110 protein-coding genes (1 of these 110 cut by a window edge) are annotated in these 112030 nt (G+C 60.1%); 63 read left to right on the forward strand and 47 right to left on the reverse strand.

Annotated elements, in window-relative coordinates; translation table 11 throughout:
* The first annotated feature begins 436 nt into the window (after nucleotides 1–436).
* Together tmaR and G5195_RS06955 are read left to right on the forward strand one after the other, a co-directional pair.
* Nucleotides 437–754 carry a PTS system regulator TmaR gene (tmaR, locus tag G5195_RS06950; RefSeq protein WP_005336024.1) on the forward strand — a complete coding sequence of 106 codons (318 nt, stop codon included), beginning with the start codon at nucleotides 437–439 and terminating at the stop codon, nucleotides 752–754.
* Nucleotides 755–962: 208 nt separating this feature from the next.
* Nucleotides 963–4046 carry a transglycosylase domain-containing protein gene (locus tag G5195_RS06955; RefSeq protein WP_421235977.1) on the forward strand — a complete coding sequence of 1028 codons (3084 nt, stop codon included), beginning with the start codon at nucleotides 963–965 and terminating at the stop codon, nucleotides 4044–4046.
* Between the two features lie 111 nt (nucleotides 4047–4157).
* Here the strand turns inward: G5195_RS06955 and yidA are convergent, their stop codons facing one another.
* The 4 genes from yidA to G5195_RS06975 form a co-directional block, all read right to left on the reverse strand.
* Nucleotides 4158–4967 (reverse strand): sugar-phosphatase, encoded by an 810-nt coding sequence (gene yidA / locus G5195_RS06960; protein WP_421235978.1) that lies wholly within the window; start codon nucleotides 4965–4967, stop codon nucleotides 4158–4160.
* Nucleotides 4968–5081: 114 nt separating this feature from the next.
* Complete coding sequence (locus tag G5195_RS06965) at nucleotides 5082–6749, reverse strand: FapA family protein (protein WP_421235979.1); 1668 nt, start codon at nucleotides 6747–6749, stop codon at nucleotides 5082–5084.
* A gap of 250 nt (nucleotides 6750–6999) precedes the next feature.
* Nucleotides 7000–8148, reverse strand: a complete 1149-nt coding sequence (locus G5195_RS06970; RefSeq protein WP_421235980.1) for a competence/damage-inducible protein A — start codon at nucleotides 8146–8148, stop codon at nucleotides 7000–7002.
* Nucleotides 8149–8201: 53 nt separating this feature from the next.
* Complete coding sequence (locus tag G5195_RS06975; RefSeq protein ID WP_421206055.1) at nucleotides 8202–9440, reverse strand: HD-GYP domain-containing protein; 1239 nt, start codon at nucleotides 9438–9440, stop codon at nucleotides 8202–8204.
* 144 nt (nucleotides 9441–9584) lie between these two features.
* Here G5195_RS06975 and metA point away from each other — a divergent pair, with 144 nt between their 5' ends.
* Nucleotides 9585–10532: a homoserine O-succinyltransferase MetA gene (metA, locus tag G5195_RS06980; RefSeq protein WP_421235981.1), complete on the forward strand. Its 948-nt coding sequence runs from the start codon at nucleotides 9585–9587 to the stop codon at nucleotides 10530–10532.
* Here the strand turns inward: metA and G5195_RS06985 are convergent, their stop codons facing one another.
* Nucleotides 10533–11051, reverse strand: a complete 519-nt coding sequence (locus G5195_RS06985; protein ID WP_005354972.1) for a cyclin-dependent kinase inhibitor 3 family protein — start codon at nucleotides 11049–11051, stop codon at nucleotides 10533–10535.
* Nucleotides 11052–11194: 143 nt separating this feature from the next.
* On the opposite strand from G5195_RS06985, the gene G5195_RS06990 reads away from it, so the two are divergent.
* Nucleotides 11195–11665, forward strand: a complete 471-nt coding sequence (locus G5195_RS06990) for an Lrp/AsnC family transcriptional regulator (protein WP_005336001.1) — start codon at nucleotides 11195–11197, stop codon at nucleotides 11663–11665.
* Nucleotides 11666–11755: 90 nt separating this feature from the next.
* On the opposite strand, the gene G5195_RS06995 is transcribed toward G5195_RS06990, so the two are convergent.
* A complete protein-coding gene (locus G5195_RS06995) occupies nucleotides 11756–13720 on the reverse strand; it encodes an LTA synthase family protein (RefSeq protein ID WP_421235982.1) in 1965 nt (654 codons plus the stop codon).
* A gap of 258 nt (nucleotides 13721–13978) precedes the next feature.
* Between G5195_RS06995 and G5195_RS07000 the strand changes: the two genes are divergently transcribed.
* Entirely contained in the window at nucleotides 13979–14236 is a 258-nt protein-coding gene (locus G5195_RS07000) for a DUF2442 domain-containing protein (RefSeq protein ID WP_005335997.1), read from the forward strand.
* Here the strand turns inward: G5195_RS07000 and G5195_RS07005 are convergent.
* The gene (locus tag G5195_RS07005) at nucleotides 14233–14493 is read right to left on the reverse strand and encodes a hypothetical protein (RefSeq protein WP_152564719.1); all 261 of its coding nucleotides are present in this window, start codon (nucleotides 14491–14493) and stop codon (nucleotides 14233–14235) included. The two genes, G5195_RS07000 and G5195_RS07005, sit on opposite strands and share 4 nt — an antisense overlap.
* Here G5195_RS07005 and G5195_RS07010 point away from each other — a divergent pair.
* The gene (locus G5195_RS07010; RefSeq protein ID WP_421235983.1) at nucleotides 14482–16449 is read left to right on the forward strand and encodes a TonB-dependent copper receptor; all 1968 of its coding nucleotides are present in this window, start codon (nucleotides 14482–14484) and stop codon (nucleotides 16447–16449) included. The two genes, G5195_RS07005 and G5195_RS07010, sit on opposite strands and share 12 nt — an antisense overlap.
* A gap of 109 nt (nucleotides 16450–16558) precedes the next feature.
* Complete coding sequence (locus G5195_RS07015) at nucleotides 16559–18187, forward strand: alpha-amylase family glycosyl hydrolase (protein ID WP_421235984.1); 1629 nt, start codon at nucleotides 16559–16561, stop codon at nucleotides 18185–18187.
* 83 nt (nucleotides 18188–18270) lie between these two features.
* Here the strand turns inward: G5195_RS07015 and G5195_RS07020 are convergent, their stop codons facing one another.
* Nucleotides 18271–19710: a RimK family protein gene (locus G5195_RS07020; RefSeq protein WP_421235985.1), complete on the reverse strand. Its 1440-nt coding sequence runs from the start codon at nucleotides 19708–19710 to the stop codon at nucleotides 18271–18273.
* A 186-nt stretch (nucleotides 19711–19896) separates the two neighbouring features.
* Between G5195_RS07020 and G5195_RS07025 the strand changes: the two genes are divergently transcribed.
* Genes G5195_RS07025 through G5195_RS07035 form a run of 3 tightly spaced genes read left to right on the forward strand, consistent with a single transcriptional unit; the run spans nucleotide 19897 to nucleotide 21498 of the window.
* Complete coding sequence (locus tag G5195_RS07025; RefSeq protein ID WP_421235986.1) at nucleotides 19897–20427, forward strand: GNAT family N-acetyltransferase; 531 nt, start codon at nucleotides 19897–19899, stop codon at nucleotides 20425–20427.
* A 22-nt stretch (nucleotides 20428–20449) separates the two neighbouring features.
* On the forward strand, nucleotides 20450–20695 hold the full coding sequence (locus G5195_RS07030) for a DUF3624 domain-containing protein (protein ID WP_005363187.1): 246 nt from the start codon (nucleotides 20450–20452) through the stop codon (nucleotides 20693–20695).
* Between the two features lie 56 nt (nucleotides 20696–20751).
* Nucleotides 20752–21498 (forward strand): SDR family oxidoreductase, encoded by a 747-nt coding sequence (locus G5195_RS07035; protein ID WP_421223755.1) that lies wholly within the window; start codon nucleotides 20752–20754, stop codon nucleotides 21496–21498.
* A 60-nt stretch (nucleotides 21499–21558) separates the two neighbouring features.
* Here the strand turns inward: G5195_RS07035 and G5195_RS07040 are convergent, their stop codons facing one another.
* Nucleotides 21559–23031: a C69 family dipeptidase gene (locus tag G5195_RS07040; RefSeq protein ID WP_421223757.1), complete on the reverse strand. Its 1473-nt coding sequence runs from the start codon at nucleotides 23029–23031 to the stop codon at nucleotides 21559–21561.
* A 473-nt stretch (nucleotides 23032–23504) separates the two neighbouring features.
* Here G5195_RS07040 and G5195_RS07045 point away from each other — a divergent pair, with 473 nt between their 5' ends.
* Together G5195_RS07045 and G5195_RS07050 are read left to right on the forward strand one after the other, a co-directional pair.
* Nucleotides 23505–23960, forward strand: a complete 456-nt coding sequence (locus G5195_RS07045; RefSeq protein ID WP_421223759.1) for a hypothetical protein — start codon at nucleotides 23505–23507, stop codon at nucleotides 23958–23960.
* 143 nt (nucleotides 23961–24103) lie between these two features.
* Entirely contained in the window at nucleotides 24104–25255 is a 1152-nt protein-coding gene (locus G5195_RS07050) for an iron-containing alcohol dehydrogenase (protein ID WP_164537784.1), read from the forward strand.
* Nucleotides 25256–25344: 89 nt separating this feature from the next.
* Here G5195_RS07050 and G5195_RS07055 read toward each other — a convergent pair whose 3' ends face one another.
* The 3 genes from G5195_RS07055 to G5195_RS07065 all read right to left on the reverse strand — a co-directional run bounded on the left by G5195_RS07055 (nucleotide 25345) and on the right by G5195_RS07065 (nucleotide 26803).
* On the reverse strand, nucleotides 25345–25803 hold the full coding sequence (locus G5195_RS07055; RefSeq protein WP_005354960.1) for a methylglyoxal synthase: 459 nt from the start codon (nucleotides 25801–25803) through the stop codon (nucleotides 25345–25347).
* Between the two features lie 171 nt (nucleotides 25804–25974).
* Nucleotides 25975–26451 carry a bacterioferritin gene (gene bfr / locus G5195_RS07060; RefSeq protein ID WP_005354959.1) on the reverse strand — a complete coding sequence of 159 codons (477 nt, stop codon included), beginning with the start codon at nucleotides 26449–26451 and terminating at the stop codon, nucleotides 25975–25977.
* Nucleotides 26452–26596: 145 nt separating this feature from the next.
* The gene (locus G5195_RS07065) at nucleotides 26597–26803 is read right to left on the reverse strand and encodes a bacterioferritin-associated ferredoxin (protein WP_005335965.1); all 207 of its coding nucleotides are present in this window, start codon (nucleotides 26801–26803) and stop codon (nucleotides 26597–26599) included.
* Between the two features lie 136 nt (nucleotides 26804–26939).
* Between G5195_RS07065 and G5195_RS07070 the strand changes: the two genes are divergently transcribed.
* Together G5195_RS07070 and G5195_RS07075 are read left to right on the forward strand one after the other, a co-directional pair.
* Entirely contained in the window at nucleotides 26940–27251 is a 312-nt protein-coding gene (locus G5195_RS07070; RefSeq protein ID WP_421223761.1) for an HlyU family transcriptional regulator, read from the forward strand.
* Entirely contained in the window at nucleotides 27248–29314 is a 2067-nt protein-coding gene (locus G5195_RS07075; protein ID WP_421223763.1) for a tRNA(Met) cytidine acetyltransferase TmcA, read from the forward strand. The genes G5195_RS07070 and G5195_RS07075 overlap by 4 nt, the downstream gene beginning before the upstream one ends.
* Here the strand turns inward: G5195_RS07075 and G5195_RS07080 are convergent.
* Nucleotides 29301–30020 carry an SDR family NAD(P)-dependent oxidoreductase gene (locus G5195_RS07080; protein ID WP_421223765.1) on the reverse strand — a complete coding sequence of 240 codons (720 nt, stop codon included), beginning with the start codon at nucleotides 30018–30020 and terminating at the stop codon, nucleotides 29301–29303. The two genes, G5195_RS07075 and G5195_RS07080, sit on opposite strands and share 14 nt — an antisense overlap.
* A 201-nt stretch (nucleotides 30021–30221) precedes the next feature.
* Here G5195_RS07080 and G5195_RS07085 point away from each other — a divergent pair, with 201 nt between their 5' ends.
* The 3 genes from G5195_RS07085 (at nucleotide 30222) to G5195_RS07095 (ending at nucleotide 32525) form a co-directional block, all read left to right on the forward strand.
* Nucleotides 30222–31238, forward strand: a complete 1017-nt coding sequence (locus G5195_RS07085) for a chemotaxis protein (RefSeq protein WP_005335957.1) — start codon at nucleotides 30222–30224, stop codon at nucleotides 31236–31238.
* A gap of 175 nt (nucleotides 31239–31413) precedes the next feature.
* A complete protein-coding gene (locus G5195_RS07090) occupies nucleotides 31414–31893 on the forward strand; it encodes a hypothetical protein (RefSeq protein WP_421202985.1) in 480 nt (159 codons plus the stop codon).
* A 17-nt stretch (nucleotides 31894–31910) separates the two neighbouring features.
* Nucleotides 31911–32525, forward strand: coding sequence for a superoxide dismutase (locus G5195_RS07095; RefSeq protein WP_421235987.1), 615 nt, complete (start codon nucleotides 31911–31913; stop codon nucleotides 32523–32525).
* Nucleotides 32526–32609: 84 nt separating this feature from the next.
* Here G5195_RS07095 and G5195_RS07100 read toward each other — a convergent pair whose 3' ends face one another.
* The 9 genes from G5195_RS07100 to G5195_RS07140 form a co-directional block, all read right to left on the reverse strand.
* Nucleotides 32610–33557 (reverse strand): ElyC/SanA/YdcF family protein, encoded by a 948-nt coding sequence (locus G5195_RS07100; RefSeq protein ID WP_421235988.1) that lies wholly within the window; start codon nucleotides 33555–33557, stop codon nucleotides 32610–32612.
* Between the two features lie 186 nt (nucleotides 33558–33743).
* Nucleotides 33744–36503 (reverse strand): collagenase, encoded by a 2760-nt coding sequence (locus tag G5195_RS07105; protein ID WP_421235989.1) that lies wholly within the window; start codon nucleotides 36501–36503, stop codon nucleotides 33744–33746.
* A 220-nt stretch (nucleotides 36504–36723) separates the two neighbouring features.
* Entirely contained in the window at nucleotides 36724–38151 is a 1428-nt protein-coding gene (menE, locus tag G5195_RS07110; protein ID WP_421235990.1) for an o-succinylbenzoate--CoA ligase, read from the reverse strand.
* Entirely contained in the window at nucleotides 38144–39073 is a 930-nt protein-coding gene (gene menC, locus G5195_RS07115) for an o-succinylbenzoate synthase (protein WP_421235991.1), read from the reverse strand. Before menC ends, menE begins: the two co-directional genes overlap by 8 nt.
* Nucleotides 39073–39933 (reverse strand): 1,4-dihydroxy-2-naphthoyl-CoA synthase, encoded by an 861-nt coding sequence (gene menB, locus G5195_RS07120; protein ID WP_042081860.1) that lies wholly within the window; start codon nucleotides 39931–39933, stop codon nucleotides 39073–39075. Before menB ends, menC begins: the two co-directional genes overlap by 1 nt.
* A complete protein-coding gene (locus tag G5195_RS07125; RefSeq protein WP_421235992.1) occupies nucleotides 39926–40051 on the reverse strand; it encodes a hypothetical protein in 126 nt (41 codons plus the stop codon). The genes menB and G5195_RS07125 overlap by 8 nt, the downstream gene beginning before the upstream one ends.
* Nucleotides 40044–40841, reverse strand: coding sequence for a 2-succinyl-6-hydroxy-2,4-cyclohexadiene-1-carboxylate synthase (menH, locus tag G5195_RS07130; RefSeq protein ID WP_421235993.1), 798 nt, complete (start codon nucleotides 40839–40841; stop codon nucleotides 40044–40046). Before menH ends, G5195_RS07125 begins: the two co-directional genes overlap by 8 nt.
* Nucleotides 40801–42558 (reverse strand): 2-succinyl-5-enolpyruvyl-6-hydroxy-3-cyclohexene-1-carboxylic-acid synthase, encoded by a 1758-nt coding sequence (gene menD / locus G5195_RS07135; RefSeq protein WP_421235994.1) that lies wholly within the window; start codon nucleotides 42556–42558, stop codon nucleotides 40801–40803. The genes menH and menD overlap by 41 nt, the downstream gene beginning before the upstream one ends.
* A 32-nt stretch (nucleotides 42559–42590) precedes the next feature.
* A complete protein-coding gene (locus G5195_RS07140) occupies nucleotides 42591–43913 on the reverse strand; it encodes an isochorismate synthase (protein WP_106844046.1) in 1323 nt (440 codons plus the stop codon).
* A 208-nt stretch (nucleotides 43914–44121) separates the two neighbouring features.
* Here G5195_RS07140 and G5195_RS07145 point away from each other — a divergent pair, with 208 nt between their 5' ends.
* Nucleotides 44122–45027 (forward strand): 1,4-dihydroxy-2-naphthoate polyprenyltransferase, encoded by a 906-nt coding sequence (locus G5195_RS07145; RefSeq protein WP_005363134.1) that lies wholly within the window; start codon nucleotides 44122–44124, stop codon nucleotides 45025–45027.
* A 75-nt stretch (nucleotides 45028–45102) separates the two neighbouring features.
* On the opposite strand, the gene G5195_RS07150 is transcribed toward G5195_RS07145, so the two are convergent.
* Nucleotides 45103–46497, reverse strand: coding sequence for a PepSY-associated TM helix domain-containing protein (locus G5195_RS07150; RefSeq protein WP_227341886.1), 1395 nt, complete (start codon nucleotides 46495–46497; stop codon nucleotides 45103–45105).
* 268 nt (nucleotides 46498–46765) lie between these two features.
* Here G5195_RS07150 and G5195_RS07155 point away from each other — a divergent pair, with 268 nt between their 5' ends.
* Complete coding sequence (locus G5195_RS07155; protein ID WP_100645004.1) at nucleotides 46766–47173, forward strand: hypothetical protein; 408 nt, start codon at nucleotides 46766–46768, stop codon at nucleotides 47171–47173.
* Nucleotides 47174–47199: 26 nt separating this feature from the next.
* Here the strand turns inward: G5195_RS07155 and G5195_RS07160 are convergent, their stop codons facing one another.
* Together G5195_RS07160 and dbpA are read right to left on the reverse strand one after the other, a co-directional pair.
* Nucleotides 47200–47490 (reverse strand): YkgJ family cysteine cluster protein, encoded by a 291-nt coding sequence (locus G5195_RS07160; RefSeq protein ID WP_005341481.1) that lies wholly within the window; start codon nucleotides 47488–47490, stop codon nucleotides 47200–47202.
* A gap of 89 nt (nucleotides 47491–47579) precedes the next feature.
* Nucleotides 47580–48959 carry an ATP-dependent RNA helicase DbpA gene (gene dbpA, locus G5195_RS07165; RefSeq protein ID WP_042053613.1) on the reverse strand — a complete coding sequence of 460 codons (1380 nt, stop codon included), beginning with the start codon at nucleotides 48957–48959 and terminating at the stop codon, nucleotides 47580–47582.
* 544 nt (nucleotides 48960–49503) lie between these two features.
* Here dbpA and G5195_RS07170 point away from each other — a divergent pair.
* Nucleotides 49504–50709 (forward strand): NupC/NupG family nucleoside CNT transporter, encoded by a 1206-nt coding sequence (locus G5195_RS07170; RefSeq protein ID WP_216952829.1) that lies wholly within the window; start codon nucleotides 49504–49506, stop codon nucleotides 50707–50709.
* Between the two features lie 64 nt (nucleotides 50710–50773).
* On the opposite strand, the gene G5195_RS07175 is transcribed toward G5195_RS07170, so the two are convergent.
* Nucleotides 50774–51274: a metal-dependent hydrolase gene (locus G5195_RS07175; protein WP_041234360.1), complete on the reverse strand. Its 501-nt coding sequence runs from the start codon at nucleotides 51272–51274 to the stop codon at nucleotides 50774–50776.
* Between the two features lie 125 nt (nucleotides 51275–51399).
* Nucleotides 51400–51849, reverse strand: a complete 450-nt coding sequence (locus tag G5195_RS07180) for a YaiI/YqxD family protein (protein ID WP_064339342.1) — start codon at nucleotides 51847–51849, stop codon at nucleotides 51400–51402.
* 140 nt (nucleotides 51850–51989) lie between these two features.
* Here G5195_RS07180 and zntB point away from each other — a divergent pair, with 140 nt between their 5' ends.
* Entirely contained in the window at nucleotides 51990–52955 is a 966-nt protein-coding gene (gene zntB, locus G5195_RS07185; RefSeq protein ID WP_005341467.1) for a zinc transporter ZntB, read from the forward strand.
* 13 nt (nucleotides 52956–52968) lie between these two features.
* Entirely contained in the window at nucleotides 52969–53481 is a 513-nt protein-coding gene (locus tag G5195_RS07190) for a mechanosensitive ion channel domain-containing protein (RefSeq protein WP_005354921.1), read from the forward strand.
* A gap of 142 nt (nucleotides 53482–53623) precedes the next feature.
* Here the strand turns inward: G5195_RS07190 and G5195_RS07195 are convergent, their stop codons facing one another.
* A complete protein-coding gene (locus G5195_RS07195; RefSeq protein ID WP_216952830.1) occupies nucleotides 53624–54037 on the reverse strand; it encodes a hypothetical protein in 414 nt (137 codons plus the stop codon).
* Between the two features lie 262 nt (nucleotides 54038–54299).
* On the opposite strand from G5195_RS07195, the gene pulA reads away from it, so the two are divergent.
* Entirely contained in the window at nucleotides 54300–58364 is a 4065-nt protein-coding gene (gene pulA, locus G5195_RS07200) for a pullulanase-type alpha-1,6-glucosidase (protein ID WP_421235995.1), read from the forward strand.
* A 210-nt stretch (nucleotides 58365–58574) separates the two neighbouring features.
* Here pulA and G5195_RS07205 read toward each other — a convergent pair whose 3' ends face one another.
* Nucleotides 58575–61040 (reverse strand): zinc/cadmium/mercury/lead-transporting ATPase, encoded by a 2466-nt coding sequence (locus tag G5195_RS07205; RefSeq protein WP_421235996.1) that lies wholly within the window; start codon nucleotides 61038–61040, stop codon nucleotides 58575–58577.
* Between the two features lie 184 nt (nucleotides 61041–61224).
* On the opposite strand from G5195_RS07205, the gene tpx reads away from it, so the two are divergent.
* Nucleotides 61225–61725 carry a thiol peroxidase gene (gene tpx / locus G5195_RS07210; RefSeq protein WP_005341463.1) on the forward strand — a complete coding sequence of 167 codons (501 nt, stop codon included), beginning with the start codon at nucleotides 61225–61227 and terminating at the stop codon, nucleotides 61723–61725.
* A 58-nt stretch (nucleotides 61726–61783) separates the two neighbouring features.
* Here tpx and G5195_RS07215 read toward each other — a convergent pair whose 3' ends face one another.
* The gene (locus tag G5195_RS07215; RefSeq protein WP_421222256.1) at nucleotides 61784–62611 is read right to left on the reverse strand and encodes an ABC transporter substrate-binding protein; all 828 of its coding nucleotides are present in this window, start codon (nucleotides 62609–62611) and stop codon (nucleotides 61784–61786) included.
* 144 nt (nucleotides 62612–62755) lie between these two features.
* On the opposite strand from G5195_RS07215, the gene G5195_RS07220 reads away from it, so the two are divergent.
* Entirely contained in the window at nucleotides 62756–63985 is a 1230-nt protein-coding gene (locus G5195_RS07220) for a DEAD/DEAH box helicase (RefSeq protein ID WP_421222254.1), read from the forward strand.
* A 3-nt stretch (nucleotides 63986–63988) separates the two neighbouring features.
* On the opposite strand, the gene G5195_RS07225 is transcribed toward G5195_RS07220, so the two are convergent.
* Complete coding sequence (locus G5195_RS07225) at nucleotides 63989–64819, reverse strand: CPBP family intramembrane glutamic endopeptidase (protein WP_421222252.1); 831 nt, start codon at nucleotides 64817–64819, stop codon at nucleotides 63989–63991.
* Between the two features lie 162 nt (nucleotides 64820–64981).
* Here G5195_RS07225 and G5195_RS07230 point away from each other — a divergent pair, with 162 nt between their 5' ends.
* Nucleotides 64982–65686 (forward strand): substrate-binding periplasmic protein, encoded by a 705-nt coding sequence (locus G5195_RS07230; RefSeq protein WP_254204244.1) that lies wholly within the window; start codon nucleotides 64982–64984, stop codon nucleotides 65684–65686.
* A 71-nt stretch (nucleotides 65687–65757) separates the two neighbouring features.
* Here G5195_RS07230 and G5195_RS07235 read toward each other — a convergent pair whose 3' ends face one another.
* The gene (locus tag G5195_RS07235) at nucleotides 65758–66054 is read right to left on the reverse strand and encodes a hypothetical protein (protein ID WP_005348860.1); all 297 of its coding nucleotides are present in this window, start codon (nucleotides 66052–66054) and stop codon (nucleotides 65758–65760) included.
* 66 nt (nucleotides 66055–66120) lie between these two features.
* Entirely contained in the window at nucleotides 66121–66495 is a 375-nt protein-coding gene (locus G5195_RS07240) for a YacL family protein (RefSeq protein ID WP_031227767.1), read from the reverse strand.
* Between the two features lie 209 nt (nucleotides 66496–66704).
* Between G5195_RS07240 and G5195_RS07245 the strand changes: the two genes are divergently transcribed.
* From G5195_RS07245 to G5195_RS07275, 7 genes are all read left to right on the forward strand, one after another.
* Nucleotides 66705–67820, forward strand: coding sequence for a sugar diacid recognition domain-containing protein (locus G5195_RS07245; protein ID WP_421222251.1), 1116 nt, complete (start codon nucleotides 66705–66707; stop codon nucleotides 67818–67820).
* 118 nt (nucleotides 67821–67938) lie between these two features.
* Nucleotides 67939–69201: a GntP family permease gene (locus tag G5195_RS07250; RefSeq protein ID WP_139707427.1), complete on the forward strand. Its 1263-nt coding sequence runs from the start codon at nucleotides 67939–67941 to the stop codon at nucleotides 69199–69201.
* 9 nt (nucleotides 69202–69210) lie between these two features.
* The gene (locus tag G5195_RS07255) at nucleotides 69211–70344 is read left to right on the forward strand and encodes a glycerate kinase (protein ID WP_421222249.1); all 1134 of its coding nucleotides are present in this window, start codon (nucleotides 69211–69213) and stop codon (nucleotides 70342–70344) included.
* A gap of 232 nt (nucleotides 70345–70576) precedes the next feature.
* Complete coding sequence (locus tag G5195_RS07260) at nucleotides 70577–71140, forward strand: NnrU family protein (protein WP_042053314.1); 564 nt, start codon at nucleotides 70577–70579, stop codon at nucleotides 71138–71140.
* A 58-nt stretch (nucleotides 71141–71198) separates the two neighbouring features.
* Nucleotides 71199–71735, forward strand: coding sequence for a glutathione peroxidase (locus G5195_RS07265; RefSeq protein WP_076495785.1), 537 nt, complete (start codon nucleotides 71199–71201; stop codon nucleotides 71733–71735).
* A gap of 82 nt (nucleotides 71736–71817) precedes the next feature.
* Nucleotides 71818–72753, forward strand: coding sequence for a LysR family transcriptional regulator (locus G5195_RS07270; RefSeq protein ID WP_042053315.1), 936 nt, complete (start codon nucleotides 71818–71820; stop codon nucleotides 72751–72753).
* A gap of 182 nt (nucleotides 72754–72935) precedes the next feature.
* The gene (locus G5195_RS07275; RefSeq protein WP_227341896.1) at nucleotides 72936–74132 is read left to right on the forward strand and encodes a NupC/NupG family nucleoside CNT transporter; all 1197 of its coding nucleotides are present in this window, start codon (nucleotides 72936–72938) and stop codon (nucleotides 74130–74132) included.
* A 101-nt stretch (nucleotides 74133–74233) separates the two neighbouring features.
* Here G5195_RS07275 and G5195_RS07280 read toward each other — a convergent pair whose 3' ends face one another.
* From G5195_RS07280 to G5195_RS07300, 5 genes are all read right to left on the reverse strand, one after another.
* Complete coding sequence (locus G5195_RS07280) at nucleotides 74234–74653, reverse strand: DUF4426 domain-containing protein (RefSeq protein WP_005340339.1); 420 nt, start codon at nucleotides 74651–74653, stop codon at nucleotides 74234–74236.
* A gap of 43 nt (nucleotides 74654–74696) precedes the next feature.
* Nucleotides 74697–74999, reverse strand: coding sequence for a DUF167 family protein YggU (gene yggU, locus G5195_RS07285; RefSeq protein ID WP_005340341.1), 303 nt, complete (start codon nucleotides 74997–74999; stop codon nucleotides 74697–74699).
* On the reverse strand, nucleotides 74999–75550 hold the full coding sequence (locus G5195_RS07290; RefSeq protein ID WP_047436998.1) for a YggT family protein: 552 nt from the start codon (nucleotides 75548–75550) through the stop codon (nucleotides 74999–75001). The genes yggU and G5195_RS07290 overlap by 1 nt, the downstream gene beginning before the upstream one ends.
* A gap of 11 nt (nucleotides 75551–75561) precedes the next feature.
* On the reverse strand, nucleotides 75562–76386 hold the full coding sequence (proC, locus tag G5195_RS07295) for a pyrroline-5-carboxylate reductase (protein WP_201990756.1): 825 nt from the start codon (nucleotides 76384–76386) through the stop codon (nucleotides 75562–75564).
* A 141-nt stretch (nucleotides 76387–76527) separates the two neighbouring features.
* Entirely contained in the window at nucleotides 76528–77229 is a 702-nt protein-coding gene (locus tag G5195_RS07300; protein WP_100654584.1) for a YggS family pyridoxal phosphate-dependent enzyme, read from the reverse strand.
* Between the two features lie 39 nt (nucleotides 77230–77268).
* On the opposite strand from G5195_RS07300, the gene tapT reads away from it, so the two are divergent.
* The 4 genes from tapT (at nucleotide 77269) to G5195_RS07320 (ending at nucleotide 80882) form a co-directional block, all read left to right on the forward strand.
* Nucleotides 77269–78303 carry a type IVa pilus ATPase TapT gene (tapT, locus tag G5195_RS07305; RefSeq protein WP_005340354.1) on the forward strand — a complete coding sequence of 345 codons (1035 nt, stop codon included), beginning with the start codon at nucleotides 77269–77271 and terminating at the stop codon, nucleotides 78301–78303.
* 28 nt (nucleotides 78304–78331) lie between these two features.
* Entirely contained in the window at nucleotides 78332–79441 is a 1110-nt protein-coding gene (gene tapU / locus G5195_RS07310) for a type IVa pilus ATPase TapU (RefSeq protein WP_227342977.1), read from the forward strand.
* Nucleotides 79442–79488: 47 nt separating this feature from the next.
* The gene (gene yaaA, locus G5195_RS07315) at nucleotides 79489–80262 is read left to right on the forward strand and encodes a peroxide stress protein YaaA (protein WP_421222247.1); all 774 of its coding nucleotides are present in this window, start codon (nucleotides 79489–79491) and stop codon (nucleotides 80260–80262) included.
* Between the two features lie 194 nt (nucleotides 80263–80456).
* Nucleotides 80457–80882, forward strand: a complete 426-nt coding sequence (locus G5195_RS07320) for a hypothetical protein (RefSeq protein WP_108613288.1) — start codon at nucleotides 80457–80459, stop codon at nucleotides 80880–80882.
* A 360-nt stretch (nucleotides 80883–81242) separates the two neighbouring features.
* Here G5195_RS07320 and G5195_RS07325 read toward each other — a convergent pair whose 3' ends face one another.
* Together G5195_RS07325 and arfB are read right to left on the reverse strand one after the other, a co-directional pair.
* The gene (locus tag G5195_RS07325) at nucleotides 81243–81734 is read right to left on the reverse strand and encodes a methylated-DNA--[protein]-cysteine S-methyltransferase (protein WP_421222245.1); all 492 of its coding nucleotides are present in this window, start codon (nucleotides 81732–81734) and stop codon (nucleotides 81243–81245) included.
* A gap of 32 nt (nucleotides 81735–81766) precedes the next feature.
* Complete coding sequence (arfB, locus tag G5195_RS07330; RefSeq protein WP_019445599.1) at nucleotides 81767–82183, reverse strand: alternative ribosome rescue aminoacyl-tRNA hydrolase ArfB; 417 nt, start codon at nucleotides 82181–82183, stop codon at nucleotides 81767–81769.
* Between the two features lie 201 nt (nucleotides 82184–82384).
* Here arfB and glnK point away from each other — a divergent pair, with 201 nt between their 5' ends.
* The 5 genes from glnK (at nucleotide 82385) to G5195_RS07355 (ending at nucleotide 87777) form a co-directional block, all read left to right on the forward strand.
* Nucleotides 82385–82723, forward strand: coding sequence for a P-II family nitrogen regulator (glnK, locus tag G5195_RS07335; RefSeq protein WP_005341406.1), 339 nt, complete (start codon nucleotides 82385–82387; stop codon nucleotides 82721–82723).
* A gap of 258 nt (nucleotides 82724–82981) precedes the next feature.
* Nucleotides 82982–83989 (forward strand): Fe(3+) ABC transporter substrate-binding protein, encoded by a 1008-nt coding sequence (locus tag G5195_RS07340; protein ID WP_005340374.1) that lies wholly within the window; start codon nucleotides 82982–82984, stop codon nucleotides 83987–83989.
* A gap of 39 nt (nucleotides 83990–84028) precedes the next feature.
* Complete coding sequence (locus G5195_RS07345; protein ID WP_421235997.1) at nucleotides 84029–85654, forward strand: ABC transporter permease; 1626 nt, start codon at nucleotides 84029–84031, stop codon at nucleotides 85652–85654.
* A gap of 79 nt (nucleotides 85655–85733) precedes the next feature.
* The gene (locus tag G5195_RS07350; protein ID WP_421222242.1) at nucleotides 85734–86768 is read left to right on the forward strand and encodes an ABC transporter ATP-binding protein; all 1035 of its coding nucleotides are present in this window, start codon (nucleotides 85734–85736) and stop codon (nucleotides 86766–86768) included.
* Between the two features lie 103 nt (nucleotides 86769–86871).
* Nucleotides 86872–87777 (forward strand): Dyp-type peroxidase, encoded by a 906-nt coding sequence (locus G5195_RS07355; RefSeq protein WP_421222240.1) that lies wholly within the window; start codon nucleotides 86872–86874, stop codon nucleotides 87775–87777.
* A 90-nt stretch (nucleotides 87778–87867) separates the two neighbouring features.
* Here G5195_RS07355 and argR read toward each other — a convergent pair whose 3' ends face one another.
* Nucleotides 87868–88338 (reverse strand): transcriptional regulator ArgR, encoded by a 471-nt coding sequence (gene argR / locus G5195_RS07360; protein ID WP_005340378.1) that lies wholly within the window; start codon nucleotides 88336–88338, stop codon nucleotides 87868–87870.
* A gap of 201 nt (nucleotides 88339–88539) precedes the next feature.
* Here argR and G5195_RS07365 point away from each other — a divergent pair, with 201 nt between their 5' ends.
* The 6 genes from G5195_RS07365 (at nucleotide 88540) to G5195_RS07390 (ending at nucleotide 93499) form a co-directional block, all read left to right on the forward strand.
* Nucleotides 88540–89280, forward strand: coding sequence for an ATP-binding cassette domain-containing protein (locus tag G5195_RS07365; RefSeq protein ID WP_005357971.1), 741 nt, complete (start codon nucleotides 88540–88542; stop codon nucleotides 89278–89280).
* 24 nt (nucleotides 89281–89304) lie between these two features.
* Nucleotides 89305–90042 (forward strand): transporter substrate-binding domain-containing protein, encoded by a 738-nt coding sequence (locus tag G5195_RS07370; protein ID WP_421212783.1) that lies wholly within the window; start codon nucleotides 89305–89307, stop codon nucleotides 90040–90042.
* Nucleotides 90043–90045: 3 nt separating this feature from the next.
* Nucleotides 90046–90696, forward strand: a complete 651-nt coding sequence (gene artQ / locus G5195_RS07375) for an arginine ABC transporter permease ArtQ (RefSeq protein ID WP_043826111.1) — start codon at nucleotides 90046–90048, stop codon at nucleotides 90694–90696.
* A 3-nt stretch (nucleotides 90697–90699) separates the two neighbouring features.
* Entirely contained in the window at nucleotides 90700–91362 is a 663-nt protein-coding gene (gene artM / locus G5195_RS07380) for an arginine ABC transporter permease ArtM (RefSeq protein ID WP_123173799.1), read from the forward strand.
* 221 nt (nucleotides 91363–91583) lie between these two features.
* Nucleotides 91584–92519: a malate dehydrogenase gene (mdh, locus tag G5195_RS07385; protein WP_005340384.1), complete on the forward strand. Its 936-nt coding sequence runs from the start codon at nucleotides 91584–91586 to the stop codon at nucleotides 92517–92519.
* Between the two features lie 395 nt (nucleotides 92520–92914).
* On the forward strand, nucleotides 92915–93499 hold the full coding sequence (locus tag G5195_RS07390; RefSeq protein ID WP_103251390.1) for a tetratricopeptide repeat protein: 585 nt from the start codon (nucleotides 92915–92917) through the stop codon (nucleotides 93497–93499).
* 99 nt (nucleotides 93500–93598) lie between these two features.
* Here the strand turns inward: G5195_RS07390 and hmpA are convergent, their stop codons facing one another.
* Nucleotides 93599–94792 (reverse strand): NO-inducible flavohemoprotein, encoded by a 1194-nt coding sequence (gene hmpA / locus G5195_RS07395; RefSeq protein ID WP_421222238.1) that lies wholly within the window; start codon nucleotides 94790–94792, stop codon nucleotides 93599–93601.
* A gap of 111 nt (nucleotides 94793–94903) precedes the next feature.
* On the opposite strand from hmpA, the gene G5195_RS07400 reads away from it, so the two are divergent.
* On the forward strand, nucleotides 94904–95374 hold the full coding sequence (locus G5195_RS07400; RefSeq protein WP_005340388.1) for an Rrf2 family transcriptional regulator: 471 nt from the start codon (nucleotides 94904–94906) through the stop codon (nucleotides 95372–95374).
* Nucleotides 95375–95414: 40 nt separating this feature from the next.
* Here the strand turns inward: G5195_RS07400 and G5195_RS07405 are convergent, their stop codons facing one another.
* Nucleotides 95415–96695 (reverse strand): HlyC/CorC family transporter, encoded by a 1281-nt coding sequence (locus G5195_RS07405; protein ID WP_005348906.1) that lies wholly within the window; start codon nucleotides 96693–96695, stop codon nucleotides 95415–95417.
* 42 nt (nucleotides 96696–96737) lie between these two features.
* On the reverse strand, nucleotides 96738–97529 hold the full coding sequence (locus tag G5195_RS07410) for a cytochrome C assembly family protein (RefSeq protein WP_216952848.1): 792 nt from the start codon (nucleotides 97527–97529) through the stop codon (nucleotides 96738–96740).
* A 205-nt stretch (nucleotides 97530–97734) separates the two neighbouring features.
* On the opposite strand from G5195_RS07410, the gene ffh reads away from it, so the two are divergent.
* From ffh to rplS, 5 genes are all read left to right on the forward strand, one after another.
* Nucleotides 97735–99111, forward strand: coding sequence for a signal recognition particle protein (ffh, locus tag G5195_RS07415; protein WP_005341384.1), 1377 nt, complete (start codon nucleotides 97735–97737; stop codon nucleotides 99109–99111).
* 182 nt (nucleotides 99112–99293) lie between these two features.
* Nucleotides 99294–99542, forward strand: coding sequence for a 30S ribosomal protein S16 (rpsP, locus tag G5195_RS07420; protein WP_216952849.1), 249 nt, complete (start codon nucleotides 99294–99296; stop codon nucleotides 99540–99542).
* Between the two features lie 24 nt (nucleotides 99543–99566).
* Nucleotides 99567–100088 carry a ribosome maturation factor RimM gene (gene rimM / locus G5195_RS07425; RefSeq protein WP_005340394.1) on the forward strand — a complete coding sequence of 174 codons (522 nt, stop codon included), beginning with the start codon at nucleotides 99567–99569 and terminating at the stop codon, nucleotides 100086–100088.
* A 34-nt stretch (nucleotides 100089–100122) separates the two neighbouring features.
* Entirely contained in the window at nucleotides 100123–100872 is a 750-nt protein-coding gene (trmD, locus tag G5195_RS07430) for a tRNA (guanosine(37)-N1)-methyltransferase TrmD (protein WP_005340400.1), read from the forward strand.
* 32 nt (nucleotides 100873–100904) lie between these two features.
* The gene (gene rplS / locus G5195_RS07435; RefSeq protein WP_005313505.1) at nucleotides 100905–101252 is read left to right on the forward strand and encodes a 50S ribosomal protein L19; all 348 of its coding nucleotides are present in this window, start codon (nucleotides 100905–100907) and stop codon (nucleotides 101250–101252) included.
* 107 nt (nucleotides 101253–101359) lie between these two features.
* On the opposite strand, the gene G5195_RS07440 is transcribed toward rplS, so the two are convergent.
* Both G5195_RS07440 and mutH read right to left on the reverse strand, forming a co-directional pair.
* A complete protein-coding gene (locus G5195_RS07440; protein ID WP_042053334.1) occupies nucleotides 101360–101683 on the reverse strand; it encodes an isoamylase early set domain-containing protein in 324 nt (107 codons plus the stop codon).
* An 80-nt stretch (nucleotides 101684–101763) separates the two neighbouring features.
* Nucleotides 101764–102438, reverse strand: a complete 675-nt coding sequence (mutH, locus tag G5195_RS07445) for a DNA mismatch repair endonuclease MutH (RefSeq protein WP_042053335.1) — start codon at nucleotides 102436–102438, stop codon at nucleotides 101764–101766.
* 733 nt (nucleotides 102439–103171) lie between these two features.
* On the opposite strand from mutH, the gene rppH reads away from it, so the two are divergent.
* The 8 genes from rppH to G5195_RS07485 all read left to right on the forward strand — a co-directional run bounded on the left by rppH (nucleotide 103172) and on the right by G5195_RS07485 (nucleotide 110770).
* Nucleotides 103172–103699, forward strand: coding sequence for an RNA pyrophosphohydrolase (gene rppH, locus G5195_RS07450; RefSeq protein WP_005340421.1), 528 nt, complete (start codon nucleotides 103172–103174; stop codon nucleotides 103697–103699).
* Between the two features lie 14 nt (nucleotides 103700–103713).
* The gene (gene ptsP, locus G5195_RS07455; protein WP_005340422.1) at nucleotides 103714–105993 is read left to right on the forward strand and encodes a phosphoenolpyruvate--protein phosphotransferase; all 2280 of its coding nucleotides are present in this window, start codon (nucleotides 103714–103716) and stop codon (nucleotides 105991–105993) included.
* 67 nt (nucleotides 105994–106060) lie between these two features.
* Nucleotides 106061–106885, forward strand: coding sequence for a prolipoprotein diacylglyceryl transferase (gene lgt / locus G5195_RS07460; protein WP_031227775.1), 825 nt, complete (start codon nucleotides 106061–106063; stop codon nucleotides 106883–106885).
* Nucleotides 106885–107679, forward strand: coding sequence for a thymidylate synthase (gene thyA / locus G5195_RS07465; RefSeq protein ID WP_139472994.1), 795 nt, complete (start codon nucleotides 106885–106887; stop codon nucleotides 107677–107679). The genes lgt and thyA overlap by 1 nt, the downstream gene beginning before the upstream one ends.
* A 223-nt stretch (nucleotides 107680–107902) precedes the next feature.
* On the forward strand, nucleotides 107903–109093 hold the full coding sequence (gene nhaA, locus G5195_RS07470; protein WP_005341370.1) for a Na+/H+ antiporter NhaA: 1191 nt from the start codon (nucleotides 107903–107905) through the stop codon (nucleotides 109091–109093).
* 38 nt (nucleotides 109094–109131) lie between these two features.
* Nucleotides 109132–109497 (forward strand): hypothetical protein, encoded by a 366-nt coding sequence (locus tag G5195_RS07475; protein ID WP_216954529.1) that lies wholly within the window; start codon nucleotides 109132–109134, stop codon nucleotides 109495–109497.
* Nucleotides 109484–110416, forward strand: a complete 933-nt coding sequence (nhaR, locus tag G5195_RS07480) for a transcriptional activator NhaR (protein WP_005340434.1) — start codon at nucleotides 109484–109486, stop codon at nucleotides 110414–110416. The genes G5195_RS07475 and nhaR overlap by 14 nt, the downstream gene beginning before the upstream one ends.
* 51 nt (nucleotides 110417–110467) lie before the next feature.
* Nucleotides 110468–110770 (forward strand): ArsR/SmtB family transcription factor, encoded by a 303-nt coding sequence (locus G5195_RS07485; RefSeq protein ID WP_013724128.1) that lies wholly within the window; start codon nucleotides 110468–110470, stop codon nucleotides 110768–110770.
* A gap of 49 nt (nucleotides 110771–110819) precedes the next feature.
* On the opposite strand, the gene rpsT is transcribed toward G5195_RS07485, so the two are convergent.
* The gene (gene rpsT / locus G5195_RS07490) at nucleotides 110820–111083 is read right to left on the reverse strand and encodes a 30S ribosomal protein S20 (protein ID WP_005308808.1); all 264 of its coding nucleotides are present in this window, start codon (nucleotides 111081–111083) and stop codon (nucleotides 110820–110822) included.
* Between the two features lie 191 nt (nucleotides 111084–111274).
* Here rpsT and murJ point away from each other — a divergent pair, with 191 nt between their 5' ends.
* Nucleotides 111275–112030, forward strand: partial view of a murein biosynthesis integral membrane protein MurJ gene (gene murJ, locus G5195_RS07495; protein WP_005348927.1) — the start only. The gene runs 807 nt beyond the window's last position; only the first 756 of its 1563 coding nucleotides appear in the window; its start codon is at nucleotides 111275–111277; its stop codon lies beyond the right edge, outside the window.

Genomic DNA, 112030 nt, shown 5'->3' on the forward strand with positions numbered 1-112030 from the left:
GTTCGAGTCCCGTCCGCTCCGCCACTAATTTGAAGGCCTTCCCTGATGGGAAGGCCTTTTTGCTATGGGCGGTTTTTACCCACTAACCCCGATGGTTGCACACCAGAACCAACACAAAGCCCAGTCTCACGACCGCGCGTTGGTGTTTTTAGCGTGTTAAACAGCCAGTATTAGCATTTATCTGCAGGAAGAGAACTAAAAATCCTGTCATTTCCTCCATTTTCTATCTATATCAAGCCCTTATCTGATGGATTACTGGCTATTTTAACTGGTTTACTTTTGGCCAAACTCTGTTCATGGCGAGCGATTAGGGTTGTATCTCGCTTATAACTCGGTAGAGTAAGGGCATCTTGAGTTTGCCTGTCCCGCGCCGAGTTTGCCGGGTTCCAGGTGTAACTTGGCCAGTTTTTATCAACCTTAAGTCAGTGGTATCGATATGGAACAAGTAAACAAGTCCACCTTCAGCGATGTACTGGAATATGTGCGTATGTCCCGTCGCCAGAACAAACTCAAGCGTGAAATTGCGGATAACGAGAAAAAGATCCGTGACAACCAGAAGCGCGTGCTGCTGCTCGACAACCTGAGCGACTACATCAAGCCGGGCATGAGTATTGATGATGTGCAGGCGATCATCGCCAACATGCGTGCCGACTATGAAGAGCGCGTGGATGACCACATCATCAAGAACGCCGAGCTTTCCAAAGAGCGTAAAGAGCTGAGCACCAAACTGAAGGGCATGAGCTCTCACAAGTAAGCGTTCAGCTTTTGCTTAAAAGACACCGGCCACTGGCCGGTGTTTTGTTATCAGCTCTGATCTCTGCCACTCCTGCAACAATCGGCTCCCCTTTTTAGAATTGCCCTGTTACCATCACTACAAAGCGGTCAATAGTTTCAAGCCATTGACTTGAAAAGACTAAGCTTGAGTGAAACACAATAAATTGCGCAACCATGGTGGGGCTGATATGGGCGCATCAGAACAGACGGATTTGACACAAGTGGCATCTCAAGATTCATCTGTCCAGACCTCGGACGGGAACCCAAAGCGCAAGCGTCGTCCCTGGTGGCGTTGGCTGTTCTGTTTTCTCTTTTTATTGTGCCTGGGGGCGGTGATCGCTCTGGTTGGCTATGAGATGAAAACCTCGAAGCTGCAATCTCAGGAGATCTCCCGCTATGCCGCCAAGCTCACCTATCAGGTCGAGCCAGGCCAGAGCAAGCAGATCGCTTTCCCTGAGGATGGCCCGTTCGACAAGCGGCTCGGCTATGTGCAACTGCCGATGATGCAGGAGCGTTTGCTTCAGCGGGGCTATGAAGTCAGCAAGCAGGTGCATTTCTCCGACGCGCTCTATGACTACGCCAGTCGTGGCTTCTTCGTGCCCTATACCGAGAAGGTGCAGGCTGGCCTGACGTTGCACGATTGCCGCGCAGAACCTTTCTATCAATTCAAGTATCCGACCCATCACTATCCGGATTTTGACTCCATTCCGCCTCTTGTCATCCAGTCGCTGCTCTTTATCGAGAACCGCGACTTGCTGAGCAATGAAGAGCCGTTGGCCAATCCGGCAGTCGACTGGCCCCGTTTTGCCAAGGCGGCACTATCTCAGGTGGGCAAGGCGCTCGATATGCAGGATCAATCTGCCGGTGGCAGTACCCTGGCGACCCAGGTGGAGAAGTATCGCCACTCGCCGGATGGCCTGACCCTGTCGCCGACCGAGAAGATCCGTCAGATGGCCTCTGCCAGCGTGCGGGCCTATCGTCTCGGGCCGGAAACCCTCGAAGCGCGCAAACTGGTCGCCTGGGCCTACCTCAACTCGGTACCGCTCTCGGCTGCGCCGGGATATGGTGAGGTGCATGGTTTGGGGGATGGTCTCTGGGTCTGGTTTGGTGCCAATGTCGATGACGTGAACCGTCTGCTGGACCCCGCCCGCAACCAGAACGCACCGCTGGCCGAGCAGGGGCTTGCCCTGCGTCAGGTTGTCTCTTTGATGATTGCGCACCGCCGTCCCTCTTACTATCTGGCTCAGGGGCGAGAGGCATTAGCTACCCTGACCGACAGCTATCTGCGCCTGTTTGTGCAGGAGGGGATGATCACGCCACCTCTGATGGAGGCGGCGCTCAAGGCCAAGATTACGTTCCGGGACTTCCTGCAGTCCCCGGCGATCACCCGGGTGAACAATAACAAGGGGTTGCAGGTTGCCCGTACTCGCCTTAGCCGTCAGCTCGGGGTGCAGCTCTATGACCTCGACCGGATGGATCTGACCGCCGATACCAGCCTCAACATGCCGCTGCAGAACGAAATCTCCCGTTATCTGCAACAGCTGGCCGATCCGACGTTTGCCGCCCAGGTAGGGCTGTTTGGTGAGCGCCTCCTCTCGCCGGAGAAGACCGGCGATGTGCGCTACAGCTTCACCCTGTTCGAGAAATCGCCGGAAGGGTTCAAGGTGCGGGTACAGACCGACAACACCGATCAGCCGTTCGATATCAACGAAGGCTCCAAGCTGGAGTTGGGCTCAACCGCCAAGTTGCGGGTGCTGACTACCTATCTGGAGATCGTGGCCGAGCTGCACGACAACTATGCCGGGATGCCGGTCGAGAATCTGCGTAAATTGGCGGCAGTTTCTCAGGACAACCTCAGCCGCTGGGCCATCACCTATCTGATGACGGCTCAGGACAAGAGCCTGCCTGTAATGCTGGAAGCGGCGCTGGATCGCAAATACTCCGCCAGCCCCAACGAAGGGTTCTTTACCGGTGGTGGCATGCACACCTTCAACAACTTCCGCCGCGAGGATAACAATCGTATTCCGACGTTGCGTGACTCTCTGCGTGAGTCGATTAACTTGCCCTTTGTGCGGCTGATGCGCGATATCGTGCGCTACAGCCTCTACAAGGAGGGCAACCGTGCCCAGTTGCTGAAGGATGACAAGGATCCCCGTCGTCAGGAGTATCTGGCCAAATTTGCCGACAAAGAGGGCCAGACCTATCTGCTGCGCTTCTGGCGCAAATATCGCGGCAAGACCCCCGAGGAGCAGCTCGATACCTTCCTCGACGGTCTCAAGCCGAGTGCGGTACGTCTGGCGGCGGTTCACCGCTACCTGATGCCGGAAGCCAGCGAAGCGGCTTTTGCTGCCTTCCTGGCGGAGCGGCTGCCGCGGGAGAAGCTGAGTGCGAAACGTGTCAATCAGCTCTATGTGAGCTATGGACCGGGCAAGTATTCACTGCCGGATCAGGGCTACATCGCCCGGGTTCACCCGCTGGAGCTGTGGTTGCTGGCCTATCTCAAGGAGTTCGACAAGGCGACCTTTGCCGACGCGGTGGCGGCCAGTCGTGACGAGCGACAAGAGGTTTACAGCTGGCTGTTCAAGACCCGTCATCGCAGTGCCCGTGACAGCCGGATCCGCACCATGCTGGAGGTTGAAGCCTTCCTCGATATCCATCAGCGCTGGGCCAAGCTCGGTTACCCGTTCGACCATCTGGTGCCTTCGCTGGCGACCGCGTTGGGTAGCTCCGGCGACCGTCCGGCTGCACTGGCCGAGCTGATGGGGATTATCCAGAATGGCGGTATCCGCTCGCCAACCTTGCGTATCGAGCATCTCTCGTTCGCCAAGGGGACTCCCTTCGAGACTGAGTTTGAGCCGCAGCACACCGAGGGAACCCGGGTGATGCCGGCAGAGGTGGCGGCAGCCCTGCGGAGTGCGCTCTCCAAGGTCGTTGAAGGGGGCACGGCAAGACGTATCGCCGGTGCCTTTACCCTGCCGGATGGCACTGTGCTGCAGATGGGGGGCAAGACCGGGACCGGGGATAACCGGATTGAAACAGTGGGCCGTTATGGCAACGTGACCAGCTCGCTGGCGCGCAACCGCACCGCAACCTTCGTCTTCTATCTGGGTGAGGATCACTTCGGTACCCTGACCGCCTATGTACCGGGTAGCCAGTCTGACAAGTTCCGTTTCACCTCGGCGCTGCCGGTACAGGTGCTCAAGGGGATGGCTCCTCTGCTGACGCCTTACCTGCAACCGGGCTCCCATACCCAGTGTCTGGCGAACCAGTGATACGCACGAATTACCGCTCATCACGCAGATCACTAACCAGAGAAAAAACGGGGAGGCTGACAGCCTCCCCGTTTTTATTTCCTTATCGGACGCAGCGGTGCTCGATTGCGATCAGGCGTTCAGTACGAACTGCTCGATCACCTGAGCTACACCATCTTCATCGTTGCGGGCGGTGGTGTGCTGGGCGAGACCCTTGATCTCGTCGGTAGCATTGCCCATCGCCACACCTAGGCCAGCGTACTCGATCATGTGGCGATCGTTGCCCGCATCCCCGACGCAGATCACCTGATCGGCGGTCAGGCCAAGATGCTCGGCCAGTGCGGCGACGCCGGTTCCCTTGTTGCTCTGCTTGTTCATGAATTCAAGGAAGAAGGGGGCGCTCTGTACCACGGTATAGTGCTCATAGAGCTCTGCAGGCAATCGCTCGATGGCGCGGGAGAGCTGGGGCGGCTCGTCGATCATCATCACCTTCATGATCTGCTCGTCGGCAGGCAGGGTAGCGAAGTCGATCAGATTGATCGGCATGCCGATCAGGCGAGATTCGTGCTCGGTGTAGGTACTGACACGGGGGCTGATCAGGCCACGGGTGACCGAGAAACCGTGGACGTTCACTTCCAGCTCATCAGCCAGTTTGGCGACGGCGCTGGCGTCACTGCCGGTCAGCAGCTGGCTGCGGATGATGCGCTGATCGGCCACCTGCTGCACCAGGGCGCCGTTGTAGCAGATGACGTAGTCATGTTCTGTGGTGAGGCCGAGCTCTTCCAGATAGCGGCTCATCCCTTCCAGCGGGCGGCCGGAGGCCAGCACAACGGTTACCCCTTTGGCGCGCGCGGCGCTGATGGCGGCGTGGGTGCGGGGAGTAATCTGGCCCTGCGGGTTGAGCAGGGTGCCATCCATATCCAATGCGATCAGCTTGTACATCTCTCACTACCTGAGTCTGGGTGGCCCGCCCGGTGGGGCCAAGGAAGTGGCGAGTGTAGCGAAAATCGGCGGCGGGATCACGGCCGGTTCAGCGATGGGGCCGTGCCGGTTTAGCTATTTGTGTCCCTCGTAAGGGGTCATCTCCAGGGTTTCATCATGGATGGTCAGGCGGGTAGGGCCTCGGGTGATGGTAACCTTGCGTTTGAAGCTGGCCATCTCGACCTCGATGCCGGAGTAGAGGTGTTGGGTGGCAATGACCTCCATCTGAGCCATCAAGTTTCGCAGCTCCTCCTGGTTGGCGGTGAGCTGCTCATCGAGCTGGGCCAGTTCGGCCAGCTGATGGTCCCGGATCGTTTTGAGCTTGCGCAGGGTATCCGGATTGCGCTTGTCGCCGGGTAGTTGCAGCAACTTCATGACCAGCTCCTTGATTTTCTCCAGCTGGGCCTGACACGTCTGCTGGCGCAGCTTGAGCTGGTGTTCCTGCTCCTTGTGGGTGAAGTAGCCACCGAGGATCTGCAGTCGGGTATGGTTGGCGGCCTCGGCCCCCAGGCTGGGGGCCATGATCAGGCGATTGGCAATGCTGGTGCCCCCCAGCAGTGTGCCTTTGCGCATGTTGCTATCGCCCACCTTGATATCTTGTCCGCTGCGGGAGTAGCAGTGGCTGAGCTGGCTCTGGATCTGGATATCCCCCCCCGCTTCCAGCTGGGCATACTGGGCGTAGCTGGCGTGGATCTCCCCCTGCGCATTGAGCTGGCAAAGGTACTCTCCCTGCTCGTTGCGGCGGCCAATGATGCCGTGGCGTACCGTGATGCTGCCCCCAGCCTCGATCCAGCCCCCTTCGATAAAGCCGCCAATCACGATGTCACCGCTGACCCGGATCTTCATACCGGGGTTGACGTCGCCGCTGACGATTAAGCCCCCTTCAAAATCAATGTGGCCGTGGCGGGCATCCACCTGTTTGACGCTGAGCACCTCGTCCACCTTCATGCCTGCTTTCTCCTGACAGGGCAGGCCAGCCCGACCGGCAATCAGCAGGTCGGGATCGTCGGGGGAGATGAAGGTGCCTTCGCCAGCGCTCATCGGACTGTCTTTGCCATCTTTGGCGGGCAGGTCCTGACCGGTCACGGTAAAACCGGGCACCCCGACGGTGGCCGGATGACGGCGCATCAGCGGAGCGCCGGCCTTGACGGTGACGATGGAGCCGAGATCCCGCAGGTCGACCTTGCCATGACCCAGCTCCTGTGGTTTGAGGATCCGTTCGGCCGGGGTCTCCACCAGCCGCTCATAGCGAGTGTCCTGACCATTGACGGCTGGCTGGCCGTTGGCAATCACCAGCTTGAGCTGACTGCCGGGGGCGGCTTCCTTGGCTGACTGGATGGCAGCGGTGAGCAGTTGCTCACTCACCCCCTGTTTGATTTCGCTGATGGCGATCGCCTCTTTCAGCTGTTCCAGCGTCACATACTTGCCACCCCAGTCGGCAGTGATCTGGGCGATGGCGCTCATGCGATCCTTCTCCACGATTACGGCGAGTCGGGCATCCTGACGCTTGCCGATGGGGATGGGGTTGGCAGGGACGGGGGCGGCAGGGTTGGTGAGCAGGGTATTGAGCAGGCTGATGGCCTGTTTGATCCCCTCGGGCAGCGGCTGATAGCGGCGACAGTTGGAAGCGAGCAGCAGAGCCTGCACATCCTGTTCCGTGACAGGTTTGGTGAGACCGGCGGCAATCCGCAGGCAGACCAGTTCCATATCGCTTGATAGCAGCAACCACTCTTTGCTTAACACCGCATCTCCTTGCTGGATGAGAACGGAACGATCGGCTCGCTCCTCTACTGTCATTTAATCTCTCAATGATTAATAAAGCGAGTCGCCAACCCTGAGAGTGGGCAGTATTCAGATATTTCCTCTGAATGGTCAATGAATTGAAGTCAAATCGGTGATGGCGGCCAGATAAATATGGGCGCTGTTTGGAAACGGAGTGAAAAGGCGGATCGCAGCGCCAGCGACATAAGGTCGCTGGCAGGGGGGGGGGTTATCAGCTGCGCTGGGCTGTTCTGGCCAGGGTGAGGTAATCGCCGAGCACCGGCTCACCCAGCATATGGCGGCGCAGCATGTCGAGGGCGGCAAAGGCGAGGATCTTGCGGCGGCTCTCCGGGCCGGGGTGGCGGACCTTGACCGTCTGACCGATGTGCATGCCATCGGCACAGAGCAGCAGTGGTACACCCTCAGTGCCCTCGCGCCCTATGGTCAGTTGCAGGCCCGCATCGGCGGTCGGCAGTTGCGCCAGCTCATCGGCCAGTTGCGTGCTGAAGCGTGCTTCCAGCTGGGGATGGCCGTGACAAAGCGCCAGCAGCGCACCTCCACTCTCCCCCTCCAGCAGAGTCAGCGGTTTGTCTTGCAGCAGCGCAAGGATCTGCTGCGCCGGTTCCGTATCTCCGCTGCCAACCAGCCAGGGGCGGATCGTATCCAGCAGTCGGCGCTCGGCACTCTCCATATCAGCGGCACTGGCGCCGTGGCCGATCAGTTTCAGCTCGATAAGGGGCATGGAGGAGCGGTAACCCAGCTCGATGCCGGCTGGCCAGGGTTCGGCATCCAGCATATCGCTGAGCGCCGACTCCGAGATGCCGAAGGTGTAAAAGCGACGCAGCTCGGTATCGATCTGCGCCCCGGCCAGCTGTTTGAGGCGCGGCAGAATTTGCTCGCGCACCATCTGTTTGAATTCGAACGGCACGCCCGGGGTGAAGAAGAGCTGGCTCTGGCCACTTCGCACCACAAAGCCGCAGGCGGTGCCAACCGGGTTGTCGAGGATTTCGCATCCCTGTGGCAGCCATGCCTGTTTGGCATTGCTTTGTGCCATGGGGCGGCCACGGCTGGCGTAGCGCGCTTCGATGGTAGCGAGCCAGTCGGGGAAGAGGGTGAGCGGTTGGTCAAAGGCCTCGGCTGCCGCCTGAGCGGTGAGGTCGTCGGCAGTGGGCCCGAGCCCGCCACACACCAGCACCACCTCAGCGCGGCTGGCACTCTCTTGCAGCACCGTTTTCAGGTCGGCGAGGTTGTCACCCACCGTCAGGCGACGGTGCACCTGCCAGCCCTGCTCCAGCAGCAGAGCGCTGAGCCAGGCCGCGTTGGTATCCACCACCAGACCCGTCACAATTTCGTCTCCGGTACTGATGATCTCGATACGCATGGCAGGCTCCTTGGATTAAACGGGTGGCAGCGGTTGGCCTCGGGCCAACACAATCAGGCTTTGTTGTGCTCGAAGTAGTAGCTGATCCGGGTACGCGGATTGAGGTACTCGAACACGGCGGGCGGCAGCCGTTTGGGGTGGATCACCTTGGCGATCGACAGTTCGGCTTGCTGCAGGTCGATGATGGCGGCTTCCTGACGGGGAATGCGCGGATCGTACACCAGCACCGAGGGGTAGAGCAGGCGGGAAGCGTTGACCGACATTACCAGCCCCACCTGACCATTGGAGAGTTGCACCACGCTGCCGGGGGGATAGATCCCCATCAACCGGATCAGCATGCTGAGGTACTCCGGATTGAACTGGGCCTTGCGCTGCTTGTAGAGGCCGCTCAGGGCCGAGTAGGGCACCTTGGCCTGCATATGGCAGAGGTTATCGTACTCGTTGATCAGAGACACCATCTGGGTGAGCTGATCGAGCTGGCCACCCTTGAGCCCTTCCGGCCCGCTGCCATCGAGATATTCGTGGTGGTGCAGCACTATCCCCTTCGCTTCCGACGGGAAATCCTTGGCCAGATTGAGCAGATCCAGCCCGTAGCGCGGGTGCTGGGCCATCAGGTTCTGCTCCGGCCTAGTGAGCGGCTCGGTCTTGCGCAGGATCTGGCTCGGGATCTTCAGTTTGCCGATGTCGTGGAACAGCGCCCCCATACCGATATGGCGGATCTGGTCGGCCGACATGTTGCACTCCTTGGCCAGCAGCATGCTGAGTACGCTGACGTTGAGGGAGTGGAAGTAGAGGTTGTTGCCATCCTCGCTGTCGGAGACCAGATGGAGCACCATCTCGTCCACCGAGAGCAGTTGCTCGGTCATGGCGTTGACCAGCTCCTGCGCCTCGCCGATGGCATTGAGGGGGCGGGACTGGAGCTTGCTCATCACGCTGCGCACCTGGGCCAGCGACTGCTGAAACTGTTTCTCGCACTGCTGCAGGTTGCGACGATACTGCTGCAACTGCTCGATGCGGCGGTCCTTCTCCTGCTGCATCCGGGCCTGCCGCTGGGCGGCGTCTGCGCTCTCTTGTGGTTGAGGCTGTACCTGATTGAGGGGCTTGGGCGGAACGTCGCTCTTGTCGGGAATGATGGTGACCAGTTTCAGACCGAGTCGGCGGATCAGCTCGATCTCCTCTTCATTCTTGATCTTGAAGCTGGAAAACAGGAACGGGTGTTCGCGCCACCCCAGTGGCAGGGAGACATAGTTGCCGACTTGCAGTCGATCTACGGAAATCTTGATACCGGTCATTATCTTGGATGCAGGGGAGATACTGAGCCGTATGCTAGTCAAAGGCGAGAGTGAATACAAAAGGTATCTGATGACAGGGTGGGAGCTTTATTATAGGCTTCTGGATGTCCAGACATATTTACCGATGCAGTACAGGGAGTAAGCATGCCGATCAAGATCCCGGATCAGTTGCCCGCAGCCGAAGTGTTGGGGCAGGAGAACATCTTCGTGATGACGGAATCCCGGGCCGTCACCCAGAACATCCGCCCGCTGCGGGTACTGATCCTCAATTTGATGCCCAAGAAGATTGAGACCGAGATCCAGCTGATGCGGATGCTCTCCAACTCGCCGCTGCAGGTGGATGTGGATCTGCTGCGCATTGATGACAGGGAGTCAAAGAACACGCCGCAGGCGCATCTGGAGAACTTCTATCACGACTTCGAGCAGGTGCGTGGCAACAACTACGACGGCATGATCATTACCGGCGCGCCGCTCGGGCTGGTGGAGTTCGAGGAGGTGGTCTATTGGCCGCGTATCGTCGAGATCATCGAGTGGTCCCATCAGCATGTTACCTCCACCCTGTTCCTCTGCTGGGCGGTGCAGGCGGCGCTCAAGGCACTCTACGGCATGGAGAAGCAGACCCGTGGCGAGAAGCTCTCCGGTGTGTATCATCATCATCGCCTCGATGAGCACGAGCCGCTGCTGCGCGGTTTCGATGACGAGTTTGTCGCTCCCCACTCCCGTTACGCGGCGTTTGATGGCGATCTGATCCGTGCCCACACCGATCTGCAGATTTTTGCCGAGTCAGAAGAGGCGGGAGTCTATCTGGCGGCCACCAAGGATTGTCGTCAGGTGTTTGTCACCGGCCACCCGGAGTACGATGCCCTGACGCTGGACGGGGAATATCAGCGGGATCTGGCGGCAGGGCTCGACCCGACCATTCCGGTCAACTACTACCCGAATAACGATCCGGGCAAGACCCCGCGCGCCAGCTGGCGCAGCCATGGTCATCTGCTGTTTGCCAACTGGCTCAACTACTACGTCTATCAGCTCACCAGCTATCGGGTGGAAGATATCGGCAAGGTCTTTACCTACGACCAGGGAGGCAAATAGTCAGTCGCCCTGCGCCAGCCGCTTGGCCAGCTGGTCGAGCCATTGGCGGTGGCAGGCCAGGGTAAACGCCTTGGGTCTGTGGGCCTTGATGGCGGCCATCGCCTCTTGCTGTGGCTGGCCAAGGGTCATCAGCAGCGCGGCAGCGACCAGACCGGTACGACCGCTGCCCCCTTTGCAGTGGATGACCAGATGTTTGCCATCCCCCAGCAGCTCGCGCAGCTGCGGCAGCGCCTGTTGCCAGGCAGCCTCGAAGTCGGTGTCGGGGGCCAGATCATCCTCGATGGGCAGATGGAACCAGCGCATCCCTTCGTGCTCGACCTGTTGGCCGAGCTGCGCCAGTTCGAGTCGGATCAACTCGGCGCTTGTCATCAGGGTCACCACCCCGTGGGCACCGGCCAACCGTAGTTGATCGAGCGCCAGGGTCAGCGGCACCTGCTGGGTGCCGGGGCAGGGGGTCAGCAGCAGCTGACCGTCGACACGGGGAACCTCAAGGCTCCAGAAGGGGTGATACGGGTGCATGGCGGATCCTCGCGTGGTGGCCGCAGGGCTGTGACCGGTGAATGGCGCCAAGGATAGGCGGGGCAGGGGGGATGTCAATGGCCGTTGTGTTTGCCCCGGTTTACGGGCAGAGTCTAAAAAATTGAGCGGTTCAAGGAGTTAAGATGAGAAACCTGGATCAACTGGATTTGGATATCCTGGCCCATCTGTTTCGGGATGCGGGCATGACCAACAAGGATCTGGCCGCGCTGGTGGGCGTTGCCCCCTCCACCTGTCTGGAGCGGGTGCGCAAGCTGCAGCAGGATGGCGTGCTCAAGGGGGCACACTGCGAAGTGGATTATCAGGCTCTCGGTGGCCACATTCAGGCCATGGTCTCCCTGCAGTTGGCCCGCCACAGCCGCCAGATCATCGATGCTTTCCGCGATGCCATTCTGGCGCTGCCCGAAGTGATCAGTCTGTTCCACATGGGCGGCAAGGATGATTTTCTGGTGCACCTCTGTGTCTCCGACACCGAGCACCTGCGCAACTTCGTGTTCGATCACTTCACCTCCCGCGAGGAGGTGGTGCACCTCGAAACTTCGCTGGTGTTCGAGCACAAGTTCAGCCGCTCCCTGCCCTGCTTTCCCCAGCCATAGCGGCCAGTGGGCCGACAATATGGGGAGATGAAAAAACCGCCAGCTGGCGGTTTTTTCCATTCTGCTATCGGCTGAATCAGCACGGTTGGCTCAATTGGCGGCGGTGCGTTCATCCTTGGCCGTCTGATAGAGACTCTTCTGATAGGCCATGCTGCCCCACAGGGCCAGACCAAGCGCATCCTCCTTCAAGGCGTCCGGCTGCGCCGCCAGGGTCAGCTTCTCGCTGGCATTGTCGTAGACATAACCCTCTGCCGCCCGCTCCGGTTGCAGGATCACCACATCCTTGCCGCGCATCAGGGCGAAGTTCTTGTCGTACTGCATGATGGCACGCCCCGGCCAGTCGGCAGGCATGCGGGTCAGATCCTTGCCGAGCATGGGGTAGTCGGCACTGATCCCCATCAGGGAGAGCAGAGTCGGCGCCATGTCGATCTGGCTGACGATGCGCGGATCCTTTCTCGGCGCAATGCCGTCGCCCACGATAACCCCCGGAATATGGAAGCGGGGGATGGGCACCAGACTGGCGCCACCGACCCGGCTGTCGTGGTCGGCGATGACCAGGAACAGGGTGTCCTGCCAGTATTCGGACTGTTTCGCCCTCTTGAAGAATTCGCCGATGGCGTAATCCGCATACTTGGCCGCGTTGTTGCGGGTCTGTTTGGGTTGCTCGAAGAGTTCGATGCGGTTGTCCGGGAATTCGAACGGATCGTGGTTGCTGGAGCTGAACACCAGACTGAAGAAGGGTTTACCCTCCTTGTGCAGCGCTTTGAAGGTCTCGTCGGCCTTGGCCATCAGATCCTCGTCGGAGGCGCCCCAGGAGCCCTTGAACACCGGATTGTCGAAATCCTTCTGTTCGACGATCGTGGTGAAGCCGTTGCCGAGGAAGAAGCTGCGCATGTTGTCGAAGTGGCTTTCGCCGCCATAAATAAAGCTGGTGTCGTAACCCCGCTGCTTAAGCAGATCCGCGATGGTGAAGAAGTTGGTCTGGCTCTTGCCGAGTTTGACCACCGCCTGTGCCGGGGTCGGCGTGAAGCCAGTCAGTACCGCCTCGATACCGCGCACCGAGCGGGTGCCGGTGGCGTAGAGCTGCTCGAAGGCCCAACCCTGCTGCGACAGGGCATCGATGTTGGGGGTGAGCGGCAGGCCGCCGAGGGAGCCGACAAACTGGGCGCCCAGGCTCTCCTGCAGCAGGATCACCAGATTCTTCGGTTTACCCTGGAAGCTCGCCTCGTTGAAGGTCTGGCTGGGCAGCAGATCGGAGTTGAAATCACTGGCCGGACGGCCACTCTCCTTGCGCATGACCTCGAGCACCTTCTGAGGGGTCATCTCGCCGTAAAACTGGCCGGCATCCTCCTCGGCGCCCATCTGCTTCATGGCAAAGAAGAGGGAGTAGGCGGAGTTGACGGTGAGCGAGTTGACCAGCGGATCCTCGGCAAAGGCGACCATGGCCGGGTTCAGGGCGCGGTGGCCGAGACTGGAGCGGGCACCGAGAAAACCTATGGCCAGAATGAGCAGGGCGAAGGCCGGACGCAGATACCAGCGGGGGAAGCTGAGGCCACGTACCAGACTGCCGCTCAGCCACCAACCGCCGGTCAGCATGGCGCCACTGAAGAGTAACGCCAGCAGCAGCTCGGCTTTGCGGCCTGCCCACAGCATGGCGAACACCTCTTTCGGATAGATGAGGTACTCCACATAGAGGCGGTTGGGGCGCACGCCATACTCGGTGACAAACGAAGGGGTGGAGATCTCGAGGAACAGCATCAGCCAGAGTCCGACGGTCAGCCACACTCGCATCAGTTGCAGCCAGCCCCGGCCGATGGCATGGGGGCCTGCCAGCAGCAGAGTGAGCATGGCGGGGACACCCCAGACCCAGCAGAGGGTCGCAAAGTCGACCCGGATCCCTTGCAGCAGCATCTCCTGCCAACCGGCCACGGCATCCACCCGTTCCAGTTGCCAGAGGCCGAGGGCGATTCGGCTGAAAGAGAGAGAGAAAAGCGCGAGCGCGCAGAAGATGGCGAAGGGCCAAAACGGGCCGAGTCGCTGTTTTAGATCTGTCATTTTTGTTCCTGAATGAGACTGTAAGCGCCTGTCCACAGACGTTTTTTACTTGTTGTGAGGTTATGACAGATCGAACTGGTTAAGGTTGCATTCAATTTTGTTAAAAGCCGGAATTAACACATTTGTCATCTAAAAATGTGATGTCGCGCGCTTAATGAGCACAGCATAACCTGCTGGATAAAATGTGAGCCACAGCGCGTATGGATGGGGGATGGGTGTTTATAATTGCCGCGAATTATCTCAATCGGAGCCGAAGGGATGCCGGTCTTTATCGATGTCGAGTATGTGCGGGGATGGCGCCTGTTTCTGGTGTTATCGGATGGCACTACAGGTGTGCTGGATCTGACCCCCTGGCGAACCCAGCCGCTGTTTGCAAAGCTGGAGAGCGAGCGTCACTGCGCCCGGGTCTTCATCAACCGTCACCACCAGCTGGAGTGGCCCGTCGGATGTACCTTGTCAGCCCATGAGGTCTATCACCTCATCTCTCCCATCGATGAGCGGGAAGCCTTCAGCTAATCCCCATTTTTTGTGAGCCAACGCCAGATTCCTGTTGCTGGAATGTTTGCCTGTTTGCCTTTCTGAGCCAACTTGGGTAAAACCTGCGCAACATTTTGCCAACTTGCCTTCGCTTCACCTGACAGAGGCTTGCCGCTTTCGCGCCGCAGGCCTTTTTTGCGGCCTGACGGCAAACCTTTCCCTTGCTGAAAGGTTTGATTGGTTGAATGAAAATAACAGAACAAACAAATACATAAGGAAAATGTATGGCTTGTCATATGCGCACACCTCTTGCCCTGCTGGTGGGCGGGCTCGCCTGTCACGGCGCTGCCGGTCAGGAATCGGTTCAGCAGCTGGATCCCATGGTGGTGGTGGCAACCCGCCCCGCCAGCACCCTGGAGGTGACACTGGATCCCAAGAAGCCCGGTTCCCCCATGCCTGCTGCCGACGGCGCCGGTTATCTGAAGAATGTCACCGGTATGAGCATGGTGCGCAAAGGGGGGCTCGGTGGCGACCCTGTGCTGCGGGGGATGGGGATGTCCCGTCTCAACGTGCAGATGGATGGCGGCATGCTGGCCGGTGGGTGTGGTGGCCGGATGGACCCGCCCACCGCCTACGTGTTCCCCCAATCCTTTGACCGGATCCGGGTGCTGAAGGGGCCGCAATCCCTCGAGCAGGGGGCCACTCTGGCGGGAACCGTGCTGTTCGAGCGGGACAGACCCGAGTTCACCACACCGGGTCTCAAGGCCGATGCCTCGGCCCTCTATGGCAGCTTCGGCCGCGATGACCAGATGGTGGATATGACGGCGGGTTCGACCGATGGCTATCTGCGCGGTCAGTTCACCCACTCCGACAGCGACGATTACCGCGATGGCCACGGTGACAAGGTGCGATCTTTCTATCGTCGCGAGAACGGCACCGCCCAGCTGGGCTGGACGCCGGGGGAGCACACCTGGCTGGAACTGACCGCCGAGCGCAGCAACGCCCGCGCCGCCTATGCGGACCGCACCATGGATGGCCCCATGTTTGATCGCGAATCCTTCGGGCTGAAGCTCAAGCAGGAGCAGATCACCACTCACTGGCAACGCAGCGAGCTGACCCTGTGGGACAACTACATCGACCACATCATGGACAACTTCAGCCTGCGGCAAAACAGCGGCATGAAGATGCTCTCCAACCCGGATCGCCGCAATACCGGCGGGCGCTGGGCCAACGATATCGCCCTGCCTGCCGACTGGCTGCTGACCGCCGGGCTAGATAGCAACCGGGATCAGCATCGCAGTCGGAGTGGGGTCGACTATGCCACTAAGGATCGCCAGCGCACCCTGCGTTTCGAGCAGCAGGGCGGCTTCGCCGAACTGGGTCGTCAGCAGGGGGCTCACAGCTACAAGGGCGGTTACCGCCAGGATAGGGTAGAGACCACCCGCTATGGCTCCGGTGAACAGACCCTCTACAGCGATACCCTGAGTCTGAACAGCGGATTTGGCCGCTACGAGTACCAGTGGTCGCCCCGCTGGTCCAGCTATCTGGCCTGGGGGCAGGCGGAGCGGGCGCCGGACTACTGGGAGCGCAGCAAGGACAGTACCCCGTTCACCCTCAACCCGGAGCGCAGTCGCCAGTGGGATGCTGGGTTGGCCCTGCGCAGTCGCGAGCTGGACCTGACCCTCTCCCTCTTTAGCGCCGACATCAAGGACTACCTGCTCTACAACAGCAAGTCGAACAAGGTGCGCAATATCGATGCCCAGACCCGGGGTGGCGAGCTGGAGGGGCGCTGGCAGTTTGCCGAGCAGTGGCGTCTCGATGGTGGTTTGGCGGTGGTCTATGGCGAAAACCAGAGCGACATCAAACCGCTGGCCCAGATGCCGCCGCTTGATGGCAAGCTGGCGCTGGGCTGGCAGCCAAATGAGGCGCTGAACTTCACTCTGCTGGGGCGCGCGGTGGCGGCGCAGGATCGGGTAGATCTCTGGTCCGGTACCGTTGCGGGTCAGGATCAGGGGGAGACCCCAGGCTTCTTCACCATGAACCTGAGCGGCGCCTGGCAGTTTGCCAAAGGGTGGCAGCTCTCGGCCGGGGTGGACAACCTGTTCGACACCTTCTACTACGAGCACCTCTCCAAGTCGGTGCACAGCAGTCAGGCCGGGCTGGGCTACGAGCAGAGCGGCCGCATCCCCGAGCCGGGCCGTTCCTACTGGCTCTCGCTCAACTACCGGTTTGCCTCGGCGGGTGTGCTCTAACCAGTTGAGTCAGATAACGTTTTCAGTCACAGACACCGCTGTGTGAGCCTCGCTATCATGGTGGAAAACAGGCGTATCAGACGCCTGCTCTCACAGCGGGAAGATAACAATGAAACAGGGAACGTTACGCTATGGCGGCCTGCTCGGGGCCGCCCTGTTACTTGCGGCTTGCGGCGGCAGCGGTAGTTCAGGCGGGGAGAGCTCTCCCCCCGTCGTCAATCCGCCGGTCACCCACCCTCCGGTCGCGACGGCCAGTCGTGCCTGCTATGGCGACGATCAACCCGCCTGCAACCTGCGCATCTATCAGGTGATGGTGGAGTCGTTTGCCGATGGTGACGGCAGCGCCAACTACGGCGTCGGCTATGGCCCCTCCCAGCACAACGGCGATCTGCAGGGGATCATCGACAGTCTCGACCACATCAAGAGCCTCAACGTCAACGCCATCTGGCTCACCCCGGTGTTCGACTCCTGCGCGGGGCAAGGGGGTGATGACAAGCTCGATGCCACCGGCTACTTCGCCTGCGACTTTTTCACCGTGGACCCCAACTTCGGCAGCAATGCCAAGCTCAAGCAGCTGGTGGACGGGGCGCACCAGCGCGGCCTCTATGTCTTCCTCGACGGGGTGTTTGGCCACGTCAACAAGGTGGGGGTGAGCAAGCCCTCGCCAGAGGGGCGTCTGCCAGCCCTAACCAGCGGCGGTGCGGGTTATCCCGGCCAGCTGGTGGATTACAGCAAGCCGGAGAGCCTCGCCTACTTCAAGGAGGTGGCCCGCTACTGGGTCGAGCAGTACGGCATCGACGGCTGGCGCCTCGATCAGGCCTATCAGCTTGGGCTGGATGATTGGCGCGCCATTCGCAGCGAGGTGGAGCAGGCCAGCGCAGCGCGCAAGGCCGCCGGTCAGCAGTGGGGCACCCTTGGCTACATGGTGGGTGAGGTGTGGAAGGGGGCTGACGATATTCGCGCCCAGGCTTACGGCAGCAGCGACAATCCGGCGCTCTCCTCGGCCTTTGACTTCCCGTTGCGCTACGGCATCGTGCAGGCGCTGGCGGTGGAGGAGTCCGGCAAGGGCGGGCAGGGGGCCAGCGTGCTCGATGCCAGCTGGAACAAGGTGGAGAACTACCCGAATCATGCCATGCCGAACCTGATGCTGGGCAACCATGATCTGGTGCGTTTTGGCGATCTGCTGGAGCGCGGCAACTTCAAGTCGACCGAGTACTGGCAGCGCCACAAGGCGGCCTTCAGCTTTATGGCGGCTCGCTCCGGCCCCATCACCTTCTACTATGGCGAGGAGTTTGGCGACGAGGTGCCGGGCTTTGCCGCCAAGGTTGGTGGTGACTGTGCGGCGCAGGGCTTGTGCGACGATCATGTGGCCCGCAGCGACGGCAAAGTGCCCGCTGTCACCGGCTTTGTGCCAAGTAGCGAACAGGCCGAGTTGAAAGATTGGCTGGCCCAGCTGCTGGCGATGCGTGCCGCCCACCCCGCTCTCTATCAGGGAGAGCGAGTCAAACTGGTGGCCGAGGGCAGTCTCTATGGTGACATCAAGCAGACGGCGGGGGAGCAGATAGTCTACCTGCTTAACCTCTCCACCACAGCGCTTAGCTACAACCTGCCGACGGGCAAACTGCGCAGCGGTAGTGCGCTGGTGGATCTGCAAAGCGGCGAGAGTCTGGCCATCGGCGGCAGCAGCGTGACGGTGGAGATACCGCCCTTGAGCGGGCGTTTCCTGCGTCTGCAATAAGTCAGCCACAGCACGCTTTGATATGAGAGAGGGCCCCATCGCGGGGCCCTCTCTGTCATTGCGGGCGACAAAGTCATGGCGGGTTATGCGGTAGTCTGGCCCCGGTTTTCCAGCCGCTGGCGGAAGGCGCGGGCCAGTCGCTCGTAGAGATCCTGCGCCTCCTTGTCTTCGATATCGCCGCGGATCCAGGGGTTGTCGACGATCTCCAGCAGCACGCAGTCACGCCCTTGCTGGCGCAAATCGAGCCCGTAGAGGCCATTGCCGAGCTGATGCACGGCACGGCGAGCGGTCTGCAGTACCCGCTCCGGCACCTCGTTAAGCGGCAGCGCCTTGATGCGGCTCATGTCGAGGGGGTGCTTGCGGCGGCGAATGCGGTTGCCCGGTTCGGGCCGGTAGCGGCGACAGGCGAACAGCGGCGAGCCGTCGAGAAAGCCGATGCGCCAGTCAAACTCGGCGGGGATCCGGCTCTGCACCAGCAGCAGGGCGGAGCGGCCCAGCCCCTCGTCCAGCAGGCGGGCCAGCTGCTGCTCGTCGCTGGCCATGGCGAGATCGCGCCCCTGCGCCCCGTCGGGCACCTTCACCATCAGCGGCAGGCCGAGCCGCTGCACCAGCTCATCCACATGGTGGCGGCCGCGGCGGGTCACCACCATGGTGGGCGGCATGGGTACGCCGCTGCGCACCATCAGCTCGTAGAGGTAGAGCTTGTTGCTGCAGGCTAGGATGGCGCGGGAGCTGTCGATCACCGGCATCTTGAGCTGTTCGGCGCGATGGGCAAATTCGAAGGTGTAGTGGCCGACTGCGGTTTCGGCACGCAGCCAGAGGGTGTCGAACTCCGGCAGCCGCTCGATGGCCGACGGTGGCAGGATCTCGGCCCGGATGCCTTGGGCGGCGGCAGCCCGGATAAAGCGCTCCAGCGCCAGCCCGTCACTGCTGGCACGGCCATCATCGGGGTCGACCAGAATGGCGAGCTGGTAGAGCGGCGCCGCCTGCTCCTCATCACCGGTCCCCACCAGCGCCTGAGCGTGGTGCAGCATCAGCTCTTTCTCGCTTGGGCTCAGCTCCAGCGGCGACAGGCTCTGCTGCTGGCGCACCGACCAGCCGTGGCGGCCGCGCTTGAGGGTCAGCTCCTGCAGCGGCAGTTGGCTCAGGCCATAGTAGTAGCGGGCCAGCCCCGCCAGCTCGCTCTGTTCACACTGGCCGAAGATGGCGCGCACCCGGATCCTGTCCTCGCTCTGCTGGGCCAGCCACCCTTGTGCCTTGCGCCACAGCTTGGCCGGTGGCTGCTGGGGTTGCAGTCTGCTGATGGCCTGCAAACCCGGCAGGCAGTGGTGGCCGCGGGCCTGGGCCAGCAGTGAGCAGTAGTAGCCTGCGCTAAGGTGTTCCAGATTGCGGCAGAGGTTGATGATGCGGGGTCGGCCGCCGGTGGTCGGCACGCCATGTTGCAGATAGGTGCGGGCGGTCAGCAGATAATCGGCATGGCAAGGCCAGTCGCCCAGCTCTTCGACGATGACATAGGTACTCATATTTTCGGCTCCACAGATCAGACTGCCTGAACAGGCAGGATCCCCAGTGGGCTTCGATGCACCGACAAGCACGACAATGGCGCGAGGGGAAACAAGAGGTTACAGTGCCTAATATGACGCCTTGGTAACTTGTGATACAAGTCGCATTTTTGGTGCTGAGGATAAATAACCGAACAAGGACTCCCCGTGTTGACCGTACGTGCGGCCCGAACCGATGATCTGGGCGCCATCGTTAATCTGGAACGCTACTGTTTTCCCCCTGAAGTCGCCTTTGGCCGCAGCCGCTGGCACTATCTGCTGGCCCACGCCAAGGGGCGCACCCTGTTGCTGCTGGACGAGAAACATCAGCTGATGGGCTATCTCTGCCTGCTTGAGCACAGAGGCTGGGATCGGCTGGTCATTCAGGCGCTTGCCATCCGCTGGACGGTGCGCCGTCTGGGCTGGGCGCGGCGCCTGCTGGAGCAGGTGATCTGCGAGGGCAAGGCCGCTGGCTGGGGGGCGATTCGCCTCGAAGTGGGGGACGCCAACGAAGAGGCGCTGGCGCTCTATCAGGGATTGGGATTTCGTCCCCAGCAGCGGCTGGCGGACTACTATGGCCGCGACCAGCACGCCCACCGACTGCTGCTGCCGCTGGTGAGCGACGAGGAGCGTGAGCGGCGCAGAGTGGCTCGCACTCAGGCGCGCAAGCCGTCTTTACAGGCCAACTGGCCATATTGAACGAGCAGAATCGAGGAGCAGGATGAGCTGCGACAACTGTCTTGCCACCGCCATCAGGGCAAAGCTGGGGCGCTGTCCGGTCTGCGCTGGCCAGACCTTCGTCATCGGCCTGATTGGCTGGTTGGTCTGGTGGTGGTGCGGCGCCGACACCTCGGTCAACGCCCTCACCGGCCTGCTGTTTGCGCTGGGTGGCTCGGGCCTGTTGCTGCTCCATCTGGTGGTATTTGTCTGGCGCAAGGCGACCGGACGTGAATTGAGCGATGAATAAATCAGATTGGATTCAACAACATAAATAACAATATCGGTGTAGATATGGAGGTTCAGATGATTGCAATGGTAACGGGCGCCTCGTCCGGTTTTGGTGAAGCCATCAGCCGCCAGCTGGTGCAGGCGGGCTACAAGGTGATCGGCACCGGTCGCCGTGCCGAGCGGCTGGCTGCGCTGGCTGACGAGCTGGGCGAGCAGTTCCTGCCGCTGGCGTTCGATGTGCAGGACAAGGCGGCTACCCGCGCCGCCATCGCCGCTCTGCCAGCCGCCTGGAGCGAGGTGGATCTGCTGGTCAACAACGCCGGTCTGGCGCTGGGGCTGGAGCCGGCCCACAAGGCGGATCTGGAAGATTGGGAGCAGATGATCGCCACCAACATCAGCGGTCTGACCCTGCTCACCCGCCTGCTGCTGCCGGGCATGGTGGCGCGCAATCGCGGTCACGTCATCAATATCGGCTCCATCGCCGGCACCTACCCCTATCCGGGCGGCAACGTCTACGGCGCCACCAAGGCGTTCGTGAAGCAGTTCAGCCTCAACCTGCGCGCCGATCTGGCGGGCACCGCCATCCGCGTCACCAACGTGGAGCCGGGCCTGTGCGGCGGCACCGAGTTCTCCAACGTGCGCTTCCACGGTGACGATGCCAAGGCGGCCTCCGTCTATCAGGGGGTGGAGGCGATCCAGCCGGAAGATATCGCCAATACCGTGCTCTGGGTGAGCCAGCAACCGGCCCACGTCAACATCAACAGCATCGAGATCATGCCGGTGGCGCAGACCTTCGGCCCGCTCCATATCAGCCGTCGCTGATCGCTGCATTGGTTGAAACAAAGAGGCTCCCGTGGGAGCCTCTTTGCGTTGGCGAGCCGATTACAGGCTCATGATCTTCTTGAACTCCTCCGGCGAATACTTCTTCTCGCTGCGCTTGGTCAGATCCGTCATCAGCTTGTAGCGCAGCGTTTTGGCCATCTGATAGGTCTGCTCCAACTGGCCATAGGAGTAGTCGGCGGCCAGCCCGATGGCGGTAGCCTTGTCGCTGGCATAGGCCTGCTTCAGGCTCTTGTCGAGCAGGGCCACCTCCTTGTAAAGCTTGCTGCTCTCCTTGCTCCAGACGCCGCGCAGCAGCGGCAGGTACTTGTCCGGATCAGCGCTGGCCAGCGCGGTCAGGCTGCGGAACTGCCAGTAGGCGGAATCATCGGAGTAGCTGTCGCTGCCGGTGCGATAGGGCAGGGGGTAGTTTTCCAGCGTGTTGTAGAGCGGCACCATGACCGATTCAGCCAGCACGCCGTAGCTCTGCCAGATCAATCCCTGCAGCTCTTTTGGCATCTCCTTGCGCAGCTGGATGACGTGGGATTCGAGCTGGCGATCGATGCGGATCGGCCGCTCCGCCTTGCCCGCCAGCGGCGTGCCGTCATAGGTGGCGCTCAGCAGTTTGGCTACGTCCGGCACGGCGATGGGGGCATCCGGCTTCATAAAGAGCGGATATTGCGCCTGCCGGGTCGGCTGCGGGTGGCTGGCGGTCAGCATTTTCTGGCCGAGCCACTCCCGATCCACGTTATACGGGTCAGCGATGACCCCGAACGCCTTGGCGAAGTTGAACTCTTTCGGGTCGGCGTTATCCAGCAGTTTGTGCTCGCGTACAAACTCCAGCAGCTTGGGCGAGTGCAGCACATCGGCGCTGTCGAGATTGACGCCGTGGATCCGCAGGCCGTTGGCCACCATGGCGTAGCTGTCGTCCGGCACCCGCACCGCGATCCAGTGGTGGCCGGAGCCGATCTCCATCAGCCAGGCCTCGTTCACATCCGCCAGATAGAGGCTGTTGCCTTCACCGGCGCCATATTGCTCCACATAGCGGCCAAGCAGCTCGACCCCCTCTTTGGCCGTCCTGGCCTGCGGCAGGATCAGGGTCGGGATGATAGCTTCAATCACTCCCTTCTCGATCAGCGGATCGGCTTTTTGGGCCTTGTCGTTGACCTCGGCACTGGTGGTGGCCGAAATGGCAACGTTGAACTCGTTGATGCCGCGCTCCTCGTAATACTTGCCGTCCGGGTCGCTGGCTGTGGCATCCCAGTCACGAATGGCGGAGTAGGCGAAAAATGCTTTGGGCATCGGCACTTCCAGTCCATTGCCCAGTTTCCAGAGTTTGCCCTCGTTCTGCTGCGCAGGCCGGAAGGCGAGGTATTTGTTCCAGTTGTTGACGCCAAAATCCTCGTTTCTGGCAATCATTAGGCTGCCGTCCAAGCTGGCTCCCTTGCCGACAATAAGGCCGGTACAGGCGTCGGCACTGGTGCCAAGCAGGGTGAGCAGGGTGGCGGAGAGAAGACTCAAGGTGTGTTTTTTCATAGGTGTACCCGAAGGGTTGCGGTGAGTGAGAGCTAGACGAGGGGATGAGGTGTGGGGAGCCTGCAACTCCGAACTGGCAGCGGAGTGAGCACGACAGATTGGTCTGCCTGTTATTGGTTTTTCGAACAGATCATCCATGATACGGCTGGCTGGTTGTGATGTGCGCCAAAATTGTATTCCTGAGTGGTTGTTTATTTTGTGATCGAGCTGCGGTTCCTGACTTTTCTCTGGCGTCGTGGTACGCGGACGGCGAAGTGTGCCAAAACAGCGTGAACCGGCAGCAGATGAGTCATGATTCTGACGCCAGTTTGCGTGGGGGACGTGGTGAGATCCGCCATATCTCTGGATCTCGCACTATCTGACAAGTTGGCCTGTAACTTGCTGGTTTAATTGATAATGGTGGGGTATGACGCCCCATGTGACCGGATCAGCCTGTGCCCATTGCCGCAGATGCGCACCGAATTGGAGCCCCCATGGATATCAAACCCTACAGCCAGCAGCTTGCCCAGAGCGCCTCCAACCACCGCGCCCTCGCTACCCTCAACAGTGCCAGTAGCGGCGGTCAGGGCGGTGGCTGGGAGGAGATGGTCAGCCTCTCCACCCAGCGCATGACCGGCCAGGCCCAGCAGGTGCTGACCTACGAACATCTGGCCAAGAACAACAAGTTGCCACCGGCGCTGGATATGAGCTCCGACAAGGGGGGCGTGGTGCAGCAGCTGGTGGACAAGGCGCTTGGTTTCGATCGCAAGAAGTTCAACGAGATCGAAGAGAAGCTCAAGACCATCGCCGATAACAAGAAGCTGACGCCGGAAGAGCGTGCGGAGCAGAGCAAGCCGCTCAACGAACAGCGAGAGGCGATGCTCAAGGAGGCGATGGATCGCCTGACCGGCAAGAAGAGCTCATCCAAAGATGAGGCCAAAACTGCCTGATCCTGCCGCTGTTCTGAGATCTACCCGGTCGGCACCGATGGGCCAGTGTCGACCGCCGATGGGCAAGCTTCTGCCACCTCTTTTGACCTCACCTCCCCACAGGCGCACAATGTCCGCGCATTGAGCCAGTCGAGGAGTCCGCCGTGTACAACTTCCAATATGCCAATCCGACCCGTATCTGTTTCGGCGAGGGGCAGATCGCCAGCCTGCCCGAACTGATCCCGCCCGGCAGCCGGCTGCTGGTGCTCTATGGCGGCGGCAGCATCAAGCAAAACGGCGTCTATGAGCAGCTGACCCGGGCCCTGGAAGGGGTGACGTGGCAGGAGTTTTCCGGCATCGGCGCCAACCCCAGATTCGAGCTGTTGATGGAGGCGGTGGCGCAGGTGAAGCGCGAGCGCATCGACTTCTTGCTAGCCGTCGGCGGCGGCTCGGTAGTGGATGGCACCAAGTTTGTTGCGGCGGCCGCCTGCTACGAGGGGGATGATCCCTGGGATATCTGCGGCAAGCAGGCGAGTGTGCACAAGGCGCTGCCGATGGGCTGTGTGCTGACCCTGCCAGCCACCGGCTCCGAGAGCAATCCCACCTCGGTGGTGAGCCGGGGGGATGTGAAGGTCTCCTTCAGAAGCCCGCTGGTGCAGCCGCAATTTGCGGTGCTCGACCCGACCACCACCTACAGCCTGCCGCCGCGCCAGACCGGCAATGGCGTGGTGGACGCCTTCGTCCATATTGCCGAGCAGTACCTCACCTTTCCGGTGGGAGGCGAGGTACAGGATCGGCTGGCGGAAGGTTTGCTGCAGGTGCTGGTGGAGAACGGCCCCAAGGCGCTGGCGGAGCCGACCAACTATCAGGTACGGGCCAATCTGATGTGGGCCGCCAGTCTGGCGCTCAACGGGCTTATCGGTTGCGGGGTGCCGCAGGATTGGGCCTCTCACGCCATCGGCCATCAGCTGACGGCGCTCTATGGGCTGGATCACGGCCAGAGCTTGGCGGTGGTGCTCCCCTCACTGCTCCGTGAGCGGGCGAGCCAGAAGCAGGACAAACTGGCCCAGTTTGCCGAGCGGGTGTGGCATTCGACCCGCGAGGACAAGGCCCTGCGCATCGAGGAGGCGATCATCCGTACCGAGCAGTTCTTCCAGAAGATGGGACTGGGTACCCGGCTGGCCGACTATGGCCTCAGCGAAAGTTGCATTCCGGCGGTCTGCTCCAATCTCAAGCGGGTGGGGCGGACCGCGCTCGGTGAACAGCAGGATATCGACCCGGATCGGGTGGCGCGCATTCTCGCCCGCGCGCTATAAGCCGGCGCCGGTTTGTGTCCCTGGCTGATTCATTTTCCCAATTAAAGAGGGCCGCTTGTTGCGGCCCTCTTGCATGATGGGTTAGCCGATCACTCGGTGCGTGCCTTCAGATAACCGGCGTAATCCGGGATCTGCACGCTGAACGCTTGCCGCATATGGGGGCTGTCCATGATGAAGTCGGCGGTCGCCTCGTTGGTGGCGACCGGGATGTTCCAGACCGCCGCGAGGCGCAGCAGCGCCTTCACGTCCGGATCGTGGGGTACCGCATTGAGGGGATCCCAGAAGAAGATCAGCACGTCGATCTTCCCTTCGGCAATAAGGGCGCCGAGCTGCTGGTCGCCCCCCATGGGGCCGGAGAAGAGACAGGTGATGGGCAGTTGTGCCTGCTTGCCGAGCATGGTGCCGGTGGTGCCGGTCGCATAGAGGTGGTGGAGCTTGAGCTCCTCCTTGCGCCGCATCACCCAGTTCAGCAGAGGGGTCTTCATGTTGTCGTGAGCCACCAGTGCCACCCGTTTGTGGGGCGCCATCTCGCGTGCAATCTGTTCCATGGAAATCGTCCGTAGCATTGTTATTGGCAGAGAGCCGTATCCTAATCGAAAGCCATGACAGATGCTGCGTCGGGCGTATTAACTGTGATCCTGTCGAAAAGTTTTCGGGTCATGGCTGCTCAAATGAAGAGACCCGCGCTGGCGGGTCTCTTTGCTTGCTGGCCTGCTGGCTCAGGAGCCGTGGTGCAGTTGCGACTGCTGGTAGTTCTCCAGCCCGATGCGATCGATAAGGTCTAGCTGGGTCTCCAGCCAGTCCACGTGCTCCTCCTCATCCTCCAGGATCTCCTGGAACAGGTCGCGGCTGATGTAGTCCTGCACCGACTCGGCATAGGCGATGGCTACCTTGAGGTCGGGGATGGCATCCATCTCCAGCGAGAGGTCGCAGCGCAGCATCTCTTCCACCGTTTCACCGATACGCAGCTTGCCCAGATCCTGCAAATTGGGCAGCCCTTCGAGAAACAGCACGCGCTTGACCAGCTCGTCGGCGTGTTTCATCTCATCGATGGACTCGTGATACTCCTTGTGCCCGAGCGCCTTGAGGCCCCAGTCATCGTAGATGCGGGCATGCAGGAAGTATTGGTTGATGGCAATCAGCTCATTGGCCAGCACCTTGTTGAGGTGGGCAATGATCTTGGGATCTCCTTTCATCGACAGTGCTCCTTGGTTCGTGCCTGAGGCTCCGATCGTTAGAGCTTAGTCCAGAAAAGTGACAACAAGAGGTCTGGCGAGCCAGCTCGCCTGAGAAAAGGGGGTGACCCTGTTGGCGGGTCGCATCAGAAAAGAGGTGTCCGGATCAGGCCACTTCGTAGTAGAGCACGGGTTGCTCCTGCTCCATCTTGTCGAGCTCGGCGGCGATGATCTCCATGGTCATGCGCACGCATTTGCCACACTGGGCGCCCACCTCGAGCGACTGCTTGAGTTGGCGGAATTCGCTTTTACCTGACTGCACCGCTTTGCGTATCTGGGTATCTGTGATGCCGCGGCACAAACAGACGTACATGATGGTCACCTCTTGTGGAATGAGATGAAATCTAAATGAGAATGGTTCGTAGTGCAAATAACCATTGGTAATAAGATCCCCTGCTTGCCACTGTGCAACCCCTTGGGGACAATGCTGGCAACCAGAGGAGATCACCATGCTCAAGAAACTGTTCAGCGCCCTGTTCGGGGGCGAGCCGACCAAGTCGCCGGAAGTCACTCCCACCGAATATGCCGGCTATCTCATCTATCCGGAACCCATGGCGGAAGGGGGTCAGTATCGGTTGGCTGGCCGCATCACCAAAGAGCTGGACGGCGTGCTGCAAACCCACCGTTTCATCCGCTCCGATCTGTTTGTCAATCCGGCCGATGCCGAGCGTTTCATGGTGCAGAAGGCCCACACCTTTATCGATCAGATGGGAGATCGCATGTTCGAGCCCCGCAAACCGGCTGACAGCCAGGCTTCATGACTCTGCAAGAGGTCGCCTTGCTGCGCGAGGCGCTGGCCCGCGCCGGTGAGCGGCGCCTGATCTGGCTGGAGGGGGAGGAGGCCGACTGCATTGCCCGCGCCCAATCCCTGCTCGGTGAGACCGTCTTCTGGCTGGGTGCCGGGCCCGAGTGTTATGCCCCGCAACCCGCCGCCAAGGCGCTGCAGCGGCTCGGTCAGGAGTGCGACACGCTGGTGTTCAACGCCTTCAGCGGCTTTCACCCCGATGCGTTCGGGGCGCTGGCTGGCACTCTATGCGCTGGTGGCTTGCTGTTGCTGCTGACCCCGCCCAGAACACAGTGGCCTGCATGGCCGGATCCTGACCGGATCCGGCTGGTGGCCCAGCCGGAGGAGGCGGGCCGGGCCGGCCACGGCTTTATCGCCCGACTGGTTCGGTTGCTGGAAGGTGATCCAGCCCTCTCTCTGGAGCCGCCGGTTTGCGCGCAGCCATGGCAACCGATTGGGCCCGAACGCAGGCTGAGCAGCGATCAGGCACGGGCGCTGCCCGCCATCCACAAGGTGTTGCACGGCCATCGTCGTCGGCCACTGGTGCTGAGCGCCGACCGCGGTCGTGGCAAGAGTGCGCTGCTGGGGCTGGCTGCCGCCGAGTTGCTGCGCCAGCAACCCTCGCTGAACATAGTGGTGACGGCCCCCTCACAGGCAACGGTCGCGACCCTGTTTGCCCACGCCGCTCGCGGGCTAGATACTACGCCGGAACAGCTGACCGGACTGAGCTACTGCTCGCCGGATCGGCTGGTGCACGAGGCGATGAATCCCGATCTGCTGCTGGTGGATGAAGCGGCCGCCATTCCGACCCCGCTGCTCGAGGCCATGCTGGCCCGCCACAGCCGCATCGTGTTTGCCACCACCGAGCACGGTTACGAGGGGACGGGGCGCGGTTTTCACCTGCGCTTCAAGCGGGTGCTCGATAGCCAGACCCCGGAGTGGCAGGAGATCCACCTCTCTGAGCCCATTCGCTGGAGTGAGCGTGATCCGCTGGAGCCGCTGATTTTCCGCCTGCTCGGCCTCAATGCCGAAGTGGCAACGCCCTTGCCGCCGACCAGCCCGAGCTGGCGTCTGGTCAGTCAGGAGACGCTGGCGAACGACGAGGCGTTGCTCAACCAGCTGTTCGGCCTGCTGGTGCTGGCTCACTACCAGACTACGCCGAGCGATCTCAGATCCCTGCTGGAGAGCCCGGATCTCGACATCCATCTGCTGGAGCAGGATGCGAGCCTGCTGGGAGTGGCCTTGGTAGCGCGGGAAGGGGGAATAGACCCCGAGCTGGCCGAGGCGATCTGGGCCGGACGTCGCCGTCCGCGCGGCCATCTGCTGCCCCAGTCGCTGCTGGCTCATGCCGGTTTCAAAACGGCGGGGGGACGTAGCTACGCCCGGGTGATGCGTATCGCCATCCACCCCGAGCTGCACCGCCACGGACTGGGTTCGCTGCTGCTTGGCAGGCTTGAAGAACATTATCGTCAGGCGGGGATCGATTACCTCGGTTCTGCCTTTTCGGCTAGCGCCGACCTGCTCCCTTTCTGGCGCATGGCCGGGCTGGAGGTGCTGCGCATCGGCTTGCAGCGGGATGCTGCCAGCGGCTGCCACGCAGCCCTGCTGCTCAAAGCGCTGAAACCCGAGCATGAGCCCGAGCTGGATCAGTGGCAGCAGCGTTTCATTCGCCAGTTGCCTACCCTGCTGGCGGGCGAGCTGAAAGGATTGGAGCCCGAGCTAGTATGGCAATGTCTGCAAGGCAGCACCGTCACCGCGCCGGAGCTTGGCGAGTTCGAGCGCGACGAGATTGAGTGCTTTGCCCTGCATCACAAGCCGTTCGAACTGAGCCAGTCGAGCCTGCAGTTGTGGCTGGCGCGCAATCTGGATGTGTTGGTTTCACTGACGCCTGACGAACGTGCTCTGCTGATTGCCCCCATCTGGCAATACGCAGAGTGGGGGGCGCTGGCTGCGAGGTTGCAGCTGGCGGGCAAGCCCGCCGTGATCAAGAGTTTGCGGGCGCTGCTGGTGCGTCTCTTGAGTTCCTCTACCACTCGATAGGTTTGCCCTGCCAGTCGAGAAAGCTCAGTTCATCATCCGGTTGCAGCCGGTTCATCAGGTTAATCAGATGGTCGGCTACCAGCTCGGGACTCTGCACATTTCCCGCCGGTACGTTGGCGTGAAACGGGCGAGAGAGTTGGGTATCCACGGTGCCGGGATGGAAGGCCAGCAATTTGACCCCGGGGGCCCGCCGGGCCAGCTCGATGGCGGCACACTTGAGCAGCATGTTGAGGGCGGCCTTGGATGCGCGATAGCCATACCAGCCGCCCGCTCGGTTGTCGCCAATGCTGCCGACCCGAGCGCTGAGAACGGCCAGAGTGCAAGGCTCGCGGCCAAACAGCGGTAACAACTGGCTGATCCAGCGCAGCGGCAGCAAGGCATTGGTCTGGTAGACGCGGGTCATGGCATCGAGATTGATTGTTTCGAGTCGCTTCTCTGGCTGGATTTCCCCCTGATGCAGGATGCCATTGCAGATCACCACCCTGTGCGGTTTCGGTGCCAACTCCGCGATGCGGGCTACCGCAGTTGCCATCTGCTCATCGCTGTAATCACAACATAGCCAGTGCAGGGCTGGCGAAGAGGCTTCTGCTGGTGCGGGCTGACGGCTGATGGCAATCACTGGCCCGACACCCGCCGCCAACCAGTGTGTCACCAGAGCCGCCCCGATACCGCCAGAAGCGCCAATCACGACTATGCCTTCACTCATCTCAGGCTCCTTGTGAGTAAATGATGGATTTCACCATCCGCCAATGTTGTCCTGAGTGGCAGATACGATCGTGCCAGCCTGCGGGATCAAGCGGTTAACGATGCAATCTTGCCGAGATCCGAGCCGTTGGGTGAATTCCATTCCTATACTGAGGGAAAACCGCAGCGGTCTGCTGCCCGCGCAACCAGAATGAGAGTCACCATGATGTCCAAAGATGGGGAAGAGCGTAAATCTATCCTGACCGAAAGTGGCACCAACGAGCTTGAGATCATCGAGTTTCACCTCAAGAAGCAGCTACCGGACGGTCGTGAAAAAACCGCTTATTACGGGATAAACGTCGCCAAGGTGCGCGAGGTGATCCGGGTGCCGGAGACCACCGATTACCCCAATGCCCAGCGTCATATGGTGGGGGTATTCTCCCTGCGGGATCGCCTCATCCCGCTGGTGGATCTGGCGGGCTGGCTCGGCATCAAGACCAACCCTGACCCCAGCCACAAGGTGGTGATCGTCACCGACTTCAACAAGATGGCTAACGGCTTCCTGATCGACAGCGTCAGCAGGATCCACCGGGTCTCCTGGGAGGATGTGGAGTCCCCCAGCCAGTTTCTGGAAGCGGGGGAGAACGACTGCGTGGTGGCCGTGGTCAGGCGTGATGGCAACCTCATCATGATCCTCGATTTCGAGAAGATTATCGCCGATATCAACCCCGAGCTCAGCATGGAGAAGTACGACGTCACTCAGGACCGCAAGGTGCTTATCGACGATCGCATGATGGCGCTGCGTCAGGGCAAGACCATTCTGGTGGTGGACGACTCGGCCTTTATCCGCAAGATGATCGAGACCACCCTGCGCACCGCCGGTTACAACGTGATCACGGCCAAGGACGGCGGCGAGGGGCTGGAGATGATGACGGATTTCGATCGTCTGGCCCAGGAGGAGAGAATGCCGGTGACCGGCTTCGTCAATGCGGTGATCACCGATGTGGAGATGCCGCGCATGGATGGCATGCACCTGCTCAAGCGTCTGCGGGATACCCCCTCCTACAAGGAGATGCCCATCGTGATGTTCTCCTCCCTGATGAGCGATGACAACCGTCAGAAAGCGCTGCAACTGGGGGCCAACGATACCATCACCAAGCCCGAGATAGGTCGCATGGTGGGGATGATGGACCATATGCTGCTGGGGATTGCCCCGCCCTCGCCAGCCAACAACATCTGACTTGCCATTAACTTCCAATTGGCCGGTCGAATCCACTGACCGGTTGCCTCAAGCGGCCACTCCTTGCCAAGGGGTGGCCGCGCTGTTTTGGCTGTTTGCTGCGATCCCGACGCCCCTTGTCTCCCGGATATGATTCATGTAATGATAATTATTATCATTTATTGGTGTGAAGCATATGACAGCAACCTGGGTGAAGGGGTGGGTCGAGTCGACCGAAGGTGGCAGCAGCATGAGTCACTGGAAACAGCAGACCCGAGAGGGCAACCGGCTGTTTGATTGCGGCGAGTATCATCATGCGCTGGCTCATTATCAGCAGGCGCTCTGGCTGGCTCGTCAGCAATTGGTGCAGTGGCACGATGCCGATGAGGCGGTGGCGGCGCTGGTTGTGGCTCACCACAATCTGGCGGATCTGCTGGTGGCCATGACTCTGCCCGATCGCGCCGCCGACCTGCTCTGCTATGTGCACGACTGCCTGCTGGCGACCTGTCACTCCCCCGCTTGCTCCTCTCGCCTGCGTGAAGCCGCGTTGCGCCATACCCGCACAACCCGTGCCGAGTTGCTGACGTTCGTACAGCGCCACGGCAGCCACGCCGGGATCATGCGTTCGCTCGGGCACTGCCTGTGTCAGAGCGAGCGCTCATCCCGGCTCCATTAATCCGAACAGAGGTCATCATGATCCATACCCTACCAGCTCTGAACTATGCCTACGACGCACTGGAACCCCATATCGATGCCCTGACCATGGAGATCCACCACAGCCGTCATCACCAGACCTATATCAACAACCTCAACGCCGCGCTGGAAGAGGCGCCAGATCTGGCCGCACTGCCGGTAGAGGAGCTGCTGCGCCGCTTCGATACCCTGCCGGCCACCTTGCAGGGGGCGGTCCGCAACCATGGCGGCGGTCATGCCAACCACTCCCTGTTCTGGTTGGTGATGAGCCCGCAGGGGGGCGGTGAGCCGGGTGGTGAACTGGCTCTGGCCATCGAGCGGGAATTGGGGGGATTTGATGCCTTCAAGCAGGCTTTCACTCAGGCTGCCCTGAGCCGCTTTGGCAGCGGCTGGGCCTGGCTGGTGGTGGACAAGGCGGGCAGATTGCAGGTGGAGAGCAGTGCCAATCAGGATAGCCCCCTGATGCATGGCCATACCCCGATCCTGGGGTTGGATGTGTGGGAGCACGCCTACTATCTCAAGTACCAGAACAAGCGTCCTGACTATATCGCAGCCTTCTATCAGGTGGTGGATTGGGCCGAAGTGGCCCGCCGCTATCAGGCGGCGCGAGGCTGATCTGGCCGCTGGGAATGGGTGTGCAGGCTCACCGCCACAACCCGCGCTGCAATAACAAGACCCGCCAGTTGGCGGGTCATCTGTTTATGGTGCGGCTGTGCTGGCGCTGGCGGCTGAAGGGGCCATCGGCATTGTGGGCAAGGCCGCGCTGGGTATCTCGGCGGCGGTTTCTGCCGCGGGTTTAGCGGGAGTGACCGGCTCAGTCGTTGCCGCAGCGGATAAAGCCAGCGTGGCTTGTTCAGTCACGGCCGAGGCAGATGGGGTAGCCGACTCGGTAGTAACCGCGGCAGAGACTGCCGCTGGCTTTGCCTCATCCACCGCCGGTTTGGGTTGTTTTAGGCAGGGTTGCAGGCTGCCGATGGTGCTCAGTGACTGGCAAGGCACAGGCAGACCGATGGGGACCGGTGCCCCGAGGAACTTGGGCCCCTTGTCCAGTACATAGAGGTCGAGCAGCCCCATCAGGCGGGCAAAGACTTCCCGCACCCGGGTGCGGATCCCCTGATAGGCGCTGGGATCCTCGGCATTGAAGCCGACCGCATCGATACCGAAATGGCGGGCGATGAAAATGGCCCGCTCGTTATGAAAGCCCTGGGATACCACGGTAAAGCGATCCTGACCGAACACCTCTTTGGCGCGAACCACTGAGTCGAGGGTGCGAAATCCGGCGAAATCCATATAGATGGCGGAGGCGGGGATACCCGCCTTGATCAGGGCGCGGCGCATCTGGCGTGGCTCGTTGTACTGCACTGTGGCGTTGTCACCGGAGACGATGATGAAGTCCACCTTGGCATTGTTATAGAGCTCGGCCGCCGCCTTGATGCGGTATTTGAAGTAGTGGTTGGGGCCGCCACCGGAGAGATATTTGGAGGTGCCCAGCACCACCGCAACCCGGTTGTAGGGCACCTTGTCCACCTGATCGTAGGTGTAGTGACGGGCATCCGAGACGATCCACTCGCTGTAGCCCAGCAGCATGGCAATCAGGGCCAGCAGCAAAACGAGGCAGGCGAGGAGGATCTTGGCAAACTTCTTCATGCGCGGTGCGGTCAGGGTCTGAAGTTGGGAGTGGCTATCGGCATTCTATTACAACTCGGCCGCTGGCGTCAGGCTTGATAACGGGCGGGCACCTCATTCGGGCAGAGGTTGTCGCAGCAGAGGCGGGAGTCCGGAGGGATAAAGCGAGGGGCTGCAATGGCAGCCCCTCTGGTAGGTGAAGGTTTATCAGTGTGCGGAGTCGTTACCCTTGCAGGCGTCTGACTCCTTGTTGGCTTGCCACCAGGGCAGCAGATCCCGGGCGAGCCACGCCTGATAGGCATCGCTGTCGTTGGCGATCAGCCGGTCTAGCTCCCCTTCGAAGTCGCTCATCGCCTGCTGTCGATCCGGATTGCGCAGCGCCTGTGCCAGCGCCAGCCAGCTGGCGCCGCGACCGGTATCGTTGAGGAAGCGGTGCACGGTATAGGACCAGGAGTAGACCATCTCGCCACCCTGCTCGTAGTCAAGGTGGAGGATAGCCGCCAGTGTCGGGCGCTGGTTGGCGGGGCGGTTTGCCACGTTATCCAGACCTCGGGCAAAGCACTGACCGTGGGCGATGTACTCTGCAATCCCCTCGGCCCACCAGGTAGTGCGGTTGAGTGGATAGTGGCCGAAGCTGCCGTACTGGTTGAAGCGGCCGTCGAGATAGTGAACGTACTCGTGGCGCAGGTTCCACACCTGGAAGGCGGGGCGTTTCCACTCTGCCTCATAGGCGAAGAAGCGGGCCTGATTGCCGAGGCGAGCCGGATCCCCCTCGATATAGATGCCGCCATTGTCGGTGGAGACACCAAACAGCGCGCTGCCGTAGCGGCCCCAGTCGGCGGAGGAGTTGAAGATCACCAGCTCCAGCGCTTCGTTGTGATCATCGGCCACCGGTTGCCAGCCAGTCTCCATCTGCTGGTGGAAGCGCTGCTCTTCATCACCCAGCTCACGGCAGATCCCTTCGGCCTGAGCCTGAGTCAGATCCTGGGCGCGCAGACGCAGGGTGGGTGAGCAGGTGTGCTCGAATGGCAGAATATCTTCCATGCGGATCGGGGTACAAAGCCCGGCGAACTCGCCGCTGACACAGGCTTCACTGGTGCGATCCGTGTAGGTGAGGTAGTAGCTGGAGAGGGTCAGGGAGACCTCTTCCAGCATGGCAGCGGGATGCTGGCCGCCCGGGATCAGCCCCTGCTGGCGCATGATGGCGATGACATCGCGATCCAGCTGCTGGCGATAGACGATTGCCTTATCCGGGCTGGTGTGATGGAGGTAGCGCATCATCTGGTAGAGACGGCTATGGGCATCGAGGATGTTGTTGAAGATAAACAGATCCCGTGAGCCATCGCGCTGTTTCCAGAGCGCTAGCTCGCTCAGGCCCAGTTGCTGCAGGCTCTGGCGCAATGCCGCCTCCTGTTGCAGCACAGTTGCGCTGAAGTCTGCCTGCTGACCGTAAGAGGCGCTCTGATCGACCAGATTGAGCAGCTCGAACAGGCCATCGGCCCAGGGTTTGTGGCCATTGATCTGCGCCGCATGTTGCACCGCATAGCCGAGCGCCTGGTTGAGCTGGGCCAGCATGGGGGCGGCACTCTGGCGGAAGGCGGCTTGGCCAAGCTGTCCCTGCGCCGCTACGCTCCAGGCTTCCAGCACTGTGCCAGCCTGATCCTGCGGTTCAGCTCCCAGCAGCAGGGGGTGGTTGAGCAGATCAATCATCACCCCGGCCAGTGCCCGGGCGACCTGATCACTCTCCTTGCCAACGCCGCCGTGGTAATTGTGGGCACGCACATAGTAGAGCAGCTTGTCCATTGCCGGATGGGTCGGCTGGTTGGCCGCCAGCAGGGCACGCATGCCGCGCACCACCGCCATCAGCTTGGCGTCATCGTGGCCGTAATCTGCCTGCCAGGCAGGGCTGTTCTGGCCGCTCACGTCGGCCACCAGTTTGGCGGCATCGCTGTCGAGCAGATCCACATCGGGTTGCTCTGGCTCTGAGCAGAGACGACCGTTGGCGCGGCGGCACTCCAGCTGCTCCTCCTTGCTGGCCAGCACGATGGGGCGATTGAGCACCCGACTCTCCTGCCACTCTTTGCTCTCTGGCAGGGGCTGCCACTCGCCGCCGGCGACCGGGTATTGGTAGCCGCTATCTTGCAACGTTACCTGAACCTCGCTGCCAGCGGGGATCACCTGACGACAGATGCGATAGCGAATGGTGTTGCTCCCCTCCTTGCGCTCCTGCGGCTCATCACACTCCTGCTGAGGCGTGAGCTGATCCAGCTGCCACTGATAGCGGCGCCAGACATGGATCTCGCTGACCTGAGCGGCAGCCTGACTGCCTGCCACCGGCTGCAGGCGGAAGAAGATCTGCTCCAACCGGCCATCCCGCTCACTCGGGGTCTCTTCAAGTACCTGCAACTGCTGCCAATCCTGTGGCTGATAGTGCCACTCCGACTCTGCGCAGCGGCCTTGTGCGTTGAGTTCGCAGCGATCCAGCTCCCTTTCGCTCTGACCCAGGATGATGGCTTGTGGCAGCGGCAGACGATCCTGCCGTTGGGCGGTCGGCGTGCCCGCCAGCTGCTCCCAGCGACCCTGCTTGAGGCCATAACCAAAGTCATAACTGCTGGCGGGAATGAGCTTGCCCGCCGGAATCCGAGCTTCACAGCGCACGAAGCGGATCTGCCAGCCCGCATCTACCTTGAGTTGCGGCTCGCCACATTGCTGCTCGGCGAGGGCCGCGAGATCGCTGCTCTGCCAGTCGAAGCGACGGTAGACCCTGAGCTGCTGATAGGGGGCGTTGCTGCTACGCGCCTTGAGCTCGTAGGTGATCTCGGTGATGCGAGCGGCCAGTTGCCGGCTCGATTCGCCAGTCAGCTGATACTGTCGCCAGTCATTGGGTGAGTAGTTGGCTTGCGCCGAGGATGTAGCCAAAAGCAGGGGGCCTGCCAGCAGCAGCCACCCGGTACCTGAACGGTTCATTTTTATCCCTTTGTTCTTGTTTGTGTATTGTCTTGCGAGTAATCGCAAGGCAATTTAAACAGTTCCAAAGGGATATCAATTGCCAATTAAAAATCAGATAAATCAATAAGATGGTATTTTTTTTGAGTCTGATCGAATTATCGTGGGTTGGCGCCGCAGTAAGGACTCACATGTTTCTTTTTTTGTTTTCAAAGAAGATCGGTAAATTGTGAGTCCGATCTCATTCAGCTTGTCGTGCCCGAGTGGTTTGTTGTCGGGCTACCTTGCCCAGCAGTTGGCGAGAGGGCTTGAGATTGCCGCCAAGATCGGGCCAGGGGAGCCAGTGGTCGGGCACCATAAAGCCGGGCAGGGTGGCACGGATCCAGGCAGCTATTTCTGAGTCGGGAACCGGCTCGCCGTGCCAGTCGATAAAGGCGGCGGGGCGTTGCCCCCACTCGTCGCTCGGTACCGGCACCACCAGCGCCTGGGCGACAGCGGGATGATCTACCAGTCGCTGCTCTATGGTTTCGGGCTGGATGTTTTCGCCACCCGAGATGAAGAGGTTATCGAGCCGTCCCTCTACCAGCAGCTCCCCTGCCGCAGTGAACCTCCCCTTGTCGCGAGTATGAAACCAGCCTTCGTCATCGAGGGGCAGATCCAGCTCGCCAGCCCGGTAGTAACCGGCAAACAGGGTGGCGCCGCGCACGCAGATCTCCTGCTCACTGATGCACACTTCCCGTCCCGGTAGCGGTTTGCCAACTATGCCTGCATCGCCGGGGATAGCGGTGCAGACCTGGCTGCCCATCTCGGAGAGGCCATAGCTCACCTTGGGTTCGAGCCCCATGGCGCAGAGGCGACTTACCAGCGGTTGCGGGATGGCGGCGCCACCGAGCAGCAACTCGCGCAGGCGGGTGCGGGCAGGGTCAAAGCCCTCTGCCAGCAGGCGCCAGAGTTGGGTCGGCACTAGGGACAAGTGAGTGATGGGCTGGCACTCCAGCCGCTCCTTGAGGGGACGCTCACGCTGATCCAGCACCAGAGTTGCGCCCGCCAGAAAGACCCGAAACAGGATGGCGTAGCCGCCCACATGGAACAGTGGCAGGGAGAGCAGCCAGCCGGACTTCTCATCGAGGGGAATGAGGGTGGCAGAGCCGCGCGCCGAGGCAAGGTGGTTGCAGAGCCGGTGCACCACCGCTTTCGGCGTACCGCTGGAGCCGGAGGTGAGGATCATGTTGTTGAGCTGGGTCGATTCTAGCGGCCATGTTTCCTCGCTTGCCGGCAGTTCGTGCGTGAAGTCGATGCGCAAGGGTTGCCAGTTGCCTGCCGGGATCTCCCCTGCCGACCAGAAGGCATCGGCATCGAGTTGTACCGCCAGCTCACGCTGCTTTTCGAGAGGAAAGGCGGGATTGAGCGGGCAGAACACCACGCCGCTGCGCACGCAGGCCCACGCCAGCAGCACATCTTCCAGCGCACCGCGCACCACCGCAGCCAGATGTTCGCCACGGCGCACTCCGGCTTGTTTCAGCTGTTGGCACAGGCTGTTGAGGCGGGCATCGAGCTGGCGGTAACTGAGGGGCGAGGCGGCGTGGATGGCAATGCGGTTCGGGGCTGTGATTGCCCGGTGGCGTACCGGGCAAGGTGTCTGTTCGGGTGAACGTGTGTGTTCAATCACGGTAATACAGTTGCTCCAGTCGGCTCAGATCCGGTTTGCCATCTTCCCCCAGCAGGTTGCCCGCCATCCAGCGGCGGGTATCCAGACCCGGCGCCTGTTCGGGAGCCCATTCGCTCGCCAGATGAAAGAGCTGGTTCAGGCCCAGATCCGATTCGAAGCAGGAGGAGATGATCACCTTGAGCCGCAGTTCGCGGGCGCGGGCGATCAGCGCTTCGCAGTTGGCGAGTGAACCGAGCAGGGTAGGCTTGAGCACCAGCGCGCGCAGTTGCGGGATCGGCTCCCACGGCTTGCCTTGTGCCAGCAGTTCGTCCAGCGCTACCGGCATGCCGGTGCGGTTGGCGACAAAGGCGATGTCGGCAAAGTCGGCGCAGGGGTCTTCCAGATACTCGATGCGATTCGGGTCGAGATGGCCGCAGAAGGTCCACGCCTCCTCACGGGTCCAGCCCTGATTGGCATCCAGCACCAGCTTGAGGGAGGGGATGCGGTCGCACAGCAGGCGGATCAGCGCCAGCTCGTCACGCATCGGGTAGCGTGCCACTTTCAGCTTGGCCTTGCCGGGCGTGCGGTGCAGCCACTCTTTCCAGTTGCGCAGCAGCTCCTGGGGGGAACCTTGAATGAGGGGATAGGGCTCCGGCAGCGGGTTGCGCTGCTCGGGCCATGTCCGGCGTGCGCAGTCGAGGCCAAATTGCACCGACGGCAGCACGGGGTTTGGGGTTTCACCGGCGGCCAGGGCTGCCAGCGTGGCAAGGGCTTCTGCCTCTGCCTGTTGCAGGCTCTCTTTCGAGAAGCCGGGCAGGGGGGCAATTTCCCCCCAGCCGTCGTTGATGCGCACCAACAGCCCCTCTCGCGCCACCTCCACCTTGCCGTGAAAGGTCAGTGGCTGGGTAAAAGGCAGTTGATAGCGATACAGGGCGAGTGTCATCAGGGGTTCCGCTTGTATTTGGAGAAGTCGGGGCGACGCTTTTCGTTGAAGGCGTTGCGGCCTTCCTGACCCTCTTCGGTCATGTAGAAGAGCATGGTGGCATTGCCCGCCAGCTCCTGCAAGCCCGCCTGACCATCACAGTCAGCGTTGAGGGCGGCTTTCAGGCAGCGCAGCGCCATCGGGCTGTTTTGCAGCATTTCGCGGCACCAGCGCACGGTTTCTCGCTCCAGATCCGCCAACGGCACGACAGTGTTGACCAGCCCCATGTCGAGGGCTTGCTGGGCATCGTACATGCGGCAGAGGAACCAGATTTCGCGGGCCTTCTTCTGGCCGACGATGCGAGCCATGTAGGAAGCACCCCAACCGCCGTCGAAGGAGCCCACTTTCGGACCGGTCTGGCCAAACTGGGCGTTGTCGGCGGCGATGGTCAGGTCACACATCATGTGCAGCACGTGGCCGCCACCGACCGCGTAACCGGCCACCATGGCAACCACAGGTTTCGGACAGGTGCGGATGTCGCGCTGGAAGTCGAGCACGTTGAGGTGGTGAGTCCCCTCGTCATCGCGGTATCCACCGTAGTCGCCACGGATCTTCTGGTCGCCGCCGGCGCAGAAGGCTTTCTCGCCAAAACCGGTCAGGATGATGGTGCCGATCTGATCGTCATAACGGGCATCGGCCAGCGCCTGCAGCATCTCTTTGACGGTGCGGGGGCGGAAGGCGTTGCGCACCTGGGGACGGTTGATGGTGATCTTGGCAATGCCATCGTTGGACTTGTGATAGAGGATGTCCTCGTAACCGGCGGAGCAATCCTGCCACTCAACCGGAGCGTACAGTTCCGCTTCCGTCATTGCTTCAATCATGTTTTTTTCCTTCTGTTCTGGGAGAGTGCAGTTGAGCACCGAGTTGACCACTGAGTTGAGCAATCCCGGCATGTTGAACAGGTGCATACAGTTCAGCTTCCGTCATTGCTTCAATCATGACTCGTCTCTTCTTGTTGGTTGACCCACTCCGCGAGGAGTCGGGCAAAGTTATCAGGCTGATGGGCGTGCAGATTATGGCCGCCATCCAGCACCAAGTGGTTGATTCTGCGATTTTGGTTCGCCAGCTGGCAAGCCAGCTGATGGAATTTGTGATCCCGCTTGCCACTCACATAAGTAACCGGCAGCTGGCTCGCCATGAGCCAGGGGGCGAGATCCGGCTGCTTGCCGAGCGAAGTGGCGCGTAGCATGGTGGCGATGCCCTGACCGTCGTTGCCAAGGCGGCGGGCGATCTGGCTGGCTCGGGCCGCATCGTCAAGATCGGCAAACACCCCTTGCCGGTACCAGTCAGCCAGCACGTCAGCCAGGGGCTCACGCTCAAAGCGCTGCGCCCACTGTTCATCGTGCTGGATGCGGGCGGCCCGCTCATTGTCTGGTAGCCCCGGGTGGCAGTTCTCCAGCAGCAGCCCCCGCAGCTCGGCGGGCTCGCGGCTGGCGTGATAGAGGGCCAGTCGCCCACCCAGCGAATAACCCGCCAGCAGATAGCGTTCAATGTTGCGGCTGGCCAGCTCGGTGACCAGCCACTGGTGGTTCTGCTCAAAGTCCCTGACGTTGAGATCGCTATGCTGGCCGTGACCCGGCAGATCGAGGGCGATGCAGCGGATGGCGGGCAGCCGGTCGGTCACCGGTTGCCAGTCGCCGCCATCCCCCAGCAGGCCGTGCAGCAACACCAGCGGCACATTGGCATCTTTATTTGCCACGGATGGCGGCCCCCAGCGCCTTGAGATCATCGGCCACCTGCTCGCTCGGTACCCGGATCTCGATCAAGGTAACGCCATGTTGGAGGGCTGCGCGGTAATCCTGTTCGAACTCGAGCAGGGTGGTCGGTGCCCGATAGGCGAGACCAAACATGGCGGCGGCATGTTCAAAACTGAGGCCGTGGGGCAGCCGGTAGTAGCTCTCCAGCAGCTCCCCTTCGGTGGGCACCGGCAACATACGAAAGATGCTGCCGCCATCGTTGTTGAGCAGGATCACCACCAGCGGTCGACTCGCCTTGCTGAGCAGGGCGAGACTATTGAGATCGTGCAGGGCGCTGAGATCCCCAAGCAGCAGGGTGGTGGGCTCATCACTGTCCTGCTCGATTGATTGGGCAAACCCGTAGGCGGTGGCGATCAGACCATCGATGCCGGAGGCGCCGCGGTTGGTCATCACCCGGCTCGGCCCCTTGCCCGTTTCGCCGAGCATATCCATCAGTCGTGCCGGCATGCTGTTGCCGACAAACAGTTGGCCTTCGATCAGGCGGTTGAGGCGATGGCAGACCCCAAGCTCGGAGAAGTGCTCGCAGGCAGCGGCGATCTGCTGGCTGGCGTTGTGTTGCAGTTCGGCCAATGTGTGCCAAGGGGCTTGTGTGGTGACCGGATGGGTCGCAGCAAAGGCGCTGGCACTGCAGAGCAGCCGGTTGCGCAGCCGGTAGTCGGGATCGAGCCGCGCCGGTTGCGGATCCACCAGCCAGTAATCCTGCCATGAATGGTGTTTGATGAACTGGCCGAGCCGCTTGGAGACAAGCCGCGCGCCAAATTGCAGCAGCACCTCGGCGTGGCCGAGCTCGGCGACGAATTCAGGGTCGTTGAGCGCCATATCCATGTGGATGAGGTTGCGGCTGTCGAAGCGGATCTGGCTCTGCAGATCTGCCAGTAGCGGCCAGCCGAGTTGCTCCGCCAGTGTGGCGGCGGTCTGTGCCTGCTTCGGGTCGGTAATGCGACCAGCCACAACGATGCCGCGCTGTTGCCGAAAGGTTTCCCACTCCGCCTGAGGAGAGCAGGTCGGTTCGCTCTGTTGCCACGGACTCCAGGGTGTCTGCGAGTTGAGCCAGTCACCGAGGGGGGCCAGATAGTCGGAGAAATCCTGATAGTGCTCGCCCGGGTAGAGGGGCTCGGGGTACATGCAGTTGAAGTGCACCACCCCGGGGGTGAGCGCCTGTTTGGCCAGCGCCTGATCCACCGAGCTCAGCACAAACGCCGCCGGAATGGTCGGGGTGGGGCTCGGCAGGTTCTGCTGATAGACGGGGTAGCGGCCGAAGATCCCCTGCTGGTCGATCGCCTGATTGGCGCCGTTGTCGATAAGCTCGTGAGGGCGATCGGCGGAGAGAATAATCAGTGGCACGCCGGTGAGCTGGGCCTCAGCCACTGCGGGCCAGAGGTTGGCCACCGCAGTGCCGGAGGTCATGATCACCGCCACCGGCCGGTTGCTCCCCTTGGCCAGCCCCAGCGCCATAAAGCCGAGACCGCGCTCGTCAAAGTGCAGGTGACGACGAAAGCCCTGATGGGCGGCGGCGGCCATGGTCAGCGGCGCGGAGCGGGAGCCGGGGGCCAGCGCGATGTCGCGCACCCCGAGGCGAAAGAGCTCCTCCAGCAAGAGGGAGGACCAGACGTGGTTGAAGGTGGCGTGCTGGCTCGAAAACGGGGGGCAGGCAAACTCTTCGCTGGCAGGCTCTTTACGGGTGGGCATAGGGGCTCTCGTAGCGTGAAAAGGGTGAATGACTATCCCAGCAGGGAGAGCACATTGGCGATCTTGTTGTCGAGTTCGGCCCACTCGGCGACAGGCTCGGAACCGGCGACAATGCCGGCACCGGCAAACAGGGTGACGCTGCCCGGCTGAATGCGGGCGCTGCGAATGGCGACCGAGAACTCGGACGTCTCCCGGCTCAGCATGCCGCAGGCTCCGGCGTACCAGCCCCGATCATAGGGTTCGAACTCGCGGATAAAGGCGAGCGCTGCCTCGCGCGGAGCGCCGCCCACCGCCGGCGTCGGGTGGAGGGCGTCGAGCAGTTGCCAGTCGCAGACCCCGGGCTTGAGCTCGGCTTCGATATCGCACTTGAGGTGTTGCAGCAGCCGCAGTTTCAGAATGCGCGGCTCGGTCAGGGTGGCATCGTGGGTCAGTGGCGCCAGACGGCTGAGGATGTCGGCGTGAACCAGACGGTTCTCCAGCCGGTTCTTGCTGTCGGCCAGCAGCTCGGCGGCCAGTTGGGCATCCACCTCTTCATCGCCGGAGCGGCGGATGGTGCCCGCCAGTGCCTCGGTAAAGAGGTGGCGATCTTCCCGGCGGTAGAGCCGCTCGGGGGAGCAGGCGATAAAGGCCTGCTCGGGGGAGAATTGAAAACCGAAGTGGAAGCAGTCCTGGGCGTGGCGGGCCCACTGGTCGAGCATGGCCCAGGGATTGATATCCGCATCATGGTTCGGACTGGTCAGCACGCTCTCCCGCGACAGCACCACCTTGGGGGTGTGCGCCTGAAAATCGGGGGCGGTGACGCGCTCTACCAAGGTCTGCCACTGGGCGGGGCCAGGGCAATCCTGTCGCTGCCAGGGCTGCTTTTGCAGGGCGGGTAGCGGGGCTTCCGGGCGCAGGGCATCGAGGGCGGCGTCGGCCGCCTGCAGTTCGGCCTCGAGATTGTTTTCATCCAGCCAGAGGTTAAGGCAGAGACTGACGCACTCGCCACGGCGCACCAGCTCGATGCGGGGCAGCACGAAACGGCAGGGGCCAAACCCTTGCCAGCCGGACTGGGCCGGATCAAACGCCAGTCCGCCATAGTAGCGGGGGCTGTCGTCATGATGCTGGTTGGCTGTGTTCGTGCACACCTGCTTGATGGCGTGCGGCTCGGTCAATTCATGGATGGCGCCCAGCGCGACATACTCGGGACGAGCCTCTCCACGGGCCTGCCAGTAGATGCGGGGATAGAGGGTTTGCGCCGCGAGCCAGCCCAGAAAGGAGCGGATTTCGATCGCCACTCGCAACCGTACGAAGCCGCTGACGTTGCTGTGACGCAGGGCGTCCAGTTGTTGCTTGATATGGGTCTGAGCCAACATGGATTCTTTTCTGAGCCGGGTAGTAACGAGCGATCCGGTAGCTGGATGCCGTAGGTTTATGCCAAAGGGCGATGATTTCCTATATATTATCTGCCCATTCGTCCATGTAAATCGCCCGCGGGAGCTTCACTCTCCGGGGCCAAGTATACCCAAATCCGGTTCGATAACCCTTAACACGATCAATATCCGATTGTTTGGCCATCACAAAATGACAAATACCTTCTCTGTTTGGTTGCTGGCGGCGCGTTTGCGAACATTGCCGCTCGCCTGCTCTTCCATCCTGCTGGGCTCGGGGCTGGCTGCCAGTCGTGGTGCCTTCGATGGCACCATCATGGCGCTCTCCCTGTTGACCGCCATCTTGCTGCAGATCCTCTCCAATCTGGCCAACGATTACGGCGATGCGGTCTCCGGCGCCGACAACGGCGAGCGGATCGGCCCGCAGCGGGCGGTGGTCTCCGGTCTTATCACCAAAAAGCAGATGTGCGTGGCGATGGGGCTGACTGCGCTGGCGGCGGTGGCCAGTGGCCTGCTGCTGCTGGGCTGTGCCTTCGGCGGCCAGTGGCTGCAGATTTTGGCATTTGTGGTGCTGGGGGGGGCAGCCATTGTCGCGGCGGTGACCTACACCGTCGGCAAGACCCCTTACGGCTATCGCGGGTTTGGCGATATCTCGGTGTTCCTCTTCTTCGGTCTGCTGGGGGTGCTCGGCTCCTACTACCTCTTCACCAAGACGCTGGAGTGGGATCTGCTGCTGCCCGCCACCGCCTGTGGCCTGCTGGCCACCGCCGTGCTCAATATCAACAATGTGCGCGACATCGAGACCGACGCCGCCAGCGGCAAGATCACCCTGGCGGTGCGCCTTGGCCGCAACCGCGCCATTGCCTATCACTGGGTACTGCTGGGGGCGGCGCTGCTGGCAACCATCGCCTTTATCCTGATCCAGCCCGCCAGCTTCTGGCCGTGGATCTTCCTGCCCGCCATGAAGCCCCTCAGCGATGCGGCCAAGACTCTTCGCGAAAGCTACGATGGCGAGGTGCTGACCGGTTCCCTCAAGAAGACCGCCATCAGCGCCTTTCTGTTCAGTCTGCTGCTCTCCATCGGGTTGGCGCTCTCCTGACAGCTGGTCGCAGCTCGCCAAGGCGAATAATGAAAAGGGCTCCCGAGATGGGAGCCCTTTTTGGTTTTGGCGGGTTTAGCTGGCGCGCGCCGCCCTGAGCGGGTGACGGGAGAAAATCAGGGTATCCAGCAGCCAGATGGCGATCATGGATGTGCCCACCAGCGGGAAGGCGATCCCCAGCAGGATCAGCAGGGCGATGGCACCGCGCATCGGCGGGAGTTTGGCAGGCAGTGGCGGCGCGGCGAGACGCCCCTGCGGACGGCGGCACCACCAGATCCACAGACCACTCACGGCGCTGGCCAGCACCATCAGGCAGATGGTCAGCATGGCCAGCTGATGGGGCCAGCCGTAGAGCTTGCCCATGTGCAGCATGACGCCGCTCTCCACCGTCTTGGCAACCGTGCCGTAATCCTGCCAGCGCACATCGGCCAGCACCTTGCCGCTGTATTGATCGATATGCAGGGTGGCGTCGTTGCGTGGATCGTCGGCAAACAGGGCGATGGTGTAGACGCCGGTGGTGCCGACCGGCGGGGTGATGCTGTACCCCGGACTCACCTTCCGGGCAGTGGCGATATCCACCACCTGTTGCAGCGGGATCCGCTGGCTGGCCATCACCATTCCCTCGTGCTCGCCGTGGTTCATGGCGCCGTGATCGTGCCCCTCATCAACAGGCTGCGAGCTGGGCATGGGGGTGTTCTCCACCGCCCAGGGGACGGTCTGCTCGTGGGCCTGATTGAGGCTGCGAGCCAGCGGTGCCGATTTGGGCACCTCGTTCCACATGGCGGCGGGGAAGCGGTTCCAGACCGCGGCAAACTGATCGCCCCAGAAACCGGTCCAGGTCATGCCGCTCAACAGCAACAGCAGCAGGAAACCAGCGCCCCAGAAGCCGACCACTGCGTGCAGATCCCGCCACCAGAGGCGTCCGCGCTGGCTGACTCTGGGCCAAAGAATGCCACCCACCCCGGGCCCCTTGCGTGGCCACCAGAGGTAGAGGCCGCTCAGCAGCAGTACTAGCCCCCAGCCTGCCGCCAGTTCGATCAGCCGATCCCCCGTGGTGCCGAGCAGCAGGTCGGCGTGCAGGGAGCGGGCCACCGCTTGCAGATTCCACTTGTTATCCATGGTGCCGAGCAGGGCGCCGCTGGCGGGATCCATAAACAGGGTCAGTTCGCGCTCCCCCTGATTGACGATGAACTGAGCGCTCAGGTCGGGAGCGGCAGGCGGCAGGTATTTACGCAGGCTGGCATCGGGCATGGTCATCATCGCCTTGGCCAGCAGCTGGTCGGCACTCAGGGTCTGGCTGGCGGGGGCGACCTCCATCAGCTCTGGGTACATCAGGTTGTCGAGCTGGGGTTTGAACAGATAGACGATCCCGGTCAGTGACAGCAGGATCAGGAAAGGGGCGACAAAGAGACCGGCGTAGAAGTGCCAGCGCCAGATCCGTTGGTGATGACTCGAGTCCCTGTTTTTCATTGCACATCCTTGTTGAGGTGCCAAACCTTTCGGCAGGTGGAATGTTTGTGGCGGCGCGGATAATAGCAGTAACGTTTCGTTAACTGCAATCACACATCTTGAGATCGGTTCGGTGCGGGATGTCGGTAACATGAGGTGCCAACGGTTTGCCGGATAGGATGAGCACACTTTGGGGAAAGCCTGTTTGCTGCTGGACTTTTCCTTATAAATTATTACCTTGTGGTAACAATTTGCAGGCGATGGTGGTGGTAACGGAATGGGAGCAGTCATGCAGCCACATGGGCAATTTGACATGGAGCGCAGGGGCCAGATGCTGATCTGCCGCCCGAGTGGCCCCTTCAATCTGGCAGGTGCCATGGCCTATGAGGCGCGCTTTCGTCACGAACTGGCCGGTCTGATGGATGGCCCCTGGGGAATTGTCGAGGTCGCGACCGAGTTTGAAGCGGCCGGGCCCGAGGTGCTGGCCCGTTTTCGTCGCCAGTTTGGCTGGTGTGCCGAGAGTGGCTGTCAGTTTCTGGCTGTGGTTTTCGTAGGGGGCTTCAAGCGCTATCTGGCGGATAACATCTTCAAGGGATTACCCTTTCGGGCGGTACGTTACTTCGAGCAGGAGGCAGCGGCCATACAGTGGCTGGGAGAGCAGCTCAGCACTGCTCCCTGTGAACCTGCGAGCGCTTGACCACCCTTATCCTGACTGGCCTTGGCTCAATCCAGCTTGATAAACCACTTGTCCCGTTCGTCAACGCAGTCGGGTTCACCCATTTCGAATTCGCGGCAGATCAGCGGTCGCACCTCGTAGATACGGCACATCATGGTGTTGCGGTCGAGGGCGGCGCACCAGCCATCGTCCAGCCGGCGCATGACCGGTATCTCGCCATCCCGTTCCAGTACATAACGGTCCGGCACGCCGGTATCGGTAAAGAGCATCACTTCGAGGCGGCAGCAGCAGGCTTCGCAGTTCTGGCAGCTCACATCGGTTTGGATTGCTTGGGTCATGGTGCCTGTCTTGCCGCATGGCGGCATCGGAGATATGAAACAGGCGCCTGTCAGGCGCCTGTGGTCTGGCTAACGGCTTGCAAAGAACCTTAGCCCAGTTTGCGGGCGCGGTAGCTGCGACCCTTGATCTTGCCTTCCTGCAACCGCTTGAGGGCGGCGCTCGCCACGCTGCGCTTCACCGCGACGTAGGAGTACTGTTCGGAGATCTGGATCTTGCCCACGTCGGCGCCGGCAATGCCGCCTTCACCCGTCAGGGCGCCCAGAATGTCACCGGCCCGCACCTTGGTCTTGCGGCCTGCATCGATGGAGAGGGTCACCATCTGCGGGGCGATCGGCTTGATGTCGCGGCCGATGCTGTCGAGATCACCCAGCGGCATCGGAGCCTGCTGGTACTCTTCGATAAAGTTGACGCGCTGGGCCTCGTTCGGCTGATAGAGGCTCAGGGCCAGACCCTGCTGGCCAGCACGACCGGTACGGCCGATGCGGTGTACGTGCACTTCCGGATCATAGGTCAGCTCGTAGTTGATGACGGCGCCCAGCTCCTTGATGTCGAGGCCGCGGGCCGCCACGTCGGTGGCCACCAGAATGGTGGCGCTGCCGTTGGCAAAGCGCACCAGCACCTGATCCCGCTCGCGCTGTTCCAGATCGCCGTTCAGCGCCAGCGCTGAGAAGCCCTTGGCGGCCAGATGGTCGGCCACGTCGTTACAGGCGCGCTTGGTGTTGCAGAACACCACGCAGGAGCTGGGCTGGTAGTGACTCAGCAGCCAGGTGAGGGCGTCGAGGCGCTGACCGGCAGGCACTTCATAGAGCTTCTGTTCGATGGCGCTCCCCTCGTGCAGGGACTCCACGCTCACCTCGACCGGATTGCGCTGCACGCCGCGGCTCATCTGGGCGATCCCTTCCGGATAGGTCGCGGAGAAGAGCAGGGTCTGACGCTGTTGGGGGGCATAGCTGATGACCCGGTTGATATCTTCGCCAAAGCCCATGTCCAGCATGCGATCCGCTTCATCCAGCACCAGCGTCTTGAGGCCGGAGAGCTCCAGCGTACCTTGCTCCAGATGTTTGAGAATGCGACCCGGGGTGCCAACAGCGATGTGGGCACCAAAGCTCAGGGTGGCGGACTGCGGTGCGGTCGGGGTGCCGCCGCACAGGGTCACCAGCTTGACGTTGGGCAGGGCGCGCGCCAGACGACGGATCTCGGTGGCCACCTGATCCGCCAGTTCGCGGGTCGGGCAGAGCACCAGCGCCTGCACTTCGAGGCGGTTGACGTTGAGCTTGGCCAGCAGGCCGAGGCCGAAGGCGGCGGTCTTGCCGCTGCCGGTTTTTGCCTTGGCGATCAGGTCTTTGCCATCGAGCACCAGGGGCAGGCTCTGGGCCTGGATCGGGGTCATCTGCAGGTAACCCAGGCTGGTGAGGTTCTCTTGCAGGGCGGGGGAGAGATTGAGGCTGCTAAATTCGCTGTTGTTCACAAAAGGACTCTATTTCGGAGAAAACGGGGATGCGCGAGCGCTAAGGCCGCGCATCATACCAGAATGTGGCACCGGATGTGGCGGATTTTTGAACGGCTGGCCATGGGGGGCACATTATGGGGGTATTTGTTGCCAGATTGGTTGTGAGCAATATGTGAAAGGATATCGGGGTAATTATTCAAACATGCGTGTAATTATTTATTGCGGATAAACGTTTGCCATTTCTGTTGTTTAAATATAATGGTTGAAAAATATTCTATTGGCGAGTGTGGCATTAAGCACAATGTTGCGAAAATGATATCAAGATATTTTGGAGGGCCATGAAAATGCCATTTTAATTATGTAATATCATGTTTTTTAATGAATTTTTCGTCGTCAAAGTTGTGCGATTAATATCAGGTTGTTGCGTAATTAATTTAAAAACGTTTGTATTATCCTGCATGCATATTATTACACGGGATTGTGATGACTCTCTGATTTTTAAATGTGCAAATGTCTATGATGGCGCCGGTCGAAAATTACAATTCACTCAGGTGCTACAGGTATGGAATACGTTCACTTTGTGCTCGGACTGGTGATGGTCCTCGCTCTTTCTCTGCTGGCTAACCGCCACAACTGGAGACAGATCAAGCTGCGTTATATCGGCCAACTGCTGGTGGTCGAGCTGGCGCTGGCCTGGTTCATGTTGAACTCGGAAGTGGGTCTGGCTGTGGTGGGTGGCTTCGCGGCCGGCTTCACCAAGCTGATGGAGTTTGCCAAGCAGGGAACCGACTTTGTATTTGGCGGCATGATGAATGAAGGTTCATTTACCTTCTTCCTGATGGTGTTGATGCCCATCGTCTTCATCTCCGTGTTGATCGGTATTCTGCAGTACATCCGCCTGTTGCCGCTGGTGATCCGCGGTATCGGTACCGTGTTGGCCAAGATCAACGGCATGGGCAAGCTGGAGTCCTTCAACGCCATCAGCTCCATGATCGTCGGTCAATCCGAGAACTTCATCGCGCTCAAGAACATCCTGCCGCACCTGAACGAGAAGCAGATGTACACCCTGGCGGCAACGGCCATGTCCACCGTCTCCATGTCCATCGTCGGTGCCTACATGCAGCTGATCGAGCCGCGTTACGTGGTGGCTGCGCTGGTGCTCAACATGTTCAGCACCTTTGTCGTGCTGTCGCTGATCAACCCCTACGAGCCGGACAATACCGTGACCGATGCCAAGGCGCTGGCCGAGGGCGACGAGCACCATACGCCGAAGAGAGAGAACTTCTTCGAGATGCTGGGCGAGTACATCATGGCCGGTTTTTCCGTGGCCGTTATCGTGGCGGCCATGCTGGTGGGCTTTATCGCCTTGATTGCCCTGGTCAACTACCTGTTCGAGCTGGCGTTTGGTGTCAACTTCCAGTACGTCATGGGCTACCTCTTCTATCCAATCGCCTGGATCCTGGGTATTCCGAGTGGTGAAGCGCTGCAAGCGGGTTCCATCATGGCGACCAAGCTGGTGACCAACGAGTTCGTGGCCATGATGGATCTGGGCAAGATTGCTGCCGAGCTCTCCCCGCGTACCGTCGGCATCCTCTCCATCTTCATGGTCTCTTTCGCCAACTTCAGCTCCATCGGCATCATCGCCGGTGCAGTAAAAGCGCTGAACGAAGAGAAAGGCAACATGGTTTCGCGCTTCGGTCTGAAGCTGGTCTACGGTTCAACTCTGGTCAGCCTGCTCTCTGCTGTTATCGCAGGCATCATGATCTGATCCTCTAGTGGCATCTGCCACGGTTTGAGCCCCTGACCTCGTCAGGGGCTTTTTTATTTCTGGCTTACAGGCGCCAGCCGCACCACCAGCCGGCAACCAGCAGGGTGAGGGTGCAAAAGCCGGTTTCGATGGCGCCGCCACTGCGCAGCGGCCAGCCCGGCAGGCGGTAACGGCGCTTGATGGGCCAGAAGAGCGGAATGCCCGCCGGGGTGAGCCAGTCCCCCAGCAGATGGCTGAGGTAGCCGACGATCAGGGCATCCTTGACCCCCATGGGCAAGGTGTCCGGCGGCAGGCTCTGGTTCAGCCCCCAGACGGCGGCGGCGACCGCCAGCAGACTGTGGGTGAAACCGCGATGGCCGAACAGCCGCGACAGAGGTTTCGAGATCCACGGCAGTCGCTGCCCCAGCACAGATTTGGGGTGGTCGAGGTCGGGCAACAGGGCGCTGGCCAGCGCGGCAGGGATGGTCTGCCACAGACTGGCATCTGCCAGGGCCGGAGTGAGCTGCAGTTTGTGGGCGATCAGGGTGCAGGTAACGGAGAAGAGCAGGTGCCCTTGGGCGGTCATGATGATTACGGCGTGGACAAGATGGCGGCGCATCTTACCAGCCTGACGGTTGTGGTCAGCTCTTATTTTAAAAATCAGGATGTTACGGCGAAAAAGCGCCCAAATTGGGCGCCTTTATAGCCTATTTATAACTTGCCTTTGACCAGCCACTTGTCGAGGGCGTTGGCGAAGCGCTGCTTGTCGGCGGCATTGAAGGGGGCCGGGCCGCCGGTTTGCACGCCGGCCGAGCGCAGCTCTTCCATAAAGTTGCGCATGCCGAGCCGCGCCTTGATGGTCTCGCGGGTGTAGATCTCGCCGCGGGGATTGAGTGCCTCGCCGCCAGCATCGATCACCCAGGAGGCGAGGGGGATATCACCGGTGATCACCAGATCGCCGGGCTGAACCTGCTGGGCGATGACATGATCTGCCACATCGAATCCCTTCTCCACCTGCTGGGTTTTGATGAAAGGCGAGGGGGGCACCCGCAATCCCTGATTGGCCACCAGGGTGGTGACGATCTGGGCGCGGTGGGCGGCGCGGTAGAGGATCTCCTTGACCGGAATGGGGCAGGCATCGGCATCAACCCAGATGGGCATGGCATGGTTTCCTGTAGTGAACGCGGATGGAAAACGAGAGCTGGCATGTTAACACAGGCCTCCCCTTCCCGGCGCGGGGCTGAGTCGGCCCCGCCTTTGGTGTAAGCTGGGGCCAGCATATGAAACGAGAAGGAGACGAGATGGATCGGGTGCCCGGTGAAGTGATTTATGCCCTGACCCTGGATGGCAAGGGTGGCATGGCGCCGCTGACGGCGGGAAGCGAAGTCCCGGCGGCACATCCCGGCTGGCTGCATCTGGATTACGGCAATCCCGATTCGGCGCGCTGGCTGTTGCAGACCCCTTTGCTCAGCGAGGCGGCCAGGGAGTCGCTGCTCGGCCAGAGCAATCGTCCCAAGCTGGTGCGGATGGGGGAGACGGTGCTGCTGATCCTGCGCGGCATCAACCACAACAAGGATCACAGGCCCGAAGAGATGGTGGCGCTGCGCATCTTCATCACCCCGGATCTCATCATCAGCAGCCGTCGTCGTCCGCTGCTCTCCGAGCAGGATGTCTTCAACCAGCTCAAGCTGGGGGGCGGCGCCGATACCCCGGCCGACTGGCTGGTGGAGATTTGTGATGCCCTGACCGATCGGGCGGGGGAGTTTGTCGAGGAACTGCACGACAAGATCCTCGATCTGGAGGAGATGGTGCTGATGCGCGACATGCCCGCCAATGGCCGCTTGGCGCTGATCCGCAAGCAGCTCATCATGATCCGCCGCTACCTCTCCCCCCAGCGGGATCTGGTGGCGCGCCTTGCCAACGAGAAGATCAGCTGGCTGGATGAGGATGATCGCCGTCGTCTGCTCGATATCGCCGACCGGCTGCGGCGCTGGCTCGACGACCTCGATGCGGGAGTGGCACGCACCGCTGTGCTGGCAGACGAGATCAACAATCTGATGGCGGAGGCGACCAACCGCCGCGCCTACCAGATGTCGGTGATGGCGCTGCTCTTTTTACCTGCCAGCTTCCTGACCGGCTTGTTTGGCATCAACCTGGGGGGCATTCCCGGGGCCGAGAATCCGACCGCCTTCTGGGTCTTCTGTGGTTCGCTGGTGGCGCTGGCCAGCGGGCTGGCTATCTGGCTCAAACATCGGCGCTGGTGGTAAGGAGGCATAACCCATGTGGCAATCAATTGGTCTGACCCTGCTGCTGTTGCTGGGGCATACCCTGATCCGGCGGCTGATTCACAAGAGCCTGCTGGCGCTCGGTCAGAGCAGGCAGGTGAGCGAGAACCGGGTGCTCTACGTGGCCCATGTGTTCCACTTCCTGCTCGGCTGTGCCACCTTGCTGGTGCTGGCCGGGGTGTGGGGGCTCGACTTCTCCCGACTGGTGGTGCTCGCCTCCTCCTTCTTTGCGGTATTGGGGGTCGCCATGGTCGCCCAGTGGTCGATCCTCTCCAACATCACCGCCAGCATCACCATCTTCTTCGCCTTCCCCTACAAGATTGGCGACCGGATCCGCATCCTCGACAAGGATGATTCGGTCACCGGCGTCATCACCGAGATCGGCCTCTTCTATGTGCGGGTGCGTGATGACAACGGCGATCTGGTCACCTATCCGGCCAACCTGATCCTGCAAAAGCCGGTCAGAAAGCTGGAGGGCAAGGTGGCGGAGCCGTTGCAACCGGAGTAGCAGGACATTTGCTGCCGGGGGGCTGGGCGTAGCGAGGAGTGATGCTCTGGTGTAAATCCACCACGCCTTCATTCGACACAGGCTATTGTGGATGCGTGCTGCGGCCACAATAGCCAGAACGACTCAACAGTTGGCTCCGCAGCTAGATCTCCTGTTGTGAGAGATCGGCCTGCGGCTTGTGTTGCCAGATTGCGCCGAGCAGCAACTTGAGCAGCAGTCCGGGCGGGTTGTCCAGCAGTTTGCCGGACTCCAGCAGCAACTGGCCATCGGCGCGAAATCCGAGGCTGGCATCTATGGTGCCATCCTCCGAGACCACCTGGATCAGGCCATTGAGGGCGGAGCGCTCACCGGGCTGACAGCGCAGCCGCAGTTCGCGGGGTTCCCCCAGCAGAGTGAAGGCGCGGCTCAGCGGGGGTGAGTCTTCATAATCGGGCCAGTTGAAGAAGTGATACTGTTCGGCCAGGGCGCCAGCCTGCTGGCAGAACTGGTCGAACAGCTGCCCGATCGCCTGATACTCCTGATCGAGTCGTCTTGCCTGCTCTTCAATCCGTTTCATTGCTTACTCCTTGTCTATCCACTTGATCAGACATTGCTTTTCTGACCCCGTGACTGCCGTTTTCCAGATATGAGGCCAAATGGCCGCGAGGTCTGTGAGCCGGATCGAAGTTTCAGTCTGAAAACGTTATCTTGTTGAAACTGGATGGTTTTTTTGCCCTCTCGCTCACATTTGAATCGATTGCCGCTGATTAATATGGCACCGCCTGGCAATGACCGGGTGCTCGACTATCGAGACTAACTACAGCGGGAATTATAAAAATATGGATATGAAAAAGACCAAAGTGGCGCTGGTAACAGCCTCACTGCTCGCGCTTTTGTCTGGCTGTAATGACAACAGCTCTGATGCCTCCGGTGTGAACCCCGTCCCCCCTACACCGCCTACACCTGAAGTCACCGATGGGCCTGTCGCTCGTCTGCCCAAGATGGATCCCCCGAAAGAGTTGCTGGTTGCCGGCGACAATCAGGTGGTCATTGCACTGGTGGATACCCAGTCGGCAGCCAAAGGCGCCAAGGCACCGTTTGACAGCTACAGCCTGCACCTTTGGAACAACGACGCCTGCCAGGCAACGGCAGATAGCGGCCTGAATACCGGGTGGGATGACAAGAGCAAGACACCGGCCACCGCCGACAGCTTTGGTCCGGCCTGGGTCGTTCCGCTCAACAAGGTGGAAGGGTGCATCAACTTTATCGCCCGCAACGGCGATCTGGCCAACCTGACCGGCAGCGATATGAAGGTGATCTTCAGTGAGCACCCGGATCGCACCGTGGCCATTGTCGCGGGCAAGAAAGATCTGTTTGGCAGCCGTGCCGAAGCCTTTACCGCCGCCTTTGGCGTGGCGGGGGCCAGCGCTCATTTGATCGATGGCAATACCCTGATTTGGCAAGGGGGCAAGGACAAGCCCCACGTTCGCCTCTATTACACCGACTCGGGCACCATCAAGGCCAATGCCGATGGGGTGTTCGATTTCCCCTATATCAGCCTGACCGCGACCAGCCTGACTGCCGAGCAGCAGGCCAAATATCCGCACCTCAAGGATGCGGCCGCCTTTGCCCTGCCTGCCGGGAAAGATCTCAAGCCCCTGCTCAAGGGTGAGCTGGTGGCTATCGGCACCGATGCCGACGGTATCCTGCAGGGGGCGACCCTGGTGCAGAGCGCCGGCGCCCTCGATGCGCTCTATGCTCCCGAGGCGACCAAGCTGAGCTATGGCGCCGTGGTGGAGGGTAACCGGGTGACCTTCCGCCTCTGGGCGCCGACCGCCAAGTCGGTCAAGCTGGCCCTCTACAACGCCAGCCACCAGAAGAGTGGTGAAGTGGCGATGACCTTCGACAGCGCCAGCGGCAGCTGGAGTTACGAAGGGGGCAGCGAGCTGATCGGCCAGTTCTACCGCTACGACATGGAGGTCTACCACCCGCTGAGCCGCAAGGTCGAGCACTACGAGGTGACCGATCCCTACTCCCTGAGTCTGGCGATGAACTCCGAGTTCAGTCAGGTAGTGGATCTCGACGATCCGGCCCTGAAACCGGAAGGATGGGACAGCCTCAAGGCGCCCCACAGCCAGCAGAACCCCGCCGATATCACCATCTATGAGGCCCATGTTCGTGACCTGACCGGTAACGATGCCTCCACCGATGAAGAGAAGCGCGGCAAGTTTGTCGGCCTGACCCAGCCCGACTCTGTACCGGTCAACCATCTGAAAGCGCTGGCAAAGAGCGGCGTCAGCCACCTGCACCTGCTGCCGGTGTTCGATATCGCCACCGTCAACGAGGATCCGGCCAAGGTGGCCAATCTCGGCGATGACTTCAGCAAGCTCTGTCAGGTCAATCCGGATGTGAAAACATCCAGATTTGGCGGCTACTGTGGTGGCGGTCAGACCGTGGGAGATGTGCTGGCCGACCTGCAAGGGGGCGACAGCAAGGATAATCCGCAGGTGCAGGAGCTATCCGGTTACCTGCGCGGCGTCGACTCCTTCAACTGGGGTTATGATCCCTACCACTACACCACGCCGGAAGGCTCCTACGCCACCAACGCCGAGGGCACCAAACGTATTCTGGAGTTCCGCGAGATGGTCAAGGCCATCAAGCAGAACATCGGCATGAACGTGGTGATGGATGTGGTCTACAACCATACCAACGAATCCGGGCTCGGCCCCAAGTCGGTGCTCGACAAGATAGTGCCTTGGTACTATCAGCGCCTCAATCCGGAGACCGGCTCGGTGGAGAACTCCACTTGCTGCTCCAACACGGCGCCGGAACACGCCATGTTTGCCAAGCTGATGGATGACTCCCTGGTCACCTGGGCGCGCGACTACAAGATCGACGCCTTCCGCTTCGACCTGATGGGCCACCATCCGAAAGATCAGATGGTGCAGGCGCTGGCCGCGGTGAAGAAGGTCAATCCCGAGATGTACTTCTACGGCGAGGGGTGGAACTTCGGCGAAGTGCAGGATGACAAGCGCTTCGTGCAGGCTACCCAGAAGCATCTGGGCGGTACCGGTATCGGCTCCTTCTCCGATCGCTTGCGCGATGCGGTGCGCGGCGGCAGTCCGTTCGACGGTGGCGATACCATTCGCAAGACCCAGGGCTTTGGCAACGGTGCCTTCGTCGATCCTAACGAAATGAGCAAGGTGGATCTGGCGACGGCCTTGCACCAGTCCGATCTGGTGCGGCTCGGCATGGCGGGCAACCTCAAGGAGTTCGTGCTGACCGACAAGGATGGCATGCCGAAGAAAGGCGCCGAGATCGACTACAACGGTCAGCCTGCCGGTTATGCCCAGGATCCGGTGGAAGTGCAGAACTATGTCGACAAGCACGACAACCAGACCCTGTTCGACAACCTGATCTACAAGGCGCCTGCCGGAGCCGATCTGGTGCGGATGCAGGGGGTCTCGCTGGCGACTGCCATGCTGGGTCAGGGCATTCCCTTCACCCACGCCGGTGTCGAGCTGCTGCGTTCCAAATCCATGGAGCGGGACAGCTATGACTCGGGCGACTGGTACAACAAGGTCGACTACACCCTGGGCGACAACAACTTCGACAAGGGGTTGCCGCGCAAGGACAAGGATGGCGACAACTATCCGCTGATTGAGCAGGTGCTCGGCAAGCATGCCAAGCCGGGCTCGGCCGAGATGGCGCAGATGGTGAGCTTCTATCAGGAGCTGGCGGAGCTGCGCAACTCCTCCCGCCTGCTGCGTCTGGGCAGTGGCGCCGAGGTGATCAAGCGGGTCGACTTCCGCAATACCGGCCCGGATCAGGTGCCCGGCCTTATCGTCATGACGGTGGATGATGGCGTCAGGGCCGGGGCGGATCTGGATCCGGCCATCGACGGCCTGGTGGTGATGATCAACGCCAGCAACCAGAGCCAGAGCATCGGTGACTTCCGTGACGGTAACGATCAGCCGATCGATCTGAGCGGTATGGTGCTAAGCAGCAAGCATCGCGCAGTCGACAGCATCGCCAGCGGCGCCGCCTATGATAACGGCCAGCTGACGCTGGGGGCCTGGTCTGCCGCTGTGTTCGTCAAGCCGCAGTCTGGTGCACAGGGCGCGGGCCTGCCGGTCAGCAAGAAGACCGACCTGAGCACCCTGCCACCGTTTGGCAACACCGATGTTTATCTGAAGGGGTTCCTCGATGAGTGGGGCAACACCAACCAGATGACCTTCAGCGGCAACTTTATGTACGAGTTCACTACCGAGGTGAGCACCGACAAGCTGGGTACCACCAACGTCAAGATCGCTGACGCCAGCTGGGGGCCGGTCAACTACGGCAGCTGTAACGCCGGTGACAAGCTGGTGGTTGGCACTCCGCTGACCCTTTGCAAGGGGGGAGAAACCGGCAATATCGGTGTCGATCTGGCCAAGGCAGGCAGCTACAAGTTTGTCTTTACCGCCATGAACAAGGACAAACCGACCCTGAGCGTCAGCTTCACCGAGCCTGTGCAGAGCTGCAAGGTGCTGGATACGGTGGCGGGCAATCCGCTTGGCTACAACCTCTTCGTCAAGGGTGAGCTCTCCGGCTGGGGAGCCCAACCTCAGTACCAGCTGAGCTACAAGGGGATGGACGGCGATCTCGCCATCTATCAGGCGGCGTTCAACTACGCTGGCAGCACCGAGTTCAAGGTCGCCAACGAGGACTGGAGCAAGGAGTACCTGCTCAACGGTGGCGGCGCGGTGAACGCTGAAACCGGCTATTCGTTCGCCTTCTCCAAGGGGGGCAGTGCCAATAACAGCATCACCTTGCCGCAGGGGCTGTGGAGTGTGCTGGTGAAGGTTGACCCGGCTGGCGTCAAGGCAGGTACTGCCGTCATTCAGGAGTGCAGCGTCAAGTAAGCAAGCCATTGAGTCCGGGGGATGGCTCGGCGCCCCCGGGTTGAATTCCACCTTGCCAAGGGTGGGATAACTCCGAGAGAGTAAGCAAAGCGCGACTGCCGACCGGCAGGCGCGCTTTTTCTTTTACGGGGTGCCGTGAGAGAAATGAGAGGAAAAAGAAAAGCCGTCCCGGTTGGGGGACGGCTTTTGGCTGGGATGCCATTGGCTGGCTTAACGCTTGCGCAGCAGCCGCAAGGCGTTGGCGGTCACCAGCGCGGTGGCGCCGGTATCGGCCAGCACCGCAATCCACAGTCCGGTGATGCCGAGCAGGCTGGTGACCAGGAAGATGGCTTTAAGCCCCAGCGCCAGCGCAATATTCTGGTGAATATTGGCCAGTGCCGCCCGCGACAGCCGGATCATCGCGGCAATACCGCCGAGCTGGTTGTGGGTCAGCGCCGCATCGGCGGTCTCCAGCGCCACATCGGTGCCGCCCCCCATGGCGATGCCGATACTGGCCCGCTTCATGGCGGGGGCATCGTTGATGCCATCGCCGATCATGGCAACCTTCCGGGTGCTGGCCAGCTTGGCGATCTCTTCTACCTTGTTCTCCGGCAGCAGACCGGCGCGCCAGCCCATGCCCAGCTCGGTGGCGATCGCCTCGGCGGCACGGGGGTTATCGCCGGTCAACATAATGCTGTTGAGCCCGAGCCGGTTGAGCTCTTGCAGCGCAGCCGCCGCCTCCGGCCGGATCTGATCCCGCAGCGCCAGCAGGGCGACCGGCAGCGCCTGGTCGCCGCTGCTCTGGCATAGCACGACCACCGTCTTGCCCTGTTGCTCCAGCGAAGCAATCCGGGTTTGCTGTTCTGTATTCAGGGTCGCCACCCGGCTCGGTGCCAGCAGTTGCCACAGTTCACCGTTGATGCGTCCCTCAACCCCCATGCCCGGCAGTGCGCGCAGGTCGCGGGCCTCCGCCAGCGAGAGTCCCTGTTCGGTCGCGTTGGCGACCACGGCGCGGGCCAGCGGGTGGTGGGAGCCCTGCTCGATGGCAGCCGCCAGCGCCAGCAACTCGGTCTCCGGTTGGTCATTGAGGCTGACCAGCTCGGTCAGTTGCGGCTTGCCCAGGGTCAGGGTGCCGGTCTTGTCAAAGGCGACGGTATCGATATGGGCCAGTCGCTCCAGTGCGGCCCCCCCTTTGATCAGCGCTCCCTGACGGGTGGCGGCGGCCAGCGCCGAGGTAACCGCTGCCGGGGTAGAGATGACCAGCGCGCAGGGGCAGCCGATCAGCAGCAGCGCCAGCCCGCGATAGATCCACTCGTCCCAGCTCTGGCCGAAGGCAAGGGGCGGTACCAGCACCACCAGCAGAGCAACCAGCATCATGGCCGGGGTATACCAGCGGCTGAAGCGGTCGATAAAGCGCTCGATGGGGGCGCGCTGGCTTTCGGCCTCCTCGATGAGGTGCAGAATGCGGTCGATGGCGTTGTTGCCGGGTTCGGACACCACCTCAAGGCGCAGCACCCGATCGGCAGCCAGACTACCGGCCGGCACCTTGTCCCCCTGGCGACGTTCCACCGGAATGGATTCACCGGTCAGGGCGCTTTCGTCAAACGCACCGAGCTCATTGAGCAGGCGGGCGTCGGCAGGTAGACGGGCACCCGGGGCGATTTCGATGATATCGCCGGGATGCAGCTCATCGGCAGCTACCTCTTCCCGCACCTCGCCCTCGGCAGTGGTACGGATCCGCAGCGCCTTGTCAGGCACCAGCGCCATCAGGGCTGTGACCCCGGCACGGGCGCGTCCGGCGGCGTAGGCCTCCAGATGTTCACCCAGCATAAAGAGCAGCAGCACCATGGCCGCTTCGGCGGTCTCGCCGAGAAACAGGGCCCCCACGGCGGCCACCGTCATCAAGGTCTCGATGGCGAAGGGGGAGCCGCTTTTGGTCAGCGCCCACGCCTTGCGGGAGATAGGCCACAGCCCCCAGAGGGTCGCCAGGGTAAAGAGTGGCTGACCGAGCTCTTTCGGCAGCAGGGCGGCGACCAGCATCAGGCCGGCCAGTGACAGTGGCTGCCAATATTTGCCCAAAAAGTGACTGGGCTCCTTGCCGAACAGGTTGCCTAGCAGGGTCGGTTGTGACGCTTGCTCGCGGCCAGCTGCCTGCTTGCCAGCACTTTCCCCCTTGAGCTGGAAACCGGCGGCCAGCACAGCGGCGGTGACGGGGTCGGGGGAGATGCCTGGGGCCAGATCCACCACCAGCTTCTCGGTGGCAAACAGCACGCGTGCCTGCTGCACGCCGCTCACCCGGCTGACGGCTGTCTCTATCTTGCCGGCGCAGCTGGGGCAATCCATCCCCAGCACCTGCCAGCTGTGGCGACTGTTGCTTTGTTCTGGCGCCACCAGCGGGGCGGCTGGTGGCATATCGTGCTGATATTCATCTTCATGCTCATGATCGTGAGCCGGCGATAAGGGGGCGCTGCAGCACGTTTGAGTGTGGCAACTTCCTCGGGGAGGCTCTTCATCCCCGGGTGATCCATTACCGTCACGGGATGGGTGCTCATTAGGCGTCGGGGTTGAGCAGCCACTGACGGGAGTGGTGTTGTCGCAGCAGTGGCTATCGTGGTGATGTTCACTCTGGCCGGTGGTCGCCTTGCTGACGGCCTTGATGGGGGCGACATGCTGATGATTGCAGCAGGATTTGCTCATGATGAGTCCCTCTTGATGGATCCCGCCCCTGCGAGATCCCTGATTACTGAGGGGAAGTCTAAACCTTGGTGTTAAGTCCAAGGTCAACCCCTTTATATCCCTTGTCTTCGCGGGTGTTTGTCTGGTCCCGCCGCCCCTATACTGATCACCCGGATTTTTACTACACCAATAAAGGACATAACACATGAGCAACTCAGTCACTCTGCAAGGCAACCCGGTTTCCGTCGCTGGTCACTTCCCGGTCGCCGGTGAGCAAGCCAAGCCCTTCTCTCTGGTGGCCAAGGATCTCTCCGACGTGACCCTGGCAAGCTTTGCCGGTCAGCGCAAAATCCTGAACATCTTCCCGAGCGTCGATACCCCAACCTGCGCGACCTCTGTGCGCAAGTTCAACGAGCAGGCCAGCGCGCTGGAGAACACAGTCGTGCTGTGCATCTCCGCCGATCTGCCGTTCGCCCAGTCCCGCTTCTGCGGCGCCGAAGGTCTGGACAAGGTAGTGACCCTCTCCACCCTGCGCGGTGCGGCCTTCATGGAAGATTATGGCGTTGCTTTCTCTTCTGGTCCGCTGGTCGGTCTGACCGCTCGCGCCATCGTGGTGCTGGATGGTGACAACAAGGTGCTGCATAGCGAGCTGGTCGCCGAAGTGGCCGACGAGCCGAACTACGCTGCTGCGCTGGCCGTGCTATAAGGCTGCAAGCCATAAAAAATCCCGCTTCGGCGGGATTTTTTATGCGGGAATTGTCCGTTCAGGGCGTTGCGGGCGGGGTGGTCGCCGGTTCAGCCTTGGCGGGTGGGGAGGGTTGCCACTCCACATAGGGGCGGTGGATCTTCTCGTAGATCTCGGCCAGTTTGCCGGTGGCGGCGAGTTGCTCAATGGAACGACTTAAAAATTCGTCTATTTCATCCCCGCTCCCCCCTTTCTGGATGATGAAGACATCCTCGAAATCACCAAAGAATTCACGGCGAATATTGGTCAGCTTCAGATTTTTCAGCATCAGGTCCGCCTCTTCTTGTGCCCAGACAAAGGCGTCTATGCGACCCCGAGACAGTTTGCGCAGTGACTGCTCGATACTCATCGAGCGCTGTACCGAGAAGGGCATATAGTCGGGAACGGCTTCAATCAGCAGATCCCGTTTGGTGGGCACTATGCCATAGGCCATATCTGTGGTGACCGGATGGGCAGTATTGCTGTAAATCACATGGGCCACCTTGCCAAAGCTGCGGGTACTGAAACGGTAGGGGAGCATATCGACCTCCCTGAGATTGCGGATGGCGGGCAGACCGAGATCTGCCTTGCCAGCGATCACTCCGGCCATGGCCCGGGCGATGGGATAGATGGTGATTCTGATGGTCACATCGGGATGAAGATCGTCGATGGCGCGCACTAAATCAACGAAAGGTCCTGTCTTGTCGGCATTGATCAGTCCCGGCAGCTCACCGAGATGCGCGTTAAGAGTACGCACCGGTTTGGCCTGTTCGGCCGCACTGTCGCTCGCCGTGCTGCCGGACAGGCCGAGAGTCGCGCTGCCGAGCAGGGTGACCACGAGCAGCAGAAGGGGGATGTGTCTGGTCATGACGTGTCTCTCTTGGTGATGGGTCAGCTAAAGTGTAGTCAGACCGTCGCCAGCGCCCCTCGGCCAGGCCATCATGGATAGGGTTTTACTTCTCGGCCCCCGCTCACTAGACTTCGCCTCCCACTTCTTTGTTGACGTAGCGCCATGACCTTTAGCGAACTTGCCCTCCATCCCGCTCTGCTTGCCTCTTTGCCCGCCACCTTGCAGACGCCGACCCGCATCCAGCAGCTGGCCATTCCGGCGGCGCTGGCGGGGCAGGATCTGCTGGCGCTGGCCCAGACCGGCAGCGGCAAGACGCTGGCGTTTGGCTTGCCGCTGCTGCAACGGCTGGATCCTGCCTCCAGCCAGGTGCAGGGTCTGGTGCTGGTGCCAACCCGCGAGCTGGCGATTCAGGTCACTGCCGCGCTAAAAGAGGGCGCCGAGGCGCTGGGGTTGCGCATCGTGACGTTGTGTGGTGGCGTTGCGCAGGAGCGGCAACAGGCCGAGCTAGCGCTGGGGCCACAGCTGCTGGTGGCGACGCCGGGGCGGCTGCGGGATCTGCTGACCCAGCAACTGTTGGGGCTGGATGGTTTGCAACTGCTGGTGCTGGATGAAGCGGATCGCTTGCTGGAGATGGGCTTTGCTCCCGACATCAAGGCGCTGCTCGGCTTTATTCCGGCGGATCGCCAGACCCTGCTCTTCTCCGCCACCTTGCCTGCCGAGCTGGAGGCGCTGGCCAACGGCCTGCTGCGCGAGCCAACCCGTATCGAGGCCAACCCCCTCAACAGCGTGGTGAACGAGATCGAAGAGCGGCTCTATCTGGTCAACAAGAGCAGCAAGGTACCGGCGCTTATCAGCTTGCTCAAGGAGCAGGCGTGGCCGCAGGTGCTGGTCTTTATCAGTGTGCGGGATGATGCCGACGGGGTTGCCAGAAAGCTGGCAAAGGCGGGCATTGCGGTGGCCGCCCTTCATGGCGAGAAGGAGCAGGCGGTGCGCGAGCAGGCGCTCGGCGATTTCAAAGAGGGCAAAATTCGGGTGCTGGTGGCCACCGACCTGATGGCGCGCGGCATCCATGTGGAGGCGCTGCCGGTGGTGATCAATCTGGACTTGCCCGCCAGCGCCCCTGTCTATGTACACCGCCTCGGTCGTACCGCCCGGGCTGGCCGCGATGGGTTGGCCATTTCGCTGGTCTGCCATGGCGAGAGTGACATGCTGCAAGCTATCCGCACCCTGACCGGCCGCGAGCTGCCGTTGGGCGATCTGGCGGGATTCCCGGTCACCGACCAGCCTGCCAGCGGGGAGGGCAAACGCCCCCCTCGTGACAAGCAGGCCAATCGCCGTACCCAGGCCAAACGCAGCGTCAAGCAGTTCAAAGGCAAGACGCCGCGTAGTTGAGCGTCAGGCTCGGGCCAGCGGGTAGGTGAAGAGCGCCAGATGGGCGAAGTTGAAGGCGAAGTGGATCAGGATGGCCACGGAGAGTCGCCCGCTGAGCTGGAATGCCAGGCCGTAGCAGCAGCCTGCCAGGGTCGCAAACAGCGCCAGCAGTGGGCCACTGGGCAGGTGGATGGCTCCGAACAGTAGCGCAGCCACGATGATGCCAATCCAGGGGCGGTAACGTTCGGTCAGCGCCTGCTGGATCGCGCCGCGAAACAGCGCCTCTTCCGCCACGCAGGTGAACAGCAGATTGTTGAGTGCAAACAGCCACCACCAGTGGGGCAGACCCACTTCCGGTTTCAGTGCCCCCAACTGCCAGGCGATGACCAGCAGAGCACCCAGCGGCAGCAGCAACAGCGCCAGCGGGCGCCAGCGGATTGCGCCCCCCTTGCCCAGCAGCATCGGGCAGGCCAGCAGCAAGCCAAAGAGCAGCAGCGGTTTGTCGAGGTTCAGATACATGTTGAACGGCACGCTGGCGGGGCCTGCCAGCGCCTGATCCAGCACCTTGAGATTGTTGAAGCCGGGGATCAGGTGCAGGGTCAGCGCCACCGCCCATGCCAGCAGGGCTGACCATGCGAGGGGGCGGCTATGGCCGGAGAAGGTGGGCAGACGCCAGGCCAGCAGCAGGGCTGCCAGCGTCACCAGCAGTGCGGTCGTGGTGATGCGATCCAGCCAGAGCGCCAGCAGCAGAGCCACAGCAAGCAGCAGGAAACCTGGCAGGCGTTGGCGTGCCATACAGAGCAGGGTGGCCAGTGCCAGTGCTGCCCAGATCAGTATGTCAGGTAGGGGTAACATCGGAACTCCTCTGTAATAAAAGCGCTGCACCTTAGCAGGGGCGTTGGCGCAAAGGCAACCAGACCGGGTTATTTGGGTCAGCCTCCTATACTGAACTGGAGAGTAAAGAGAGGGATGGCGATGAAGCACTATGGCTGGTTGTTCTGTTGTTGGTGTGGATGGTTGTCATGCGCCCCCCTGTCGCTGGTAACCGGAGATTTTTCGCCCTATTCCGGGGCCGGGCTGCCTGATGGTGGGCAGAGCACCCGGTTGGTGACGACCCTGCTGCGCGAGGCTGGCTATGACGAGCTGAAGGTGGATTACCTACCATGGAACCGGGGCTACGAGCTGGTTCGCAACGGCCTGGCATCCGCCACCTTCCCTTATGCCTGGACGCGTGAGCGAGCCAAGCTGTTCTATTACAGCGCCCCCATTCATATCGATCACCTCTCCTGGTTCACCTATCGTGGCAGTGATGCGGTACTCGATGGCAAGTGGCAGGGGTTGAGAGTCTGTATTCCCGCCAGCTGGAGCACCAGTCACGCAGATGAGGTGATTGCCCGTTTTTCATTGCGGCTCACTCGCCCCAAGAGTTTGGTGCAATGTCTGCAACTGCTTGAGCGGAAACGGGTTGATCTGATGCCGATGAATGATGCGGTGACGGCGGACGCCAGCATGCAGGTGTTCGGCGACCCGAACTATCTGCAACCGCTCCCCTATTTTCGCCAGCGGGATACCTTCTATTTGCTGGTGTCGCGCAAGATGCAAAATGGACGCGAACTGATAGAACGCTTCAACGAAGCCTTGGCTGCGGCACGTGCCAGTGGCCATTACGACCAACTGGTTCCCTGGGGACAGCCACGTCTGCTGCGCTGTGAGCAACCCTGAGTCAGAGCAGATTGGCACCAATTAAAAAGCCGGAGCAGTGGCTCCGGCTTTCTTTATGCCTTCAGGGGCGATTAGCGGCCTGATTCTGCGATCACGCGTGCGATGATATCGGCGCGCTTGCCGGCTTCCAGTTCGCCCAGGGCGATCAGGCCAGCCTTGAAGATGACGTTCTTCGGCAGGCTGACGTCGTCCAGCGTGGCGATCGCTTCAACGTGCATGCCGTTCAGACGGCTGGCATCGCGCGGGCTCAGGTTGACCTGAGTGTTCATCACCTGCTTGCCTTTCTTCTTGGCAGGTGCAGCCGCTTTCTTGGTGGATTCCTGTTCTTCGTCTTCCGGCAGTTCGTCATCAAAATCGTAAATAGACATAGTCAATCCTGTTGAGTTAGGCAAAAGGGCACGTTTGCCCGACATAGTAATCCGACATTGGGTCAATCAGCCCATATCCTCGTTACGGATAAAGGCGCGCCAGGAGCCGAGCACCTGGGCAAAATCTTCCAGCCCGCACATGGCCAGCTGTTCATCATCGTAGTAGGCGAGATCGTCAAGATCCTCACCCAGCTCGATATTGAGGGCGTTGGCTTTCACCTCCGCCTCTTCATGGGTCAGCAGCAGGGAGTAGTCACCGCCGTTGAGCCGGTATTCGACTCGGGTGCGGTTGGAGAGCTGATCAATGATGGAGAAGAGCTCGTCGAGCTTCTCCTCATCCTTGCCAACCTCGTCGATCAGCCACTGACCGATGGCTTCATGGCCCATGGAGAACCGGGCGCGATAGCCACCAAACGGGTCGCGGCGAAATTCATAATCCATAGCACAGTCCAGATCGGAGGGATGGGCCAGCACGGGCAGGCGGGTGCAAGCACGCAATTCCTGCTCCATGGCGGGGCACACATCGGGTAAAGTGGCCTATTCTAGCGATCCCCCTCTCGCTTGTCTTGATGATGTGGCATCTTTGCGCCCATGTGCCCTGAATCGCCTCGTGGTGACGTAGCCAGATCAGCCCCTTGTCCGGAGATGTTATGCAGCTAAACGATAACCTTGCCCGCCAGATCGTCGCGCGGGCGATGAAGATCCTCTCCTTTTCGGTCAACGTGATGGACGAACACGGCCTCATCATTGCGTCCGGCAATCCGGAGCGGATCCATCAGCGTCACGAAGGGGCCGTGCTGGCGCTCACTGAAAACCGGGTGGTGGAGATTAGCGAAGCGACAGCCCTGCAGCTCAAAGGGGTGCGACCAGGCATCAATTTGCCCATCTCCTATCAGGGGGAGCTGATCGGGGTGATCGGCATCTCCGGCGATCCGGAGGAAGTGCGTGCTTACGCTGAGCTGGTGCGAATGACCGCCGAGCTGATCCTGGAGCAGGCGGCGCTCACCGAGCAGCTGCAGTGGGACAAGCGCCACAAGGAGGAGCTGGTGTTGCAGCTCATTCGTGGTGAGGGGCGAGTCGATCAATTGCAGCAGGCGGCCCGTTTTCTCGGACTGGAGTTGGCCCAGCCTCGGGTGGTGGCCGTGCTGGCGCTGGAGGAGGCGGATCCGGCTCGTCTGCGAGAGCTGGTCCATCAGCTGGAAAATCCGGAGCGGGACAATCTGGTCGCCATCAACGGGCTCGACGAGATAGTGGTGCTCAAACCGGCGCAGTTGAGTGAGGGCGTCTGGCAATCGGCGCAGGAGCGCAGCCGGATCAAGCAGTTGCTGGCCCGCATTCCCCACTTCAAGGTGCATATCGCGGTGGGCGATTACTTCGCCGGGATCGACGGGCTGGCGCGCTCTTACCAGACGGCGCGGGATACCCTGCGCCGTGGCATGCGGCAGGCGTCGCGCAAACAGGTCTACTTCTTTGAGGACTACCGTTTGCCGGTGCTGCTGGGGAGTCTGGCGGACTCCTGGCAGGCGGATCAGCTGCGCGCACCGCTGCAGAAACTGGCCCGGGAAGATGGCAAGGGGGCGCTGCAGAAGACCCTGCGCCACTATTTCTTGCAGGATTGTGATCTGCATCGCTGTGCCGAAGCGCTGTTCATTCACCCCAATACCCTGCGCTATCGGCTGGGGCGGATAGAGCAGATAACCGGGTTGAATTTCAACAAGTTAGACGACAAATTTTTGCTCTATCTCGGCCTTAATCTCGACTTGTGATTGTGAATTTAGACAAAAAAATACATTTATATGATGTGATTTTTGGTTAATCAGCCAAAGCATTCTGATTGCAGATCTCCATAATGGCGGCCATTCACTCCCATTGAAGGTGTCCGTCATGATCCCGGTTACAGCCCTTGGCGCCATCGCGGCGCTCTCCATCGCCATCATCCTCATTTTGAAGAAGGTGCCGCCCGCTTACGGCATGATCGTGGGTGCCCTGGCCGGTGGCCTGATTGGCGGTGCCGATCTGACCCAGACCGTCGCCCTGATGATCGGCGGCGCCCAGGGGATCACCACTGCGGTGATGCGGATCCTGGCGGCCGGTGTGCTGGCGGGTGTACTGATCGAATCGGGCGCTGCCACCACTATCGCCGAGACCATCGTCAAGAAACTTGGTGAAACCCGCGCCCTGCTGGCGCTGGCGCTGGCAACCCTGATCCTGACTGCGGTCGGCGTATTCGTGGATGTGGCCGTTATCACGGTCGCCCCCATCGCGCTGGCCATCGCCCGCCGTGCCGACCTCTCCAAGGCGGCCATCCTGCTGGCGATGATCGGCGGCGGCAAGGCGGGTAACGTCATGTCCCCCAACCCTAACGCTATTGCCGCGGCTGATGCCTTCCATCTGCCCCTCACCTCTGTGATGGCGGCGGGCATCATTCCGGGTCTGTTCGGTCTGGTGATGGCCTACTGGCTGGCCAAGCGTCTGAACAACAAGGGCAGCAAGGTTGCTGCTGATGAGGTGGTGAGCTTTGCCGGTGCCAAGTTGCCAGGCTTTGCCGCCGCCATCAGTGCACCGCTGGTCGCCATCCTGCTGCTGGCTCTGCGTCCTGTTGCCGGTATCGTGGTGGATCCGCTGATTGCGCTGCCCCTCGGTGGTCTGGTCGGCGCCCTGATGATGGGTAAATTCAGCAAGGTGAACCAGTTTGCGGTCTCCGGCCTCGCTCGTATGGCGCCGGTGGCCATCATGCTGCTGGGTACCGGTACCCTGGCGGGCATCATCGCCAACTCCGGCCTGAAAGATGTGCTGATCAGCGGCCTGACCGCCTCCGGTCTGCCTTCTTACCTGCTGGCGCCCATCTCCGGTGCCCTGATGTCGCTGGCGACTGCCTCGACCACCGCCGGTACCGTGGTGGCCTCCAACGTATTCAGCTCCACCCTGATTGAACTGGGGATCAGCGGTCTGGCCGGGGCGGCCATGATCCATGCCGGTGCCACCGTGTTTGACCACATGCCCCACGGCTCTTTTTTCCATGCCACCGGTGGCAGCGTCCACATGGGGGTAGGTGAGCGCCTGAAACTTATCCCTTACGAAACTGCAGTCGGTCTGACCATTGCCACTGTCTCCACCCTGATGTTTGGCGTGTTTGGCCTCGCCTAAGGAATTGATATGAAAATTGTTATTGCCCCCGATTCATTCAAGGAGAGTCTGAGCGCCATGGCGGTGGCTGATGCCATCGAGGCCGGTTTCAAGCAGGTACTGCCGAACGCCACCTACGTCAAATTGCCGATGGCCGATGGCGGTGAAGGCACGGTGCAATCGCTGGTGGATGCCACCGGTGGCCGCATCCTGCCGGTCGAAGTGACCGCGCCCCTAGGTAACAAGGTGCAGGGCTTCGTCGGCCTGCTGGGTGATGGCCAGCGCGCAGTCATCGAGATGGCTGCCGCCTCTGGTATCCATCTGGTGGCGCCCGAGCAGCGCAATCCGCTGCTCACCTCCAGCTTCGGCACCGGCGAGCTGATCCTGGCTGCGCTGGAGATGGGAGTGAAGCACCTCATCCTCGGTATCGGCGGTAGTGCTACCAATGACGGCGGTGCCGGTATGATCCTGGCGCTCGGCGGCAAGTTGCTCAAAGCGGATGGTGCGCCTATTGCTCTGGGTGGCGCAGGTCTCAGTGAGCTCGCGACCATCGATCTGAGCAGTCTGGATCCGCGTCTGAGCGATCTGGTTATCGAGGTAGCGTGCGATGTGAACAACCCGCTGTGCGGCCCGAAAGGCGCCTCTGCGGTGTTTGGCCCGCAAAAGGGGGCGACCCCCGAGATGGTGGCGCAGCTCGATGCCAACCTCTCCCGTTATGCCGACTGCATTGAGCAGGCCCTTGGCAAGCAGGTGAAGGATATTCCGGGGGCGGGCGCTGCCGGTGGCATGGGGGCCGCGCTGGTCGGTCTGCTTGGTGCCGAACTCAAGCCCGGCATTCAGATCGTGATTGAAGCCCTGAAGCTGGCCGATGAAGTGGCCGATGCGGACCTGGTTATCACCGGCGAAGGGCGCATCGACAGCCAGACCATCCATGGCAAGACGCCAATCGGTGTCGCACGTTGCGCCAAGCAGTTCGGCAAGCCGGTGATCGGTATCTCCGGTTGCCTGACCGACGATTGCGGTGTGGTACATGATCACGGTCTGGACGCGGTATTCGCCGTGGTCAACCGCGCCATGTCTCTGTCGGAGGCGCTGGAGAGCGCCAGCACCAACATTCAGCTGACTGCGCGCAACGTAGCGGCGCTCTATCAGCTCAAGGGCTGATCCGGTTCGGCCGATGCGCCCCATCGGCCACTCAATATCCCCGTTTGGGGCATCTCCCATCCCGCGAGATGTCTGACTGCCCTGGCACTTATTTGCCGATCCATCGTGATCGGCTCTTTTCTTTCTGCTCCTTTGTCTTGCCACACTTTTGACTCCATGGGTCAGCGCGGTTTTGATAGGCGCAAATCTCCCTTTACGGCATAGTGGTCGTACCAAGTACAAGGAGAGACTCATGTTCCTGCTGACCCTGGGGGTTGCGCTGTTTACCCTGATCCATCTCTACCCCTGTTTTGCGGTGGCCCATCGGGCGCGGCTGCGCGAGCGGCTGGGGGAGAATCGCTACAAGGGGCTCTTCTCCCTGCTGGTGTTTGTCGCCATTGCCTGCATCATCGCTGGTTGGCGCTCGGCCAGCTCGCTGCCGCTCTACTTCCTGCCGGATTGGGGGCCGATGACCATGACGGTGATGATGCCCTTTGCGCTGATCCTCTTTTTCTCCGGCCAAGGGCCCAACCATCTGCGCCGCTGGCTGGTGCATCCCCAACTGCTCGGTACCCTGCTCTGGGCGGTGGCCCATCTGCTGGTCAACAGCGAGGCGCGATCTTTGGTGCTGTTTGGCGGCATCGGGCTGTGGGCGCTGGTGAGCATGGTCTGGATTTCGGTGCGGGACTGGCAGCGATATCCCCGCCCGGCGGCTAACTGGACGGGCACTGGCATCAGCGTCGGGGCGGGCCTGGCTGCCACCGCGCTGCTGGTGTTCTGGGGCCACGGCTGGCTGACCGGTATTCCATTGCATTGAGAGTGAACTGCGGCTCTGGTAACCGCGTATGATGGACAAAACAAAAGGAGTCTTGGCGATGAAATGGTTCACTCTGTTGCTGTTATTGGGGGCCGGCGCGGCCTCTGCGGCGTGCCCCGATTATTTCAATGTGGAGATGCGGGAGCTAAACAACTCTCAGCGCCACAACCTCTGTCAGCTGACCGAGGGCAAGGTGGTGCTGGTGGTCAATACCGCCTCCTACTGCGGCTACAGCGGCCAGTTCCGCGATCTGGAGCAGCTCTACCAGAGCTACAAGGATAAGGGATTGATTATTCTCGGTTTCCCCTCCAACGACTTCTGGCAGGAGGCGGGCAACGAGACCAAGACTGCTGAGGTATGCCGCCGCGACTATGGCGTCACCTTCCCGATGTTCAATCGGGTAGCGGTGCGGGGCTCCGATGCTGTGCCACTGTTCAAGGGGTTGGCGGCGGCCGCTGATGGGGATGAGCCGAACTGGAACTTCCACAAGTATCTGGTGGGACGCGATGGCAAGCTGATCGCCAGCTACGGCGCCAACCAGAATCCGGCTGACGACCCCCTCAAACTGCAGATCACCCGGGCGCTGGGGCTCTGACCCTACCCCTTGGCGGGCGGCTCTGGAATAATGGGCTACCGCCACTCAATCCGGTTATCCTGTGCTGCAACGTCTTCCTCAAATGGTGATCTTCGATGCGCTGGTGCGCGAGCAGGGGATCTCTGCCGCCGCCCGTCGTCTCGGGGTCTCCAAATCCCATATCAGCAAGCAGCTGGCGCTGCTGGAGACCACCCTTGGCGCCCAGCTGGTGCAGCGCACCACCCGCCGCTTCGTCCTGACCGAGCTGGGTCAGGAGTATGCCCGTCACTGCCATGCGCTGGTGGCGGTGGCGCAGGAGGCTGACTCCATGATCGCCGAGCGGCGTGGCAAGGTGAGTGGCGTGCTCCATCTCGGGGTGGGCCAATCTTTTGGTCGTCTGCACGTCATTCCTCATCTCAAGGCGTTTCAGGATCGCTATCCCGAGCTGGAGCTGGAGGTCTCGCTGTTCGACCACAGAACCAATCTGGTGGATGAGGGGCTGGATCTCTGGCTCACCACCTATGAGGACAAGCCGGAAGGGCTGGTGGGACAGCGGCTGGCCGACATTGGCTTCGTGGTGGCGGCTTCGCCGGATTACCTGCTGAGCCACGGTACGCCGCTCCATCCCAAGGATCTGGCCCAGCACAACTGCATCACTTACCAGAGTCGGGAGCGGCGCTATCACCAGTGGTCGTTTCGCCAGGGCAAGGAGCGCCAGACGGTGCAGGTGGCGGGCAACTATCGGGTGGATATGGCGGAGGCGGTGCGGGATGCGGCACTGGCCGGGCTCGGCATCGCCTATATCGCCAACTACTTGCTGGACAAGGAGTTACAGAGCGGCAAGCTAATCCCGGTGTTGCCAGGATGGCGACCGAACCAGCAGATGGCGGTACACGCCGTTTATGCCAGGCGCGAACATCTGGATCCCAAGATCCGTCTCTTCATCGATTTCCTCAAGGCCAGATTTGGCCCCGAACCCTATTGGGAGCAGCGACTGGTCCCCTGGCTCGGGGGTAAATTGTCCGGCAGTGAGGAATGATTGTTTCCATATAAAAACTCTCGATTTCTCCTGATACTAAAACCGAACCAAATCAGCCAGTTGGCGCAACCGATATCGTGCAAACGTTTTTTCTAACAGGCTTGTAACCAAGCGGACTTGCAGTGACGGGGTGAGAGGCGCAGAATCCGCGCCCATCTTTTGCCCCACCTGATGGAGTCCCTATGATTGCCCTGCTCGGCATCCTGAGTATCCTGGCGCTTGCCGTCATCTGCTCTGATAATCGTCGTCGTATCCCATTGCGAACAGTTGGTCTTGCCCTCTGTCTGCAAGTCATGTTTGCCGGTCTGGTGCTCTGGCTGCCTGCCGGTCAGCACGTGCTGAACGGGGTCAGCGAGAGCGTAAGCAGCGTGATCGGTTATGGTCAGGAGGGGATCGCCTTCCTGTTCGGCGATCTGGCCAAGTTCAAGCTGGGCTTCATCTTTGCCTTCAACGTGTTGCCGGTCATCATCTTCTTCTCCGCGGTGATCGCCATCCTCTACCACATCGGCATCATGCCGCGGGTGATCGCCCTGCTGGGTGGTGGCTTGCAGAAATTGCTGGGCACCGGCCGTGCCGAGAGCCTCTCCGCGACCGCCAACATCTTCGTCGGCATGGTGGAAGCGCCGCTGGTGGTCAAACCCTACCTCTCCAAGATGTCCGATTCCCAGTTCTTCGCGGTGATGAGCTGTGGTCTCGCTTCCGTCGCCGGTGGCACTCTGGTGGGCTATGCCAGCCTCGGGGTTGAGTTGAAATACCTGATCGCTGCCGCCTTCATGTCGGCCCCTGCCGGTCTGGCGATGGCCAAAATCCTGGTGCCGCCGGGAGCTGAAGAGGTCGATCACCATCAGGATGTTGAGATCCCCCGTGCCACCAACGTGATTGAAGCGGCGGCCGATGGCGCCATGTCCGGCCTCAATATTGCGGTGGCGGTCGGTGCGACCCTGCTGGCCTTCGTTGGTGTGATCGCCATGCTCAATGGCCTGCTCGGCTGGGCTGGCGGTCTGGCAGGGCTGGATCTGAGCTTCCAGATCATTCTGGGCTGGCTGTTTGCCCCCGTCTCCTGGCTGATCGGTGTGCCCTGGGATCAGGCACAAGCCGCTGGCGCCCTGATCGGTACCAAGATCGTGGTCAACGAGTTCGTCGCCTTTATCGGCCTAGTGCAGGATCAGACCCTGAGCGAGTCGAGCAAGGCCATCGTGACCTTCGCCCTGTGCGGCTTTGCCAACATCTCCTCCATGGCGATCCTGATCGGCGGTCTGGGCTCCATGGTGCCGGAGCGCAAATCCTTCATCGCCCGTTACGGCATGCGCGCCATTCTCTCCGGCGTGCTGGCGAACCTGATGAGCGCCTGTCTGGCCGGTCTGTTCCTCGCCCTGTAACAGTCGCGGTACGGAATAGATGTAACAAGGGCGCCCTGATGGCGCCCTTGTCATATGGATAAAATGAAGCCCCGGCCTTGGTCGGGGCTTCTTGTTGCTGCTCAGTCGACGTAGAAGGTCTGCTGGAAGCTGAGGTTCTGTTGCTGCCCACCGCCCATGATCTTCAGGGTGAACTGATAGGTATCTTCGTTGCGGTAGGGGAGGGTCGCCAGATAGTAGATGGCATCGCCCTCTTTTACCTCCTGAAAGTTCAGGGTGCGGATGGTGCCGGTCAGGTTCTTGGCCTCACCGGTGATCCCCACGGCTTGCGCCACTTTCTGCTTGTCCTGTACCGCGATATTGATGATGGCGTTGTAGCGACTGCGCTCCAGTCCATACGCTTTGGCGACCTCCGGTGTGAGGAAGCTGGAGTTGAAGGCGTTGTAGTGTACCAGCCAGGGCCCCAGCTCCTTCATCTGTTCTGCCTTGAGCGGCAGGGTCATCAGCAGTGCCAGCAGGCCACTCATCCAGGCTGTTTTCATCTGTCATCCCTCTCATATCTACGGTTGGCGCAGGCCGATTCATTCAACCTTGCGTGTCATTCAGCAGTGCACTCACTTCTTGCGGCAACTGTTTGGGACTGTCGATGGCGACGGTTTTGTGCCGTCCAAGCTCGCCCCGCACTATGGTGATCTGTCCCTTGGCCACCTTGAACTGCTTGGCCAGAAACTTGATCAGATGGCTGTTGGCTTGGCCATCGACGGGCGGCGCCGTGATGGCCACTTTCAGCTCTTCGCCATGCAATCCGATGATCTGATCCCGACTCGCCTTGGGCTGGATCACCAGATGCAGTACCAGTTCATCCCCTTGTTGCAGGACGGCTGGCATCAAATCATCCACCACAGCTGGCCAAACAGGTCACCCAGCAGGTAGTTGATGGCTTGCAGGCCGATAAAGGCGACCAGCACCGAGAGATCCAGCCCGCCCAGTGCCGGCAGTACGCGGCGGATAGGGGCGAGGAATGGCTCGGTCAGCTGATGCATCACGTATTCGATGGGGTTGCGGCCCTGGCTGACCCAGCTCAGGATGGCGCGGATCAGCAGTACCCAGAAGATCATCGAGCCGGCTTTCTTCAGCACGGTCAGCGCGGCAAACAGGCTGATGCTGAGCCAGTCCGCCAGCAGTACGTTCATGCTCTTGAGCAGGGCCAGCTTGGCGAAGGCGATGGCCAGCGCCAGCACCACGGAAGCGAGATCGATGCCGCCCAAGCCCGGGATAACGCGGCGCAGCGGGATCACCAGCGGATTGGTCAGCTTGACCACCATCTGGCTCATCGGGTTGTAGAAGTCAGCGCGGGCCCACTGCAGCCAGACGCGCAGCAGGATCACCATCAGGTAGAGATCGAAAACGGTGTTAATCAGAAAGTAAGCAGTGTTCATCTGGGCTCCTGTTAGAAGAGGGTTTCCATTTCGGTGGCACGAGCAACGGCCGCCTGCATGGCTTGCGCAGTCAGCGGCATCAGCCCCTGCTGCTGGAATGTCTTGATGGCTTCGGCTGTGGTGCCGCCCTTGCTGGTGACCTGCTCACGCAGGGTTTGCAGCGACAGCTCAGGGTTCTGCTCCACCATGGCGGCTGCGCCCAGCGCGGTCTGCTGCACCAGCAGGCGTGCCTGATCGGGCGAGAAACCCATCGCTTCGGCCTCTTCGGCGATGGCCTGCATAAAGAGGAAGAAGTAGGCCGGAGCACTGCCCGCCGCGGCGATGACGCCGTTGATGCCAGACTCCTGCTCCACCCAGAGGGTCTTGCCGACCGCCTGCATCATCTGCTCGGCAAACGCGCGATCACTGGCTCCAATATGCTCGGGGGCGTAGAGGCCGGTCATGCCCAGACCCAGCAGGGCAGGGGTATTGGGCATGGTGCGGATGATGCGGTCGTGGCCACCGGCCATCTCGCCAAGGCGCGCCACCTTGATACCGGCCGCGATGGAGATGAGCAGCTTGCCTTCAAGGGAGCCCAGCTCTTCAACCAGTGCTGCCAGCATGCCGGCCATCAGCTGCGGCTTGACTGCCAGCACGATCACTTCGGCGTCGCGGGCCGCCTCGGCATTACTCTGGGTGATGCGAATGCCATGTTCGCTCGCCAGCGTCTCCAGCTTGGGCAGACTGGGGTTGGCGGCCGTGATCTGCCCGGCGGGATAACCCGCCTTGACCAGTCCGGCGATGATGCTGCGGCTCATGTTGCCCGCGCCTATAAAGGCCAGCGTTCTATGCTGCATCAGATGCTCCTGTAGCACATGGGGTCGCGGCGGGGTTGGCGCTGCCTGCACCACCTGACGCCAGAATTCGGTGTTCCATCAAACGCTCCTGTTGATGAAGTCGGGCAAGAGGCGGACGTATGGGTTATCCGCTGGCCTTGCCTATGAGTAGTCACGGGCGCCGAAGATGGCGGTGCCGACCCGCACCATGGTGCTGCCGTGGGCGATCGCCAGTTCAAGATCCTCGGTCATGCCCATCGAGAGGGTATCCACCGTGGGGTATTGTCGCGCAAGCTCGGTGAACAGAGTCTGCATGCGGGTCATTTGGGCGGCCAGTACGCGCTCGTCACTGGTGTGCTCTGGAATGGCCATCAGTCCCCGCAGCACCAGTCGCTCACTTTGAGAGACCTGCTCGGCAAGGCGGAAAATCTCTTGTTCCGACGTTCCGGATTTGCTGCTCTCTCCGCTAATATTGATTTGCAGACAAACATTTAGCGGTGCCATTGTAGTTGGGCGCTGGTTGTTGAGGCGGTCGATCAGCTTGTCCCGATCCACGCTCTGCACCCAGTCGAACCGTTCGGCGACCAGTTTGGATTTGTTCGATTGCAAAGGGCCGATAAAGTGCCACTCTATGTCGCTATATTCCGGCTGCTGGCGCAAGGTATCGATCTTGGCCGCTGCTTCCTGAGCGTAGGATTCGCCAAAGCAGCGCTGACCTGCGGCATGGGCGGCCATGATGGCCTCGACCGGCTTGGTCTTGCTCACGGCCAGCAGGCGGATCTGCTGCAGGTTGCGGCTAGCCCGTTCGGCGGCCTGGGCAATACGTTCCTTTACCTGAAACAGGTGCTGGGCAATCTGGTTCATATTTCGTTAGTGATCTTGTGATGGGAGAATGACAAGTCTATGGATATCACAGAGTTATTGGCTTTCAGTGTAAAGCATAAAGCCTCGGATCTACACCTCTCGGCCGGGGTTCCCCCGATGATCAGGGTTGATGGTGAGGTTCGCAAGATCAATTTGCCCGCCCTGGAACACCGGGAAGTGCATGCCCTCATTTACGACATCATGAACGACCATCAGCGCAAGGAGCTGGAGGAGAACTTCGAGGTCGATTTCTCGTTCGAGGTGCCCAATCTGGCCCGTTTCCGGGTCAACGCCTTCCAGCAGGCGCGCGGTTCGGGCGCGGTATTTCGTACCATCCCCAGCACTGTGCTGAGCCTCGAAGATCTCGATGCGCCGGAGATCTTCCGCAAGATTGCCGAGTTCCCGCGGGGTCTGGTGTTGGTGACCGGCCCGACCGGTTCCGGTAAGTCGACCACCCTGGCGGCCATGGTCAACTACATCAACGAGAACTTCCATCACCACATCCTCACCATCGAGGACCCCATCGAATTCGTCCACGAGAACAAGCGCTGCCTGGTGAACCAGCGGGAAGTACACCGTGATACCAAGAGCTTCAGCAACGCCCTGCGCTCGGCCCTGCGGGAAGACCCGGACATCATTCTGGTGGGCGAGATGCGCGACCTTGAGACCATTCGTCTGGCCATGACTGCCGCCGAAACCGGCCACTTGGTGTTTGGCACTCTGCACACCTCGTCGGCGGCCAAGACCATCGACCGTATCATCGACGTCTTCCCTGGTGCGGAGAAGGACATGGTACGCTCCATGCTCTCCGAATCCCTGCGGGCGGTCATCTCCCAGACCCTGCTCAAGCGCATTGGTGGCGGTCGGGTGGCAGCGCACGAGATCATGATGGGCATTCCGGCGGTGCGTAACCTCATTCGGGAGGACAAGATTGCCCAGCTTTACTCGGTGATCCAGACCGGGATGACCCACGGCATGCAGACCATGGATCAGAGCCTCAAGCAGCTGGTGAGTCGTGGCGTGGTGGCATCCCTCGATGCCAAGGCCAAGGCCGTTGATCCCAACAGCATTTAAGCGACTTGTACCCAGGGAGGGATAAATGATGAATCTGGATGATCTGCTGAGCGAGCTGGTCGAGCGAAAGGGATCGGATCTGTTTGTGACGGTGGGCTCGCCGCCCACCCTCAAGGTAAATGGCCATCTGGTGTCGCTGGGGGGAGACGCGCTCGACAAGAAAGGGGCGCTGACGCTGGTCAGGGATACCCTCAGCAGCGATCACTTCGAGCGCTATGTCCGCACCAAGGAGGCCAACTACGCGATTTACCGCGAGGCGCTGGGTCGCTTTCGGGTCAGCGCCTTCTGGCAGCAGGAGCTGCCCGGTATGGTGATTCGTCGTATCGAGACCCGCATTCCCACCTTTGAAGATCTGCAGCTCCCCAGGATCCTGCAGGAGGTGGCGATGGCCAAGCGCGGGCTGGTGCTGTTTGTCGGTGCCACCGGGGCGGGTAAATCGACCACTCAGGCGGCGATGATCGGCTATCGCAACCAGCATGCCGATGGTCATATCCTGACGGTGGAAGACCCGGTGGAGTTCGTCCATCAGCATGGCCGTAGCCTGGTGACCCAGCGGGAGGTGGGGATCGATACCGAGTCATTCGATGTGGCGCTGAAAAGTTCGCTGCGACAGGCGCCGGACGTGATCCTGATCGGCGAGATCCGCAGTCAGGAGACCATGGAGTTTGCCCTTCAGTTCGCCGAGACTGGCCATCTCTGTCTCGCCACTTTGCATGCCAACAACGCCAACCAGGCGCTGGATCGCATCCTCCATCTGGTGCCGCAGGAGAAACATCGCCAGTTTCTGTTCGATCTCTCCTTCAACCTCAGAGCCATTGTCGCCCAGCAACTGGTGCCGAGTGTCGATGGTTTGCGGCGCAGTGCGGCATTCGAGATCCTGCTCAATACCCCGCTCATCACCGACATCATCCGCAAGGGAGAGATGCACCGTCTCAAGGAGGTGATGACCAAATCTGCCGAACTGGGCATGCAGACCTTCGATCAGGCGCTTTTCAGCCTGTTCTGCGCCGGCCAGATTGGCTACAGTGAGGCCCTCGCCCATGCCGACTCGGCCAACGACCTGCGGCTGCTGATCAAGCTCTCCGGTCGCGAGCAGCTGGGGTCCGGCACACTGGAAAATGTGACGCTGGATGAATGAAACATGGGGCCGATCCGCTGTTCGGCCCCTAGCCAGAAAGGAACGTTATGCTGATTGTGGTTTCCCCGGCCAAGACGCTGGATTACGAGTCACCGCTGGTGACCCCCCGTTTCACCCAACCCGAGCTGCTGGATCACTCCGCCGAACTGATTAGCCGGGCCCGCCAACTGAGCCCTGACCAGATCGCCACTCTGATGAAGATCAGCGACAAGCTGGCCGGTCTCAATGCCGCCCGGTTTGCCGAGTGGCAGCCAGATTTCACCCCCGCCAATGCCCGTCAGGCGCTGCTGGCCTTCAAGGGGGATGTCTACACCGGTTTGGCGGTAGAGGATTTCAGCGAGGCCGATTTTGACTTCGCTCAGGCACACCTGCGGATGCTCTCCGGCCTCTATGGAGTGTTGCGTCCCCTCGACCTGATGATGCCCTATCGGCTGGAGATGGGGACCAAACTCGACAATAGTCGCGGCAAGGATCTTTACCAGTTCTGGGGGGGGGTGATCACTCACCACCTCAACGACGCGCTGGCAGCACAGGGGGATGAAGTGCTGATCAATCTGGCCTCCGACGAGTATTTCAAGTCGGTACGACCCAAGAGCCTGAAAGGGCGGATTGTCACGCCGGTGTTCAAGGATGAGAAGAACGGCCAGTTCAAGATCATCAGCTTCTACGCCAAGAAGGCGCGCGGCATGATGGCTCGCCACATCATCAAGCACCGTCTGACCGAGGTGGAGCAGCTGACCGGTTTCAACGCCGAGGGTTACTACTTTGTGCCGGAAGAGTCGGACGCCAATACCCTGATGTTTAAACGCGCCGAAAATTAATTACAAAAAGAGGGAACCAATCTTTCGACCCGCGGGTCTGAATATGTGAATCCTCTGTTGTAAGCACTTTTTATTCGCCGACGTTTGATACGTCGGCTTTTTTATTGCCGTTTTTATTGTCCATCGATTGCCTTCGCCGGGACTATGTGGTTCAGATAGACTCAAGACAGGGAGCGAGTCGTCGTGAGGTGAATATGGAACAGAAAAATGCCATTCGGCAGGTTGCCGTCCCTTGGGCTCCGTCCCGCCAGCTACCGCCTGGTCTGGTTGTGGCCGAGCTGCATCAGGATCTCTGGAGCGACTCCCTGACCATCATGCTGGGGCGGGCGCGCAGCATCGATCTGCCCCCGCAAATCCTCTGCCGGGTCTATTTTCGCCATATCTACGCCCTGCGGGTTATCGAAGATTGCGATCTGGCCGAGGGGAAGGATAGTCACACCATCGAAGAGCAGATCCAGCTCATCACCCCATCCCGTTTTGCCAGCTGGTTCCATCAGGAGTCGGATGGTCTGCATCTGGATGAAGATCTGCAGCACTATCGCATCTCGACCTGGGATTATTGCGCCGATGTGCTGACCTCATCGGCGCCGGAGCTGCAGTTCCTGCCCCAGAGCGAGTAGCCCGCTGTTACGTCAGAGGCGAAGGATGATCCTTCGCCTCTTGGTTTTTGGGCGGGCGCAGATTTTGTGGCGCTCAGGCCACTCAACCCGGGTGGTGGCCTGTTGTGTTGGCACAAAAAAAGCGCCTCAGAGGAGGCGCGGGGAAAAAGACAGATTGGAAGCGTCACATGGGTGCTACTTGAATCAGCGAATGAGCCGTGCCATTCAAGTATGGAGCCATCATGCCAAGCTCAATCTGAAGTAGTTCTGAGGCGATTCTTCATTTTCTGTTCATCTTGTCAGCAAAACGTGGCCACTGGCTGAAAGCCTTTTCATGCTGGTCACGATATTGTCCCGTCCCTCTCCGGGGTGGTCATCGTGTCATGGGGCCAGCTCGAATGTTGTGCCTGCCTGTTCCAGTGCCAGCAACCAGCGCTTGATGGGAATGCCGCCAGCATAGCCGGTCAGATCGCCGCTGCGTCCGATCACCCGATGGCAGGGCACTATGATGCTCAGCGGATTGCGGCCGTTGGCGGCGCCCACAGCCCGCACCGCCTTGGGATTGCCGATCGCCTGGGCAATCTCGAGATAGCTCACGGTCTCGCCATAGGGGATATCACACAAAGCGTTCCACACCGTTTGCTGGAACGGGGTGCCCTTCGCTGCCATGGGAAGATCGAACTGCTGCAATTTTCCGGCGAAATAGGCGGTGAACTGCTCGACGAAAGGAGCAAGAGCCAGGTCATCACGCAGCCACTCATCGGTCGGAGTTACCGGCTGCTCCCCCTGCACAAACTCCACATAGCGCAGACCATCCTGATCGATGGCGACCAGCAGCGGGCCGCGGGCGCTGTCGCAAAAACTGTATCTCATCGGCTGACATCCTTTGGGAGTTGGGGGGGGGCTCAGTCCAGAACCGGTTTGCCGCGGGCGGATTTGATATCCCCCTTGCGCTTTTTGGCATCGACCCGTTTGCGTTGGGAGCTGCGGGTCGGCTTGGTGGCATGGCGAGCCTTGGGGCGCCAGGCTGCTTTTTTCAGCAACTCCACCAGACGGCTCATCGCCTCCTTGCGGTTCATGTCCTGGCTGCGATGGCTCTCGACCCGGATCAGGACAAAGCCATCGTGTACCCGGCTGTCGCTCAGCTTGTCGAGACCCTCCTTGTAGAGGGGCGTCAGGCTGGGAGAGTTGCGGTAATCGAAGCGCAACCAGACGGCGGAGTCGGTCTTGTTGACGTGCTGTCCGCCGTTGCCCTGTGCCCGCATGGTCTGAAATTGCAGCTCATGCCAGGGAATCGTGACGCTGTTGGAGATAACTAACATGCTGTTTTGCTCTTGTTTGGTGCATACCCGCTGACCGCTGCAGCATGGTGCCTCATTATGGGGCGTGCTGGCCGGTTATGGGGATGAGCCTGACGAATGGCGCCGGCATTAAACTCTATCTACATGAAATATAACAATAAAAATACTTGGCATAAGAATTGAAACCCGATTCATGACACACCATGGATTGGGAGCAACCAGATGAAGCTGATTAGTGCGATTATCAAACCGTTCAAGTTGGACGATGTCCGCGAGGCTATTGCCAACCTGGGGGTGGAAGGGCTGACCGTGTCCGAGGTCAAGGGATTTGGCCGCCAAAAGGGACACACCGAATTATACCGGGGAGCCGAGTATCAGGTCGACTTCCTGCCCAAGGTGAAGCTGGAGATTGCTACCGCCGATGATAACGTGGAAGGGGTGATCGAGGCGATCTGCAAGGCGGCCTATACCGGCAAGATCGGCGACGGCAAGATTTTTGTCTACGACTTGCTGCAAGCGGTGCGCATCCGCACCGGCGAGAGTGACGACGAGGCGCTGTGATGAACCGCATCCGTGACGTACAGATCTGTTGACCTCCCGACCTCGGGGCATCCCGATGGCGTGAGCGCTTATTGAAGCCTGATCAACATAACGTTTTGCTCAGGAGAGGCCGAATGGGATTCCATCCGGCCCTTTTCATTTATGGGCGATTAAATATGTGATGTGGCGACGGCGAGCTTTCTTGATCCGCTTATAAGATGTATGCAGAATGCAAACGGAAATCGTTATCACTCTGTATAGCTAATCAAGGAATGGATGATGAAAATGAAGATGTTGGCACTGGCTTTCTCTGCGTTGGCGGCTCAGTCGGCATTGGCGGCCGGGGAAGTGAATGTCTACTCCAACCGCCAGGATGAGCTGATCAAGCCCATCATCCAGCAGTTCGAGAAGGAATCTGGCATCAAGGTGAACGTGGTGTTCGCCAAAGAGGGGTTGAACGAGCGTCTGGAGCGGGAAGGCAAGCTCTCTCCGGCCGACCTGATGCTGACCGTCGATATCAGCCGTCTGACCGATCTGGTGGACAAGGGGTTGGTGCAGCCGGTGGATAGCAAGATCCTGCAGGAGAACATCCCCGCCATCTATCGTGATCCGGAGAATCGCTGGTTCGCCCTGACCACCCGGGTTCGCGCCATCTACTCCAGCAAGGATCGCCTCGGCAAGCTCGACACCATCAGCTACGAAGATCTGGCCAAGCCTGAATTCAAAGGAAAAATCTGCACCCGCAGCGGCAAGCATGAGTACAATGTGGCGCTGGTCTCCTCCATGATTGCCCATCACGGCATGGCCGAGACCAAAACCTGGCTGGAAGGGGTCAAGGCCAACCTGGCGCGTAAACCGCAGGGCAACGACCGGGATCAGGTCAAGGCGATCAAGGATGGTATCTGTGACGTGTCACTCGGCAACAGCTACTATCTGGGTGCCATGTTGAAAGATCCGGCGCAGAAGTCCTGGGCGGATGCGGTCTATATCAACTTCCCGAACCAGGCTGACCGCGGTGCCCACGTCAACGTGAGTGGCGTGGCCATGACCAAGTATGCCAAGAACAAGGCCGAGGCCCAGAAGCTGATGGAGTTTCTGGCTGGCGACACCGCCCAGCACATGTATGCGGACGTGAATGCCGAATATCCGGTCAAGGCCGGGGTCGAGCCTTCCGCCATGGTCAAGTCCTGGGGCAGTTTCAAGTCTGACGCGCTACCGGTCAGCGATTACGCCAAGCACCGCAAGGACGCCTTGCAGTTGCTGGATGAGGTGAAGTTCGACTTGTAATCAGATGGGGCCAACGGCCCCATCAACATCTGTGGTCTCATGAAAAATTTTGGATGGATGACCGGCAGCTGGGCCATCGCCCTGCTGCTGGGTTTACCGGTTATAGCCCTGCTTTTCTCTGCCTTCTCGGCTGAGGGAGAGCTGTTTCGCCACCTCGCCGATACCGTGCTGCTCGATTATCTGGGCAATACCCTGGGGCTGGTGGTCGGCGTAGTATTGCTAAGCCTGCTATTTGGCGTGCCCACCGCCTGGCTGGTGGCCATGTGTCAGGTGCCGGGGCGCCGTGCCCTGCAATGGGCCTTGATGCTGCCGATGGCGATGCCCTCCTATATCGTCGCCTACGTCTATACCGACCTGCTCGACTACTCGGGCCCGCTACAGGCCGGGTTGCGAGCACTCTTTGGCTGGAACAGTCCTGCCGATTACTGGTTTCCGGCCATTCGCTCCCTTGGCGGCGCCGCCTGGGTGCTGGCGCTGGTGCTGTTCCCCTATGTCTATTTGCTGACCCGCGCCTCTTTTCTCGAGCAGTCAGTCAGCCTGATCCACTCCAGCCGCCTGCTCGGCTGTACCCCGTGGCAGAGCTTTCGCCGCCTCAGTCTGCCGCTGGCGCGCCCCGCCATCATGGTGGCGGTATCGCTGGTGGCGATGGAGACCTTGGCCGACTTTGCCACCGTCCACTTTTTTGCCATCAACACCCTGACCACGGCGGTCTACGACACCTGGCTTGGCTATGGCAGTCTTGCCACCGCGGCCAAACTCTCCTGCCTGATGCTGCTGGCTGTGGTGCTGCTGATCGCGCTGGAGCGCCGCTCGCGCAGTCGGCAGCAGGTGTTCCAGAAGTCCATGGGCCATGAGCAGCCGCTGCGCTATCCGCTCAAGGGGATTGGCCGTTGGTTGGCCTGTCTCTGGTGCTGGGGGCTGGTGCTGGCCGGTTTTGGTCTGCCATTCGTCATCCTGCTCGATTACGGCGTGCGTTACTTCGAGTTGTCGTGGACGCCGGAGTTCGTCCACTTCGCCGGCAACAGCTTGGCTATCTCGGCGCTGACAGCTCTGCTGGCGATGGGGATTGCCCTGTTGCTAGGCTTCTTCCGCCGCCTCGATGGCGGGATAAAGAGTCTGTTGCCCCTGCGCATCGCCGCCATGGGCTACGCCATGCCGGGTACTGTGCTGGCCATCGGGGTGCTGGTGCCGCTCACCGCCCTCGATTTTGCCATCAACGATCTCGCCGAGTGGTTGGGGCGTCAGGGGCCGGGGCTACTGCTGACCGGCACCATCACCGCTATCGTGTTCGGCTATCTGGTGCGCTTCGTGGCCATCGCCATCGGCTCGGTGGAGAGCAGCATGGGCAAGATCTCCCCCAGTCTCGACATGGCTGCCCGCTCCCTGGGACAGGGGGATGGCGGCATGCTGCGCCGGGTCCATCTGCCGCTGGTGCGCCGTGGTCTGTTTGCCGGTGCCATGCTGGTATTCATCGAATCCATGAAGGAGCTGCCCGCCGCTTTGCTGCTGCGGCCGTTCAACTTCGATACTCTGGCGACCCACGTCTACCAGTTCGTCTCGGATGAGATGCTGGAGCGCGGCGCGCTGGGGGCCATCGTTATCGTGCTGGTGGGACTGTTGCCGCTGATCTGGGTCAACCGCAGTCTGGACAGTCCGGGTCACTGAGTCGCCGCGTCGGCCAATGAAATTGCATGCGGTGCGCTGAAAAAGGCCGCGCACCGCCAGAAACGAGAGGAAGTCAGCCTTGTCCTGTTTGCAGGTTGAAAATGTCAGCTGCCGTTACAACGGCCGCAATGTGCTGGAACAGCTCTCCCTGACGGTGGCAGACAACGAGATCGTCTGCCTGCTGGGAGCCAGTGGCTGCGGCAAAACCACGTTGCTCAAGGCCATCGCCGGCTTGCTGCCGTTGGCAGAGGGCTCGATTCGCCTCGGTGATACCCTGCTCGACGGGCCGAGTGCCAGCATGCCGCCCGAGGCGCGTAACATCGGCATGATCTTTCAGGATTACGCCCTCTTTCCCCACCTGACGGTGGCCGACAATGTCGGCTTTGGCCTGACCAAACTCGATCGCCGCGCCCGCCAGCAGCAGGTGGACGAGGCGCTGGCGCTGGTCAATCTGCAGGGACTGGGGGATCGCTATCCGCACCAGCTCTCCGGTGGTCAGCAGCAGCGGGTAGCCATCGCCCGGGCGCTGGTGTGCAAGCCGCGGCTGATGCTGCTGGATGAGCCCTTCTCCAACATCGATACCCAGGTGCGGATGAAGTTGATCCTCGAGATCCGCGCCCTGCTCAAGCAGCAGGGGATCGGCGCCATCTTCGTCAGCCACAGCAAGGAGGAGGCGTTCGCCTTCGCCGATCGGCTGGCGCTGTTTCGCGCCGGTCACATCGAGCAGGTGGGCCAGCCTGAGCAGCTCTATCGCCGCCCGCAAAACCGTTTCGTGGCGGAGTTTCTCGGCGGGGTCAACTATCTGGCCGCCGAGGTGGTGGACAGCCACTGCGTGCAGACGGCGCTCGGGGTCATTTGTGGCAGCGAGCCTCATGGCCGCGCGGTGGGTGAGCAGTTGCAGCTGATGCTCAGACCCCAGCAGTTGTTGCTGGAGAGTGCCGCAGATGGCGATCTCAAGGTGGTGGAGCAGCAGTTCCTCGGCCACCACTGCCGGGTGCTGTTCGAGTGTGGCGATCTGCAGCTGGAGGCGAGCATTGGCGAGCCCCTTGATGGGATGCGGGCACGGATCAAGGTCGCACCCCATGGGCTGGTGTTGTTTGACCCTTTGCCCTGAACGCGTGATATCGTCGTGAAATCAAAGAACTGGATCCACTCTGGTTTATAATCGCGCAACGCAAATAGCCCGTAACGCTAACGCCTACTCAGGGGAGAGATATATGAAAGCCCAAGCCGGGATCTGCGCAGAGCCGAATCTGCACGCCCTCTATCTGATGTTCAATCGTATCGGTGATGCCGCCGAACTGGTCGGCCGTCTGGCCAAACTGCCCGCCTTGTGGCAGGCGGTGGCTGCCGATTTCCCCGAGGCCGGGTTCAGCGGTCTGGTTGCCGTTGGCGCCGATGCCTGGGATGGTCTCTACCCTGCCGCCCGTCCGCCCCAGTTCCGCAGCTTTATGGCGCAATCCGCCAACGGTCAGGAAGCCCCCAACACCCCGTTTGATCTCTTTATTCAGCTGCGCGCCGATCGGGTGGATGTGCTGCACCACGCAGGTCACCGTGTGATGGCACTGCTGGCCGGACTGGTCGAGCTGGCCGAAGAGGTGCGCGGTTTCCGCAATCTGGATTGCCGTGACCTGACCGGTTTCGTTGATGGCACCGAGAACCCGCAGGATGAGCACCGTGCCGAAGTGGCGCTGGTGGCCGATGGCGAGTTTGCCGGTGGCTCCTACATTCACGTCCAGCGCTGGGTACACGCCATGAGCGACTGGGAGAAGCTGGCGCAGAAAGAACAGGAAGACATTATCGGTCGCACCAAGCCCGACAACATCGAGTATGAGTCTGCTGCCAAGCCGCTGACCGCCCACATCAAGCGGGTCAACCTCAAGACGCCGAAAGGGGAGTCCATGGAGATCCTGCGCCAGAGCATGCCCTGGGGCACCATGACCGAGCAGGGACTCTACTTCATCTCCTGCTGCCGCACTCCGCAGCACTTCAACGCCATGCTGGCCAGCATGTACAAGGGGGAGGACAGCCACTTTGACCACCTGCTGCGCTTCACCAAGGCCGTGACCGGCGCGGCTTTCTTCGCTCCATCTGAAGGTTTTCTGATGGCGCAGGGTAAATAAGCCCGCCTGACGAAGACTCAGAAAACAAAAATCCCGGCCTTGGCCGGGATTTTTCGTTCTGGCGTGACCGCAATGATGCGGTAGCGGCCATTACGGCGTCTGTTCGAACAGCTCGAGGGCGGAGAGATAGAGCTCTTCGATATCGGTATCGCTGGTCGGGGTGATGAAGATGGTGTCATCACCGGCGATGGTGCCGAGGATCCCCTCTGCCTTGCCGAGGGAGTCGAGCAGGCGGGCGATCAGCTGGGCCGCGCCCGGGCTGGTGTGGATCACCACCAGTGCGCCGTTGTGATCGACGTCCAGTACCAGATTCTTGAGCGGGCTGGAGGTGGTGGGGACACCCAGTTCCACCGGCAGGCAGTAGACCATCTCCATCTTGGCGTTGCGAGTGCGAACGGCGCCGAAGCGGCTCAGCATGCGCGATACCTTGGACTGGTTGATGTTCTCGAAGCCCAGCTCTTGCAGGGCGGTGACGATTTCTGCCTGGGAGCCAAAGCGCTCTTCTTTCAGCAAGGCTTTAAAGGCCTTGGCCAGTTTTTCTTGCTTGTCGTTGTGTTTCATCTTGGTCTCACGAATGAGGAGGTGTGGCGGCCTGTGCGATACAGGCGGCAGATACGAACAGCGGGGCCATTTTGCATTCATATGCCGTTTTTTGCAAGGAAGCGGCGCTTGTTCTGCATATTGATTCAAAAATGGCTTGCATCAACCTTTATTAGGGATAGAATCGGGATGAAATTTTGAAAACTTATTCAATTGGGCTGTATGGGTATTGAATTAATAGGTATCGAGAAGTCCTGGCACAAGGTGCCGGTTCTGCAACAGGTCAGCTTTCGGACATCCCCCGGTGAAACCTTGGTGTTGCTGGGCCCGAGCGGTGCTGGCAAGAGTTCCCTGCTACGGATGATGAACCTGCTGGATACCCCGGATGCGGGTGTTCTGCGGATTGGCGAAAGTGAATTTTCTTTCCCGAACTCCCTCTCTGCTGCCGAATTCAACCGCCAGTCCCAACTGCTGCGTCGCAAGGTGGGCATGGTGTTCCAGCAGTACAATCTCTGGCCACATCTCACAGTGATGGAGAATCTGATTGAAGCGCCGGTCAAGGTGCTCGGCATGAGCAAGGAGGCCGCCATCGAGAAGGGGGCCTACCTGCTGGCTCAGCTGCAACTGGCCGACAAGCGCGATGCCTGGCCTGCCCGTCTCTCTGGCGGTCAGCAGCAGCGGGTGGCCATTGCCCGTACCCTGATGATGGACCCGGAAGTGCTGCTGTTTGACGAGCCGACAGCTGCCCTCGATCCCGAGATCACCAAAGAGGTGGCCGAGATCATCCGCAACCTGAGCCAGACCGGCATTACCCAGGTGGTGGTGACCCACGAGGTCGACTTTGCCCGCAAGGTGGCCAGCCAGGTGATTTATCTGGAGAAGGGGCGGATCATCGAATCCGGCACCGCCGCCATTTTCCAATCCCCGCAAACCAGCCGGTTTGCCGAATTCTTGATGCATTGATATTGAATCGATAAGGAAGCTGTCATGAAAAAGAGTCTGTTGTTGGTTGCTGCCATGGGCCTGTTGAGTACCTCCGTCATGGCCAAAGAGATCAAGTTCGTCACCGAGGCCACCTACGCACCGTTCGAATACCTGGATGACAAGAACGAGTTTCAGGGTTTTGACATCGATCTGGCGCGCGCCATCTGCGAGCAGGCCAAGCTGGAGTGCAGCTTCCACAACCAGGCCTTTGACAGCCTGATCCCCAGCCTCAAATTCCGTCGCTACGATGCCGCCATCGCCGCCATGGACGTGACCCCTGAGCGGGCCGCTCAGGTCGATTTCTCCGACATCTACTACGAGAACTCGGCCGTATTCGTCGCCAAGAAAGGGGCCTTCAAGGGGCCGGAAGAGATGGTCGACAAGACAGTCGGCGTGCAGAACGGTACCTCTCACCAGTCCTATCTGGTTGATAACTGGGTGAGCAAGGGTCTGCTGACCGTGCCGTACGCCAGCTACCAGAGCGCCTTCCTCGACATGATGAATGGCCGTACCGACGGTGTCTTTGCCGATACCGCCGTTGCTGCCGACTGGCTGAAGCAGCACAAGGAGTATGCGGTGGTGGGTGCGCCGGTGACGGATGCCAAGTACTTCGGTACCGGCTTTGGCATCGCGGTCGCCAAGGGCAATCAGGAGCTGCTGACCCAGCTGAACAAGGGGCTGGCCGAGATCAAGGCCAACGGCACCTATCAGAAAATCTTCGACAAATACTTCGCGCAGTAAGCCATGTTGAGCCTGTTGTTGGATGCAGCCTGGATGACCCTCGGGCTGGCCTTGGCATCACTGGTCGGGGGCATGGTATTGGCGCTGGCGTTCAGTGCCGCCGAGCTCAGCAAGCAGCGTGCATTGGTGTGGCCGGTGGCCACCCTGACCACGCTGATCCGTGGTCTGCCCGAGTTGCTGGTGGTGCTGTTCATCTACTTCGGCTCGACCCAGGTGCTGTTCCTCATCACTGGCGAGTATGTGGAGTTCAGCCCGTTCGCCTGTGGCGTGCTGGCGCTCTCCCTGCTGTTTGCCAGCTATGCGACCCAGACCCTGCGGGCGGCGCTCAATGCGGTGCCTTCAGGTCAACGGTTGGCGGCGCTGGCGTTGGGGTTGAGCAAGAGCCACATCTTCTTTCGCATCGTGTTGCCGCAGGCGTGGCGTCATGCCCTGCCGGGCCTCGGCAACCAGTGGCTGGTGTTGCTGAAAGATACCGCGCTGGTGTCGCTTATCGGGGTCAACGAGATGATGCGTCAGGCGCAGATGGCCTCGGCCAGTACCTATGAGCCTTTCACCTGGTATGCCGCCGCCGCCCTCATCTATCTGGCCATCAGTCTGGTGAGTGAATATGGCCTCGGGCTGGCTGCCCGCTACACCCGCCGCTACGGAGGCTAACTGATGCAAGAGTATCTCGTTACGTTGCTGGGCGGTCTGGTCACCACGCTGGAACTGACCCTGTTCAGCCTGCTGCTGGGGATTGTGCTGGCGACCCTGATGACCTGGGTGCTGGAGCTGCGCCTGCCGGTGGCGACCCAGCTGGTGCAGCTGTGGGTGCTGCTCTTTACCGGTACGCCGCTGCTCATTCAGATCTTCCTGATTTACTACGGGCCGGGCCAGTTCGAGTGGCTGAAAGCCAGCCCGCTCTGGCCGCTGCTCAAGCAGCCCTGGTTCTGCGCCGTGCTGGCGCTGGGTCTCAACACAGCGGCTTACTCCACCCGGTTGTTCAAGGGGGCGCTCGATGCCATCCCGGCCGGTGAAGTAGAGGCGTGTCGTGCGCTTGGCTTTAACGGCCGCCAGACCTTGTGGATGAAGGTGCGCCATGCCGCCCGTCATCTGGTGCCTGCCTACTCCAACGAGGTGATCCTGGTGCTCAAGGGGAGCTCCCTCGCCAGTACTATCACCATCATGGACATCATGGGGCTGGCGCAGGGGTTGAACGCCCAGACCTACGATACCCTGGCTGTGTTCGGGGTGGCTGGTGGGCTTTATCTGGCGATGAACGGATTGTTAACAATTGGTTTTCGCTGGTGTGAAAAACGGGCGCTGGCATTCCAATCCTGAGACCCTCAGATCTACCTCTTTATGGTAAGGAGAAGTGCAGAAAAACTGTGCTTCTCCTCCAACTTTTTGTATTTCCCTCCAATTTTTGCTCCCGCATGTTTCGTGGCTCACAGAACCCGTGACTGCAACTGTTATCAGATTGTTTTTTATGGGGGGATCCATTAAGGTTGGGCGCACAACAACAAACAACCTTAAACCTACGCTTAAACATGGAGTTGATCATGAAAGTTGCCGTTCTGGGTGCCGCTGGTGGCATCGGTCAAGCCCTCGCTCTGCTGTTGAAAAACCGTCTGCCGGCTGGCTCCGAGCTGAGCCTGTATGACATCGCCCCGGTTACCCCGGGTGTGGCCGTTGACCTCAGTCATATTCCTACCGACGTCGCCATCAAGGGCTTCTGCGGTGAAGATCCGACTCCTGCGCTGGTTGGGGCCGATGTGGTGCTGATCTCCGCCGGTGTGGCACGCAAGCCGGGGATGGATCGCTCCGACCTGTTCAATATCAACGCCGGTATCGTCAAGAATCTGGTCGAGAAGTGCGCGGCCACTTGCCCGAAAGCACTGATCGGCATCATCACCAACCCGGTCAACACCACTGTGGCTATCGCCGCCGAAGTGCTGAAGAAAGCCGGTGTCTATGACAAGCGTCGCCTGTTCGGTGTCACCACCCTGGACGTGATCCGCGCCGAGACCTTCGTGGCCGCTGCCAAAGGGTTGAACATCGACAAGGTACGCGTCAACGTGATCGGTGGTCACAGTGGCGTCACCATCCTGCCGCTGCTCTCCCAGATTGAAGGCGCTTCCTTCACCGCTGAAGAAGTGGCAGCCATGACCAAGCGCATCCAGAATGCCGGTACCGAAGTGGTGGAAGCCAAAGCCGGTGGCGGTTCTGCGACCCTCTCCATGGGTCAGGCGGCTTGCCGTTTCGGTCTCTCCCTCATCAAGGGTCTGCAGGGCGAAGCCAACGTTGTTGAGTGCGCCTACGTTGAAGGCAACGGCGAGCACGCCACCTTCTTCGCACAGCCGGTACTGCTGGGCAAGAATGGCGTCGAAACCGTACTGGATTACGGCAAGCTGAGCGCGTTCGAGCAGGAAGCGATGGAAGGCATGCTGGCTACCCTGAAAGCCGATATCCAGCTGGGTGTCGATTTCGTCAAGTAATCGGGTCAACCGTGCCAACAAGGGAGCTTCGGCTCCCTTTTGTATTGATGAGATCCGCCCGGCAGGCTAAGGGGATGGGGCTTGGTGCCGATAACAGAGTGCAGCAGGAGATCCTTATGATGAAACCCCTTACCCTTCTCATTCTTGTCGGTACATTCACCGCGCCCCTCTATGGTGCCGAGGCGGTATCGGCTGCCGTATCGAGCGATGTGCCTGCAGCAAGTGCATCGGCACCGACCGCAAGCAGTGCTGCGGTGTCAACGGCCCCTGTCTCTGCTGCTACGCCAGCGCCCTCTGAGGCAGTCCCCGTCTTGCTCCCGGCCGAGCCGGTCACCCCCGTTGCCAGCAGTGGCGAGGGGGCCGCGCCGCTGCCAAAACCGGTGGAACCTGCTGCTGTGGTGGCGCCTCCCGCACCTCTGGCCGCTGGCGAGTTGCAGGCGGTGCCACTCTATCGTCAGGACGAGTTGCTCAACTGGATTGAGCAGGGGCGCCACCTCACTCAGGTGAAGCAGGATCGCTGTCAGCTGACTCAGGATATCGAAGCGCGCGCCTCGGTGATGAAGATCCCGGCCTATCAATTCCTCTGGGGGGATATGCTGGCGTGGGGTGTCTGTACCAAATCCAATGCCGAACTCGGGGTGCAATATATGTGGGAGGCGGCCAATCAGGGGTTGGCGCCAGCGCTGGAGCAGCTGGGGCGCTACTACTGGAAAGGAACTTTGGTGCAGAAGGATTTGGTGCGAGCCGAAACTCTGATGCGCGAGGCGGCCAGCCTCGGTTTTCTGCGGGCTCGCATCGAGTGGGTCGAGATGCTGTTGCAGGGGATGGGCAGTCCGCTCGATTATGAGGACGCCTATCGCTGGCTCCATGGCTCCGTCATAGGTGACAAGGCGCTGCACCAGAAGGCGGCGAGTCTGCTCAGCCGTCTTGGCAACCGGATGCCGGCCAACGTGGTGGCCCGCGCCAAGGCGATGCACTGATCCAAAAAAATGACCCACAGATCTGCACCTGTGGGTCCGGTTCCAGCCGCCGTGCCATGACAAGCCGGAACCTCCCTCTGTTATATGGCTGCCTGCGCCTTAGAGATCTTGGTGGGGGCCAAAAACTTCGTAATGGAGCTGCCCCGTTGGTACCCCAGCCGCCAGCAGCTGCCGCTTGATCTCTTGCATGAAGCCGACAGGGCCACAGAAGTAGTAGTGGGCCTGCGGCGTGATGCGCTCTTTCACGGCAGTCAGATCCATGGTGCCGGCCAGGTCATAATCTTCACCCTGTACATCGCTGGCCTCCGGCTCCCGATACCAGACCCGGCTCAGCAAGTTGGGATGCTGGCGGGATTTTTGCTGAATATCCTCCCGGAAGGCGTGTACAGCGCCCTGTTCGCAGGCGTGCAGCCAGGTGATCTCGGCCTGATGAGCACTTTCCAGCAGCTGGTTGAGCATGCTCATCATCGGCGTCACGCCGACACCGGCGGAGAGCAGTACCACCGGGGTCTGGCTGTCGGCTTTCAGGTAGAAATCGCCGGTAGGAGGCATCACCTCGATCTTGTCACCCGCCTGCAGGTGATCGTGCAGCAGGTTGGAGACCTGACCCTGCGGCTCACGCTTGACGCTGATGCGGTAATCCTGCCCGTTGGGGGCATCGGAGAGGGAGTACTGGCGGATCTCCTGATATTCCAGCTCGGGGTGAACCAGCTTGATGCTGAGGTATTGGCCCGGTTTGAAGGTCAGTACCGGCTTGCCATCTTCCGGTGCCAGCAGGAAGGAGGTGATGAGGTCGCTCTCGGCTCGCTTCTCCTTGATGATGAAGGTGCGGGTACCTTGCCAGCCGCCATCCTGACTTGCCTTCTCCTGATAGATCTCCCGCTCGCGGCCGATGAAGATGTCTGCCAGCACGCCATACGCCTTGCCCCATGCCTCCAGCACCTCGTCGGTGACCGCACTTCCGCCCAATTCTTTGAGCGTGGCCAAGAGATGACTACCTACAATGTGATATTGTTCTGGCTGGATCAGGAATCCGGTATGTTTGTGCGCAATCCGCTCGACCGCACCGGCGAGCGCTCCCAGATTGTCGATATTCTTTGCATACGCGGCGACTGCATTGAACAGGGCCAGCGGCTGGCCGCCACTGCGTTGGTGGGCCAGGTTGAAGATATCTTTCAGCTCCGGGTTATGGCTGAACATCCGTTGGTAGAAGTGCTGGGTGAGGGCAGGACCTGCCGATTCGAGCAGCGGAATGGTGCTTTTGATGACGGCAACGGTGGTTTGATCTAGCATAGGGGCCTCGTTCTAATTGAACATATAAAATGTCATTTAATAAGTGGCATCCTAGATGTTTATTTGATTTGAATCAATACTCCACTTTTCGCATCGCGCTAATCAGGTTTTATGAGACTAACCAGTTATACAGATTTCGGATTGAGAGCCCTGCTCTATCTTGCCACCCTGCCGGAAGGGGAGTTGTCGAGCGTTGCCAAGGTATCAGCCCTGTATGGTGTTTCCCGCAACCACATGGTGAAGGTGGTCAATCAGCTGGTGAAGCTGGGCTATCTGCAATCCCAGCGGGGCAAGAATGGCGGTATTCGCATGGCTTGCGATCCCGCTACCATCAATATCGGGCAGGTGATAAGGGCGCTGGAAGGCAATCTGGACGGCATTGACTGCGGCTCGCCCGCTTGCCACATCGTCTCTGTCTGTCTGCTCAAGAGTGCGCTGAAAGAGGCGATGGATGCGTTTCTGGCGGTGATGGACAGCTATACGCTGCAAGACCTGCTGGCCAACCGTGACGAGCTGCAACGGGTCTTCGGCGAGTTGATCCCGACGCTGGTGCTGGAGCCGGATGATGAAGATGAGCAATGACTATGAGCAATAGAAAAGGGCTGCCACTGGCAGCCCTTTTTCAATCTTGCGAATCCGATTCCGCCCGGTACGATGCCGGCATAATCCGCGCCATCTTGACCATGTTGTTCTCCACATCGAGGATCTCGATAGGATAACCGGCCAGCCGGATCCCGATGTTGGGCTGGGGGATCTCCTCCAGATATTCGAGGATCAGGCCGTTGAGGGTACGCGGGCCATCGATGGGCAGATGCCAGTTCATCTCCTTGTTCAGCTCACGAATATTGGCTGAGCCTTCGACCAGATAAGAACCATCTGACTGGGGATGGATCTCGTCGCTCGGCGCTGGCGTCATGGAGGTGGTAAAGTCGCCCACGATCTCTTCCAGAATGTCGTCCAGAGTGATTAGCCCCTGAATATCGCCGTATTCGTCGACGATCAGGCCAATTCGCTCCTTGTTGCGTTGGAATTTGGCCAGTTGCACGTTGAGCGGCGTTCCTTCCGGAATGAAGTAGATCTCGTCCACTTCCCGCAACAGGCTCGATTTGTTGAACTGATCCCTGGCTACCAGTCGCAGGGCATCGCGCGCGTGCAAAAAGCCGACAACGTCGTCGATATTGTCGCGATAGAGCAGGATCTTGGTGTGAGCGCAGTGGGCCAGCTGGCGCTGGATGCTCTTCCAGTCATCGTTGATGTCGATGGCGTAGATATCGCTGCGTGGCACCATGATGTCCTCGACCAGCATCTTGTCGAGATCCAGAATGCTCAACAGCATCTCCTGATGACGCTGGGGGATCAGGTTACCCGCCTCATTGACTATGGTGCGCAGCTCCTCGGTGTTGAGGGAGTCATCCTTGTTGGGATTGATCTTCAGCATCTTGAGCAGGCCGCTGGTGATGCCGTTGATCAGCCAGACCAGCGGTGAGAGCGGCACCATCAGCCCCTTGAGGATCCAGGAGGCGGGATAGGCGATCTTCTCCGGAAACATGGCGGCCAGGGTCTTGGGGGTCACTTCACCGAATACCAGTACCACCAAGGTCAGCCCGAAGGTGGCGATGGCGACCCCGAGATCACCAAACAGCCGGATACAGACGATGGTGGCGATGGCGGAGGCGAGGATATTGACCAGATTATTGCCGATCAGGATCAGTCCCAGCAGGCGATCGGGGCGGGCGAGCAGTTGCTCGACGCGACGTGCGGCTTTGTGTTTGGTCTGTGCCAGATGCCGAAGTTTGTAGCGGTTGATGGACATCAGGCCGGTTTCGGCACTGGAGAAAAAGGCGGAAAGAAGGATCAAGATAACGAGAACAATCAGTAATGTACTCGTTGAGATGCTGTCCAAAAAGGGCTCCTGTTGGATGGTATGGCTAAAAGAGTATAAATGTCAGCTCAACAGCACTTCTTTGACGAAGCGGCTGCCAAAGTAGGCAAGAGTCAGGATGAAGCTGCCGATCAGACTGAGCGTGATGACTTTGCGGCCGCGCCAGCCATAGGTGTGATGACCCCACAGCAGCAACACGTAGACACACCATGCCAGGATGGAGAGCACTGCCTTGTGAGACTTGCCCTGGGCGAACATATCTTCGAGGAAGAAGAGGCCGGAGGCGATGGAGAGTGTCAATAGCAGCACCCCTGCAGAGATCAACTGAAACAGCCTTTTTTCCACTGTCATCAGTGGCGGCATGGCTGGCAGGTTGCTGATTTTTCTCGATTTAAGCTGTTTGTCCAGACAGGCGAGCTGCAGCGCAAACAGACAGGCGATCATCAATACCGAGTAGGCCATCAGGGCGAGGCCGATGTGCAGCAACAGCTGGGGGTGGGCCTCCAGATGGGTTATGTAGCGACCCGGGATCAAGGCGCTGGCAGCCAGCAACAGGGCCGAGAAGCTGTAGACCACCGGCAGCAGGATCCAGCCGTTGAAGCGGCGGGTCACGCAGGTCATGAAACAACTGATGATGAGGCTGACCAGCGAGGCGACGTTGAGCATGCTCAGGTTTTGACCGGAATGGGTCACCATTACTTCGCTGGCAACAGATGCACCATGGGCTACCAGTGCCAGTCCCACGCAAGCGAACAGGGGGGTGTACCCGACTTGTTTGGCATTGAGCAGCAGGTGCAGTGAGGCGATGATGGCCAGCAGATAAAACGCCAGGGCCAGAACAGAGATCACGATCATAACCAGGTCGTTGTTACACAAGCATTTAGGGATATAAGAGGAGCAGTATACCTTGCACAAGATGCGCTCGCCAGTTGTGCAATGGCCGATCCGCCCATATATAGGGACGAAGCATAGATGAGCGACGGTGCGGTGAATAATCGTCCTCGCGGCTGCTCTGGGTTATAATGCCCCCTATTTATTACGCCAAGAACCGGAATGCGTCATGTTTGAGAATTTGACTGAAAGACTCTCGCGCACCTTGCGCAATGTCAGTGGCCGTGGTCGGCTGACCGAAGAGAACATCAAAGAGACCCTGCGCGAAGTCCGCATGGCGCTGCTTGAGGCGGACGTCGCCCTGCCGGTCGTGCGTGATTTCGTGGCGCGCGTCAAGGAGCGTGCCGTCGGGCAGGAAGTGGCCAAATCCCTGAGCCCGGGTCAGGCATTCATCAAGATAGTGCACGGCGAGCTGGTCACCGTGATGGGGGAGGCCAATGAACAGCTCAATCTGGCTGCCCAGCCGCCCGCCATTATCCTGATGGCCGGTTTGCAGGGGGCCGGTAAGACCACCACGGTCGGCAAACTGGCCAAACTGCTCAAAGAGCGCAACAAGAAGAAGGTGTTGGTGGTCAGTGCCGACGTCTATCGCCCTGCGGCGATCAAACAGCTGGAGACCCTGGCGGGTGACATCGGCGTCGACTTCTTCCCGAGCGATGCAAGCCAGAAGCCGGTTGCCATCGCGACTGCCGCTATCGATCAGGCGCGCAAGAAATTCTATGACGTGGTGATCGTCGATACCGCCGGCCGTCTGCATGTTGATAGCGAAATGATGGCCGAGATCCAGGATCTGCATGCCACCATCAAGCCGGTCGAGACCCTGTTCGTGGTGGATGCCATGACCGGTCAGGATGCCGCCAACACCGCCAAGGCGTTCAACGAAGCGCTGCCGCTCACCGGTGTCATCCTTACCAAGGCGGACGGCGATGCCCGCGGTGGTGCCGCCCTGTCGGTGCGCCACATCACCGGTAAACCGGTCAAGTTCATCGGTATGGGCGAGAAGACCGATGCGCTGGAGCCGTTCCACCCTGATCGCCTCGCCTCTCGCATCCTCGGCATGGGCGATGTGCTCTCTCTGATCGAAGAGGTGGAGCGTAACGTCGATAAAGAGAAAGCGGCCAAGCTGGCCAGCAAGGTCAAGAGCGGTAAAGGCTTCGATCTCGAGGACTTCCGCGAGCAGTTGGCCCAGATGCGCAACATGGGCGGCATGATGGGTATGCTCGACAAGCTGCCGGGCATGTCCGGCCTGCCGGACAACATCAAGGATCAGATGGATGACAAACTCACCGTGCGGATGGAGGCCATCATCAGCTCCATGACGCCGAAAGAGCGTGCCCATCCCGACCTCATCAAGGGCTCTCGCAAGCGTCGCATCGCTGCAGGTTCCGGCATGCAGGTGCAGGACGTGAACAAGCTGCTCAAGCAGTTCACAGAGATGCAGCGCATGATGAAGAAGATGTCCGGCAAGGGCGGCATGCGCAAGATGATGAGCCAGATGAAGAACATGCTGCCACCGGGATTTGGTGGCGGTCGCGGTCCGTTCTGATTATCCGGAGTTAGGTATTGAGCGAGGGTCTGCGAGTTGCAGGCCCTTTTCATTGCAGCCCTGCGCAAAAAATGGCTGGCTTGGTTGCAATTATTACGAATCCAAGTAGAATTATGCGGCTTATTTTAAGCTAGGGTCCGCGTGTTTGCGGGCCTTGTTCATTAGATGTTAATGAGGACGATATGGTAACCATTCGTTTACAACGTGGTGGCGCGAAAAAGCGTCCGTTCTACCAGGTAGTAGTTGCTGACAGCCGTAACGCCCGCGACGGTCGTTTCATCGAGCGCGTTGGTTTCTTCAACCCGGTTGCTTCTGGTCAGGCTGAAAAGCTGAACCTGGACCTGGCTCGTATCGAGCATTGGGTTGCTACTGGTGCCGCTGTTTCTGAGCGCGTTGCCAAGCTGATCAAAGACGCTGCCAAAGCTGCTTAATCAGCCAAACGGTAAGGAGTTAAGGTGGAAAAACCTGTAGTTCTGGGCACCCTGGGGACCGTTTACGGCATCAAGGGCTGGCTTAAAGTGAACTCCTTCACCGATGTTGCCGAAGCGATTTTCGATTACAACCCCTGGCTGATTAATCAGAACGGGGCGTGGCGTGAAATTCGGGTTTCATCCTGGAAACGTCACAACAAGGGTCTGATCTGCAAACTCGATGGTATCGATGTGCGCGAAGATGCCCTGGCATTGACCAATGTCGAGATCGGCGTACCCGCTGATCTATTGCCTGCGTTGCCTGAGGGTGAGTTCTACTGGCGTGACCTGATTGGTTGCTCGGTAGTGACCACCAAGGGATATGACCTAGGCAAGGTGACCGAATTGATGGAAACCGGCTCCAACGATGTGTTGGTGGTTGAGGCCAATGTAAAAGATGCCTTTGGTGCAAAGGAGCGGTTGATTCCGTTCCTGGAAGAGCAGGTGATCAAGAATATTGATCTGACTGCTCGAACAATCGAAGTTGATTGGGATCCTGGTTTCTAGTTTCCCGCGCTAACACGGGTGCCGGAGGTTTCTTATGTGGATTGGGGTTATTAGCCTCTTCCCTGAAATGTTCCGAGCCATTACCGAGCACGGGGTAACGGGTCGGGCCGTCAAGAGTGGCCTGCTGCAGATTGAGTGCTGGAACCCCCGGGAGTTTACCCACGACAAACACCGTACGGTCGATGATCGTCCTTATGGTGGTGGGCCCGGCATGTTAATGATGGTTCAGCCGCTGCGTGACGCGATTCATGCAGCCAAGCAAGCGGCGGGAGACGGGGCGAAAGTCATCTATCTCTCTCCTCAGGGACGCAAGCTGACTCAAGCGGGCGTAACCGAGTTGGCGACGAATCAGAAACTGATTCTGGTAGCCGGTCGATACGAAGGTATCGATGAACGCGTGATACAAACCGAAGTCGACGAAGAGTGGTCTATCGGGGATTACGTGTTAAGTGGTGGCGAGTTGCCTGCCATGACCCTGATCGATGCGGTTTCGCGTCTGGTCCCTGGGGTTTTGGGCGATCAGGCCAGTGCCGAGCAGGACTCCTTTACGGATGGCTTGCTGGATCATCCCCACTACACTCGGCCGGAGGTGTTGGATGGATTGGCGGTGCCCGAGGCGCTGACAAGCGGCAATCACGAAGTGATTCGACGCTGGCGTCTCAAGCAGTCGCTCGGACGAACCTGGCAAAGAAGGCCGGAACTTATTAACAACCTAGCTCTGACTGACGAGCAAGAATCACTTCTTGCCGAGTATGTCCGCGAAGTGCGTGACAGCGTTAAGTAGAGTTTTCAGTTTATCCTAGGTAAGGAAAGACAATGAGCAAGATTATTCAGCAGCTTGAACAAGAGCAACTGCGTACCGACATCCCGGCTTTTGCCCAGGGCGACACTGTACGTGTTCAAGTTCGTGTTAAAGAAGGTGGTAAAGAGCGTCTGCAGGCTTTCGAAGGCATCGTTATTGCCAAGCGTAACCGCGGTCTGCACTCTGCTTTCACCGTTCGCAAGATCTCCAACGGCGAAGGTGTTGAGCGTGTATTCCAGACTCACTCTCCGCTGATCCACAGTGTAGAACTGAAGCGTCGTGGTGATGTTCGCCGCGCCAAACTGTACTACCTGCGCAACCTGTCCGGCAAAGCTGCTCGTATCAAAGAGAAGCTCAACTAATTCGATTCGAATTGGTGTCGGTATGTCGGCAATAGCTCGACAGGTAGTGAAAAGGCTCGCCAATGGCGAGCCTTTTTTGTATCCGTCTATTGGCTCTCTGGTTGCCGTTACTGGATGACCCGTACCACCGAGTTGTCTCGCCCGAAGGGGCCTGGCACATAGTCATCCGCTGCCCAGTCATTCTCGTAGAGGGTTTCCCCTGCCGGTGTGATGAGCTGGTAGCAGTATTCGAAGTACCCCGGGCCGTCGGTCGGCAGATTGAGGGTGGCTTTGAACTCGCCGCTCTTCATGCGTTTCAGCTCGACCGGTTGCCACTGGGTGAACTCGCCGATCAGCATCACCTGTTCTGCCCCTGCTGCGGCCTCCTTCTCTACGGCGAAGGTCACCTTGACCTCGGGTTTGGACTTGAGAAACTGCTTGGTAAGTGGCATGACGCCTCCTTGTCTGTGAGTTAAAAATAGCTCCTGTCTATTTTTATACCACCATATGACAAAGATGTTGATAAGGCAGATCAAGTCGGCAAGGCAAAATAGCGTTGCAGTAGACTGTGGGTGAAGTCGATCTTGAGATAGAAGCCGCGGGGCAGGGTCATGATGGGTTGACCATCGCGGCCGATGGCGCGAGTCAGCGCCTTGTTGTTGGCCGCCTTGGGCCGCAGTTGCATCACCTGGCCGTGGCGCGCGCTGATCTGCTCCACCTCTCCCAGCACTATCATGTCCATCAGCTCCTCCCAGTCCTGACGCAGTAGCCGATCTTCCTCTTCATTCGGGCTCCACATCAGCGGCATGCCGACCCGCCGCTCGCCAACCGGGATCTCCCGATTGCCTTCCACCGGGATCCAGAGCACCCGGGATAGCTTGTTGCGCACGTTGGACTCCTCCCAGCGCTGGCCGCTGACACCGATCAGCGGGGCGACGCAGACGAAGGTGGTCTCCAGCGGTTTGCCTTGAGGATCCACGGGGATCGTCTTGAGTTCGATCCCCAGCTCCGGGAAGTCCTGCTCCGGCTTGCTCCCTGCGCTGGCTCCCAGTTGCAGCTCGATCAACTGACCGACCCACCCCTTGTCACGGCGCAGGTCTTTGGGCACCGCGACACCAGCCTCGGCGGCCAGCTGCGCCAGGGTGAATCCGGCCATGGCATAGGCGCGGCTCAATAACTCCTGCTCGGATTGGGGATTGCTTGGCATAGTTGGCTCCATCTTGCTCGCCATATTCTAACAGGGGAGGATCCCGAGAAGGATCGCTGTTTTTATAACCGATCCTGGGTGGATAAGATCAAATGCAGAGAGTTTGGGGGCTATCATCTCATCATTATGATTTTAAAGGATTTTGTCTATTTTATCGAGTAGTGATCCTGGTCTGGTTTGACCTCTAAATAGTTGTCCAAGGGTTTGTGCATGATGTTACACACAGTTATCCACAGAAATATTGGATAAGTGGATGAAAGTGGTTGGGGTCGCTGATATGTTACAAAAAATTGTGAATGCCACCCCATTTTTACAGGGTAAACGGGGTAGATATTGTGCCACTCCTGTGGATAATTTCGCCGCGGTGGATCTTTGAGCAGTTGAACTTGTTCACAATCCGGATCATGGATCAGGCTCTTGGGGTAACATGGATCTAGATCCAGTTATTTTATCTCAAGTTAATAAAAAATAATGATTTTTTATATTTAATGTCGCGTGGTGATACGAAGAGTTACTTTTCGCGTACAGTTAAAAAGTACTGTATATACCCGTTTGCTAACAGCTTTATGCACAGCCTGGGTGGGCAACTTGGGGGCGCGGATCCTTGGATTTGTTTATAAGTATGTTTGAAATTGAAAGTTATTCATGAAACAGGGGATTCACTCCTTGTTTGCTGCCACGGAGTGAATGTGGAACAATCTCCTTATAGATTCAGCCTTTATAAGGTGATCACGTGATTGATGGCGACGGATTTCGTCCCAATGTCGGTATCGTGATCTGTAACCGTGAAGGACAAGTGTTGTGGGCTAAACGCTATGGGCAGCACTCCTGGCAGTTTCCGCAGGGGGGGGTTGATGATGGTGAAACGCCAGAGCAGGCCATGTATCGAGAGCTGTATGAGGAGATTGGCCTCAAGCCCGAAGATGTGACCATCATGGCCACCAGTCGTAACTGGCTAAAGTACCGTTTACCCAAACGTCTTGTCCGCTGGGACAGTTCACCGGTCTGTATTGGCCAAAAACAAAAATGGTTCCTGTTACAGCTGAATTCGGGCAAGGAGTCGCGGATCCAGTTCGGCTGTCATGGCCATCCCGAATTTGACGACTGGCGTTGGGTCAGCTTCTGGTACCCGGTGCGGCAGGTCGTCTCGTTCAAGCGGGAGGTTTACCGCCGGGTCATGAAAGAGTTTGCCCCGCTGGCGATGCCAGTGCCGGCAGTGCAGGTCAACAAGAAGGATGGGCGGCGCAACCGCGCCCGTTAAGGAGCACAGATTAGTTGTTAACGGAACTGAGACGTATCGTCGAGAGCATGGCCGAGGCCAATACCCTCGAGCAGGCCTTGCAAGCATTGGTGAGCCAGACCCGGCACGCCATGGCAGTGGACTGCTGCTCCGTCTATGTCTCGGAACCCGAGGTGCGTCGCTATCGTCTGGCGGCTACCGACGGCTTGGCCCCGTCCGCAGTCGGCAAGGTGACCCTGCCCTACGAGCAGGGCATCGTCGGTCTGGTGGGTCAGCGGGAAGAGCTGATCAACCTGGCTGATGCCCCCGCGCACCCCAGTTTCAAATTCCTGCCCGATGTTGCCGAAGAGGCGTTCCGCTCCTTCCTCGGTGCCCCCATCATGCACCAGCGTCAGGTGGTTGGCATTCTGGTGGTGCAGCAGAAGGAGAGTCGCCGCTTCGATGAGGGGGAAGAGTCCTTCATGGTCACCCTGGCGGCCCAGCTGGCGGCGCGGATTGCCCAGGCGCAGGCCAAGGGGTGGTTGCAGAAGACCGACTGGAGCAAGCCACTGCGTGGTATTGCGGGTGCCAGCGGCATCGCCATGGCCAAGGCCTGGGTGTGGCGGCCCCGCAAGGCGCTCTCGTCCATTACCCCGCGCAAGGATGAAGACCATGCCAGCCAGCTGGCGCGGCTGGAGCTGGCCGTGGAGGAGGTTCGTCACGATCTGGAGAGTCTGGCGCTGCGTTTTCGCGAGAGCTACAGCCAGGATTCGGTGGCGATCTTCGATATCTACCTCCATCTGCTGAACGATCCCGGCTATATCAAGCCCATTCGCAACAAGGTGAGCAAGGAGCACTGGACTGCGGTATCTGCGGTCAAGCTGATCAGTGATCGCTTGATCGAGCAGTTCAAAGGGATGAAGGATCCCTACCTGCAGGAGCGCTCCACCGACGTGAAGGATATTGCCCAGCGGCTGATCAGCCGACTGGTGCAGAATGAACCGGAACATATCTCCATCGGCGAGCCGGTGGTGCTGGTTGCCGATGAAGTGACCGCCACCATTCTGGCGGAAGTGCCCCGCGAGTATCTGACCGGGGTGGTCTCGCTCAAGGGGGGGACCAACTCCCACGCCGCCATTCTGGCCCGCGCCATGGGGGTCGCCGCCATCATGGGGGTCGATCTGCCCCTCGGCGACATCGGTGGTCGCATGCTGGTTGTCGATGGTTACAGCGGCGATCTCTTCATCGAACCCAATCAGGTGATTCTGACCGAGTATCGTCAGCTGCTGAGCGAAGAGCGGGCGCTCGATACCTTGGTGCGCAGTGTCGACAACTTGCCATCCGAGACGGCCGACGGCACCAAGGTCTCCCTGCTGCTCAACGCCGGCCTCAGTGCCGATACCGAGATCTCCCTCAATCAGCTGGCGGACGGGGTCGGTCTCTATCGCACCGAGATCCCCTTTATGCTGCAGGAGAGTTTCCCCTCAGAGTGGGAGCAGACAGCCCGTTATCGCGGCATTCTGGAGACCTACCGCAACCGGCCGGTCTGCATGCGGACGCTGGATGTGGGCGGCGACAAGCCGTTGCCCTATTTCCCCATCGTCGAGGAAAACCCCTTCCTTGGCTGGCGGGGGATCCGGATCACCCTGGATCACCCCGAACTGTTTCTGGTGCAGCTCAAGGCGATGCTGCGGGCCAGTGAAGGGCTGGACAATCTGGCCATCATGCTGCCGATGATCAGCAGCGTCAGCGAAATCAAAGCCTCCCGTCGTCTGCTGGATCAGGCGTGGCGGGAAGTGTCGGAAGAGGCTGCGAGCCGCGATGCGGTGATCCGCTACCCCAGCCTCGGGGTGATGATCGAGGTGCCCTCAGCCCTCTTTATCTTGCCGGAGATGGCGCCGCTCATCGACTTCTGGTCTGTGGGCAGCAATGACCTTACCCAGTACCTGCTGGCGGTGGATCGCAACAATTCCCGGGTTGCCAACATCTATGATGCCTTCCATCCTGCGGTGATCCGCGCCCTGCAACAGCTGGTTGATGCTTCCCACCGCTACCAGAAGCCGGTGTCGGTCTGTGGCGAGCTGGCCGGTGATCCGGTTGGTGTACTGTTGCTGCTTGCCATGGGCTATCGCCGCTTCAGTATGAACACCCACAACATCGCCCGGATCAAGTACGTGCTGCGTCAATCCACCCTGAGCGAGTTGACCGAACTGATGGCCGATGGCCTCAAACATGACAACCCCCACGTGCTGCGCGGCCTGTTTGCCCGTTATCTGGAAGAGCATGGTTTGGGCGGTTTGCTGCGAGCCGGTCATAAATCGAAACAGAGTGATTGATAATCATGCCTTGTCCCTGCTGACGAATGATCGGAAAATGCGGCTTTTATTTTGACTGGGGCCGCATATGCAGCACGATGGATATTGGGTTTTCTCGCAGATTGATCCCGTAGCATTCAGTTTGGGACCACTATCGGTACGCTGGTATGGTCTCATGTACCTGTTCGGTTTTGCGTTTGCCATGTGGCTTGCCGGCCGTCGTGCCGATGCACCGAACAGCGGTTGGACCCGCAACGAGGTGTCGGATCTGCTGTTTTACGGCTTCCTCGGGGTGATCCTCGGTGGCCGTGTCGGTTACGTGCTGTTCTACAACTTCGATCTCTTCCTTGCGGATCCCACCTATCTGTTCAAGATCTGGACCGGCGGCATGTCGTTCCACGGTGGGCTGATCGGGGTGATCACTGCGATGATCTGGTTTGCCCACAAAACTAAGCGCCACTTCTTCACCGTGGCCGACTTTGTGGCACCACTCATTCCGTTCGGTCTCGGCGTTGGCCGGATCGGCAACTTCCTCAACGGCGAGCTGTGGGGCCGGGTCACCGATGTGCCTTGGGCCATCATCTTCCCGGAGGCCGGCCCCGAGCCGCGTCATCCCTCCCAGCTCTACCAGTTCGCACTGGAAGGGGTGGTGCTGTTCATCATCCTCAACCTGTTCTGGCGCAAGAACCCACCGCGCGGCGCCATCTCCGGCATGTTCCTGCTGTTCTACGGCCTGTTCCGCTTCCTGGTGGAGTTTGTGCGCCAGCCGGACAGCCAGCTTGGTCTCTATTTCCAGGAGATCAGCATGGGCCAGATCCTCTCCACCCCGATGATTATCGCCGGTGCCCTGATGATTTGGGCCGCCTACAAGCGTCCACAGTTGTTCGGTAATGCCGTGAAGGAGGCGAAATAATGCGAGCTTATCTCGACCTGATGCAGAAAATCCTCGATGAGGGCACCGTCAAGTCAGACCGTACCGGCACCGGTACTGTCTCCCTGTTCGGCCATCAGATGCGCTTCAATCTGGCGGAGGGATTCCCGCTGGTGACCACCAAGAAGTGCCACCTGCGCTCCATCATTCACGAGCTGCTCTGGTTCCTCAATGGCGATACCAATACCGCTTATCTGAAGGAAAATGGCGTCAGCATCTGGGATGAGTGGGCCGACGAGAATGGCGATCTGGGTCCGGTTTACGGCGCTCAGTGGCGCTCCTGGCCTGCGGCTGACGGGTCTGTCATCGACCAGATCCAGAAAGCGGTGGATGACATCAAGCACAACCCGGATTCGCGCCGCATCATCGTCTCCGCCTGGAACGTGGGCGAGCTGGACAAGATGGCGCTGGCTCCCTGCCACGCCTTCTTCCAGTTTTATGTGGCGGACGGCAAGCTCTCCTGCCAGCTTTACCAGCGCAGCTGTGATGTGTTCCTCGGCCTGCCGTTCAACATCGCCAGCTACGCCCTGCTGACCCACATGATGGCCCAGCAGTGCAATCTGGAAGTGGGTGACTTCGTCTGGACCGGCGGTGATGTGCACCTCTACTCCAACCACATGGAGCAGACAGCCCTGCAGCTCTCTCGCGAGCCGCGCCGGCTGCCGACCCTGGTGATCAAGCGCAAACCCGACTCCATCTTCGACTACAAGTTCGAGGATTTCGAGATCGAGGGTTATGATCCCCACCCCGGCATCAAGGCGCCCGTCGCCATCTGATAGAAAGGCGCCTCAAGGCGCCTTTTTTATGCAGTTAAATAATTGAAAATTCATTTTATTGATTAATAAAACGGTAGCCAGAGACGAGGAAAAACCTGCTTATAGCAGGTATGTTCTATTTTGCCTTCGGTTTTTTCGTTGTATTTAGCAGCAAGAAACGATTTTCCATTGGTTGTTGCAAGAGATAGACTCAAACCAAAGCAATACGGTGGAAAATTTAACCATGAGTGACGTAATCAAAAAGTTCCTGAAGCTGGAGGCCGCCTCCGGAATTATTCTGATCATGGCTGCCATGCTGGCAATGATTTTAGCCAATACCGCGCTGGCTGGCGGGTACCAGGCGTTTCTCGACACGCCGGTGCAGGTGCGCATCGCGGCTCTCGACATCAACAAGCCACTGCTGCTCTGGATCAACGATGGCTTTATGGCGATCTTCTTCCTGCTGGTTGGCCTGGAAGTGAAGCGTGAAATGCTGGAGGGGGCGCTCTCCTCCCGGGTGCAAGCGACTTTTCCGGCCATCGCGGCGGTGGGCGGCATGCTGGCTCCAGCCTTGATCTACGCCTTTTTTAACTATTCGGACGAAGTGGCGCGTGCTGGCTGGGCGATCCCGGCTGCGACCGACATCGCCTTTGCCCTCGGGGTGATGGCGCTGCTCGGCAAGCGGGTGCCGGTGAGCCTCAAGGTATTCCTGCTGGCGCTGGCCATCATGGATGACCTAGGTGTCATCATCATCATCGCGCTCTTCTATACCCAGCAGTTGTCGCTTGAGGCGCTGGCGATCGGTCTTCTGGCTACCTTTACCCTGTTCTGGATGAACCGTCGTGGCGAGGACAGGATCAGCCTCTACATGCTGGTTGGTCTGGTGCTCTGGGTTGCGGTGCTCAAGTCGGGCGTTCACGCGACGTTGGCCGGTGTGGTGGTCGGATTTATGATCCCGCTCAAGGGGAAGCGTTATGAGTCGCCACTCAAGCATCTTGAGCACTCGTTACATCCCTGGAGCGCCTATCTGATCCTGCCGCTGTTTGCCTTTGCCAACGCAGGGGTATCCCTTGAGGGGATAGGTCTCTCCTCCCTGTTGAATCCGGTGCCCATGGGCATCATGCTGGGACTGTTTATCGGCAAGCCGCTCGGGGTGTTTACCATCAGCTGGCTGTCGGTCAAACTGGGTATCGCCCAGTTGCCGCCCGGGGTTAACTTCAAGCAGATTTTTGCGGTCAGCATCCTCTGTGGTATCGGATTCACCATGTCGATGTTTATCGCGTCACTGGCCTTTGAGCATGGTGGGCTAGATTACGGCAGCTACTCGCGCCTCGGGATCCTCGTTGGATCCAGCATTGCAGCGCTGGTTGGCTATCTGGCCTTGCGATTGTCACTCCCCAAGAGTGATGGGGACCAGAATGCGGAGGGTTTATGAGAAAACAGGCATGGTTACTGCTCTTCTTGGTCAGTCCTATGGGATTAGCTGGCGGGTTTGAAGAGTGTCGACAGGAGGCTGGTTCGGCCAGCTGTTCGGCCTATCTCAACGGGGTGGTGGAGAGTGCTCTGATGTTGGGGGACAAGCAGGCTAAGGCTCGTTTCGGCGAGACCTTCTCCGAGCGGGCGTTGAGCAGTCGGGCAGGGGAGATGGTCAAGCGTTCCAACAAGCGTTATTGCGCTGACCGAATGCCGGACAAAGCACGCCTCAAGGCCAGTCTGATGGAGCAGTTTGGCGCGAACAAGGTTGACTCGGTTAGCGACATGTATGACATTCTGGCGGTTGAACTCAGCTGCTACCGGAGTCCGCGTCAAGCGGGAACCCCATCGGATGTCACACCTTAATTACAACCATCTCTACTATTTCTGGATGACTCAGAAGAAGGGCTCCGTTACCCAGGCTGCGGAAGCCCTTTTTTTGACCCCGCAAACCGTCACCGGTCAGATCAAGCTGCTGGAGCAGCGCCTCGGGGGCAAGCTACTCAAACGCAAGGGGCGCTCTCTTGAGGCGACCGAGCTGGGCCAGCTGGTGTTTCGCTATGCCGACAAGATGTTCAGCCTCTCCTACGAGATGCTCGATATCGTCAACTACCGCAAGGAGAGCCAGATCCTGTTCGACGTCGGCATCGCCGATGCCCTCTCCAAGCGCCTTGCCAGCCGCGTGCTGCTCTCTGTCATCCCCAATGATGGTTCCATCCATCTGCGCTGTTTCGAATCGACCCACGAACTGCTGCTGGAGCAGCTGAGCGAGCACAAGCTCGATATGATCCTCTCCGACTGTCCGGTGGACTCCAGCCAGCATGCGGGCCTGCTCTCCAAACGGTTGGGCGGCTGTGGCGTCAGCTTCTTCTGCAAGGCGCCGTTGCCTGAAAAGCCCTTTCCCGCCTGTCTGGAAGAGCGCAAGCTACTGATCCCCGGTCGCCGTACCGCCATGGGGCGTCAGCTGACCCAGTGGTTCGAGCAGCAGGGTGTCTCCCCCAGCATTCTTGGCGAGTTTGATGATGCCGCCTTGATGAAGGCGTTTGGCTTCTTCAATCAGGGCATCTTCATGGCCCCTACCATCTACCGGGAGGAGATCCTTGAGGGGGAGGGGGTGATGTTGATCGGGGAAACTCAGGATCTGATGGAGGAGTATTACGTCATCTTCGCCGAGCGGATGATCCAGCATCCGGCGGTAAAGCGGGTCTGCGAGAGCGATTTTACCTTTCTCTTTTCCGGCCAGGAGAACTTCTCCGCCATCCAGCCAGCCACCCTGTCGTTTTAAAACAGCCCGTCACCACGTATCATCGGCGATGAGTGGTAGAGGAGAGATGTGATGCAACTTGAAGAGATGGAAGCCAATGCGAGTAAAGCGGTGGCCTTGCTCAAGGCGCTGGCCAACGAGCGGCGGCTGTTTATTCTGTGCCAGTTGCTGGAGCGCGAACTGTCAGTGGGGGAGCTCAACGAGCGACTGGGATTGAGTCAGTCGGCCTTGTCACAGCATCTGGCGCTGCTGCGGCGGGATGAGCTAGTGACGACGCGCAAAGAGGCCCAGACGGTCTACTATTCGCTGCGCAGCCATGAGGTGCGTGAAATGATTAGTTTGCTGCATCGACTTTATTGCAGCGCAGATAAATAAAAAACCGGCACTAAGGCCGGTTTTTTCAGCTTTGATCAGCAGAAGCTGATTAAGCCATAGCTTTGATCTGGGCAGACAGGCGGCTCTTGTGACGAGCAGCTTTGTTCTTGTGGATCAGGCCTTTGGTCGCCATACGATCCATGATCGGCTGAGCAACAGCGAAAGCGGCAGTCGCAGCAGCTTTGTCGCCAGAGGCGATAGCAGCAATGACTTTCTTCAGGTAGGTACGGGTCATGGAACGACGGCTGGCGTTGTGCTGACGGCGTTTTTCTGACTGAAGAGCGCGCTTCTTAGCAGATTTGATGTTAGCCAAGGTAAAACTCCTAAAACTGTCTTAGCGAGTGTATTGAAAAGGCCCGGAAATATGCCCTTCCAACCACATATTGTCAAATGATTTGTGCAAATAAACACCGCCTCCCGGTGGTGTGTCAGTAGGGAGACGGTTAAACTGTCGGCCGATTCTAGCAGCATTCTTTTCATTCTGACAGTTCCAGAGGCCTCGTCTTGAGTAAGAAATTGATCAAATCCGGTATGATAGTGTCCGGAATGACGCTGGCATCCCGCGTAATGGGCTTGGTTCGCGATGTGGTCATCGCAAATCTGCTTGGTGCAGGGGTGGCCGCCGACGTCTTCTTTTTTGCCAATCGCATTCCCAACTTTCTGCGTCGCCTGTTCGCCGAAGGTGCCTTCAACCAGGCCTTTGTTCCCGTGATGACGGAGTACAAGAAAAATGGCGACGAGGGGGAAGTGCGTGAATTGCTGGCTGCGGTGGCGGGTACGTTGGGGGGCATAGTGACTGTGGTCACCCTGCTCGGTGTGCTGGGGTCGGGTGTGCTGACCGCGCTGTTTGGCTGGGGCTGGTTCTGGGACTGGCTGCATGGCGGCCCTGCGGCCGAGAAGTTCGAGCTCGCCAGTCTGATGCTCAAAATCACCTTCCCTTACCTCTGGTTCATCACCTTTACCGCCATGGCGGGGGCTATCCTCAACACCTTCGGCCGCTTTGCGGTCTCGTCGTTTACGCCGGTGTTTCTCAACATCACAATGATTGCCGCGGCCTGGTGGATTGCACCGCTGATGGACAAACCTGAGATCTCGCTGGCGATTGGTGTCTTTTTGGGCGGTTTGGTGCAGTTTTTGTTCCAATACCCCTTTTTGCGCCAAATCAACATGCTGGTATGGCCCAAGTGGGGATGGAATCACCCTGGGGTAGTGAAGATCCGCACACTGATGATCCCGGCCCTGTTCGGGGTCTCGGTCAGC

It is taken from the genome of Aeromonas sp. 601039, assembly GCF_049174415.1.
Lineage (GTDB): Bacteria > Pseudomonadota > Gammaproteobacteria > Enterobacterales > Aeromonadaceae > Aeromonas > Aeromonas veronii_A.

Excerpts from the sequence above, each read along its gene's own strand:
- G5195_RS07340 (WP_005340374.1), top strand. The coding sequence starts at position 82,982 with ATGAAAATGAAGATGTTGGCACTGGCTTTCTCTGCGTTGGCGGCTCAG.
- metA (WP_421235981.1), top strand. The coding sequence starts at position 9,585 with ATGCCGATCAAGATCCCGGATCAGTTGCCCGCAGCCGAAGTGTTGGGG.
- G5195_RS07270 (WP_042053315.1), top strand. The coding sequence starts at position 71,818 with ATGGTGATCTTCGATGCGCTGGTGCGCGAGCAGGGGATCTCTGCCGCC.
- G5195_RS07140 (WP_106844046.1), bottom strand. The coding sequence starts at position 43,913 with ATGTTGGCTCAGACCCATATCAAGCAACAACTGGACGCCCTGCGTCAC.
- mdh (WP_005340384.1), top strand. The coding sequence starts at position 91,584 with ATGAAAGTTGCCGTTCTGGGTGCCGCTGGTGGCATCGGTCAAGCCCTC.
- arfB (WP_019445599.1), bottom strand. The coding sequence starts at position 82,183 with ATGTTAGTTATCTCCAACAGCGTCACGATTCCCTGGCATGAGCTGCAA.
- G5195_RS07220 (WP_421222254.1), top strand. The coding sequence starts at position 62,756 with ATGACCTTTAGCGAACTTGCCCTCCATCCCGCTCTGCTTGCCTCTTTG.
- G5195_RS07160 (WP_005341481.1), bottom strand. The coding sequence starts at position 47,490 with ATGACCCAAGCAATCCAAACCGATGTGAGCTGCCAGAACTGCGAAGCC.
- G5195_RS07075 (WP_421223763.1), top strand. The coding sequence starts at position 27,248 with ATGACTCTGCAAGAGGTCGCCTTGCTGCGCGAGGCGCTGGCCCGCGCC.
- G5195_RS07175 (WP_041234360.1), bottom strand. The coding sequence starts at position 51,274 with ATGACCGCCCAAGGGCACCTGCTCTTCTCCGTTACCTGCACCCTGATC.
- G5195_RS07240 (WP_031227767.1), bottom strand. The coding sequence starts at position 66,495 with ATGGATTATGAATTTCGCCGCGACCCGTTTGGTGGCTATCGCGCCCGG.
- G5195_RS07055 (WP_005354960.1), bottom strand. The coding sequence starts at position 25,803 with ATGGAACAGATTGCACGCGAGATGGCGCCCCACAAACGGGTGGCACTG.
- menD (WP_421235994.1), bottom strand. The coding sequence starts at position 42,558 with ATGCCCACCCGTAAAGAGCCTGCCAGCGAAGAGTTTGCCTGCCCCCCG.
- pulA (WP_421235995.1), top strand. The coding sequence starts at position 54,300 with ATGGATATGAAAAAGACCAAAGTGGCGCTGGTAACAGCCTCACTGCTC.
- menH (WP_421235993.1), bottom strand. The coding sequence starts at position 40,841 with ATGATCTCAAGGCGCTGGGGGCCGCCATCCGTGGCAAATAAAGATGCC.
- G5195_RS07105 (WP_421235989.1), bottom strand. The coding sequence starts at position 36,503 with ATGAACCGTTCAGGTACCGGGTGGCTGCTGCTGGCAGGCCCCCTGCTT.
- hmpA (WP_421222238.1), bottom strand. The coding sequence starts at position 94,792 with ATGCTAGATCAAACCACCGTTGCCGTCATCAAAAGCACCATTCCGCTG.
- thyA (WP_139472994.1), top strand. The coding sequence starts at position 106,885 with ATGCGAGCTTATCTCGACCTGATGCAGAAAATCCTCGATGAGGGCACC.
- G5195_RS06955 (WP_421235977.1), top strand. The coding sequence starts at position 963 with ATGGGCGCATCAGAACAGACGGATTTGACACAAGTGGCATCTCAAGAT.
- G5195_RS07325 (WP_421222245.1), bottom strand. The coding sequence starts at position 81,734 with ATGAGATACAGTTTTTGCGACAGCGCCCGCGGCCCGCTGCTGGTCGCC.
- G5195_RS07080 (WP_421223765.1), bottom strand. The coding sequence starts at position 30,020 with ATGAGTGAAGGCATAGTCGTGATTGGCGCTTCTGGCGGTATCGGGGCG.
- nhaA (WP_005341370.1), top strand. The coding sequence starts at position 107,903 with ATGAGTGACGTAATCAAAAAGTTCCTGAAGCTGGAGGCCGCCTCCGGA.
- G5195_RS07005 (WP_152564719.1), bottom strand. The coding sequence starts at position 14,493 with ATGACAAGCCATACATTTTCCTTATGTATTTGTTTGTTCTGTTATTTT.
- G5195_RS07090 (WP_421202985.1), top strand. The coding sequence starts at position 31,414 with ATGACAGCAACCTGGGTGAAGGGGTGGGTCGAGTCGACCGAAGGTGGC.
- yaaA (WP_421222247.1), top strand. The coding sequence starts at position 79,489 with ATGCTGATTGTGGTTTCCCCGGCCAAGACGCTGGATTACGAGTCACCG.
- G5195_RS07020 (WP_421235985.1), bottom strand. The coding sequence starts at position 19,710 with ATGAGTACCTATGTCATCGTCGAAGAGCTGGGCGACTGGCCTTGCCAT.
- G5195_RS06995 (WP_421235982.1), bottom strand. The coding sequence starts at position 13,720 with ATGACAGATCTAAAACAGCGACTCGGCCCGTTTTGGCCCTTCGCCATC.
- G5195_RS07410 (WP_216952848.1), bottom strand. The coding sequence starts at position 97,529 with ATGATCGTGATCTCTGTTCTGGCCCTGGCGTTTTATCTGCTGGCCATC.
- menB (WP_042081860.1), bottom strand. The coding sequence starts at position 39,933 with ATGATTGAAGCAATGACGGAAGCGGAACTGTACGCTCCGGTTGAGTGG.
- G5195_RS07345 (WP_421235997.1), top strand. The coding sequence starts at position 84,029 with ATGAAAAATTTTGGATGGATGACCGGCAGCTGGGCCATCGCCCTGCTG.
- G5195_RS07030 (WP_005363187.1), top strand. The coding sequence starts at position 20,450 with ATGAGCTGCGACAACTGTCTTGCCACCGCCATCAGGGCAAAGCTGGGG.
- G5195_RS07245 (WP_421222251.1), top strand. The coding sequence starts at position 66,705 with ATGCAGCTAAACGATAACCTTGCCCGCCAGATCGTCGCGCGGGCGATG.
- G5195_RS07095 (WP_421235987.1), top strand. The coding sequence starts at position 31,911 with ATGATCCATACCCTACCAGCTCTGAACTATGCCTACGACGCACTGGAA.
- G5195_RS07190 (WP_005354921.1), top strand. The coding sequence starts at position 52,969 with ATGTGGCAATCAATTGGTCTGACCCTGCTGCTGTTGCTGGGGCATACC.
- G5195_RS07255 (WP_421222249.1), top strand. The coding sequence starts at position 69,211 with ATGAAAATTGTTATTGCCCCCGATTCATTCAAGGAGAGTCTGAGCGCC.
- G5195_RS07225 (WP_421222252.1), bottom strand. The coding sequence starts at position 64,819 with ATGTTACCCCTACCTGACATACTGATCTGGGCAGCACTGGCACTGGCC.
- tmaR (WP_005336024.1), top strand. The coding sequence starts at position 437 with ATGGAACAAGTAAACAAGTCCACCTTCAGCGATGTACTGGAATATGTG.
- G5195_RS07275 (WP_227341896.1), top strand. The coding sequence starts at position 72,936 with ATGATTGCCCTGCTCGGCATCCTGAGTATCCTGGCGCTTGCCGTCATC.
- G5195_RS07485 (WP_013724128.1), top strand. The coding sequence starts at position 110,468 with ATGCAACTTGAAGAGATGGAAGCCAATGCGAGTAAAGCGGTGGCCTTG.
- G5195_RS07365 (WP_005357971.1), top strand. The coding sequence starts at position 88,540 with ATGGGTATTGAATTAATAGGTATCGAGAAGTCCTGGCACAAGGTGCCG.
- G5195_RS06985 (WP_005354972.1), bottom strand. The coding sequence starts at position 11,051 with ATGCACCCGTATCACCCCTTCTGGAGCCTTGAGGTTCCCCGTGTCGAC.
- rpsP (WP_216952849.1), top strand. The coding sequence starts at position 99,294 with ATGGTAACCATTCGTTTACAACGTGGTGGCGCGAAAAAGCGTCCGTTC.
- G5195_RS07475 (WP_216954529.1), top strand. The coding sequence starts at position 109,132 with ATGGGATTAGCTGGCGGGTTTGAAGAGTGTCGACAGGAGGCTGGTTCG.
- G5195_RS07195 (WP_216952830.1), bottom strand. The coding sequence starts at position 54,037 with ATGAAACGGATTGAAGAGCAGGCAAGACGACTCGATCAGGAGTATCAG.
- mutH (WP_042053335.1), bottom strand. The coding sequence starts at position 102,438 with ATGCCAAGCAATCCCCAATCCGAGCAGGAGTTATTGAGCCGCGCCTAT.
- G5195_RS07170 (WP_216952829.1), top strand. The coding sequence starts at position 49,504 with ATGGAATACGTTCACTTTGTGCTCGGACTGGTGATGGTCCTCGCTCTT.
- G5195_RS07145 (WP_005363134.1), top strand. The coding sequence starts at position 44,122 with ATGACAAATACCTTCTCTGTTTGGTTGCTGGCGGCGCGTTTGCGAACA.
- G5195_RS06990 (WP_005336001.1), top strand. The coding sequence starts at position 11,195 with ATGAGAAACCTGGATCAACTGGATTTGGATATCCTGGCCCATCTGTTT.
- proC (WP_201990756.1), bottom strand. The coding sequence starts at position 76,386 with ATGCAGCATAGAACGCTGGCCTTTATAGGCGCGGGCAACATGAGCCGC.
- tpx (WP_005341463.1), top strand. The coding sequence starts at position 61,225 with ATGAGCAACTCAGTCACTCTGCAAGGCAACCCGGTTTCCGTCGCTGGT.
- yggU (WP_005340341.1), bottom strand. The coding sequence starts at position 74,999 with ATGCCAGCCGTCCTGCAACAAGGGGATGAACTGGTACTGCATCTGGTG.
- G5195_RS07040 (WP_421223757.1), bottom strand. The coding sequence starts at position 23,031 with ATGAAAAAACACACCTTGAGTCTTCTCTCCGCCACCCTGCTCACCCTG.
- tapT (WP_005340354.1), top strand. The coding sequence starts at position 77,269 with ATGGATATCACAGAGTTATTGGCTTTCAGTGTAAAGCATAAAGCCTCG.
- G5195_RS07045 (WP_421223759.1), top strand. The coding sequence starts at position 23,505 with ATGGATATCAAACCCTACAGCCAGCAGCTTGCCCAGAGCGCCTCCAAC.
- G5195_RS07400 (WP_005340388.1), top strand. The coding sequence starts at position 94,904 with ATGAGACTAACCAGTTATACAGATTTCGGATTGAGAGCCCTGCTCTAT.
- G5195_RS07355 (WP_421222240.1), top strand. The coding sequence starts at position 86,872 with ATGAAAGCCCAAGCCGGGATCTGCGCAGAGCCGAATCTGCACGCCCTC.
- bfr (WP_005354959.1), bottom strand. The coding sequence starts at position 26,451 with ATGAAAGGAGATCCCAAGATCATTGCCCACCTCAACAAGGTGCTGGCC.
- G5195_RS07320 (WP_108613288.1), top strand. The coding sequence starts at position 80,457 with ATGGAACAGAAAAATGCCATTCGGCAGGTTGCCGTCCCTTGGGCTCCG.
- G5195_RS07010 (WP_421235983.1), top strand. The coding sequence starts at position 14,482 with ATGGCTTGTCATATGCGCACACCTCTTGCCCTGCTGGTGGGCGGGCTC.
- G5195_RS07150 (WP_227341886.1), bottom strand. The coding sequence starts at position 46,497 with ATGAAAAACAGGGACTCGAGTCATCACCAACGGATCTGGCGCTGGCAC.
- artQ (WP_043826111.1), top strand. The coding sequence starts at position 90,046 with ATGTTGAGCCTGTTGTTGGATGCAGCCTGGATGACCCTCGGGCTGGCC.
- nhaR (WP_005340434.1), top strand. The coding sequence starts at position 109,484 with ATGTCACACCTTAATTACAACCATCTCTACTATTTCTGGATGACTCAG.
- G5195_RS07070 (WP_421223761.1), top strand. The coding sequence starts at position 26,940 with ATGCTCAAGAAACTGTTCAGCGCCCTGTTCGGGGGCGAGCCGACCAAG.
- ffh (WP_005341384.1), top strand. The coding sequence starts at position 97,735 with ATGTTTGAGAATTTGACTGAAAGACTCTCGCGCACCTTGCGCAATGTC.
- G5195_RS07280 (WP_005340339.1), bottom strand. The coding sequence starts at position 74,653 with ATGAAAACAGCCTGGATGAGTGGCCTGCTGGCACTGCTGATGACCCTG.
- yidA (WP_421235978.1), bottom strand. The coding sequence starts at position 4,967 with ATGTACAAGCTGATCGCATTGGATATGGATGGCACCCTGCTCAACCCG.
- trmD (WP_005340400.1), top strand. The coding sequence starts at position 100,123 with ATGTGGATTGGGGTTATTAGCCTCTTCCCTGAAATGTTCCGAGCCATT.
- G5195_RS07065 (WP_005335965.1), bottom strand. The coding sequence starts at position 26,803 with ATGTACGTCTGTTTGTGCCGCGGCATCACAGATACCCAGATACGCAAA.
- menC (WP_421235991.1), bottom strand. The coding sequence starts at position 39,073 with ATGACACTCGCCCTGTATCGCTATCAACTGCCTTTTACCCAGCCACTG.
- G5195_RS07125 (WP_421235992.1), bottom strand. The coding sequence starts at position 40,051 with ATGATTGAAGCAATGACGGAAGCTGAACTGTATGCACCTGTTCAACAT.
- G5195_RS07300 (WP_100654584.1), bottom strand. The coding sequence starts at position 77,229 with ATGAACCAGATTGCCCAGCACCTGTTTCAGGTAAAGGAACGTATTGCC.
- G5195_RS07265 (WP_076495785.1), top strand. The coding sequence starts at position 71,199 with ATGAAATGGTTCACTCTGTTGCTGTTATTGGGGGCCGGCGCGGCCTCT.
- G5195_RS06975 (WP_421206055.1), bottom strand. The coding sequence starts at position 9,440 with ATGACCGGTATCAAGATTTCCGTAGATCGACTGCAAGTCGGCAACTAT.
- G5195_RS07085 (WP_005335957.1), top strand. The coding sequence starts at position 30,222 with ATGATGTCCAAAGATGGGGAAGAGCGTAAATCTATCCTGACCGAAAGT.
- G5195_RS07235 (WP_005348860.1), bottom strand. The coding sequence starts at position 66,054 with ATGTCTATTTACGATTTTGATGACGAACTGCCGGAAGACGAAGAACAG.
- G5195_RS07370 (WP_421212783.1), top strand. The coding sequence starts at position 89,305 with ATGAAAAAGAGTCTGTTGTTGGTTGCTGCCATGGGCCTGTTGAGTACC.
- G5195_RS07100 (WP_421235988.1), bottom strand. The coding sequence starts at position 33,557 with ATGAAGAAGTTTGCCAAGATCCTCCTCGCCTGCCTCGTTTTGCTGCTG.
- G5195_RS07015 (WP_421235984.1), top strand. The coding sequence starts at position 16,559 with ATGAAACAGGGAACGTTACGCTATGGCGGCCTGCTCGGGGCCGCCCTG.
- artM (WP_123173799.1), top strand. The coding sequence starts at position 90,700 with ATGCAAGAGTATCTCGTTACGTTGCTGGGCGGTCTGGTCACCACGCTG.
- G5195_RS06970 (WP_421235980.1), bottom strand. The coding sequence starts at position 8,148 with ATGCGTATCGAGATCATCAGTACCGGAGACGAAATTGTGACGGGTCTG.
- glnK (WP_005341406.1), top strand. The coding sequence starts at position 82,385 with ATGAAGCTGATTAGTGCGATTATCAAACCGTTCAAGTTGGACGATGTC.
- G5195_RS07180 (WP_064339342.1), bottom strand. The coding sequence starts at position 51,849 with ATGCCCATCTGGGTTGATGCCGATGCCTGCCCCATTCCGGTCAAGGAG.
- G5195_RS07250 (WP_139707427.1), top strand. The coding sequence starts at position 67,939 with ATGATCCCGGTTACAGCCCTTGGCGCCATCGCGGCGCTCTCCATCGCC.
- zntB (WP_005341467.1), top strand. The coding sequence starts at position 51,990 with ATGGATCGGGTGCCCGGTGAAGTGATTTATGCCCTGACCCTGGATGGC.
- G5195_RS07035 (WP_421223755.1), top strand. The coding sequence starts at position 20,752 with ATGATTGCAATGGTAACGGGCGCCTCGTCCGGTTTTGGTGAAGCCATC.
- G5195_RS07000 (WP_005335997.1), top strand. The coding sequence starts at position 13,979 with ATGCCGGTCTTTATCGATGTCGAGTATGTGCGGGGATGGCGCCTGTTT.
- G5195_RS07205 (WP_421235996.1), bottom strand. The coding sequence starts at position 61,040 with ATGAGCAAATCCTGCTGCAATCATCAGCATGTCGCCCCCATCAAGGCC.
- G5195_RS07260 (WP_042053314.1), top strand. The coding sequence starts at position 70,577 with ATGTTCCTGCTGACCCTGGGGGTTGCGCTGTTTACCCTGATCCATCTC.
- argR (WP_005340378.1), bottom strand. The coding sequence starts at position 88,338 with ATGAAACACAACGACAAGCAAGAAAAACTGGCCAAGGCCTTTAAAGCC.
- G5195_RS07215 (WP_421222256.1), bottom strand. The coding sequence starts at position 62,611 with ATGACCAGACACATCCCCCTTCTGCTGCTCGTGGTCACCCTGCTCGGC.
- G5195_RS07290 (WP_047436998.1), bottom strand. The coding sequence starts at position 75,550 with ATGAACACTGCTTACTTTCTGATTAACACCGTTTTCGATCTCTACCTG.
- lgt (WP_031227775.1), top strand. The coding sequence starts at position 106,061 with ATGCAGCACGATGGATATTGGGTTTTCTCGCAGATTGATCCCGTAGCA.
- rplS (WP_005313505.1), top strand. The coding sequence starts at position 100,905 with ATGAGCAAGATTATTCAGCAGCTTGAACAAGAGCAACTGCGTACCGAC.
- G5195_RS07155 (WP_100645004.1), top strand. The coding sequence starts at position 46,766 with ATGCAGCCACATGGGCAATTTGACATGGAGCGCAGGGGCCAGATGCTG.
- G5195_RS07440 (WP_042053334.1), bottom strand. The coding sequence starts at position 101,683 with ATGCCACTTACCAAGCAGTTTCTCAAGTCCAAACCCGAGGTCAAGGTG.
- tapU (WP_227342977.1), top strand. The coding sequence starts at position 78,332 with ATGAATCTGGATGATCTGCTGAGCGAGCTGGTCGAGCGAAAGGGATCG.